115 protein-coding genes and 1 pseudogene (2 of these 116 cut by a window edge) are annotated in these 108133 nt (G+C 71.7%); 58 read left to right on the top strand and 58 right to left on the bottom strand.

Annotated elements, in window-relative coordinates; all coding sequences use genetic code 11:
* The 8 genes from ACFUJ1_RS05415 to ACFUJ1_RS05380 form a co-directional block, all read right to left on the bottom strand.
* Nucleotides 1-39 carry the 5' end (the start) of an NAD-dependent epimerase/dehydratase family protein gene (locus tag ACFUJ1_RS05415; protein WP_378642763.1) on the bottom strand. It extends 1035 nt beyond the left edge of the window, so 39 of the gene's 1074 nt are visible here — the first part of the coding sequence; its start codon is at nucleotides 37-39; the stop codon falls past the left edge of the window.
* A 283-nt stretch (nucleotides 40-322) separates the two neighbouring features.
* Nucleotides 323-424 carry a 30S ribosomal protein bS22 gene (locus tag ACFUJ1_RS05410; protein ID WP_003402602.1) on the bottom strand — a complete coding sequence of 34 codons (102 nt, stop codon included), beginning with the start codon at nucleotides 422-424 and terminating at the stop codon, nucleotides 323-325.
* Between the two features lie 159 nt (nucleotides 425-583).
* Nucleotides 584-880 (bottom strand): helix-turn-helix domain-containing protein, encoded by a 297-nt coding sequence (locus tag ACFUJ1_RS05405; protein WP_378613804.1) that lies wholly within the window; start codon nucleotides 878-880, stop codon nucleotides 584-586.
* 145 nt (nucleotides 881-1025) lie between these two features.
* Nucleotides 1026-1844 carry a pyrroline-5-carboxylate reductase gene (gene proC, locus ACFUJ1_RS05400; protein WP_378642760.1) on the bottom strand — a complete coding sequence of 273 codons (819 nt, stop codon included), beginning with the start codon at nucleotides 1842-1844 and terminating at the stop codon, nucleotides 1026-1028.
* A gap of 30 nt (nucleotides 1845-1874) precedes the next feature.
* Nucleotides 1875-2762: a thioesterase family protein gene (locus tag ACFUJ1_RS05395; RefSeq protein ID WP_378642757.1), complete on the bottom strand. Its 888-nt coding sequence runs from the start codon at nucleotides 2760-2762 to the stop codon at nucleotides 1875-1877.
* A gap of 93 nt (nucleotides 2763-2855) precedes the next feature.
* Nucleotides 2856-3722: a sugar phosphate isomerase/epimerase family protein gene (locus ACFUJ1_RS05390; RefSeq protein ID WP_378642755.1), complete on the bottom strand. Its 867-nt coding sequence runs from the start codon at nucleotides 3720-3722 to the stop codon at nucleotides 2856-2858.
* 13 nt (nucleotides 3723-3735) lie between these two features.
* The gene (locus tag ACFUJ1_RS05385; RefSeq protein WP_378642752.1) at nucleotides 3736-6051 is read right to left on the bottom strand and encodes a hypothetical protein; all 2316 of its coding nucleotides are present in this window, start codon (nucleotides 6049-6051) and stop codon (nucleotides 3736-3738) included.
* Nucleotides 6048-7076, bottom strand: coding sequence for a hypothetical protein (locus tag ACFUJ1_RS05380; RefSeq protein ID WP_378642749.1), 1029 nt, complete (start codon nucleotides 7074-7076; stop codon nucleotides 6048-6050). The genes ACFUJ1_RS05385 and ACFUJ1_RS05380 overlap by 4 nt, the downstream gene beginning before the upstream one ends.
* 66 nt (nucleotides 7077-7142) lie before the next feature.
* Here ACFUJ1_RS05380 and ACFUJ1_RS05375 point away from each other — a divergent pair, with 66 nt between their 5' ends.
* Entirely contained in the window at nucleotides 7143-8006 is an 864-nt protein-coding gene (locus tag ACFUJ1_RS05375) for a hypothetical protein (RefSeq protein ID WP_378642748.1), read from the top strand.
* A 53-nt stretch (nucleotides 8007-8059) separates the two neighbouring features.
* Nucleotides 8060-8425 (top strand): hypothetical protein, encoded by a 366-nt coding sequence (locus ACFUJ1_RS05370; protein ID WP_378642745.1) that lies wholly within the window; start codon nucleotides 8060-8062, stop codon nucleotides 8423-8425.
* Between the two features lie 61 nt (nucleotides 8426-8486).
* Here the strand turns inward: ACFUJ1_RS05370 and ACFUJ1_RS05365 are convergent, their stop codons facing one another.
* The 8 genes from ACFUJ1_RS05365 to ACFUJ1_RS05330 all read right to left on the bottom strand — a co-directional run bounded on the left by ACFUJ1_RS05365 (nucleotide 8487) and on the right by ACFUJ1_RS05330 (nucleotide 17217).
* Complete coding sequence (locus ACFUJ1_RS05365) at nucleotides 8487-9176, bottom strand: response regulator transcription factor (RefSeq protein ID WP_233020729.1); 690 nt, start codon at nucleotides 9174-9176, stop codon at nucleotides 8487-8489.
* Nucleotides 9173-10402 (bottom strand): sensor histidine kinase, encoded by a 1230-nt coding sequence (locus tag ACFUJ1_RS05360; protein WP_378642743.1) that lies wholly within the window; start codon nucleotides 10400-10402, stop codon nucleotides 9173-9175. Before ACFUJ1_RS05360 ends, ACFUJ1_RS05365 begins: the two co-directional genes overlap by 4 nt.
* A 109-nt stretch (nucleotides 10403-10511) precedes the next feature.
* Complete coding sequence (locus ACFUJ1_RS05355; RefSeq protein ID WP_378642740.1) at nucleotides 10512-12566, bottom strand: CocE/NonD family hydrolase; 2055 nt, start codon at nucleotides 12564-12566, stop codon at nucleotides 10512-10514.
* A 132-nt stretch (nucleotides 12567-12698) separates the two neighbouring features.
* Entirely contained in the window at nucleotides 12699-13436 is a 738-nt protein-coding gene (locus tag ACFUJ1_RS05350) for a phosphoglyceromutase (RefSeq protein ID WP_233020731.1), read from the bottom strand.
* Nucleotides 13433-14383, bottom strand: coding sequence for an ROK family protein (locus tag ACFUJ1_RS05345; protein WP_378642967.1), 951 nt, complete (start codon nucleotides 14381-14383; stop codon nucleotides 13433-13435). Before ACFUJ1_RS05345 ends, ACFUJ1_RS05350 begins: the two co-directional genes overlap by 4 nt.
* A 51-nt stretch (nucleotides 14384-14434) precedes the next feature.
* Entirely contained in the window at nucleotides 14435-14929 is a 495-nt protein-coding gene (locus ACFUJ1_RS05340) for a YbjN domain-containing protein (protein ID WP_378642737.1), read from the bottom strand.
* Entirely contained in the window at nucleotides 14926-16341 is a 1416-nt protein-coding gene (gene mshA / locus ACFUJ1_RS05335; protein WP_378642735.1) for a D-inositol-3-phosphate glycosyltransferase, read from the bottom strand. The genes ACFUJ1_RS05340 and mshA overlap by 4 nt, the downstream gene beginning before the upstream one ends.
* Nucleotides 16342-16395: 54 nt before the next feature.
* Nucleotides 16396-17217 (bottom strand): alpha/beta fold hydrolase, encoded by an 822-nt coding sequence (locus tag ACFUJ1_RS05330; protein WP_378642732.1) that lies wholly within the window; start codon nucleotides 17215-17217, stop codon nucleotides 16396-16398.
* Nucleotides 17218-17307: 90 nt separating this feature from the next.
* Here ACFUJ1_RS05330 and ACFUJ1_RS05325 point away from each other — a divergent pair, with 90 nt between their 5' ends.
* Together ACFUJ1_RS05325 and mscL are read left to right on the top strand one after the other, a co-directional pair.
* A complete protein-coding gene (locus ACFUJ1_RS05325) occupies nucleotides 17308-18042 on the top strand; it encodes an SDR family NAD(P)-dependent oxidoreductase (RefSeq protein ID WP_378642729.1) in 735 nt (244 codons plus the stop codon).
* A gap of 73 nt (nucleotides 18043-18115) precedes the next feature.
* Complete coding sequence (gene mscL / locus ACFUJ1_RS05320; RefSeq protein ID WP_378642727.1) at nucleotides 18116-18598, top strand: large conductance mechanosensitive channel protein MscL; 483 nt, start codon at nucleotides 18116-18118, stop codon at nucleotides 18596-18598.
* Here the strand turns inward: mscL and ACFUJ1_RS05315 are convergent.
* Both ACFUJ1_RS05315 and ACFUJ1_RS05310 read right to left on the bottom strand, forming a co-directional pair.
* Nucleotides 18595-19740, bottom strand: a complete 1146-nt coding sequence (locus tag ACFUJ1_RS05315) for an Ig-like domain-containing protein (protein WP_378642724.1) — start codon at nucleotides 19738-19740, stop codon at nucleotides 18595-18597. The two genes, mscL and ACFUJ1_RS05315, sit on opposite strands and share 4 nt — an antisense overlap.
* 83 nt (nucleotides 19741-19823) lie before the next feature.
* A complete protein-coding gene (locus tag ACFUJ1_RS05310) occupies nucleotides 19824-20915 on the bottom strand; it encodes a UDP-N-acetylmuramate dehydrogenase (protein ID WP_378642965.1) in 1092 nt (363 codons plus the stop codon).
* A gap of 40 nt (nucleotides 20916-20955) precedes the next feature.
* Between ACFUJ1_RS05310 and ACFUJ1_RS05305 the strand changes: the two genes are divergently transcribed.
* The 3 genes from ACFUJ1_RS05305 (at nucleotide 20956) to ACFUJ1_RS05295 (ending at nucleotide 22851) form a co-directional block, all read left to right on the top strand.
* The gene (locus tag ACFUJ1_RS05305; RefSeq protein ID WP_378642721.1) at nucleotides 20956-21441 is read left to right on the top strand and encodes a DUF2505 domain-containing protein; all 486 of its coding nucleotides are present in this window, start codon (nucleotides 20956-20958) and stop codon (nucleotides 21439-21441) included.
* Between the two features lie 103 nt (nucleotides 21442-21544).
* Entirely contained in the window at nucleotides 21545-22063 is a 519-nt protein-coding gene (locus tag ACFUJ1_RS05300) for a DUF2505 domain-containing protein (protein ID WP_233020740.1), read from the top strand.
* A complete protein-coding gene (locus tag ACFUJ1_RS05295; RefSeq protein ID WP_378642719.1) occupies nucleotides 22033-22851 on the top strand; it encodes a class I SAM-dependent methyltransferase in 819 nt (272 codons plus the stop codon). The genes ACFUJ1_RS05300 and ACFUJ1_RS05295 overlap by 31 nt, the downstream gene beginning before the upstream one ends.
* A gap of 144 nt (nucleotides 22852-22995) precedes the next feature.
* Here ACFUJ1_RS05295 and ACFUJ1_RS05290 read toward each other — a convergent pair whose 3' ends face one another.
* Nucleotides 22996-23592: a hypothetical protein gene (locus tag ACFUJ1_RS05290; protein WP_378642716.1), complete on the bottom strand. Its 597-nt coding sequence runs from the start codon at nucleotides 23590-23592 to the stop codon at nucleotides 22996-22998.
* Between the two features lie 132 nt (nucleotides 23593-23724).
* On the opposite strand from ACFUJ1_RS05290, the gene ACFUJ1_RS05285 reads away from it, so the two are divergent.
* A complete protein-coding gene (locus tag ACFUJ1_RS05285) occupies nucleotides 23725-24456 on the top strand; it encodes a DUF2993 domain-containing protein (RefSeq protein WP_378642713.1) in 732 nt (243 codons plus the stop codon).
* A gap of 2 nt (nucleotides 24457-24458) precedes the next feature.
* Here ACFUJ1_RS05285 and deoC read toward each other — a convergent pair whose 3' ends face one another.
* Nucleotides 24459-25127: a deoxyribose-phosphate aldolase gene (deoC, locus tag ACFUJ1_RS05280; protein WP_378642711.1), complete on the bottom strand. Its 669-nt coding sequence runs from the start codon at nucleotides 25125-25127 to the stop codon at nucleotides 24459-24461.
* Between the two features lie 71 nt (nucleotides 25128-25198).
* Between deoC and ACFUJ1_RS05275 the strand changes: the two genes are divergently transcribed.
* Together ACFUJ1_RS05275 and purU are read left to right on the top strand one after the other, a co-directional pair.
* Complete coding sequence (locus ACFUJ1_RS05275; protein WP_378642963.1) at nucleotides 25199-25723, top strand: GNAT family N-acetyltransferase; 525 nt, start codon at nucleotides 25199-25201, stop codon at nucleotides 25721-25723.
* A gap of 23 nt (nucleotides 25724-25746) precedes the next feature.
* Nucleotides 25747-26628: a formyltetrahydrofolate deformylase gene (gene purU, locus ACFUJ1_RS05270; protein WP_378642708.1), complete on the top strand. Its 882-nt coding sequence runs from the start codon at nucleotides 25747-25749 to the stop codon at nucleotides 26626-26628.
* On the opposite strand, the gene ACFUJ1_RS05265 is transcribed toward purU, so the two are convergent.
* From ACFUJ1_RS05265 to ACFUJ1_RS05245, 5 genes are all read right to left on the bottom strand, one after another.
* Entirely contained in the window at nucleotides 26625-27632 is a 1008-nt protein-coding gene (locus tag ACFUJ1_RS05265; protein ID WP_378642706.1) for an alpha/beta fold hydrolase, read from the bottom strand. The two genes, purU and ACFUJ1_RS05265, sit on opposite strands and share 4 nt — an antisense overlap.
* 69 nt (nucleotides 27633-27701) lie before the next feature.
* Nucleotides 27702-28007: a DUF2516 family protein gene (locus ACFUJ1_RS05260; RefSeq protein WP_378642703.1), complete on the bottom strand. Its 306-nt coding sequence runs from the start codon at nucleotides 28005-28007 to the stop codon at nucleotides 27702-27704.
* Between the two features lie 58 nt (nucleotides 28008-28065).
* Nucleotides 28066-28707, bottom strand: a complete 642-nt coding sequence (locus ACFUJ1_RS05255) for a heparin-binding hemagglutinin (protein ID WP_378642701.1) — start codon at nucleotides 28705-28707, stop codon at nucleotides 28066-28068.
* A complete protein-coding gene (locus ACFUJ1_RS05250; protein ID WP_378642698.1) occupies nucleotides 28704-29183 on the bottom strand; it encodes a helix-turn-helix domain-containing protein in 480 nt (159 codons plus the stop codon). Before ACFUJ1_RS05250 ends, ACFUJ1_RS05255 begins: the two co-directional genes overlap by 4 nt.
* Before the next feature lie 84 nt (nucleotides 29184-29267).
* The gene (locus tag ACFUJ1_RS05245) at nucleotides 29268-30599 is read right to left on the bottom strand and encodes a DUF445 domain-containing protein (RefSeq protein WP_378642696.1); all 1332 of its coding nucleotides are present in this window, start codon (nucleotides 30597-30599) and stop codon (nucleotides 29268-29270) included.
* Between the two features lie 204 nt (nucleotides 30600-30803).
* Between ACFUJ1_RS05245 and ACFUJ1_RS05240 the strand changes: the two genes are divergently transcribed.
* The 4 genes from ACFUJ1_RS05240 to ACFUJ1_RS05225 all read left to right on the top strand — a co-directional run bounded on the left by ACFUJ1_RS05240 (nucleotide 30804) and on the right by ACFUJ1_RS05225 (nucleotide 34949).
* On the top strand, nucleotides 30804-31478 hold the full coding sequence (locus ACFUJ1_RS05240) for a TetR/AcrR family transcriptional regulator (protein ID WP_378642961.1): 675 nt from the start codon (nucleotides 30804-30806) through the stop codon (nucleotides 31476-31478).
* Nucleotides 31479-31603: 125 nt separating this feature from the next.
* Entirely contained in the window at nucleotides 31604-33034 is a 1431-nt protein-coding gene (locus tag ACFUJ1_RS05235) for an ABC1 kinase family protein (RefSeq protein ID WP_378642693.1), read from the top strand.
* Between the two features lie 32 nt (nucleotides 33035-33066).
* Complete coding sequence (locus tag ACFUJ1_RS05230) at nucleotides 33067-34320, top strand: saccharopine dehydrogenase family protein (protein WP_378642690.1); 1254 nt, start codon at nucleotides 33067-33069, stop codon at nucleotides 34318-34320.
* Nucleotides 34317-34949, top strand: a complete 633-nt coding sequence (locus ACFUJ1_RS05225) for a class I SAM-dependent methyltransferase (protein ID WP_378642688.1) — start codon at nucleotides 34317-34319, stop codon at nucleotides 34947-34949. The genes ACFUJ1_RS05230 and ACFUJ1_RS05225 overlap by 4 nt, the downstream gene beginning before the upstream one ends.
* Here ACFUJ1_RS05225 and ACFUJ1_RS05220 read toward each other — a convergent pair.
* Nucleotides 34946-35125 carry a hypothetical protein gene (locus tag ACFUJ1_RS05220; protein ID WP_378642685.1) on the bottom strand — a complete coding sequence of 60 codons (180 nt, stop codon included), beginning with the start codon at nucleotides 35123-35125 and terminating at the stop codon, nucleotides 34946-34948. The genes ACFUJ1_RS05225 and ACFUJ1_RS05220 overlap by 4 nt on opposite strands.
* 106 nt (nucleotides 35126-35231) lie before the next feature.
* Nucleotides 35232-36023: a GntR family transcriptional regulator gene (locus ACFUJ1_RS05215; protein ID WP_378642683.1), complete on the bottom strand. Its 792-nt coding sequence runs from the start codon at nucleotides 36021-36023 to the stop codon at nucleotides 35232-35234.
* Nucleotides 36024-36173: 150 nt separating this feature from the next.
* On the opposite strand from ACFUJ1_RS05215, the gene ACFUJ1_RS05210 reads away from it, so the two are divergent.
* The 7 genes from ACFUJ1_RS05210 (at nucleotide 36174) to ACFUJ1_RS05180 (ending at nucleotide 40919) form a co-directional block, all read left to right on the top strand.
* Nucleotides 36174-36554: a hypothetical protein gene (locus tag ACFUJ1_RS05210; RefSeq protein ID WP_378642680.1), complete on the top strand. Its 381-nt coding sequence runs from the start codon at nucleotides 36174-36176 to the stop codon at nucleotides 36552-36554.
* A 74-nt stretch (nucleotides 36555-36628) separates the two neighbouring features.
* Complete coding sequence (locus tag ACFUJ1_RS05205; protein ID WP_378642677.1) at nucleotides 36629-37252, top strand: PPE domain-containing protein; 624 nt, start codon at nucleotides 36629-36631, stop codon at nucleotides 37250-37252.
* Nucleotides 37249-38007: an ESX secretion-associated protein EspG gene (locus ACFUJ1_RS05200; protein WP_378642675.1), complete on the top strand. Its 759-nt coding sequence runs from the start codon at nucleotides 37249-37251 to the stop codon at nucleotides 38005-38007. The genes ACFUJ1_RS05205 and ACFUJ1_RS05200 overlap by 4 nt, the downstream gene beginning before the upstream one ends.
* Nucleotides 38008-38037: 30 nt before the next feature.
* The gene (locus tag ACFUJ1_RS05195) at nucleotides 38038-38883 is read left to right on the top strand and encodes a polyphosphate kinase 2 family protein (RefSeq protein WP_378642672.1); all 846 of its coding nucleotides are present in this window, start codon (nucleotides 38038-38040) and stop codon (nucleotides 38881-38883) included.
* Between the two features lie 86 nt (nucleotides 38884-38969).
* On the top strand, nucleotides 38970-39461 hold the full coding sequence (locus tag ACFUJ1_RS05190; RefSeq protein WP_378642670.1) for an excalibur calcium-binding domain-containing protein: 492 nt from the start codon (nucleotides 38970-38972) through the stop codon (nucleotides 39459-39461).
* Between the two features lie 151 nt (nucleotides 39462-39612).
* Nucleotides 39613-40356 carry a DsbA family protein gene (locus ACFUJ1_RS05185; protein WP_378642667.1) on the top strand — a complete coding sequence of 248 codons (744 nt, stop codon included), beginning with the start codon at nucleotides 39613-39615 and terminating at the stop codon, nucleotides 40354-40356.
* Nucleotides 40353-40919, top strand: a complete 567-nt coding sequence (locus tag ACFUJ1_RS05180; protein ID WP_378642665.1) for a vitamin K epoxide reductase family protein — start codon at nucleotides 40353-40355, stop codon at nucleotides 40917-40919. Before ACFUJ1_RS05185 ends, ACFUJ1_RS05180 begins: the two co-directional genes overlap by 4 nt.
* Before the next feature lie 5 nt (nucleotides 40920-40924).
* On the opposite strand, the gene ACFUJ1_RS05175 is transcribed toward ACFUJ1_RS05180, so the two are convergent.
* Nucleotides 40925-42031, bottom strand: coding sequence for a S1C family serine protease (locus ACFUJ1_RS05175; protein ID WP_378642662.1), 1107 nt, complete (start codon nucleotides 42029-42031; stop codon nucleotides 40925-40927).
* A 117-nt stretch (nucleotides 42032-42148) separates the two neighbouring features.
* Here ACFUJ1_RS05175 and ACFUJ1_RS05170 point away from each other — a divergent pair, with 117 nt between their 5' ends.
* The 3 genes from ACFUJ1_RS05170 to ACFUJ1_RS05160 all read left to right on the top strand — a co-directional run bounded on the left by ACFUJ1_RS05170 (nucleotide 42149) and on the right by ACFUJ1_RS05160 (nucleotide 45093).
* Nucleotides 42149-43201 (top strand): NAD(P)-dependent alcohol dehydrogenase, encoded by a 1053-nt coding sequence (locus tag ACFUJ1_RS05170; RefSeq protein ID WP_378642660.1) that lies wholly within the window; start codon nucleotides 42149-42151, stop codon nucleotides 43199-43201.
* Nucleotides 43202-43269: 68 nt separating this feature from the next.
* Nucleotides 43270-43899: an alpha/beta fold hydrolase gene (locus ACFUJ1_RS05165; protein WP_378642657.1), complete on the top strand. Its 630-nt coding sequence runs from the start codon at nucleotides 43270-43272 to the stop codon at nucleotides 43897-43899.
* An 18-nt stretch (nucleotides 43900-43917) separates the two neighbouring features.
* Nucleotides 43918-45093 carry an AI-2E family transporter gene (locus ACFUJ1_RS05160; RefSeq protein ID WP_378642655.1) on the top strand — a complete coding sequence of 392 codons (1176 nt, stop codon included), beginning with the start codon at nucleotides 43918-43920 and terminating at the stop codon, nucleotides 45091-45093.
* 4 nt (nucleotides 45094-45097) lie between these two features.
* On the opposite strand, the gene metE is transcribed toward ACFUJ1_RS05160, so the two are convergent.
* From metE to aceA, 3 genes are all read right to left on the bottom strand, one after another.
* Nucleotides 45098-47422, bottom strand: coding sequence for a 5-methyltetrahydropteroyltriglutamate--homocysteine S-methyltransferase (metE, locus tag ACFUJ1_RS05155; RefSeq protein WP_378642652.1), 2325 nt, complete (start codon nucleotides 47420-47422; stop codon nucleotides 45098-45100).
* A 197-nt stretch (nucleotides 47423-47619) separates the two neighbouring features.
* The gene (locus tag ACFUJ1_RS05150; protein WP_378613009.1) at nucleotides 47620-48483 is read right to left on the bottom strand and encodes a 3-hydroxybutyryl-CoA dehydrogenase; all 864 of its coding nucleotides are present in this window, start codon (nucleotides 48481-48483) and stop codon (nucleotides 47620-47622) included.
* Between the two features lie 174 nt (nucleotides 48484-48657).
* A complete protein-coding gene (gene aceA, locus ACFUJ1_RS05145; protein ID WP_233020769.1) occupies nucleotides 48658-49947 on the bottom strand; it encodes an isocitrate lyase in 1290 nt (429 codons plus the stop codon).
* A 428-nt stretch (nucleotides 49948-50375) separates the two neighbouring features.
* Between aceA and ACFUJ1_RS05140 the strand changes: the two genes are divergently transcribed.
* From ACFUJ1_RS05140 to ACFUJ1_RS05125, 4 genes are all read left to right on the top strand, one after another.
* Entirely contained in the window at nucleotides 50376-51527 is a 1152-nt protein-coding gene (locus ACFUJ1_RS05140) for a lipase family protein (RefSeq protein WP_378642649.1), read from the top strand.
* 319 nt (nucleotides 51528-51846) lie between these two features.
* Nucleotides 51847-52863 carry an XdhC family protein gene (locus ACFUJ1_RS05135; RefSeq protein ID WP_378642647.1) on the top strand — a complete coding sequence of 339 codons (1017 nt, stop codon included), beginning with the start codon at nucleotides 51847-51849 and terminating at the stop codon, nucleotides 52861-52863.
* Between the two features lie 45 nt (nucleotides 52864-52908).
* Nucleotides 52909-53583 carry a nicotinamide riboside transporter PnuC gene (locus ACFUJ1_RS05130; RefSeq protein ID WP_378642645.1) on the top strand — a complete coding sequence of 225 codons (675 nt, stop codon included), beginning with the start codon at nucleotides 52909-52911 and terminating at the stop codon, nucleotides 53581-53583.
* Nucleotides 53584-53661: 78 nt separating this feature from the next.
* Entirely contained in the window at nucleotides 53662-54573 is a 912-nt protein-coding gene (locus ACFUJ1_RS05125) for a PfkB family carbohydrate kinase (protein WP_378642958.1), read from the top strand.
* 21 nt (nucleotides 54574-54594) lie between these two features.
* Here the strand turns inward: ACFUJ1_RS05125 and ACFUJ1_RS05120 are convergent, their stop codons facing one another.
* Together ACFUJ1_RS05120 and ACFUJ1_RS05115 are read right to left on the bottom strand one after the other, a co-directional pair.
* Complete coding sequence (locus ACFUJ1_RS05120) at nucleotides 54595-55149, bottom strand: DUF4254 domain-containing protein (RefSeq protein WP_378642642.1); 555 nt, start codon at nucleotides 55147-55149, stop codon at nucleotides 54595-54597.
* On the bottom strand, nucleotides 55146-55436 hold the full coding sequence (locus ACFUJ1_RS05115; protein WP_378642640.1) for a hypothetical protein: 291 nt from the start codon (nucleotides 55434-55436) through the stop codon (nucleotides 55146-55148). The genes ACFUJ1_RS05120 and ACFUJ1_RS05115 overlap by 4 nt, the downstream gene beginning before the upstream one ends.
* A gap of 163 nt (nucleotides 55437-55599) precedes the next feature.
* On the opposite strand from ACFUJ1_RS05115, the gene ACFUJ1_RS05110 reads away from it, so the two are divergent.
* Together ACFUJ1_RS05110 and ACFUJ1_RS05105 are read left to right on the top strand one after the other, a co-directional pair.
* Nucleotides 55600-56484, top strand: a complete 885-nt coding sequence (locus ACFUJ1_RS05110) for a DUF5753 domain-containing protein (RefSeq protein WP_378642637.1) — start codon at nucleotides 55600-55602, stop codon at nucleotides 56482-56484.
* The gene (locus tag ACFUJ1_RS05105; RefSeq protein WP_378642636.1) at nucleotides 56481-56663 is read left to right on the top strand and encodes a DUF397 domain-containing protein; all 183 of its coding nucleotides are present in this window, start codon (nucleotides 56481-56483) and stop codon (nucleotides 56661-56663) included. Before ACFUJ1_RS05110 ends, ACFUJ1_RS05105 begins: the two co-directional genes overlap by 4 nt.
* Here ACFUJ1_RS05105 and ACFUJ1_RS05100 read toward each other — a convergent pair.
* Nucleotides 56629-57075, bottom strand: a complete 447-nt coding sequence (locus ACFUJ1_RS05100; protein ID WP_378642633.1) for a DUF4254 domain-containing protein — start codon at nucleotides 57073-57075, stop codon at nucleotides 56629-56631. The genes ACFUJ1_RS05105 and ACFUJ1_RS05100 overlap by 35 nt on opposite strands.
* 63 nt (nucleotides 57076-57138) lie before the next feature.
* On the opposite strand from ACFUJ1_RS05100, the gene ACFUJ1_RS05095 reads away from it, so the two are divergent.
* Together ACFUJ1_RS05095 and ACFUJ1_RS05090 are read left to right on the top strand one after the other, a co-directional pair.
* On the top strand, nucleotides 57139-57927 hold the full coding sequence (locus ACFUJ1_RS05095; protein ID WP_378642630.1) for a GntR family transcriptional regulator: 789 nt from the start codon (nucleotides 57139-57141) through the stop codon (nucleotides 57925-57927).
* Nucleotides 57924-58433, top strand: a complete 510-nt coding sequence (locus ACFUJ1_RS05090) for a GNAT family N-acetyltransferase (protein ID WP_378642628.1) — start codon at nucleotides 57924-57926, stop codon at nucleotides 58431-58433. Before ACFUJ1_RS05095 ends, ACFUJ1_RS05090 begins: the two co-directional genes overlap by 4 nt.
* A gap of 88 nt (nucleotides 58434-58521) precedes the next feature.
* On the opposite strand, the gene ACFUJ1_RS05085 is transcribed toward ACFUJ1_RS05090, so the two are convergent.
* From ACFUJ1_RS05085 to ACFUJ1_RS05070, 4 genes are all read right to left on the bottom strand, one after another.
* Nucleotides 58522-58905, bottom strand: coding sequence for a DUF3349 domain-containing protein (locus tag ACFUJ1_RS05085; RefSeq protein WP_378642625.1), 384 nt, complete (start codon nucleotides 58903-58905; stop codon nucleotides 58522-58524).
* A 9-nt stretch (nucleotides 58906-58914) separates the two neighbouring features.
* On the bottom strand, nucleotides 58915-59160 hold the full coding sequence (locus ACFUJ1_RS05080; RefSeq protein WP_378642622.1) for a hypothetical protein: 246 nt from the start codon (nucleotides 59158-59160) through the stop codon (nucleotides 58915-58917).
* Entirely contained in the window at nucleotides 59157-60323 is a 1167-nt protein-coding gene (locus ACFUJ1_RS05075; protein WP_378642620.1) for an anion permease, read from the bottom strand. Before ACFUJ1_RS05075 ends, ACFUJ1_RS05080 begins: the two co-directional genes overlap by 4 nt.
* A 68-nt stretch (nucleotides 60324-60391) precedes the next feature.
* Nucleotides 60392-61972, bottom strand: a complete 1581-nt coding sequence (locus tag ACFUJ1_RS05070) for an ATP-dependent DNA ligase (RefSeq protein ID WP_378642617.1) — start codon at nucleotides 61970-61972, stop codon at nucleotides 60392-60394.
* A 105-nt stretch (nucleotides 61973-62077) separates the two neighbouring features.
* Between ACFUJ1_RS05070 and ramB the strand changes: the two genes are divergently transcribed.
* Complete coding sequence (gene ramB, locus ACFUJ1_RS05065; protein ID WP_378642615.1) at nucleotides 62078-63484, top strand: acetate metabolism transcriptional regulator RamB; 1407 nt, start codon at nucleotides 62078-62080, stop codon at nucleotides 63482-63484.
* Nucleotides 63485-63487: 3 nt separating this feature from the next.
* On the opposite strand, the gene ACFUJ1_RS05060 is transcribed toward ramB, so the two are convergent.
* A complete protein-coding gene (locus ACFUJ1_RS05060; protein ID WP_378642612.1) occupies nucleotides 63488-65317 on the bottom strand; it encodes an acyl-CoA dehydrogenase in 1830 nt (609 codons plus the stop codon).
* Between the two features lie 271 nt (nucleotides 65318-65588).
* Between ACFUJ1_RS05060 and urtA the strand changes: the two genes are divergently transcribed.
* The 6 genes from urtA (at nucleotide 65589) to ACFUJ1_RS05030 (ending at nucleotide 71224) form a co-directional block, all read left to right on the top strand.
* Complete coding sequence (urtA, locus tag ACFUJ1_RS05055; RefSeq protein WP_378642610.1) at nucleotides 65589-66851, top strand: urea ABC transporter substrate-binding protein; 1263 nt, start codon at nucleotides 65589-65591, stop codon at nucleotides 66849-66851.
* Between the two features lie 69 nt (nucleotides 66852-66920).
* Complete coding sequence (urtB, locus tag ACFUJ1_RS05050) at nucleotides 66921-67805, top strand: urea ABC transporter permease subunit UrtB (RefSeq protein WP_378642608.1); 885 nt, start codon at nucleotides 66921-66923, stop codon at nucleotides 67803-67805.
* Nucleotides 67802-68929: an urea ABC transporter permease subunit UrtC gene (gene urtC, locus ACFUJ1_RS05045; RefSeq protein ID WP_378642606.1), complete on the top strand. Its 1128-nt coding sequence runs from the start codon at nucleotides 67802-67804 to the stop codon at nucleotides 68927-68929. Before urtB ends, urtC begins: the two co-directional genes overlap by 4 nt.
* Nucleotides 68926-69765 (top strand): urea ABC transporter ATP-binding protein UrtD, encoded by an 840-nt coding sequence (gene urtD, locus ACFUJ1_RS05040; RefSeq protein ID WP_378642603.1) that lies wholly within the window; start codon nucleotides 68926-68928, stop codon nucleotides 69763-69765. Before urtC ends, urtD begins: the two co-directional genes overlap by 4 nt.
* Complete coding sequence (gene urtE / locus ACFUJ1_RS05035; protein WP_378642601.1) at nucleotides 69749-70441, top strand: urea ABC transporter ATP-binding subunit UrtE; 693 nt, start codon at nucleotides 69749-69751, stop codon at nucleotides 70439-70441. Before urtD ends, urtE begins: the two co-directional genes overlap by 17 nt.
* Nucleotides 70442-70450: 9 nt before the next feature.
* The gene (locus ACFUJ1_RS05030) at nucleotides 70451-71224 is read left to right on the top strand and encodes a GntR family transcriptional regulator (protein WP_378642598.1); all 774 of its coding nucleotides are present in this window, start codon (nucleotides 70451-70453) and stop codon (nucleotides 71222-71224) included.
* A 4-nt stretch (nucleotides 71225-71228) separates the two neighbouring features.
* Here the strand turns inward: ACFUJ1_RS05030 and ACFUJ1_RS05025 are convergent, their stop codons facing one another.
* Genes ACFUJ1_RS05025 through ACFUJ1_RS05015 form a run of 3 tightly spaced genes read right to left on the bottom strand, consistent with a single transcriptional unit; the run spans nucleotide 71229 to nucleotide 73501 of the window.
* Nucleotides 71229-72122 (bottom strand): NERD domain-containing protein, encoded by an 894-nt coding sequence (locus ACFUJ1_RS05025; RefSeq protein ID WP_378642596.1) that lies wholly within the window; start codon nucleotides 72120-72122, stop codon nucleotides 71229-71231.
* Between the two features lie 20 nt (nucleotides 72123-72142).
* Nucleotides 72143-72694: a carboxymuconolactone decarboxylase family protein gene (locus tag ACFUJ1_RS05020; protein ID WP_378642594.1), complete on the bottom strand. Its 552-nt coding sequence runs from the start codon at nucleotides 72692-72694 to the stop codon at nucleotides 72143-72145.
* A gap of 54 nt (nucleotides 72695-72748) precedes the next feature.
* Nucleotides 72749-73501, bottom strand: coding sequence for a TetR/AcrR family transcriptional regulator (locus ACFUJ1_RS05015; RefSeq protein ID WP_378642591.1), 753 nt, complete (start codon nucleotides 73499-73501; stop codon nucleotides 72749-72751).
* Nucleotides 73502-73560: 59 nt separating this feature from the next.
* Between ACFUJ1_RS05015 and ACFUJ1_RS05010 the strand changes: the two genes are divergently transcribed.
* Nucleotides 73561-73968: a VOC family protein gene (locus ACFUJ1_RS05010; protein ID WP_378642588.1), complete on the top strand. Its 408-nt coding sequence runs from the start codon at nucleotides 73561-73563 to the stop codon at nucleotides 73966-73968.
* Between the two features lies 1 nt (nucleotide 73969).
* Here the strand turns inward: ACFUJ1_RS05010 and ACFUJ1_RS05005 are convergent, their stop codons facing one another.
* Nucleotides 73970-74815, bottom strand: coding sequence for an NmrA family NAD(P)-binding protein (locus tag ACFUJ1_RS05005; RefSeq protein WP_378642585.1), 846 nt, complete (start codon nucleotides 74813-74815; stop codon nucleotides 73970-73972).
* A gap of 79 nt (nucleotides 74816-74894) precedes the next feature.
* Here ACFUJ1_RS05005 and ACFUJ1_RS05000 point away from each other — a divergent pair, with 79 nt between their 5' ends.
* Together ACFUJ1_RS05000 and ACFUJ1_RS04995 are read left to right on the top strand one after the other, a co-directional pair.
* Entirely contained in the window at nucleotides 74895-75272 is a 378-nt protein-coding gene (locus tag ACFUJ1_RS05000; RefSeq protein ID WP_378642583.1) for a winged helix-turn-helix transcriptional regulator, read from the top strand.
* Between the two features lie 28 nt (nucleotides 75273-75300).
* Entirely contained in the window at nucleotides 75301-75720 is a 420-nt protein-coding gene (locus ACFUJ1_RS04995; protein ID WP_378642580.1) for a PPOX class F420-dependent oxidoreductase, read from the top strand.
* A gap of 4 nt (nucleotides 75721-75724) precedes the next feature.
* Here ACFUJ1_RS04995 and ACFUJ1_RS04990 read toward each other — a convergent pair whose 3' ends face one another.
* From ACFUJ1_RS04990 to lpdA, 4 genes are all read right to left on the bottom strand, one after another.
* A complete protein-coding gene (locus tag ACFUJ1_RS04990) occupies nucleotides 75725-76270 on the bottom strand; it encodes a hypothetical protein (RefSeq protein WP_378642578.1) in 546 nt (181 codons plus the stop codon).
* A gap of 20 nt (nucleotides 76271-76290) precedes the next feature.
* Nucleotides 76291-76506 carry a hypothetical protein gene (locus tag ACFUJ1_RS04985; protein WP_378642575.1) on the bottom strand — a complete coding sequence of 72 codons (216 nt, stop codon included), beginning with the start codon at nucleotides 76504-76506 and terminating at the stop codon, nucleotides 76291-76293.
* Between the two features lies 1 nt (nucleotide 76507).
* Entirely contained in the window at nucleotides 76508-76885 is a 378-nt protein-coding gene (locus ACFUJ1_RS04980) for a hypothetical protein (RefSeq protein WP_378642573.1), read from the bottom strand.
* Nucleotides 76886-77018: 133 nt separating this feature from the next.
* Nucleotides 77019-78422 carry a dihydrolipoyl dehydrogenase gene (gene lpdA / locus ACFUJ1_RS04975; RefSeq protein ID WP_378642570.1) on the bottom strand — a complete coding sequence of 468 codons (1404 nt, stop codon included), beginning with the start codon at nucleotides 78420-78422 and terminating at the stop codon, nucleotides 77019-77021.
* Between the two features lie 88 nt (nucleotides 78423-78510).
* Between lpdA and ACFUJ1_RS04970 the strand changes: the two are divergent.
* Nucleotides 78511-80595: pseudogene (locus ACFUJ1_RS04970) on the top strand (prolyl oligopeptidase family protein); the annotation flags it as partial.
* Between the two features lies 1 nt (nucleotide 80596).
* Here the strand turns inward: ACFUJ1_RS04970 and ACFUJ1_RS04965 are convergent.
* Both ACFUJ1_RS04965 and ACFUJ1_RS04960 read right to left on the bottom strand, forming a co-directional pair.
* On the bottom strand, nucleotides 80597-81460 hold the full coding sequence (locus ACFUJ1_RS04965) for an alpha/beta fold hydrolase (protein WP_378642568.1): 864 nt from the start codon (nucleotides 81458-81460) through the stop codon (nucleotides 80597-80599).
* Between the two features lie 19 nt (nucleotides 81461-81479).
* A complete protein-coding gene (locus ACFUJ1_RS04960) occupies nucleotides 81480-82112 on the bottom strand; it encodes a TetR/AcrR family transcriptional regulator (protein WP_378642565.1) in 633 nt (210 codons plus the stop codon).
* Between the two features lie 303 nt (nucleotides 82113-82415).
* On the opposite strand from ACFUJ1_RS04960, the gene ACFUJ1_RS04955 reads away from it, so the two are divergent.
* Nucleotides 82416-83105, top strand: a complete 690-nt coding sequence (locus tag ACFUJ1_RS04955) for a ZIP family metal transporter (protein ID WP_378642563.1) — start codon at nucleotides 82416-82418, stop codon at nucleotides 83103-83105.
* A 55-nt stretch (nucleotides 83106-83160) separates the two neighbouring features.
* On the opposite strand, the gene groL is transcribed toward ACFUJ1_RS04955, so the two are convergent.
* Both groL and ACFUJ1_RS04945 read right to left on the bottom strand, forming a co-directional pair.
* Nucleotides 83161-84786: a chaperonin GroEL gene (groL, locus tag ACFUJ1_RS04950; protein ID WP_233020813.1), complete on the bottom strand. Its 1626-nt coding sequence runs from the start codon at nucleotides 84784-84786 to the stop codon at nucleotides 83161-83163.
* A 207-nt stretch (nucleotides 84787-84993) separates the two neighbouring features.
* Nucleotides 84994-85308, bottom strand: coding sequence for a hypothetical protein (locus tag ACFUJ1_RS04945; RefSeq protein WP_233020814.1), 315 nt, complete (start codon nucleotides 85306-85308; stop codon nucleotides 84994-84996).
* 84 nt (nucleotides 85309-85392) lie between these two features.
* On the opposite strand from ACFUJ1_RS04945, the gene ACFUJ1_RS04940 reads away from it, so the two are divergent.
* Complete coding sequence (locus ACFUJ1_RS04940; protein ID WP_378642560.1) at nucleotides 85393-86025, top strand: suppressor of fused domain protein; 633 nt, start codon at nucleotides 85393-85395, stop codon at nucleotides 86023-86025.
* A 23-nt stretch (nucleotides 86026-86048) separates the two neighbouring features.
* Nucleotides 86049-88100, top strand: coding sequence for an NAD(+) synthase (locus ACFUJ1_RS04935; protein WP_378642557.1), 2052 nt, complete (start codon nucleotides 86049-86051; stop codon nucleotides 88098-88100).
* On the opposite strand, the gene ACFUJ1_RS04930 is transcribed toward ACFUJ1_RS04935, so the two are convergent.
* The 6 genes from ACFUJ1_RS04930 to ACFUJ1_RS04905 all read right to left on the bottom strand — a co-directional run bounded on the left by ACFUJ1_RS04930 (nucleotide 88097) and on the right by ACFUJ1_RS04905 (nucleotide 93031).
* Nucleotides 88097-88804 carry a Clp protease N-terminal domain-containing protein gene (locus ACFUJ1_RS04930; RefSeq protein ID WP_378642555.1) on the bottom strand — a complete coding sequence of 236 codons (708 nt, stop codon included), beginning with the start codon at nucleotides 88802-88804 and terminating at the stop codon, nucleotides 88097-88099. The genes ACFUJ1_RS04935 and ACFUJ1_RS04930 overlap by 4 nt on opposite strands.
* 49 nt (nucleotides 88805-88853) lie before the next feature.
* Nucleotides 88854-89951 (bottom strand): NAD(P)/FAD-dependent oxidoreductase, encoded by a 1098-nt coding sequence (locus ACFUJ1_RS04925; protein ID WP_378642552.1) that lies wholly within the window; start codon nucleotides 89949-89951, stop codon nucleotides 88854-88856.
* 142 nt (nucleotides 89952-90093) lie between these two features.
* Nucleotides 90094-90975 (bottom strand): RNA polymerase sigma-70 factor, encoded by an 882-nt coding sequence (locus ACFUJ1_RS04920; RefSeq protein WP_378642550.1) that lies wholly within the window; start codon nucleotides 90973-90975, stop codon nucleotides 90094-90096.
* A gap of 15 nt (nucleotides 90976-90990) precedes the next feature.
* The gene (locus ACFUJ1_RS04915; protein WP_378642548.1) at nucleotides 90991-91893 is read right to left on the bottom strand and encodes a CDP-alcohol phosphatidyltransferase family protein; all 903 of its coding nucleotides are present in this window, start codon (nucleotides 91891-91893) and stop codon (nucleotides 90991-90993) included.
* On the bottom strand, nucleotides 91890-92603 hold the full coding sequence (locus tag ACFUJ1_RS04910) for a phosphatidylserine decarboxylase (protein WP_378642545.1): 714 nt from the start codon (nucleotides 92601-92603) through the stop codon (nucleotides 91890-91892). The genes ACFUJ1_RS04915 and ACFUJ1_RS04910 overlap by 4 nt, the downstream gene beginning before the upstream one ends.
* A 155-nt stretch (nucleotides 92604-92758) precedes the next feature.
* Nucleotides 92759-93031, bottom strand: a complete 273-nt coding sequence (locus tag ACFUJ1_RS04905; RefSeq protein ID WP_378642542.1) for a GlsB/YeaQ/YmgE family stress response membrane protein — start codon at nucleotides 93029-93031, stop codon at nucleotides 92759-92761.
* A gap of 215 nt (nucleotides 93032-93246) precedes the next feature.
* Between ACFUJ1_RS04905 and ACFUJ1_RS04900 the strand changes: the two genes are divergently transcribed.
* Nucleotides 93247-94275 (top strand): beta-ketoacyl-ACP synthase III, encoded by a 1029-nt coding sequence (locus tag ACFUJ1_RS04900; RefSeq protein ID WP_378642539.1) that lies wholly within the window; start codon nucleotides 93247-93249, stop codon nucleotides 94273-94275.
* 3 nt (nucleotides 94276-94278) lie between these two features.
* Here ACFUJ1_RS04900 and ACFUJ1_RS04895 read toward each other — a convergent pair whose 3' ends face one another.
* Nucleotides 94279-94734, bottom strand: a complete 456-nt coding sequence (locus ACFUJ1_RS04895) for an SRPBCC family protein (protein ID WP_378642536.1) — start codon at nucleotides 94732-94734, stop codon at nucleotides 94279-94281.
* Nucleotides 94735-94850: 116 nt separating this feature from the next.
* On the opposite strand from ACFUJ1_RS04895, the gene ACFUJ1_RS04890 reads away from it, so the two are divergent.
* The 11 genes from ACFUJ1_RS04890 to mnhG form a co-directional block, all read left to right on the top strand.
* Nucleotides 94851-96518, top strand: a complete 1668-nt coding sequence (locus ACFUJ1_RS04890) for an FAD-dependent oxidoreductase (protein WP_378642533.1) — start codon at nucleotides 94851-94853, stop codon at nucleotides 96516-96518.
* Between the two features lie 11 nt (nucleotides 96519-96529).
* A complete protein-coding gene (locus ACFUJ1_RS04885; RefSeq protein WP_378642530.1) occupies nucleotides 96530-97966 on the top strand; it encodes a sensor histidine kinase in 1437 nt (478 codons plus the stop codon).
* A gap of 36 nt (nucleotides 97967-98002) precedes the next feature.
* On the top strand, nucleotides 98003-99409 hold the full coding sequence (locus ACFUJ1_RS04880) for a wax ester/triacylglycerol synthase family O-acyltransferase (protein ID WP_378642527.1): 1407 nt from the start codon (nucleotides 98003-98005) through the stop codon (nucleotides 99407-99409).
* Nucleotides 99410-99480: 71 nt separating this feature from the next.
* Entirely contained in the window at nucleotides 99481-99915 is a 435-nt protein-coding gene (locus ACFUJ1_RS04875) for a hypothetical protein (protein ID WP_378642525.1), read from the top strand.
* A 123-nt stretch (nucleotides 99916-100038) separates the two neighbouring features.
* A complete protein-coding gene (locus ACFUJ1_RS04870; RefSeq protein WP_378642523.1) occupies nucleotides 100039-102348 on the top strand; it encodes an AAA family ATPase in 2310 nt (769 codons plus the stop codon).
* Between the two features lie 138 nt (nucleotides 102349-102486).
* Entirely contained in the window at nucleotides 102487-105309 is a 2823-nt protein-coding gene (locus ACFUJ1_RS04865) for a Na+/H+ antiporter subunit A (RefSeq protein ID WP_378642521.1), read from the top strand.
* Nucleotides 105306-105686, top strand: a complete 381-nt coding sequence (locus ACFUJ1_RS04860) for a Na(+)/H(+) antiporter subunit C (protein WP_233020831.1) — start codon at nucleotides 105306-105308, stop codon at nucleotides 105684-105686. Before ACFUJ1_RS04865 ends, ACFUJ1_RS04860 begins: the two co-directional genes overlap by 4 nt.
* Entirely contained in the window at nucleotides 105683-107287 is a 1605-nt protein-coding gene (locus tag ACFUJ1_RS04855) for a Na+/H+ antiporter subunit D (protein ID WP_378642519.1), read from the top strand. The genes ACFUJ1_RS04860 and ACFUJ1_RS04855 overlap by 4 nt, the downstream gene beginning before the upstream one ends.
* Nucleotides 107284-107820 (top strand): Na+/H+ antiporter subunit E, encoded by a 537-nt coding sequence (locus ACFUJ1_RS04850; protein WP_378642517.1) that lies wholly within the window; start codon nucleotides 107284-107286, stop codon nucleotides 107818-107820. The genes ACFUJ1_RS04855 and ACFUJ1_RS04850 overlap by 4 nt, the downstream gene beginning before the upstream one ends.
* Entirely contained in the window at nucleotides 107817-108077 is a 261-nt protein-coding gene (locus ACFUJ1_RS04845) for a monovalent cation/H+ antiporter complex subunit F (RefSeq protein ID WP_378642516.1), read from the top strand. Before ACFUJ1_RS04850 ends, ACFUJ1_RS04845 begins: the two co-directional genes overlap by 4 nt.
* On the top strand, nucleotides 108074-108133 hold the 5' portion of the coding sequence (gene mnhG, locus ACFUJ1_RS04840) for a monovalent cation/H(+) antiporter subunit G (RefSeq protein WP_378642513.1). 276 nt of this gene lie beyond the right edge of the window; the window shows 60 of its 336 coding nt (coding positions 1-60); its start codon is at nucleotides 108074-108076; the stop codon falls past the right edge of the window. The genes ACFUJ1_RS04845 and mnhG overlap by 4 nt, the downstream gene beginning before the upstream one ends.

The following is a 108133-nucleotide window of genomic DNA, read 5'->3' as shown; positions in this document are numbered from 1 at the left end:
CACCGTGGGCTGGTGGCCGTCCTTCGTGTCTGAACCCATTCGCACCGGATCCCGCCTGATCGGCCCCCCAGGCATATGTTCCGCGTCCCAGCGTAGCGGCTGTGAAGTACGGCGCCGACAGTATTAACCAGCTTCTAACGATGACTTCAGTCACCGGATACATGGCGCGCCGATACCAGGGATAAACCCGACCGTTCGCTCGCAATAACCCGGTTACGGCGGAGATCTATGCGGGTGTTGAGCGCGCAACAATATCGCGTGGAAAGAATACGAAAAACCCGCCACCGCGATCGGTGACGGGCTCCACGCACGACGCGAGGGACTACTTGCCGAGTTTGCGCCGCTGCACCCGCGTGCGGCGAAGCAGCTTCCGGTGCTTCTTCTTCGACATGCGCTTGCGACGCTTCTTGATCACTGAACCCATAGGGTCGTCCTCGCGTTTCCTCTACTCGGCGCTCTTGGCGCGGCTGACACTGTTTCGCTCGCCCCGCCGGGCTCCGGACACACCGAAGCGGTGCCACCGGCGGGCGAACACGAACCGACTGTTCATCCTACCGGGACACCGGAGCCACTCCGAATCCGCCTATCCGGCGTCGAAGTAGGAGGTCTCCAGGTATTCGTGCACCGCCTTGGCGTGCACCCGGAACGACCGACCCACCCGCACCGCGGGCAGCTCTCCCGAGTGGACCAGGCGGTACACCGTCATCTTGGAGACCCGCATCAACTCCGCGACCTCGGCGACCGTGAGGAATTGCGTTCCACCGGCGAATACCGATTGCCCCGGTACGGGGCCGCCAGGTGGTCGTGTTCCACCGCGGTTCGACGGCGAGCCCGGCCCGCCGGTTCCGTTGTTCGCAGACATCTTGTTCGCAGACATCATCGCACCATCGACCTCCGGCACGTCCGCGCCGCCGGCTTCCCCACCGGCGGAACAGACACGCACGTGCTCCTTGAAGCTTAGCGGGACCAGTGGTGTTGCTGCGACGGGAGTGAGAAATCGGGTTTCCCCAGCGTGAACCGCACGGTCACTCCGCCGACGACCCCTGTTCCGCCGAGCGTCGCGCTGCGGCGTGCAGCGCTTCCAGAAATGCCGAGCGTACGCCGGATCGCTCGAGTTCGCGAAGGGCGGCGGCGGTGGTCCCGGCCGGTGAGGTGACCGCGGCGCGCAGGTCGACGGCGCTCTGCTCGGCGCCCTCGAGCAGCGCGGCGGCGCCCAGCATGGTCTGCACCACGAGGGTGGTCGCGACATCGCGGGTCAGCCCGAGGCTCACGCCCGCGTCCACCATGGCCTCGACGACCAGGAAGAAGTAGGCGGGGCCGGAGCCGGAAACCGCCGTGACGGCGTCCATCTGCGCCTCGGCAACGGTCACCACCTTGCCGACCGCGCCGAGCAGCCCGGTGACCAGCGCCAGATCCTCGGCCTTGGCGTGCCTGCCGGGGGCAAGCGCGCTCATGCCCTGCCCGACCAGCATGGGGGTGTTCGGCATGACCCGGACCACCGGCGAACCGGCGGGCAGCTTCGCCTCCAGCCGCGGGGTCGGGACCCCCGCGGCCAGGGATACCACCACCTGGTCACCGTCGCCGCCGAGCATCGCCTTGCCGAGCGCGGTGAGCACCCCGTCGACGTCGCCCGGCTTGACCGCGATCACCAGCACGTCGGCGCCGACCGAGGCGTCCTCGATCGAGCCGGTGACCCGGACCCCGAAGCGCTCGGCGATCAGCTCGGCCCGATCCTGGTGCGTCTCGACGACCACCAGGTCCTTCGCCACCCGGCCGGATTCGAGCAGCCCGGCGACCAGCGCCTCCCCGATCCGGCCCCCGCCGATCACCGCGATTCTCGTCATGGGCCCCAAGGCTAGCCTTACCGGCGCGGGCTACCGCTGCGGGATCAGCGCGAGCTGCCTGCTCTGCGCCACCACCGCCCCGGTGCTGTCCAGGACCAGCTGGTCCTCGTCGAACATGCGGCCGCCGATCTCGTGCGTCGTCGCGATGATCCGCAGCCAGCCGGGCACCGGACGCCTGCGCAGGTAGGTGGTCATCTGCACGGTCGGGGCCCAGCCGAAGTGGCCGCGGTTCATCGCCACCGGCGGGCTCATGTCGGCGGCCATCATGGCGAAGTACGCCGCCACCGCGGGGTCGCCCGCGTCGCCCGCGCGCGGCCGCATCCAGAGCCGCAGCCGCGGCTCGGCGGCGTGGTCGCCGTCCAGGAAGCGGGCCCAGGTGCGGTCCATGAAGACGTCGGCGCCCTTGGCCACGTTCACGATCTTGCCCATCGGCGAGCCCGGCTCGTAGCCGATGGCGTCGGCCGTCGGCTCGGCGGGCATGTCGCCGTGCTGCGGTGCGTAGATCGGCTCGGCGTCGTCCAGCGCGCCGAAGGTGAAGGCGGTGCGCACCATGGTCCGGTCGCCCTGCGTCAGCTCCGCGTCGACGAGGCAGATCTGCCTGCCCACCTTGCGGATGCGCACGGCGTACTCGACCTGGCCCGCGTCCGGCGCGCCGAGGAAGTCGGAGCTGGCGGCGATCGGGGCCATCGCGGTGAGCTCCGGCTCGACGGTGTGCAGCCAGCGGGTGGCCGCGGCGGCGCTGCCCGCGACCATGGTGCCGCCGTGCACCTTCGCGCCGATGGTCCAGATCGGCTCGATCTCGCCGAGGTAGCGCCCGGCGCCCGCCGCCTCGGCGGGGATCTCGGTGACCGCGCAGACCCGGCTGAACGGGGCGTCGGTGGCGGTGGACCGATCGAGATCGGCGGTCGACTGCGACATCGTCACTCCTGTCCCGCCGCGGCCGGAGCGGCGCGACGTTCGTACAGCGTAAACCAGCCCCCGGGGTGGCGTCCGGATGGTGGGCGGTTGCCCTCAGTTCTGGTTGGCGCCCGCCACCGGGCGGCCGCCGCAGTGCGCCCGCGCGAAGGCGAGCGTGCGGCGCAGCATGGCCGCCCGCTCCTGCGCGGTCTTCGCGGTCTGGGTGTTGATCTCGGCCACGACGTGCCCGCGGAAACCACTGCGCTGCAGGTGATCGCAGAGTTCAGCGCAGGGCTGGGTGCCGTCGCCTGGCACCAGGTGCTCGTCGTTCGCCGCGCCGCGGCCGTCGGCCAGGTGCAGGTGCGCCAGGCCGGAGCCCATCCGCTCGGCCAGCTCCAGCGCGTCGGTGCCCGCGGTGGCGGTGTGCGAGAGGTCGAGGGTGTAGTTGCGGAAACCGACGTCGGTGGGGTCGTAGGAGGGGCTGAAGGCGGTCAGCCCGCGCCCGGGGCCGCCGCGCCGCTCCAGCCGCCGCACCGCGCGCTCGCCGCGGCCGAACAGGGTGTCGGCGCGCATCGGGAACATGTTCTCCACCGCGACGATCACCCGGCTCCGCTCCTCCAGCTCGGCCACCTGCTCCGCGAAGCCGTCGGCGTAGCGGCGCTGCCAGCGGAACGGCGGGTGCACGACGACGGTATCCGCGCCGAGCTCCTCGGCCGTGCGCACGCTGCGGTCCAGCTTGGCCACCGGGTCGGCGCCCCAGACCCGCTGCGAGATCAGCAGGCACGGGGCGTGCACCGCGAGCACCGGCAGGTCGTAGCGCCGGACGTAGCTGCGCACGGTGGCCAGGCTCTGGCTGGCCGGCTCGGCCCAGACCATGAGCTCGACCCCGTCATAGCCGATCTCGGCCGCGTACCGGAAGGCCGACTCGGTGTTCTCCGGATACACCGACGCGGTGGAGAGCCCGATCTTGATGTTCGTCATGCCGGCGAACCCCTCAGCCGGTACTGAGCAGGAACGCCAGCGGGCCGAGCGTCACGAAGGTGCCGACCACGACGGCGATCACGGTGCTCAGGATGTCGTCGGTGCGGCGCAGCACGCGGACCAGCGCGACCAGGCCGAGGATGACGATCATGGCGAGCGCGAGCGCCACCCACGGCAGCATCTCCCACATCCGCTCGAAGCCCTTGAACAGCAGCATGCCCGCGACCGCGGCGGCGGCGCTCTGGCCGCCGAGGATCATCCACTGGCGGCGGTTGAGCTCCTGCTCGGAGAGGTGTGAGCGGCTGCTCGCCGGCTGCTCCGCGCCCTCGCCGCAGTTGGGGAGTTTGTCCTTGAGTGAGCGGCTCAGGCCGCCGATCCCGGCGGCGACGCCCCCGAGCAGCGCGGCCTTCGGCTTCTTGCCCCGCTTGCCCTTGCCCTTGCCGCGCTTGCCCCGGCCCGGTGCGTCGAACTCGGCGGATTCGTAGTCGTCGTCGAAGTCGGGGCGGTACTCGCCGGACTCGTAGTCGTCGTACTCCCCCGTCTCGAACCGGTCGTTCTCGAACTCGGGGTCGTAGTCGTCGTACTCGTCATCGAAGTCGCGCCGCTCCTGCTCGCCGTTGCGGAGCAGGTCGCCCGCGACGGTCTGGCCGGAGATCAGCGGCTGCTCCTGCGGCGGGGGCCAGGCCGGTTGCGGCGGGCCCTTGACCTCGGGGGCGGGTGCGGGCGGTGCGGGCTGACGTCGGCGCGCGGACCAGGCGGGGAGGCCGCCCGCCGGCGGCGGGGTGCGCGGGACCGGGCCGGATTCGGGGTCGTCGCGCAGGGACCAGGCGGCGGTGGAGGGGGATTCCTCGTCCGGGCCGGGGGGTTTGGGGCCGTACGGGCCCGCGCCGTTGCGGGGGTCTAGATCCGGGCCGCCGTTCGGCCCGGGGCCGCCGTTCGGACCGGGGCCGCCGTTCGGGCCGGAAGGGCCGTTGAAGCCCGGGGCGCCGTTGCGGGACTCCGGAGCGCCGTTCGGGCCGCCGAAGCCGCCGCGGCCGGGGTCAGGGGGGCCGTTCGGGCCGGGAGCGCCGCCGAAGCCGTTGCGCCCCGGCGCCGCGCCGAGGTCGGGGCCGCTCGGACCGGGGAAGGGCGGGGCGCCGTTCCTGGACTCCGGTGCACCGATCGGGCCGCCGAAGGCGTTGCCGCCGTTGCGACCGGGGGCCGGAGCAGGGCCGAAACCGTTGCGGCCGTGCTCGGGGCCGCCGAACCCGTTGCGGTCGGCATCGGGGGCACCGCCGAAACCGTTGGCGCCGTTGCGCCCCGGGTCGGGGCCACCGAGCCGGCCCGGCGCGCCGAACGGGCGCTCACCGTTGCGATTGTCGCCACCGTTGCGGCCGAAATCCGTGCGCGGCCCGAAGGCGCCACCGGCCTCGGGGCCGGGATCGGCCTGCCCGTTGCCGAATCCACCGCGGCCCGCGTCGGCATCGCGGCCGCGCCGCCCGCCGGAGAACGGGGTGATCCTGGTGACCTCGGTCGGCCGCCCGGCATGCGGCGCCGGGTCGATCCCGCGGGCACCGCCGCGCGCGTTCTCCCGTGCCGCGCGGACCGCCTCCTCGGCCGCCCGCTCCGTCTCGGCTCGCGCGGCCTCCGCCGCCATCGCCTTCTCGACGAGCGCCGACTCCGATTCCTGTTCGGCCTCGGCCGCTTCCGCCGCTTCCGCCGCTTCCGCGGCGCGCCTGCGCTCGGCCCGGCTCAGCCGCGGGCTCTCCGAGGTGTCGATGCCGATGCCGTTCGGCTGCGGAGCAGCCTCGTCCGGCTCGTCGTCGTCGGCGCGCCTGCGCCTGCGCCGCCCGGAACCGGTCTCCGGCATCGGGAACGACGGCTGCTCGGCATCGTCCCTGACCCGGCGCCGCCGCCCCTGCTCCGGCGCGGCGGGCCCGCCCGCGAGCGGGTCGTAGTAGGCGATGGGGCCGGAGACCGGCGAGTAGCTCGGCAGGTCGGAGGCCGGGCCCGGCGGCGGGTAGGCGGGCGGCGCGGCGGTGTCCGGCGGACCGTAGGCGGAAGGGGCGGGCGCGGAGGGGGTTCCGGCGTCCTGGCCGTACGGGGTCAGCCCGTAGGCTGCGAGATCGAAGCCGCCCGTCGGCGGTGGCTCCGGTGGCGGTGGCTCCGCGTCCGGCGCCGCGTGCGACGAACCGCCGGGCGTCACCGCGGGCTGATCACCGGTCAGATCGGCGACCGAGATCCCGCGGCCCGCGCGCCTGCGCCTGCCACTCGACGCGGTCGACGAACCACCCTGGCCGTTGCGGGCCAGCAGTTCGGCGACCGAAAGCTGTTTGGGGTCCTCACTCATGACGGCACCGTTTCGATCGGACCCGCCGACTCCGCGGCGCCGGAGTTCGCGGTCTCGACGACCTCGCCTCCGGACAGCAGCGCGTCGACCGGTCCGCCATTCATGTCAGTATCCAGTTTGCGCAGGATCAGACCTTCGCGCAGCGCCCAGGGACAGATCTCGAGCGTATCCAGCGACAGTGCTCGCATACTCGCCTCCGCGACCAGCGCGCCGGCCACCAGTTGCTGCGACCGGTCCGAACTCACGCCTTCCAATTCCGCCCGGTCCGCCGCCGTCATCCGGGAGATGAACGCGATCAGCTGACGCAGGCCCGAACTCGTGAGTGTACGGCGCACCCGGGGCCCCGCGCCGGACGGTGCCGCTCCGGTCAATCGGGCGAGCGAGCGGAAGGTCTTCGAGGTACCCACCGCGAGATCCGATTTGCCGGGTTCGAGCAGTTGCTTTGCGGGCGCGACGAGTTCGGCGTCGAGCCAGTCGCGCAGCACCGCGATCCGGCGCTTGCCCGGTGGATCCTCGTGCAGCCAGTCCCTGGTGAGGCGGCCAGCGCCGAGTTGCAGCGAGATCGCGGCGTCCGGCGCCTCGTCGGAGCCGGTGGACATCTCCAGCGAGCCGCCGCCGATGTCCAGGTTGATGATCCGGCCCGCGCTCCAGCCGTACCAGCGGCGCACCGCGAGGAAGGTCAGCCTGGCCTCGTCGACGCCGGTGAGCACCTGCAGGTTCACCCCGGTTTCGGCGCGCACCCGGTCGAGCACCTCTTCGGAGTTCCCCGCCTCGCGCAGCGCCGAGGTGGCGAACGGCATCAGCATCACGCAGCGCGAGGTCTCCGCGATGCTGGCGAACTCGCCGACGGTGTCGATCAGCCTGCGGGCACCCGCCTCGGTGATGCAGCCGTCGTCGTCCATGTTCTCGGAGAGCCGCAGCGCCGCCTTGGTCGAGCTCATGGGCATGGGGTGCCCACCACGATGCGCGTCCACCACGAGCAGGTGGACGGTGTTGCTTCCGACGTCGAGCACTCCGAGCCGCACTCCGAAAAGGGTACCGGTACCGTCCGGCCTGCGAGTGCCCCGGCGGGGCTGTTAGCGTCTGGCATCGTGACGGCAGGCGCATCCGCGAGCGAACCGGCCCCGCCCCCATCAGGGCGGAAACTGGATCCCGCGCCCGAGGTCGAGCTGGACTTCCCGCGTGAATGGATCGAGTTCCAAGACCCGGCTAACGACGAGCATCTGATAGTGGCCGATCTCACCTGGCTACTTTCCCGGTGGACCTGCGTCTTCGGCACCCCCGCCTGTCAGGGCATCCTCGGCGACCGCCCCGACGACGGCTGCTGCTCGCACGGCGCCTTCCTCGCCGATGACGACGACCGCAAGCGGCTGCAACGCGCCGTGAAGCTGCTCACACCGCAGGACTGGCAGCTCATGCCGGAGGCGACGGACGAGAACGGCAAGGTCACCAGGAAGAAGTACCTGGAGCAGGACGAGCTGGAGGACGAGCCCGCACTGCGCACCAGGCGGCACGAGGGCGCCTGCATCTTCCTGAATCGCCCCGGGTTCGCCGGCGGCGTCGGCTGCGCGCTGCACACCATGGCGCTGCGCCGCGGCATCGAGCCGCTCGAGGTCAAACCGGACGTGTGCTGGCAGCTGCCCATCCGGCGCACCCAGGAGTGGGTCGACCGGCCGGACGGGGTGCAGATCCTGCGCACCGTCGTCACCGAATACGACCGCCGCGGCTGGGGCCCGGGCGGGCTCGACCTGGACTGGTACTGCACCGGCTCCCCCGACGCACACGTCGGCGCCCGCCCGGTCTGGCAGTCCTACGGCCCCGAGCTGACCGAGCTGCTCGGCGCCGCGGCCTACGCCGAGCTGGCCAGGCACTGCCGCAGGCGCGAAGGACTCGGCCTGATCGCAATTCACCCGGCAACGGTGCACGCCGGGCGTTTGCCGAATCCCGAGGAGTAGGCGTCACCGCCAGGACATGCGAACTTCACCTGGATAGGGTTCACTAGTTTTCCATGTTCGGAAACACCCTGTTCACAAAGGCTCGCTTCAGCAAGGCCGTCGCGGCCGCGGCCATCGGAGCGGGTGCCTGCCTTGCGCTCGCCGCTCCCGCGTCCGCCGACGACGTCGACCCCGCCAAGTTCGGCGACTACACCCACACCTTCGTCAGCGGCACCGACCCGGCCGCGGCGGCAAGCGCGGCGGCGGAGGGCAAGAACGTCATCGTCAGCCCGTACGGGACCTCGCACACCATCGCGTGCAAGGGCAACGGGACCACGGTTCCGCTCTACGAATGCCTGCAGGAAGACGACCTCGGCTGGATCACCCTGCAGAAGATCGACCTCCCCGCCATCGGCCCGGCGTGGGTCTACTTCCCCTGATCCTCGATACTTGACGGGCGTCCACACTCCGGTGCGGACGCCCGTTTCGGTCTCACCAGTTCTACGCCTCGAGTTTGTAGCCCAAGCCGCGGACGGTCACCAAGTGCTCCGGCTTGGCCGGGTCGGACTCGATCTTCGAGCGCAACCGCTTGACGTGCACATCCAGCGTCTTCGTATCCCCGACGTAGTCGGCACCCCACACCCGGTCGATGAGCTGGCCCCGGGTGAGGACGCGGCCGGAGTTGCGGAGGAGGTACTCGAGGAGGTCGAACTCCTTGAGGGGAAGAGTCACGGGCTTGCCGTTGACCAGGACGGTGTGCCGGTCGACGTCCATGCGCACCGGCCCGGCCTCCAGGACGCCGCTCTCGGTGCCGCCGTCGAGATCGTCACCGGCGCCGCGGCGCAGGACGGCACGGATGCGGGCGATGAGCTCGCGGGCGGAGTACGGCTTGGTGACGTAGTCGTCGGCGCCGAGCTCGAGCCCGACCACCTTGTCGATCTCGCTGTCCCGCGCGGTCACCATGATGACCGGAACCCCGCTGCGGGTGCGCAGCTGCTTGCAGACGTCGGTGCCGCTCATGCCGGGCAGCATCAGGTCGAGGAGGACGATGTCGGCGCCCGCCCGGTCGAACTCGGCGAGCGCGGACGGCCCGTCGCCGACGACGGTGACCTCGAAGCCCTCCTTGCGCAACAGGAACGCGAGCGGGTCGGCCAGCGACTCCTCGTCCTCCACGATCAACACACTGGTCATCGACGTGCCTCCACACCATTGACTCGACCCGGCGCCGGGCGCGGGCTCGTTTCCTTCTTGACCGCTCCCGGCGGTGCCGGGCGCTGGTCGGCATCCGCCTCGAGGTGGGCGGGTATGCGCAGGGTGAACGTGGAACCGGTCCCCAGCTTGCTCCACAGCGTGATCTCGCCGTTGTGGTTGGCGGCGACGTGCTTGACGATCGCCAGCCCGAGCCCGGTGCCGCCGGTGGCGCGGGAGCGCGCCTTGTCCGAACGGAAGAAGCGCTCGAAGACGCGCTCCTGGTCTTCCTTGGCGATGCCGATACCGCGGTCGGTGACGGCCATCGCCACGTGGTCGCCGCGCAGCGATCGGCTGACCGAGACGTGCGAGCCGGTCGGCGAGTAGGCGATGGCGTTCTCCACCAGGTTCGACAGCGCGGTGACCAGCAGCGTCTCGTCGCCGAGGACCTCGAGCCCGCTGGGCCGGTCGGTGCTGACGGTGATCCCGGCCGCCTCGGCGGCGGTGCGCGAGCGGTCGACCGCGGAGTTCACCACGGTGTCCACGTCGACCACCTCCAGCTCCGGCAGCTTCTCGGCCCCCTGCAGCCGGGAGAGCGCGATCAGCTCGGTGACCATCTTGCCCAGCCTGCTCGACTCGGCCAGCACCCGCCTGCCGAAGTGCCGCACCGCCTCGGGGTCGTCGACCGACTCCAGCAGCGCCTCGGCCAGCAGGCTCATGGCGCCGACCGGGGTCTTGAGCTCGTGGCTGACGTTGGCGACGAAGTCGCGCCGCGTCGCCTCCATCCGGGCCTGCTCGGAGTCGTCGTCGGCGAAGAGGACGGTGAAGTTGTTCTCCCTGGAGAGCGGCCTGGCGACGCCGCGCACCGCGATCCGGCTGCGACCGGGCAGCGGGTTCTTGGCGGTGAGGTCGAACTCGGCGGGCTCGGTGTTCTCCAGGACCTTCTCGACGGCGGCCCACGCGCGCTCGTCCAGCAACCGGTTGCGCACCAGCCCGAGTTCCTCGGCGCGGGGATTCACCAGGACGACATCGCGGTACTCGTCCACCACCGCGATCCCGCTCTCCGAGGCGAGCACGATGAGGTCGAGCACCTGGGAGGTCGTGAGCCCCGCCTCGGCCTGCCGCTTCTCCGCCTGCCTGGCGTTCACGTAGGGGATGACCAGCCCGCCGACCGCCAGCCCGACAACGGCTGCGAGGACAGCCAGCAGGACGGCCTGGGGAACGCTCACACTCAGAATCGTACGGTCGCCGACCGTTCAACCGATGGCCGGTACACGAAGTTTCCCGCAGGTCACAGCCACTTCCAACCCTGTTGGCCGGGTGTTAACGCAATGTTGGCTATCCCCAGCCGGGTTCGCCCCGCAGCGGGACGTTCACGAAACTCGGGCGGGTCGGATCGAGCTGCACGTGCTGCGGCAGCAGCCCGGTGTCGACCAGCATCGGCAGGATCGGCAAACCCTTGGGGAAGTTGCCCGCATAGACGTCGACCCGCAGCCGGTGCCCCGGCTGCAGCACCGCCTCGGTGGCGGGCAGCGCGATGTCCAGCGTGGTCGGCTCGCCGGGAACGGTGGGCAGCCGGTTCTCCAGCGAGGCGATCGGGCGCGGGTCGGTGTAGTCGCCGTTGGCCGAGCGGCTGCTGCGGCTCTCGTCGATCGCGCGCAGCGAGGCCATGAGCTGGCCGGAGGAGAGCACGGTGGAGCGGCCGTCCGGGGCGACGTCGTTGAGGGTGACCACCCAGTTGCCGTCCACCGCGTCCTGCACGGTGTTCAGCCGGACCGCGACCGGGCCGGAGACGGTGGTCGGCGCGGTGACCGGCGGGCTGGTGAAGGTCAACCCGTTGGTCTCCTGGATGCGGGAGTCGGCGGCGCAGCCCTCGAGCACCGCGAGCACACCCGCGGTGGCCTGCGCGGCATCGTTCGAGCAGAGCCCGCTGAGCCCGGGCGCGACGGTGATCCGCTGCGTGCTGCCGTCGTCCGACGGGAACAGCGAGCCGTCGTAGCCGCTCCGCGCGGTGCCGCTCGGCGCGCCGGAGAGGTACATCCGGCGGTGCTCGGCGGCCTGCTCCGGCGGCGCGGACTCGCCGAAGCCGTCCTGGGTGATCCAGCCGCCGCCCTGCTGCCGCAGCGTCACCGGGCCGTACCGGTCGATGCCGTTGTCGATGTCCTTGAGCCAGCGATCGAACCAGGCGCGCTGCAGCACATCCAGCCGCGGCGGCAGCCCGGGCCTGCTGTACTCGTTGCCCGAGTTCAGGTGGTACGTATTGCCCATGAGCAGCTGCTTCTGCCCGGGCGGCGCCGACATCTGGTTGTAGATCTGCGACTCCGAGTAGGTGAACAGGTCGTGCCAGCCGCCGATGACGAAGGTCGGGATGGTGATCTTCGACGGGTCGCCGAGCCACGCCTTCCGGTCCGAGCTGTTGTCGGTGAGCAGGGCGCGCACCCGCGGGTCCAGATCCTCCACCCTGGTCTTGGCGTAGGCGTCGAGGAAGACGTCCAGGTAGGTGAAGGGCGAGGCGATCCGGTCGGTCAGCCACTGCTGGTCGAAGTTGCCGGTGACGATCGACTGCACGTCCGGAATCCACTTGGTCCCGTTGATCAGCACCAGCCACAGCGGGATGAAGGCGAAGCCGAAGCCGCCGCCGGGGGCGAGCACGTCGGCGAGCAGGTCGCTGCCCGGCACCACCGGGAAGAGCGCCTGCAGCGCGGGCGGCGCCTTCTCCGCCGCCTGCAGCTGGTTGATGCCGGAGTAGGAGAGCCCGGTCATCCCGATCCTGCCGTTCGACCACGGCTGCCGCGCTGCCCAGTCGATCACCTCGACGGTGTCCTGCTGCTCGCGGTCGCGCAGCATGTCCCACTCGCCCTGCGAGAAGCCGGTGCCGCGGACGTCGACGACGAGCTGGGAGTAGCCGCTGCGCACCAGGCTCCGGTCCACCGCGAAGTTGCGCAGCTCGCCGCCGCCGAACGCCTTGGTCAGGTCGGTGAGCCCGGAGAGCGGGGTGCCGGTCATGTCGAAATCGCGGAAGAGCTGGAGCACCGCGTCCGAGAGCCCGGGGATCGAGCCCGCGTGATCGGCCAGGTTCGACACCAGCTTGGTGTAGGGCGTCATGTTGATGACCGTCGGCGTCGCCACCGGCGCCGGGATGCCCGCGGCGTCGGCGGGGCGGTAGAGATTGGCCTTCAGCACGGTGCCGTCGCTCATGGTGATCGGCACGTCCCAGGTGATGTTCACGTTCGGGAACTGCTGCGGCCCGTCGTGAGTGGCGTGCCAGGCCGCGCCTGCCGCACCACCGTCCGGACCGGTGGGCAGCGGCGCCGCGGACGCCCCCGCACCGAGGAAGGGAAGGAAGAGAGCGGCGGCCAGCGCCGCCACCGAAACCCGGAATACGTTTCGCATCGACTGTGACACACCTCTCATCGAGGGCATCTTTACACACTTACTCAGCGGTAAGAAGGGCCCCGGCAACCTCGGCCGAAAGGGCGAAGCCCGGCTTCCCCTCGGGAAACCGGGCTTCGAGTTATGCCGGGGCTACTTGCCGCCCTGGTTCGCGACGGCGGCGGCGCCCGCGGCGGCGGCCTCCGGGTCGAGGTACTCGGCGGGGCGCACCGGCTTCAGGTTCTCGTCCAGCTCGTAGCGGAGCGGGATGCCGGTGGGGATGTTCAGCCCGGCGATATCGTCGTCGGAGATCCCGTCCAGGTGCTTGACCAGCGCGCGCAGCGAGTTGCCGTGCGCGGCGACCAGCACGGTCTTCCCGGCGACCAGCTCCGGCGCGATGGTCGACTCCCAGTACGGCAGGAAGCGGCGCACCACGTCGAGCAGGCACTCGGTCTTCGGCACGTCGATACCCGCGTAGCGCGGCTCGCCCTCCTGGCTGTACTCGTTGGCCGCGTCGATCGGCGGCGGCGGGGTGTCGTAGCTGCGCCGCCAGAGCATGAACTGGTCCTCGCCGTACTGGTCGCGGACCTGGGCCTTGTTCTTGCCCTGCAGGTCGCCGTAGTGCCGCTCGTTCAGCCGCCAGTCCCGGACAACCGGGATCCAGTGCCGGTCGGCGGCGTCCAGCGCGATGTTCGCGGTGCTGATCGCGCGGCGCAGCAGCGAGGTGTAGACGACGTCGGGCAGGATCCCGTGCTCGGCGAGCAGCCTGCCCGCCCGCTTGCCCTCGGCGACACCCTTGTCGGTGAGGTGCACGTCCACCCAGCCGGTGAACAGGTTCAGGGCGTTCCATTCGCTCTCGCCGTGGCGCAGCAGCACGAGGGTGTACGTCATGCGGGCCATTCTGGCACGTCACCGGCGTCCGCTCCCGGCCCGGCGGCGAGCACCGCCGCGCCCGCGAGGGTGGCGCCGACGGTGATCTCGGAGTGCAGCACCCGCAGCCTGCGCAGGAAGCCGAGCCTGGCGTGCCTGGTGACGGCGGCGCGCAGCGGTTTCCAGAGCGGCTCGCCGGACGCCGCGAAGCCGCCGCCGATCACCACCACGTCGATGTCGAGGGTGGCGGCGGCCGAGGAGACGGCCCGGCCGAGCGCGGTCCCCGCCCGTTCGAGGGCGGCCTGCGCGGTGGAGTTGCCCGCCGCGGCGTCGGCCGCCAGCTCGACGCCGCTGCTGCCGCGCCACCCCCGCGACCTGGCCCAGCGCACCGACGACAGCCCGCTCGCCACCGCCTCCACGCAGCCGAAGCCGCCGCAGCCGCACGGCACCTCCTCGCCGGGGACGACGATGTGCCCGACGTGCCCGGCGTTGCCGGTGCGCCCGGTCAGTACCCGGCCGCCGGCCAGGATGCCGCCGCCGATCCCGGAGGAGACGGTCATGGCGAGCGCGTCCGGCACCCCGCGCAGCGCGCCCGCGCGCTGTTCGGCCAGGGCCAGGCAGGCGCCGTCGACGGCGAAGCGGACGGTGGCGCCGGGGAAGAGCGCGCGCACCGAGTCGACGATCGGGAAGCCGGAGCGCCACTCCGGGATATTGAGCGGGCCGGTCACGCCGGCGGTGACGTCGACCGGGCCTGCCGCGCCGATGCCGATCGCCTCGACCGGCTCGCCGCCCGCGACCTCGAGCAGGAGTTCCCGGCAGACCTCCCAGACCCCGCTCGCCGGGACGTCGGCTCGATGCACGGCGCCGAGGCCGAACCCCACCTCGGCCTCCAGCGACCGCGGCGAATCCGGGCGCACCCGTGCCGCGGCGAACTTGGTGGCACCGATGTCGAGCGCGATCCGCGTCACCACGGACACCACAGAAAAGACTGCCTCACCGGGTGATCATCCCCGGACCGCTCAGCCCCTGTCGGCGGAATCCACGAGGTGCTCGAAGGCGCGCAGGTTCTGCAGCGACTCGCCGCGCGCGACCCGCCACTTCCACTCCTTGCGGATGGACTCCGCGAAACCCAGCTCGAGCAGGGTGTTGAAGTCCTGGTCCACCGCCTCCAGGATCTGGCCGAAGAGGCGATCCAGCTCGTCGGCGGTGACGGCGTGCGCGGAGATCCGGCCGACCAGGTAGATGTCGCCGACCTTGTCCAGCGTGTACGCCACCGCGTAGAGCCTGCGGTTGCGGCGCAGCAGGTACTTGTAGACGCCCTCGAAGTTCTCGTCCGGCTTGCGGCAGACGAAGCTCTCCACCCGCAGCCCGTGCGTGCCGACGGTGAGCATGACGTTGGTCTTGAGTTTGCGCTCGCCGGGGAGCACCACCACGAAGGTGCCGTCGCCGGGGCGGGTGTACTCGATCTCCCGCTCGCGCAGGGTCTCCTCGATCAGCTCGGCCGTTCCGGTCATCGCCGTACTCCCGTCCGGCGCCGCCACAGCGCCCGCGTCCTTGCCTGCCCCGGCTCGCCGAAGACGGGCTCGGGCCTTGCCTCCTCGGCGCTTACCCGCGGCAGCGCGGAATCATTCGCAGCCAGTTCGGCGCGCAGCCTCGGGCCGGCGCGGCGGCGCCCGCCGAACTCGTCCAGCGCGGCGTCGTAGCAGGTCAGCAGCCCGTCGGCGGTGTGCTCCCAGGAGAATCCGGCGGCGTGCGTCACCGCGGCGGCGCCCATGGCGCGCAGCCCGGGTCCGTCGTCGAGCAGGGCGCCGAGCGCGTCCGCCCAGTCCGGGGTGTGGTGGCCGGGGACGAGCAGCCCGGTCTCGCCGTGCCGCACCGCGGTGCTCAGCCCGCCGACGTCGGCGGCGAGCACGGGGGTGCCGCTGGCCTGCGCCTCGATGGCGACCAGGCCGAAGGACTCGTTGTGGCTCGGCACGGCGACCAGGTCGGCGGCGCGATACACCTGCACCAGCCGCTCCGGCGGCTGCGGGGGAAGGAAGATCACCCGGTCGCCGATGCCGAGCGCCGCGGCCAGCTCGATCAGCGCGTCCGGGCGCTGCAGCCCGGTGCCGGACGGCCCGCCGACGATGAGGACCCGGAGCCGGCGCGCGGGGTCGCGCCGGAGCAGCTCGGCGGCGGCGCGGACCAGCACGTCCGGCGCCTTGAGCGGCTGGATCCGGCCGATGAAGGCGACGATCCGCTCGTCCTGCGGCAGCCCGAGCTCGCGTCGGGCGGCCGCCCGGTCACCCGGGTGGTAGCGGGTGAGGTCGGCGCCGGGCGGCACCACGTCGACCCGGTCCGGCGAGGCGCCGTAGAGCTCGATGAGCTGCCGCGCCTCCTCGACGGTATTGGCGATCATCCGGTCGGCCTCGGCGATGACCTGCTTCTCGCCGATCTCCCGGCTGGCGGGCTCCGGGGTGTCGCCATCGGCGAGCGCGGCGTTCTTCACCGCGGCCAGGGTGTGCGCGGTGTGCACCAGCGGCACCCGCCAGCGGTCCCGCGCCAGCCAGCCGACCTGGCCGGAGAGCCAGTAGTGCGAGTGCACCAGGTCGTAGTAGCCGGGCGCCTGCCGCGCCTCCTGGCGCAGCACCTCGGCGGTGAACGGGCACAGCTGGGTGGGCAGATCGTGCTTGTCCAGCCCCTCGAACGGGCCCGCGACCACATTGCGCACCAGCACGCCGGGCGCGGCCTCCTGCACCGGGGGCAGGTTCGACGACGTCGCGCGGGTGAAGATCTCCACCTCGACCCCGCGCCTGGCCAGCTCCCGCGCGGTCTGCAGCACGTAGACGTTCATCCCGCCCGCATCGCCGGTACCGGGCTGGGCCAACGGCGACGTATGGACCGACAGCACGGCGATGCGACGCGGACAGTGACTCACACACTCCATAGTGCACCGGTGACCGATACCCGCCACCACCGCTGCGGGCGTTGGTGAGAGCGGTCACAGGGAGTCGGCGAACTCCGTCACCTCGGCCACCCAGCGGGCCCGATCCTCCAGGAAGAGCCCGTGCTTGGCGCCCTCCCAGTAGGAGCCGCGCGCCTTCGGCGCGGTCTCCGCGATGTACCTGCCGTTCACCACGGGGACCACCGGATCGGCGGTGCCGTGCAGCACGAGCACCGGGATGTCCAGCGCGCGCAACGTCGCGGTGTTGTCCACGGTCCGGTAGAACAGCGCCTTACGCACCGCGGGCGGAGTGGCCAGGCTCGCGCCGAAGAGCCGCTGGGCGTCGACGCCGCGCTCCCGGCTCGGCCCGGTGTTGGCGTCGCCGAACGCGCCGAAGGCGCGCAGCGCCCGGCCCGGGCTCTCCTCGAAGACGCCGGGCATCGCGGCGCCGAGCGCGGGGCCTGGCTCGGCCCCGGGCACGCCCTTGCCGATGCTCGCCATGGCGCCGGTGTAGATCGCACCCGCCACCGCGCCGGTGCCGTGCGCGGCGAGGTAGTCGGTGAGCACGATGCCGCCGTAGGACCAGCCGAGCAGGATCGCGTCCCGCTCGATCCCGGCGTCGGCGAGGACCGCGGCGACGTCGGCGGCCCAGTTGGCCGGGTCGTCGTAGCCGCTCGCCGGGGCGCCGGAGTAGCCGTGGCCGCGCGAGTCGACCGCGAGTACTCGGAAGCGCTCGGCCAGATCGTCGGCCGCCGCGCCCCAGCAGCGCAGATCGGCGGACCAGCCGTGCAGCAGCACCAGTGGCCGCGCGCCCGCCGGGCCGCTCGACCGGTACACGATGCCGGTGCCGTCCGCGCTCTGCACTTCGCGTATCGCCATGATCCGAAGGCTAGACCCGGCCGCTGGCGGGCGGTTTCGCCGTACCCGGCCGGTCGGGTGCCGAGCACGGCCCGCCTACGATCGACAACCATGAGCAGCCTGAATGCCGTCGTCACCGGAGCCAGCTCGGGAATCGGGGAGGCCACCGCCCGGCAACTCGCCGGCCAGGGCTACCACGTCTACGTGGGCGCGCGCCGGCTCGACCGGCTGCGCACGCTCGCCGAGGAGATCGGCGGCACCGCCCTCGAGCTGGACGTCACCTCGGACGAGTCGGTCGCCACCTTCGCCGACGCGATCCCGACGGCATCGATCCTGGTGAACAACGCGGGCGGCGCCAAGGGGCTGGCCACCGTCGCCGAGGCCGACCTGGACGACTGGCGCTGGATGTGGGAGACGAACGTGCTCGGCACGCTGCGCATCACGAAGGCGCTGCTGCCGAAGCTCATCGCATCCGGCGACGGCCTGATCGTCACCATCACCTCGGTCGCCGCCTTCCACGCCTACGACAACGGCTCCGGCTACACCTCGGCCAAGCACGCCCAGGCGGTGCTGCACCGCACCCTGCGCGGCGAGCTGCTCGGCAAGCCGGTGCGGCTCACCGAGATCGCGCCCGGCGCGGTGGAGACCGAGTTCTCGCTGGTCCGCTTCGACGGCGACGCGGAAAGGGCGGCCAAGGTGTACGAGGGGATCGACCCGCTGGTGGCGCAGGACATCGCGGAGATCGTCGGCTTCGTTGCTTCCCGCCCGCCGCACGTGAACCTGGACCAGATCACCGTCGCGCCGCGGGACCAGGTCGCGCCGGGGCGGTTCGCGCGCCGCTCCTGAGCCGCGCGGGCCGGGGCCGCAGCCGTTAGCATCGGACCGGTTCGGCAGTCGAGACGGTGGGAGTGGTCCGGTCGTGTTCAAGGGTTTCCGCGATTTCCTGTTGCGGGGCAACGTCATCGATCTCGCGGTCGCGGTGGTCATGGGTACCGCCTTCACCGCGGTCGTCACCTCGTTCTCCAGCGGGCTGATCAATCCGCTGCTCGCGGTCTTCGGCGGCACCGACGAGCTCGGGCTCGGCTTCCGGCTGGTGTCGAGCAAGCCGGCCACCTTCGTGGCGATCGGCCCGATCATCAGCGCGTTCCTGAACTTCGCGATCGTCGCCGCGGTGCTCTACTTCGTGCTGATCATGCCGATGCGGCACCTGACCAACCGGTTCGGCACGAAGAAGGCGGCCGAGCCGACCGAGACCGAGCTGCTCATCGAGATCCGCGACCTGCTCGCCCAGCGCGACGCCGAGGTGGCACGGCACGAGGCCGACCACAAGCGGGTCGAGGCCGAGGTCGAGGCGGATGCCGCCACCGACAGGGGCGCCGCCCCCGAGCCGCCGCGGCGCTAGCCGTCCAGCGCGGACATCGACGCCCAGGTGGGCCAGTCGACGGCCCAGTCGTAGATGTCGCCGTCCGCGGCGGAGAGCGCGATCGAGGTGTTGGTGACCTCGACCGGGTCGCCGTAGCGCGCGGTCGGGAAGTAGGCGGCGGCGTCCTCCGGGGAGAGGTTGATGCAGCCGTTGGTGACGTTGGCCGAGCCCTGCGCCGCCAGCGACTCCGGGTTGGCGTGGATGAACTCGCCGTTGTTCGAGATCCGCACCGCCCAGCGCTCGCGCACGTTCTCGTAGAACGGCGGGTTGGACATCAGGAAGTCCTCGTACTTCTCGGTGACCACGTGGACGCCGGAGCGGGTGACGTTGCGCGGTTCGTTGCCTTCGCCGTAGCTGGCGGCGAAGTCGAAGACGGTGCCGCCGTCGCGGACCACCCGGATTCGGTGCGTGGTCGCGTCGGCCCGCACGATCTGGCTGCGGCCGATGCTGAAATCGGTGGTCAGGTCGCCGTCGCCGTACGCGCCGCCGCCGAGCGCGACGCCGTAGAGCTTCGCGTCCACGTGCACCGTCGTGCCTGGCTGCCAGTAGCTCTTCGGCCGCCAGTGCGCGCGGGCGCCGCCGTCGTCCGGCAGCCAGGCCCACGACCCCTCGGTGGGCGGGTCGGTGGTGACCGTCAGCGCCCTCTCGGCCGCGGCCTTGTCCGGCACCGGGCCGGTGAACTTCAGGATGATCGGCGCCGCGATGCCGACCTCCTGGCCGTCGCCGATGTTCAGCGTGGCCGGGGTGGTCCCGGTCGGCGCCAGCGTGCTGAACCCGCCCTCGATCGGCACCGGCTTGCCGTCGGTGCCGATGGCGGTACCGGTCCAGCTGTAGGTGGCGTCGTAGCCGAGCGGCTCGGTGACGGTGTACTCGCGCCGGTCCGCGCTCAACTGCCCGCTGACCTGCTTGCCCGCGGCATTGCTCAACGCGACCTCGTCGATGGTGCCGTTCCGCACCGAGACCGAGATCTTCGCGGTCGGGCTGACGCCGGTGGCGTCGGCGCCGGGGTCGAGCGTGACCTGGGCGACCGGCTCGGCCGGTTCGGGCTCCGACCCGGAGCCGCCGGAGCCGCAGCTCGCGAGCAGCAGCGCGAGCACGGAGAACACGACGGCCGCGAGCACGGCCACTGACCTTCGGGAAGCCTGGCGTATGCGCACTTCCTCGAATCTACGCGCGGCGGCGCGCTACCGCCTGGCCGAACCGGTCACACGGTGACCCCGACCGTCACCGGCTCGGGGTGCAGCCGGATGCCGAACCGCTCGGCGACGCCGTCGCGCACGGTGTGCGCCAGCGCGACCAGGTCGGCGGCGGTGGCGGCGCCGCGGTTGGTCAGCGCCAGCGTGTGCTTGGTGGAGAGCCGGGCCGGGGCATCGGCGCCGGGGAAGCCCCTGCCGAACCCGGCCCGCTCGATCAGCCAGCCCGCGGAGAACTTCACCCCGTCCGGCGCCGGGTAGACCGGCACCGGCACATCGCCGACCCGGGCCGCGATGGCCGCCCGCACCCGCTCCACCTCCGGCTCCGGCACCACCGGGTTGGTGAAGAAGGAGCCCGCGCTCCAGGTGTCGTGGTCGTCCGGGTTCAGCACCATGCCCTTGCTCGCGCGCAGCCGCAGCACCGCGTCGCGCACCTCGGCGGCGGGCCTGGTCTCGCCCTCCTCGGCGCCGAAGGTCGCGGCCAGCTCCCGGTAGCGCAGCGGCGCGCTGGCGCCGGTGGGGTCGAGCGCGAACTCCACCGCGAGCACCACCGCGGCGTCGGAGTGCTTCAGCAGGCTGGTCCGGTAGCCGAAGCCGAGCTCCGACGGCTCGGCCCAGCGCACCGCACCGCTCGCCCGATCCAGCAGCCGGACCCGGCGCAGCAGCCCGGCCACCTCGACGCCGTACGCGCCGACGTTCTGCACCGGGGTCGCGCCCGCCGAGCCGGGGATGCCGGAGAGGCACTCCAGCCCGCCGAACCCGGCGGCGACGGTCCGCGCCACCACGTCGTCCCAGACCGCGCCCGCCTCGGCGAGCACCGAGTCGGCGGTCAGCTCGACCCCGGCGTTCGCGATCCGCACCACGACGCCGGGGAACCCACCGTCGGCGATCAGCAGATTGGAGCCGCCCGCCAGCAGCAGCACCGGGATCTCCGCCGCGTCCAGCGCGCCGACGGTGCGGACGAGGGCCGCCTCATCGGCACATTCGGCCACGGTCGCGGGGCCGCCGACGCGCAGCGTCGTCAGCCCGGCCAGCGGCACGTCGGGGCGCACTTCGGCACCGGAATCGGCCAGTAGTTCGCGCACCTCGTCCGAGGAGACCACCCGAGTAGATCGCACGCTGCAGACGGTAGCGTGTCCGACCATGGCGACCCCCCTGGCGTACACCGCCCGCTACTCCCATTCGGCCGCGGCCGTGCGCGCGGCGATCGCCGACGAGCAGTACTGGAAGGACCGGATCGCCGAGGTCGGCGGGCCGAACGCCAGGCTGGATCGGATCACCATCGATGGCGACCGGGTGCACGCGGAGCTGGTGCAGGCCATCGCCGCCGAGCTACTGCCCGCGGCGATCACCGCGGTGCGCCCCGGCGACCTGATCATCCCGCGGGTCGAGGAGTGGACCGGCGACACCGGGACCTTCACCGCCAAGGTCGAGGGCGCCCCCGCCGAGGTGCGCGGCAGCATCGCGCTGGCCGCCGACGGCGCGGGCTCGGTGGCCACGATCACCGGCACCATCGAAGTCAAGGTGCCGCTCTTCGGCGGGAAGATCGAGGCGGCCATCGCGGAGCGGCTGGTCGAGCTGCTCGGCAACGAAGCCGAGTTCACCGATACCTGGCTCGCGCAGCGCTGACGCCGGGGCGCGGCAGCACGCCGCAGGCGGGCGGATTGTGGGCGTTCGCCACATCGCCCGCCGTGTGCCGCGCGGCGAGCGGGCACCGGTAACGTGTCGGCTCATGGCTCGCCGACTCGACTACTCCGCCCGGTACCCGCTGCACACCACCAAGGAGCTGTACGCGGCGCTGTCGACCCGCGACTACTGGGAGGCCAGGGTCGAGGAGATGCGGAAATACTCGCCGAACCACGTGGTCAGCGTGGATTCCGCGGAGACGGGGATCGAGGTCGTGCTGGAGCACATCATCCCGCGCGAGATGCTCCCCGAGATGGCGCAGACCGTGCTCCGCAAGGACATGGTGATCACCCGCAAGGAGAGCTGGGGCCCGTTCCGCGACGACGAGGTGCACGGCAAGTACTCGGCCTCGATCCCGGCCGGGCCGGGCAGCCTGAACGGCACCATCCGGCTCTTCCCGACCGAGACCGGCAGCACCATCCGCTACTCCTCCGAGGCGAAGGTCTTCATCCCCATGGTCGGGCCGCGGCTGGAGCAGCTGATCCTGGTGAACCTGGTCGATCTGTTCCGCGCCGAGGCAGAAGAGACGCTGAAGTGGCTGGAAGCGGGAACGCCGGCGCGCTGAACCGGCGGCCGATCGGCACCGTCACCCGTGGCACCACCGGGGTCAACCGGCTGCGCCGCAGTGACCGGCGGCTGGTGGCCGACCCGCTGGTCCGCGCCCGGCTGCTGGAGGCCGCCGACCCGCTCGTCGTCGATCTCGGCTACGGCGCGCAGCCGTGGACCACGCTGGAGCTCGCCGCCCGCCTGCGCGCGGTGCGCCCCGACGTCAGGGTGACCGGGCTGGAGATCGATCCGGAGCGGGTGGTGCCCGGCCGCGACGGGGTGACCTTCGCGCGCGGCGGGTTCGAGCTGGCCGGGCTGCGGCCGACCCTGGTGCGCGCCTTCAACGTGCTGCGCCAGTACCCGGAGTCGGCGGTGCCGGAGGCGTGGGCGACCGTGCTCGGAAATCTGGCGCCGGGCGGGCTGCTGGTCGACGGCACCTGCGACGAGCTGGGCAGGCGCTGCGCCTGGATCCTGCTCGACCGCACCGGGCCGCTGACGCTCACCCTGGCCTGGGATCCGTTCACCGTCGAGCGGCCGTCCGACATCGCGGAGCGGCTGCCGAAGGCGCTCATCCACCGCAATGTGCCAGGCGAGCCGATCCACGCGCTGCTCACCGCCGCCGACCGCGCCTGGGCGCAGGCCGCGCCGGTGGCCACCTTCGGGCCGCGGTTCCGCTGGCGGATCGCCGCCGAAGCGCTTGCCGCGCAGGGCATCCCGCTGCGCGTATTCCGCCGCCGCATGCGCGACTGCGTCCTGAGCGTGCCCTGGGCACACGTCGCGCCGACCGATGCCCCGGCGATGTCCTGAGCCCTGCGGCAGGCTTTCGGCCGGTGCGCCAACGCCCGCGCCCGGTTCGAGGCCGCGCCACCCGGCCCACGCGCCGCCGCCACCGCGGTGACTCGGCCGCAGGCCCCTACACCGCCGCCACCGCGGTGACTCGGCTGCAGGCCCCTACACCGCCGCGAGCGCCCGGTGCACCCGGGCGGCGGCGCGCGGCGCGAGCCCGACGCCCGCGGCCCGGATCTCCCCCGCCGCGCACCGGCCGATGGCGACGGCGTCCGCCACCACCTCGTCCAGCGCGACCTGCGCGATATCGCCTTCGGCGAGGTCGAGCACGGTGCGCACCGGCGTCGTCACCAGGAACGGCCCGGCCGACTCCACCTCGTCGCCTGCCAGCGCCCGGCGCAGCACGACGACCCGCGGCGTCACCGGCGGCCGCCCGGCGGGGACCGAGAGGTGCAGGAACCGCGGCCGCAGCCGCCCGAGGCCGTGCAGGTCGGCGGCGCTCTGGTGGGAGACCGCCACCTCGTCGTCGAACCACGCCGCCCACATGGCGTACTCGTCCAGCGGCCCGATCGGTGACCCGGCGATCCGCAGCATGCCCATGGCGGCCCGCGCTATCGAGCCGTCCTCCAGCCCGGCGCGCACCCGCGCCTCACATCCCGCGCGCATCACCTGACGCGCCGTGAAGAACCCGGCGTGCCGCGCCGCCAGTTCGTGCAGTTCCGCCCAGCCGTGCAAGCGGCGGCTCGCATCGTTGCCCGCCATGATCCGAGATTACGCCGTAAGGCTGTGCCTCATGTCACATTCCGCCTGGATCCGTCCCAACCGGTACACCTTGGCAGAGCCTTCACCATGTCCACAGAACCGGCTCAGACTTGTGCGGAAGAATCGAGCGCCATGAGCACAGCACCGTCCCTCGCCCGGCGCACCAACCGGCGGCGTCCGCTGGTGATCGCCCTCGTCGTGGTCGTTCTACTGCTCGGCAGCGCCATCGTCGGCACCGAGGCCTACGCGCGGCACCAGGTCTCGCAATGCATCAGTTCCCAGTTCGAGCGGGAGATGGGCTCGACCATCGACGTCTCCTTCGGCCCGAAACCCCTGCTGCTCACCTACATCGACGGCAAGGTGCCCGAGGTGACGGTGGACAGCAACGACAACCGCTTCGGCCCGGCCGAGGGGATGGTCGTGCACGCGACCTTCTCCGACGTCGTCCTGAACGACGACGGCGGCGGCAGCGTCGGCGCCTCCTCGGCCGACGTCACCTGGAGCAACGAGGGCATCGCGCAGACCCTCGCCGGCATGGTGACCGGGGTGAAGTCCGCGGCGGGCAGCGGCACCGTCACCATGGACGTGCTCGGCGGGCTTGCCCAGCTGGAGGTGCGCCCGCAGGTGCGCTCGGACAAGGTCGTCGTCGACACCACCGCCGCCCAGTTCCTCGGCATCGGACTCCCCACCGACCTGGTGCAGGGCATCGTCGACCTGTTCACGCAGAGCCTGCAGGCCTTCCCGATCGGCATGCGCGCCGACCGGATCGCCGTCACCGACAGCGGGATCGACGTGCACCTCACCGGCGGCCACTTCGACCTGGACACGAACGCGCAGAACAGCAACAAGGAGGTCCGCTGCTGAGTTCAGCCCGGAAACCCGTCCAGCACCGCGCGCGAGCCGGAGAGGCCGAGCCGGGTGGCACCCGCGGCCAGCAGCTCCGCCGCGGCCGCCGCCGTGCGGATCCCGCCGCTCGCCTTCACCCCGAGCCGTCCCCCGACGGTCTCGGCCATCAGCCGCACCGCGGCCACGCTCGCCCCGCCCGCCGGGTGGAAGCCGGTGGAGGTCTTGACGAAGTTCGCGCCCGCCCGCTCGGCGGCCAGGCACACCTCGACGACGGCCTCGTCGGACAGCGCGGCGGATTCGATGATCACCTTGAGCACCGTCCGCTCGCCGACCGCCTCGCGCACCGTGACGATGTCGGCGAGCACCGCGGCGTAGTCGCCCGCGACGGCGGCGCCGACGTCGATCACCATGTCCACCTCGTCCGCGCCCTGCTCCACCGCGAGCCGCGCCTCGGCCCCCTTGACCAGCGAGTGGTGCTTGCCGGAGGGGAAGCCGGCGACGGTCGCGACCACCAGCCCCTGCGCCCGCACCGGCAGCATGGCGGGCGAGACGCAGATCGCCAGCACCCCGAGCTCGCGCGCCTCGGCGATCAGCGCGGCGACCCGGTCCGGCGTCGCCTCGGGGGCGAGCAGCGTGTGGTCGATGACGGCGGCGACTTCGGCCCGGCTCGGCCACGCGGGTTCTGCCATGAGGTGAAAGTCTGGCACACGGGCGGCGAATTGCATTGCGGGCCTCGGCCGCTCGAGGGGAGACTCGAATGGTGCTGATCCGCCGCGAACACGCTGACGACATCGCCGGTATCGCCGCCGTGCATCGGAGCGCGTTCGCCGAACGCGATACCGAGCGGGCCGCCGCCGACCCGGCCGAGGTCGGGTTGGTCGCCGCGCTGCGCGGCGGCGACGCCTGGATCCCGACGCTCTCGCTGGTCGCGGAGGAGCACGGCGCCGTCGTCGGGCACACCTGCCTGACCAGGGCCGCGGTCGGCCCCTTCCCGGTGCTCGCGCTCGGCCCGCTCGGAGTGCTGCGGGAACGGCAGCGGGACGGCATCGGCGGCGCGCTGGTGCACGCGGCGCTCGGCGCGGCGGACGCACTGGACGAGCCGCTGGTCGGGCTGCTCGGCAGCCTGGACTACTACCCGCGCTTCGGCTTCGCCCCGGCCGCTCGGTACGGCATCGCGCCGGACCGGCCGGAGTGGGCGTCGCACCTCCAGGTACGCCCGCTCACCACCTTCGACAGCCGGATCGCGGGGGAATTCCGCTACGCCGACGCGTTCTACGAGCTCTGAGCCCGGTTTGCAAGGATGGGCGGATGACCTCCGCCCCGAACGACCGGCGCTTCGTGCTGACCCTCGGCTGCCCGGACCGCCCCGGCATCATCGCCAGGATCACCTCGTTCATCGCCGAGTTCGGCGGCTCCATCGTGGAGGCGGGCTACTACTCCGACCCGGACAACGCCTGGTTCTTCACCAGGCAGGCCATCGCGGCCGGGACCGTCCCGTTCGAGCTCGCCGAGCTGCGCGACCGGTTCGCCGGGGTGGCGGCCGACTTCGGGCCGGGCACCGAGTGGCAGCTGCACGACACCGGCGAGCGCCGCCGCGCGGTGCTGCTGGTCAGCAGGGACGCGCACTGCCTGCACGACCTGCTCGGGCGGGCCACCAGCGGCGAACTACCCGCCACCATCGAGGCCGTGATCGGCAACCACCCCGACCTGGCCGGGATCACCGAGGCGCACGGGGTGCGCTTCCACCACGTCCCCTTCGCCAAGGACCCGGCCGAGCGCGGCCCCGCCTTCGCCAGGGTGCGCGAGCTGGTCGACGAGCACGACCCGCACGCCGTCGTCCTCGCCCGCTTCATGCAGGTGCTCCCCGCGCACCTGTGCCAGCACTGGGCCGGGCGGGCGATCAACATCCACCACAGCTTCCTGCCGTCCTTCGTCGGCGCGCGGCCGTACCACCAGGCGTTCGCCCGCGGGGTGAAGCTGATCGGCGCGACCTGCCACTACGTCACCGCCGAGCTGGACGCCGGGCCGATCATCGAGCAGGACGTCACCCGGATCGACCACGCCGACGAGGTCCGCGACATGGTGCGGCAGGGCCGCGACATCGAGCGCGTCGTGCTCGCCCGCGGGCTGCGCTGGCACCTGGAGGGCCGGGTGCTGGTACACGGCCGCCGGACGGTCGTCTTCTCCTAGCCCGCGGCAGGCATCCGCTCGTCGCCCGCGGCGACGAGCACCCGGGCCAGCTCCTCGTTGAACTGCGGGTACGCCTCGACATTGCCGAGGTGGCCGGTGGGAAGCACGGCCTGGCGCTGCAGGTTGCCCGACTCGCGGAGCAGCTCGGCGATGCGGTCGGCGTGCACCCGCGGGGTCAGGTGGTCGAACTCCCCCGCCAGCACCGTGGTCGGCACCGAAAGGTGCCGCGCCGCGTCGCCGAGATCCATCTCGGCCAGCAGCAGCCCGAACTTGGCGCGCACCAGCGACGGGCAGGAGCGCACCACGCCCATGCTGTAGTCGAGCAGCTCCCTGGTCGAGCTGGGGTGCATGATGCCGCGGGCGAAGAGCCAGCGGATCGGCGCGACCGGCGGGAAGAGGATCGGCAGCCCGAGCCCGAGCCTGCCGACTACCAGCGGCAGCGCCAGCTTGCGGCGCAGGAAGCGCGCGGTCCGGTTGAACCAGGGCAGCACGGTGGTCTCGGCGACCAGCCGACCGGCGGCGGTGTTGGTCAGCAGCACCGCCCGCGCCTGCTCGCGCACCCGCTCCGGGTAGCGCGCGGCCCAGGCCTGCACCGTCATCCCGCCGAGGCTGTGCCCGACCAGCACGGCGCGCTCACCCGGCGCGAGCGCGGCGTCGAGCACCGCGACCAGGTCGTCGGCGAGCACGTCCATGGTGAGCTTGCCGCGCCCGAGTTCGCTGCCGCCGTGGCCGCGCTGGTCGTAGGCGATCACCCGGTACTCACCGGCGAAGGTGTTGATCTGCGCGTTCCAGTATTCGATGGCACAGGTCCAGCCGTGGATCAGCACAACGGGCTTCGCGTCCTTCGGGCCGTAGGCGTACACCCGCAGCCTGGTGCCGTCCGCCGCCCGCACCTCGAGCGTGCGGCGCGGGGCGGTCGGGCGGTTCAGCAGGGCGGTGGCGTAGGTGCGGGAGCGCAGCCCCGCCCGGTACCCGGCCATCCTGCGCAGCTTCTTCGCACGCATCGGACACTCCTTCGTGTTACTGCTACTTACAGTAACTCCGAAGGGGCGGTGGAGCCAGCCCGGCGGGTGCTACCAGCGCGGCCCGCGCTGCACCTCGTCCACCTTCGGGCGGACGTCGGCCAGGTAGATGCCGGTGGCGATGATCGAGATGAAGGCGAGCAGCCCGAGGCTGCCGAACGAGAGCAGCAGGAGCAGCAGCGCGACCGCCAGAATCCCGGACCAGATCGGCTTGGTGAGCTTGTCGACCGCCGTGAAGGCATCGGAACGCTGGCGCAGGGCGTGGATCAACGCGAATGCCGCCGCCCCGAACGCGAGCGCCCAGAGCACGAGCATGATGATCCCGGTCATTCCGTTCACCGTGTTCACGCCACCCATGATAGGGGTGCGCCCCCGCGTCCAGGCAGGACGCGGGGGCGCGGTGGTGCTGTGCGGATCAGGCCTCTTCGGTGGTGGCCTTCTTGCGCGGGGCGGGCTTCTTCTTCGGCGCGGCGGCCTGGCCCTCGGTCGGCGCGACCTCGGTCGCGACGGCGACCACCTCGGCCTCGACCACCGGCGCGGCATCGACGACCTCGGCCGCCTTCTCCTCGGCGGCCTTGGCCTGCCTGCCGAGCAGGTCGCTGACCCGGCCGACCACGCCCTCGGCGCTCTTCACGGTGTCGTTGTAGATGGTCTCGACGCGCTGGATCCGCTCGTCGACGACCTGGTTGGTGCGCAGCCGGTCGACGGTCTCCTCGCCGCGCGAGGCGAGGTCGGCGTAGATGTCGAGCGCCTGGCGGTAGTACTGCTCGGCGATCCGGCGCAGCTCCTCCGGGGTGAACTTCTCGCGCAGCGCGGCCAGATCCTCCGGCAGCTCGGACGGCAGCCCGCTCAGCCGCTCGCGCAGCGAGTCGAACTGCGCCTGCACCTCGGTCCTGGTGAGCCGCTCGCGGGCCTCGCCGACCTTGGACTGCACGTCGGTGGCGACGGCGCGCTCGCGCACCTGGCCGACCGCGTCCAGTACGGCGGTGTAGACGGCGTCACCGGCGCCGACGGTGGCGAAAACGGTCTTGGTCACGGTGGCGTTCTTCTCGGTCATGGTGTTTCGCTCTCCTGGCTCCGGGTGGCCTGTTCGGTCAGGCCGTCGGTATGCGGGCGTGGAACGTCGTCGTCCCGGCCGGTCCCCGAGCCGCCGCCGTTCTCCCGGCGGAACGACTCGTAGATGTCGAGGAGCACCTGCTTCTGCCGCTCACTGATCGTGGTGTCGGCAAGCAGGGCGTCCCGGATCGGACCGTGTGGCCGTTGCTCGAGAAAGCCGGCCCGTACGTACAACACCTCCGAGGACACCCGCAGCGCCTTGGCGATCTGCGCGAGCACCTCGGCGGAGGGGTTGCGCAGCCCGCGCTCGATCTGGCTGAGATACGGATTGCTCACCCCGGCCAGAGCGGCGAGCTGTCGCAGCGACACCTGCGCGGATTCCCGCTGCGACCGGATGAAACCTCCGATGTCCTGCGCCGCGTGGACGACGCGCGCCGTTTTCTCGCCGGCTCCGGACAGGTCGGGGTCTTCTGCCATCACTCACCTTCCGGTGGGTTGTACACACACGAGTGTAGGGAAAAGTGCTAGCTCTTGCAAGCACCTTGCTAGCAGGGCGCGAACTCAGCCGCCGAACATCAGATGCGACACCGTGTAGATCGCCAGCCCGGCGAGCGAGCCGACGACCGTGCCGTTGATCCGGATGAACTGCAGGTCACGACCGACCTGCAGCTCGATCTTCTTGCTCGCCTCCTCCGCGTCCCAGCGGGCGACGGTATCGGTCACCAGGGTGGAGATCTCGGCCGCGTAGTTGCCGACCAGGTAGCGCGCGCCGCGGTCGATCCAGCCGTCCACCCGGCCGCGCATCTCCTCGTCGTCGCGCAGCCGCTCGCCCAGCCTGCGTACGTTCTCGTCCACCTTGCGGCGCAGCGTGCTGTTCGGGTCGTCGGCGGACTCCAGGATCAGCCGCTTGGCCGCGCGCCAGGTGGCCTCGGCCATGCCGGTGATCTCGGCCCGCCCCATGACCTGGCTCTTGATCCGCTCCGCCTTGGCGATCATGGCCTCGTCGTGCTGCAGGTCGTGCGCGAACTCCTCGAGGAACTTGTTGGCCGCGAGCCGCAGCTCGTGCTGCGGGTCCGAGCGCACCTTCCAGGTGAACTCGACCAGCTCGCGGTAGATGCGCTCGGCGAGCATGACGTTGACGAACTTCGGCGCCCACTGCGGCGCGTCCCGGTGCACGATCCGGTCGATCGTCTCCTGGCTGCCGAGCGCCCACTGGTGCGCGCGCTCGGCGAGCAGGTCGAGCAGCGCCAGCTGCCGGTTGTCCGCGAGCAGCTCGGCGAGCACCCGCCCGATCGGCGGCCCCCACTGCGGCTCGGCGATCCGCTTGACGATGGTGTTGTCGATGATCTGCTCGACGTCCTCATCGCGCAGCGCCCCGACCACCGCGCGCAGCAGCGTCGAGCTCTCCTGCGCGACCCGCGCGGCGTTCTCCGGCGTCGCCATCCAGCGCCCGACCCGCAGCGAGACCTGTGCCGATGCCAACCGGGCCGACACCACCTCCGGAGCGAGGAAGTTGGTGCCGACGAAGCTGCCCAGGCTCGCGCCGAGCTGGTCCTTCTTCTTCCGGATGATGGCGGTGTGCGGGATCGGCAGCCCGAGCGGGTGCCGGAAGAGCGCCGTCACCGCGAACCAGTCGGCCAGCGCGCCGACCATGCCCGCCTCCGAGGCGGCGCGCACATAGCCGACCCAGGGCGCGACCCCGCCGCGCGACTCCAGCCAGCGGCAGAACAGGTAGACCACGGTGGCCAGCCCGAGCAGGCCGGTCGCGAAGACCTTCATCCGGCGCAGGTCGCGCTTCTTGGCCTCCTCGTCCATGAGGCCGGCGAGTCCCGCGGGCGCGGGCTTACGGCCGGCCGGTTCGAGCACGGCGGCGGTGCCGGGATCTGTGTGCATGTGTCCATTCTGTCCATCCGGGGGCGGAAGTGCCCAGATATGTGTTACCGGCCGCATCGGCGGCTATTCCCCCCTATCCCGCGCGCCGGGAACTAGGCTGGAGCCCGCACCGGCATCGAGCACGTCCGACAACACGACCGAGGAGTCACGCTGTCCACCGAAGACCTCGTCGATATCGGCGAAGTGACCGATCGACCGTCGGCGGTGCGGACCGGCCGGATGGACGGCCGGAAACGCCGCTGGCGCCAGCACAAGATCGACCGCCGCGAAGAACTCGTGGACGGCACGCTCGCCGCCGTCCGGGTGCGCGGCAGCACCGCGGGGATGGACGAGATCGCCGCCGAGATCGGCGTCTCCAAGACGGTGCTCTACCGCTACTTCTCGGACAAGAACGACCTGGTCCGGGCCACCATGCAGCGCTTCATCGAGACCACCCTGATGCCGAAGGTCTACGGCGCGATCAGCCTGGACGCCGACGAGTACCAGCTGGTCCGCTCGGCGCTCGCGGAGTACGTCGGCACCGTCGACGAGGACCCCGAGGTCTACCGCTTCATCATGGGCAACGGCTCGGCCGACCAGTCCTCGCTCGCCGAGTTCGAGCGGCTCTTCGCCGAGGTGGTCGCCGCCGTGATCACCGACCGCGCCACCGAGAAGGGCATCGACACCGAGGGCGCCATGCTCTGGTCGTACGTGCTGGTCGGCGGCATCCAGCTGGCCACGCACTGGTGGACAACGCACAAGACCATGGACCGCGACCAGGTCATCGACCACCTGACCATGATGACCTGGAGCGCCATCGAGGGCATGGCGCGGGCGGGCGGCTCGCGGCAGACCTTCGCCGCGCAGGAGCACGTCCTCCCAGACCCGCCGCAGGCGTAGAACCGACCGGTAACTTCGTTGGAGTGGCCCGGGTCACAGACATTCTCGACACGTCGACGGCTCCGGTTAGTCTGATCCCGAGCGGGTGGCCCACGTCACCGCGCGGGCACCAACGGAGGTACTCGATGGCGAAGCACGTGCCGACGTCCCGGCTCGCTCGCGGCACCAAACTCGGCGCGGTCGCCGCCGGCTCCATGATCCGCTCCCGGCGCACCAGGCTCTCCATGCGCGGCCGCTCCGAGGCGGTGCGCGCCAAGATGGCCGAGGAGTCGATGATCCGCACCACCGAGCAGGTGGTCATGGTGCTCGGCACCATGAAGGGCGTCGCCATGAAGCTCGGCCAGATGATGTCGGTGCTCGACCTGGACCTGGTGCCCGAGGAGCACCGCGAGCGGTTCCAGCAGCGGCTCGCGGTGCTGCGCGATGCCGCGCCGACGGTCTCCTTCGCGGCCATGCGCGCGGTGATCGAGGAGGATCTGGGCAGGCCGCTCGGCGAGCTCTTCGCCGAGTTCGGCGCGGAGCCGGTGGCCGCCGCCTCGATCGGGCAGGTGTACCTGGCCGTGCTGCACGACGGCCGCCGGGTCGCGGTGAAGGTGCAGTACCCGGGGATCGATGCCGCCGTGCGCGCCGACCTGAAGAACCTCGCCATGTTCCGCAAGGTGCTGCAGTCCGCCATGCCCTGGGTGACGCCCGCGGTGCTGGACGAGCTGCGGCTCAACATGGAGGGCGAGCTCGACTACCTGGCCGAGGCGCGGACCCAGCAGCAGATCGCCGCGCTCTACGCCGACCACCCGTTCATCGTCGTCCCGCATGCCGTCCCGGAGTTCAGCAGCACCCGGGTGCTGGTCAGCGAGTACATCGACGGCCGCGGCTTCGAGGAGATGCGCGGGCTGCTTGACGCCGAGCGGAACCGGATCGGCGAGATCATCTACCGCTTCTACGTGGGGTCGCTCTTCACCTTCGGCGAGTTCTGCGGCGACCCGCACCCGGGCAACGTGCTGCTCGCGGCCGACGGCCGGGTCGGCTTCCTCGATTTCGGGCTCTACAACCGGATGGACACCGACCACGTCCGGTTCGAGATCACCTGCCTGCGCGCCGCCGCCGAGGACCGCGCCGATGACCTGCGCGAGCTCATGATCCAGCGCGGCGTGATCGACTCACCGGAGGAGATCGGCGCCGAGGAGTGTCTGGAGTACGTGCTCTCCGCCTCCGAGTGGTGCCTGATCGACGAGGAGATCGCGATCACCCCCGAGCTGGCGAGCGGCGCCTTCCTGCTCGCGGTGGATCCGCGGGCGAGCGAGTTCACCGGCATGAAGCAGCAGAACCTGCCGCCGGAGCACCTGTTCTCCCGGCGCGCCGACTTCCTCACCTTCGGCATGCTCGGCCAGCTCGGCTGCACCGTGAACTGGCATCGCGTCGCCCGGGAGTGGCTCTACGACGAGCCGCCGGTGACCGAGCTCGGCAAGGCGCACCACGCCTGGCTGGCGGAGCGCCCGGCCGCCCGCCCGACCAGCCCGCCCGCACCGGCCGCCCGCCGCCGAACCAAACGCTCCTGACCTGCCCATCCATCGAAAGGGAAGCCGCACCCATGCCCGAACCCCGTGAACTCGACCTCGTCCTCTTCGGCGCGACCGGCTTCGTCGGCAAGATCATCGCCGAGTACCTGACCGGGGCGGCGCCCGCGGGCGCGCGGATCGGTCTGGCCGGGCGCACCAGGGCCAAGCTGGAGCAGGTGCGGAGCGGGCTCGGGCCGGTCGCGGCGGAGTGGGAGCTGATCGAGGCGGACGTGAACGACCCGTCCACGCTGAACGCCATGGTCGCGAGGACCACCGCCGTGCTCACCACGGTCGGGCCGTACCTGCGCTACGGCATGCCGCTGGTGGCGGCCTGCGCGCACGCGGGCACGCACTACGCCGACCTGACCGGCGAGGTGCCCTTCGTCCGCGAGGCCATCGACCGGTACCAGGACGTCGCGGTCGGCAGCGGCGCGAAGATCGTGAACTCCTGCGGCTACGACTCGGTGCCCTCCGATCTCAGCGTGTACCAGCTGTACAAGCGGACGCTCGCGGACAACACCGGCGAGCTCACCGACGTCACCCTGATCGCCGCGGTGAAGGGCGGGGTCAGCGGCGGCACCGTCGACTCGCTGCGCGCCATGGTCGAGGAGGCCGCGACCGACCCGGCCAAGGCCAGGCTGCTCACCCACCCGTACGCGCTGAGCCCGGACACCGAGCGTGAGCCGAAGGTCGGCAGGCAGACCGACCAGACGCTGCAGCGCGCGAGCAGCATCCACCCCGGGCTGCCCGGCTGGGTCGGCACCTTCGTGATGGCGGCGCACAACACCAAGATCGTGCGGCGCAGCAACGGCCTGCTCGGCTGGGTGTACGGCAAGAACTTCAAGTACCGCGAGGTGATGACCGCGGGCCGCTCGCCGCTGGCCCCGGTGGCCGCGGCGGCGCTGGCGGGCGGCACCGCGGCCGGCGTGGCGACCACCGCCGTGCTGAGCCGCTTCGCGATCGGGCGCAAGGTGCTCGACACCGTGCTGCCCGCGCCCGGCACCGGCCCGAGCGAGAAGACCAGGGTGAACGGCTGGTTCCGGATGAAGACCTACGCGAACACCACCTCCGGCACCACCTACCTGGCCACCTTCGCGGGCAAGGGCGACCCCGGCTACCAGGCGACCGCGGTGATGTTCGCCGAGGCCGGGCTTGCGCTCGCCTTCGACCGGGAGAAGCAGAGCGAGCTGACCGGCATCCTCACCCCCGCCGCCGCCATCGGCGACGCGCTCACCGACCGGCTGCGCGATGCCGGGATGACCATCGAGGTCGAGCCGGTCCGGTGAATCTCGCCCGCCGCACCATGAACGCGCCCGCGCTCGCCGCCGTCTACGAGCGGGCGTGGCGCCCGGCGCTGTTCTACCTGGCCAGCGGCCGCAGCATGGACACCGACCGCCGCGACGCGGTGCGCACGCTGCGGCTCTCCGGCCCCAAGCGGGTGCTCGACCTGGCCTGCGGCCCCGGCAATTTCACCAGGCACCTGAGCCGCGAGCTCACCGGCGACGGCCGGGTGATCGGCCTCGACTACTCCGAGCCCATGCTCGGGCAGGCGATCCGGGACAACGCCGCACCCCGCGCCTGCTACGTCCGCGGCGACGCCCGCACCCTCCCCTTCGCGGACGGCACCTTCGACGCCGTGTGCTGCTTCGGCGCGCTCTACCTCATCCCCGACCCGGTCCGCGCCACCCGCGAGATGATCCGGGTCCTCGCCCCCGGCGGCCGCATCGCGATCAGCACCAGCCACCGCACCCCAGGCTGGTTCGGCGCGCTGAGCACCGCCGTGGGCGGGGCGGGCGGCCTCCGCGTCTTCGACACCGAGACCTTCCCCGCGCTCTTCGCCGAGCACGGCCTCACCGACATCGACCAGCAGGTCCACCGGCTGCTGCAGTACGTGAGCGCAACCCGTCCCGCCTAGTTGCCGCTCAACTCCAGCATGCGACGCAGGATGCCGGGCGCGAAACTGATCTCGAACTCGGTTGTGCCGCCGTCGAAGACGAAGGTCACGTGGTCCGGCCTGGCGGCGCGCCCGAGCCGGACCACGCACCGCTCATCGACGATCAACCACCCGCCGCCGGTCAATGGATCGAACATGGCACCCCTCCCCACTCCCCTTTAACGGGCTGCACCAGAGCCCGTTTGGATTGTTCCAGCGAGGCCCCCGGTGGTGTCAATGCGGTAGCGGCGTGTCGTCGGCGCGTCAGGCCGCGAACCAGCGGTCCGGTTGCTGGACAACGTCGTCCACCCGGACGAGCACTCCGTCGGCGGTGTGCCGGGCGGAGCGCCGCACCAGCACAGCGGCCGGGTCGGGCAGGCTCAGGTGCTCGCGTTCGAAGGCGCTCGCCAGCCGCGCGGTGACCCGGTCGTGGCCGAACGCCACCCGCACGCCCGCCACCTCGGCCAGGTACCGGCCGGAGCCGCCGGGCAGCGCCTCGGCCCGTGCCAGCAGTGGCGCCCGCGCGGCAACGCCGGGAGCGAACCACGAGGTCACCAGCGCGGCGACCCCGGAGTCGCCGCGCACGAGGCGAATTCGCGCCACCGGCGTTCCCTCGGGGAACTCCGCGCGCAGCGAGTCCGGCGCGGGTTCGGCGCCCGCCCGCAGCAGCCGCACGGCCGGGTCGGTGACGGCGCCGCCCGCGAGGCCGGGCTCGGCGTCGGCCACCACATCCGGGGTGGCGCCGAGCGCGGGCCAGCGATAGCCCTCCCCCGGATAACCCAGATGTAGCCCCGGCTCGTCCCTGGCGATAGCCGCGACCGCCCGCTCGACCACGAAACTGCCTGACTGCGGCCGAGTCTCGATCAGCCCGAGCCTGCGCAGCTCGCGCAGCGCCTTGTTGGCGGTCAGCCGGGCCACGCTCCACTGCGCCGCCAGCTCCCGCTCCGACGGCACCTCGGCGCCCGGCGGCAGCTCGCCCTCCTCGATCCGGGCGGCGAAGTGCCTGGCGATCTGCAGGTACTTGGGCAGCGCCGGATTGTCGGCAGCGTCGCTCACGGTTCCCCTCCCCCTCGGCGATCGGGCGCCAGTCTAGGCGACAGGCTCGGCGCGCCAGATCACCCGGCACCGGCGTTTTCCGTCGACCACCGGCACATACCCGCCGGTACAGTGCGAATGAGCAGGGGTAACGCCAGAAGGGTGGGGCACATGGGGATTCCGGATACCGGGCAGTCGGCGGCGCGTGCGCTCTACGCCGCGGCGCGGGAGGGCGACCCCGGCGTCGTCGCGCTGGACGAGGATGTCGCGAGTGGGCTCGCCGCCGCCTGCGACGACCTGATCGCCGAGCTGGGCCGGATCGCCGAGCGCGGGCAGGGGCTGGACGCCGTGCGCGGCTTCCCCGCCCTGCCCACCGGCAGCGGGCTGGCGCGCGGGTTCGGCGCCAAGGGGCAGGAGTTCCTCGCCACCGTGACCGCGTTCCAGCAGACGGCGCTGTTCTACAAGGCCGCGTATCTGGCGGCGGGTCGCCGCTTCGCCGATGCCGAGGCGGCGGCGGGCGCGGCCTTCGCCCTGGCCGGAGGCAGATCGTGAGCCACCGAGATGACGCTGCCCGAGCCGGATTACGCCTCGCCGCCGCTACCGCGGCGGGGAACTGAGGCGGGGCAGTGGCCGACCACGCGGCAAGGGCCGCCGCCGACGCCATCGGGGTGCGCAGCCGCGCACTGAGCGGCGCGGGCGCCACCGACCCGCCCTACGCCCCGGTCCGCGAGCGCTTCGCCGGCTACCCGCACCGGGAGATCTGGGAGCGGGTGCACGAGCAGCTCGACCCCGCCGCACTCGGCCGCGCCGCGACCGGCTGGCAGGGCGCCGCGGACGCGCTCGGCGATACCTTCCAGTCCTTCGCCGACGCCACCGCGCCGCTTTTCGCCCGCTGGTCGGGGCAGTCGGCGGCCACCGCGGCCGCCGCGACGCGGGAGTTCACCGCCGCAGGCATCGCGGCGAGCGAGGTCTGCCGCACCATCCAGCGGCTGCTGGAGCTGAATGCCGAAGCGGCGCAGACGGTCCGCGCCGCCATCGTGCCGCCGCCGGAGTACCCGGCGCTCCCGGACCCGGTGGCCGAAGCGGTGCACGGCGGCCGCAGGCGCATGGAGTACGAGGTGCTCGCGGCGACCGCCCTGGCCGACGCGCAGGACACCATGACCCACGTCTACACCCCGACCATGCCCGCCACCGGCGACGCGGTCCCCCGCTTCGCCGCGCCGCCGGCGGGCCCGGACGGCGCGCGGTGAAGTGGGTGCTCGGCCCGGACGAGTTCAGCTACGTCTGGGAGAACGAGACCGGGCTGGACCGGCGGCCCTACCCCATCAACATGGCGCCGGCGGGCACCGTGCGCAGCGAGCGCGAGCACGCGGCGCTGCGGCTGCCGCAGCGGTTCCCACGGCAAGCCGACCCGGATCTGGCCGCCGCGCTCATGGTCTGCGCCCGCCCGGACGCCACCACGGTCACCGTCTCCGGCGAGCGCACCGTGCGCAGCCGCAACAACGGGAGCGCCCCGCACACCGAGCGCATCCTGCTCTACGCCGCCGTCGTGCACCACCACGCGAGCATCGTCGCCGCCGACCAGAAGCAGGTCACGGTGGTCATGTGCCACGCCCGCACGCTCGGCGAGCGGCTGGTCGAGCTGATCGGCTCGGCCCGGGCGGGCCGGAACCCGGCGCTGCGCGAACCGCAGGACGCCGTGCTGCACGGCCACTCCGAGACCTTCGGCTCCGGCGCCCGCCCCGGCGCGGAGACCACCGGCGAACCGGACGGGGGCGCGGCCCGCTTCCGGAAGATGCTGCGCCGCCCGGTCGACGGCCGCGGCTTCGTCACCGTGACCGTCTCGCCGGACGACCCCATGTCGCCGCCGACCAGGCACCGCAGCTGGCTCGATCTCAGCGGCGACGGCCGATACCTGCTCACCACCGCGCACGACCTCACCCTGACCCCGGTCGACGACGCGGAGTTCGCCGCGCAGCTGACCCGGCTGGCCCAGATCCGCTGAGCGGGGCCGCCCGCGTGGTAGGTGTGGGGGATGTCGCCGAACTGGACAACACCCGCCGCCGCAGCGCTCAGGGCCGACGGCCTGCGCGTCGCCGACCTCGACACCTCGGCGACGCCGGGCTTCACCGGCGACAAGGCCGCCGGGCAGCAGCTGCTCGCCGAGCGCACCGGGGTGCTCTCCGCGCTGCAGGAGAAGCTCTACGCCAACGGCCGCTCCGGTGACCACCGCAATGTGCTGCTCGTCCTGCAGGGCATGGACACCGCGGGCAAGGGCGGCATCGTCAGGCACGTGATCGGCTCGGTCGACCCGCAGGGCGTCGACCACGCCTCCTTCGGCGTCCCGACCGAGGAGGAGAAGCAGCACCACTACCTCTGGCGGATCCGCAAGGCGCTGCCGCGCGGCGGCCAGCTCGGCGTCTTCGACCGCTCGCACTACGAGGACGTGCTCGTGGTCCGGGTGCACGACCTCGTCCCGCCCGCCGAGTGGGAGCCGCGCTACGACGAGATCAACGAGTTCGAGCGCGAGCTGGTGGCGGCGGGAACCACCATCGTCAAGGTCGCCATGTTCGTCTCCCTCGACGAGCAGAAGAAGCGGCTCCGCGAGCGGCTGCAGCGCCCGGAGAAGTACTGGAAGTTCAATCCCAGCGATATCGACGAGCGCGCCTTCTGGCCGCAGTACCAGGCCGCCTACCAGGCCATGCTCGACCGCACCAGCACCGAGCAGGCCCCCTGGCACGTCATCCCCTCCGACCGCAAGTGGTACTCCCGCCTCGCCGTCACCGAACTCCTCATCGACGCCCTCACCGCCCTCGACCTGCACTGGCCCGCGGCCCAGTTCGACGTCGCCGAGCAGTTGAAGCGGCTGGAAACGGCGTAGGGGTCGTACCGACCGGTTCCCGGGCGGAGCCCGCATCCTCGGTCGAACGTCGCAGGCATCCCTGACCGAAATGCCACGATCGGGTCATGGGGACTCTCCGGGGGATCGGAATCGGGCTGGCCGGGCTCGCGGTGCTGACCGCGGTGGGGTGCGGGGGTGAGGCGGCGCAGCAGCGGGCGGCGAGCACAACGCGGCCGCCGAGCAGCACTTCTGCGCCGAGCACGACCACTGCGCCGAGCACAACGACATCGGCGAGCACCACGCCGACGACCACGGCCGGACCCGTGCCGACGACCGTGCGGCCGCTGCCGACGACCACGCAGCCGCCTGCCCCGCCACCGGTGGTGATCGTCCCGACAACCACCGTCGCAGTGCCCGCTCCACCGAAAATCGAGGCGCCCGCACCCCCGCAGGCCCCGCAGGCCCCGCAGGCCCCGCAGGCCCCGCAGGCCCCGAGCGCGTACTACCGGAACTGCGCGGCGGCACGCGCGGCGGGTGCGGCGCCGCTGCATCGCGGCGACCCCGGCTACCGCAGCGAACTCGACAGGGACGGCGACGGAACGGCCTGCGACACCTGATCGGTGATCAAGGGCACCCCGCCTGCCTTCGGAAACTCTCAGCTCCCTGCGCCAGGATGGGTCGCGATGCCCCCGGCCCGCGTTCCCGACGCGGCACTACGATCGGTGCGGCAGCGATCGGAAGCCGGACGAAAGGCGTGGTGAACGCACGGTGAGCAAGGGAAGCAACAATCCGCTGGCGGCCGCGGAGCGCGCCGACCGCAAGCGCAAGCTCCTCATCCAGGTCGCGGTCGCCGTCGTGCTGGTCGGACTGGTCGCCGCCATCGGCATCAGCATCGCGATCAAGAACGCCGCCAACAACGACGACGGGCCGACCCCCACCATCGCGGCCACCGCCCCGCAGAACCCCGCCGGCATCACCGGCTCCATCACCGACAGCGGCTACATCCGCATCGGCAAACCCGACGCGAAGACCACCGTGCGCCTCGTCGCCGACCTGCAGTGCCCCGCCTGCAAGGCCTTCGAGGCCCAGTACGGCCCGGTCCTCGAAGACGCGGTGAGCAATGGCACCGCCGCGGTCGAGTACAACATCATCGCCTTCCTGGACCGCGCCTCGAGCACCGAGTACTCCTCGCGCGCCGCCAACGCCGCCTACTGCGTCGCGGGCACCGATCCGGCCAAGTTCCAGAGCTGGCTGAAGACCATGTACGCCCAGCAGCCCGCCGAGGGCACCGCGGGCCTGCCCGACGCCTCGCTGCTGCAGATCGCCCGGACCGTCGGCTACACCGACCCCGCGATCGAGCAGTGCGTCACCGACCGCACCTACGACAAATACGTCGCCGCCCGCACCGACGAGACCCTGACCAGCGGCGTGCAGTCCACCCCGTCGGTGTTCGTGAACGGCACCCAGGTCACCCCGGACCAGCTGGCCGGCGCGATCACCGCCGCGCAGTGACCGCGGCTCCGCCCCGGGCGGCCTGGATCCTGCTGCTCGGCGGCCTGCTCGGCTGGCTGGCGGCGGTCGCGCTGACCGTCGAGCGCTTCAAGTTGTTCACCGACCCCGGCTACACGCCGTCGTGCAGCTTCAACCCGGTGCTCTCCTGCGGCTCGGTGATGACCACCGACCAGGCGGCGGTCTTCGGCTTCCCCAACCCGCTGATCGGCGTGGTCGGCTTCTCCGTTGTGGTCACGCTCGGCCTGCTCTCGGTGGCGGGCGTGAGTCTCCCGCGTTGGATCTGGGGCGGGCTCTGGCTCGGCATCCTGCTCGGGTTGATCTTCGTCGGCTGGCTGATCTTCCAGAGCCTGTACCGGATCAACGCGCTCTGCCCGTACTGCATGGTGGTCTGGGCGATCATCACGCCGCTCTTCGCGGTCGTCACCGAGCAGCTGTGGGGCAGCTCGGCGGGGCCGCTGCGGATCCTGGCCGAGTGGCGCTGGACCTTCGTCGCGGTCTTCTACGCGACCGTGCTTGTCCTGGTCTTCCTGCGCTTCCAGGACTACTGGCTCTCGCTGGCCTGACCCGCTCAGCGCGGCGGGCTCTCCGCGAGCACCGCCTCGACGACCCGGCGCCCGCCGTTCTCCAGCACCTCCAGCCGGACCACGTCGGCCGGGCGCCTGGCGTCGATCTCCGCGCGCAGCGCCTTCGCGTCCGCGATCGGGCGGCCGTCCACCGCCACCACCACGCTGCCGTCGGCGAGCCCGGCGTTCCAGGCCGGGGTGCCGTAGAGCACCACGTCCAGCCGGGCGCCGTCCGCCGCGTCGGAGATCAGCACCCCGAGCGTCGCGGTGGGACCGACGTGCACCGTCCCCGCCGATACTCCGGCGCGGATCTGCTTCACAACGGTCATGGCCCTGTCGATCGGCACCGCGTACCCGTTCGGCACCCGCCCTGCGGGCACCGGCTCGCCACCCTGCCCCGAGGCCGCGGTGATCACCCCGACCACGTCGCCGTTGCGGTCGGCCAGCGCCCCGCCGGACTGCCCCGCCGTCACCGCCGCCGCGACCTCGACCATGCCGCGCAGCGCGAGCCGGGAGAGGTCGGCGGAGTTCTGCGCGACGATCGTGCTGTTCAGATCGGTGATCCGCCCGGCGACCGCGGTCGGCGTCCCACCGACGCCGCCCGCGTTGCCGAGCGCGAGCACCTCGTCGCGCAGCCGCAGCCGGGCCGACGAGCCGAGCCGCGCGGTCGGCAGCCCGCCCGCGCCGGTGAGCGCGAGCAGCGCGATGTCGGCGGTGGCGTCGTAGCCGAGTACCTCCGCCGAGTACTCCACACCCGTCCCCACATCGGTGACCAGCACCGTCTCCGCGCCCTTGACGACGTGGTGGCTGGTGAGCACCTCGCCGTCCGCGCCGAGCACGATGCCGGAGCCCGCCGCCGCGGCGCCGAACGGCCGCAGCGTGACCGCGATATTGACCAGTGCGGGGCCGACCGTGGCCGCCACCACCGCCGGGTCGAGCGGCGGCGCGGGCGGCGCGACCTCGGCGGGCACCCGCTCCGGCCCGGTGAAGGCGTCGAGCAGGTCGGCGCGGAAACCGAGGAATCCGGCGACGGCCAGCGCCACCACCAGGAGCAGCGCGGCGCCGCGCCCGCCGCCGCGTTCGGGGTCGCGCGGGTGCCATCCGTCGTCCATGGTCGTCCCATCTCCGGCCGGCTCGAAACCTCCATTGTGGCCGCAGGCGGCGGTTCGCACCCGGCGAGCTGGGCGGCCGGTTGGCAAACCCCGGCATGCGACGGTAGGCATGTACGCATGAGCACCGCTGCCGCCTACGCCGTATCCGGCCCCGAAGGCCCGTTCGAGAAGGTCACCATCGAGCGCCGCGACCTCGGTCCGCACGACGTCCTGATCGACGTGAAGTACGCGGGCATCTGCCACTCCGACATCCACACCGCGCGCAACGAGTGGGGCGGCGCCAAGTACCCCTGCGTGCCAGGCCACGAGATCGCGGGCATCGTGGCCGCGGTCGGCTCGGCGGTCAGCAGGCACGGCGTCGGCGACCGGGTCGGCGTCGGCTGCATGGTCGACTCCTGCGGCCGCTGCGCCCCCTGCCTCGACGGCAACGAGCAGTACTGCGAGCGCGGCGCGGTGATGACCTACAACACCGCCGTCGACGAGACGGTGCAGGCCGGCGGGGTGACGCTCGGCGGGTACTCGACGCAGATCGTCGTCACCGAGAACTTCGTGCTCGCCATCCCGGAGGGCATCGGCCTCGACGTCGCCGCCCCGCTGCTCTGCGCGGGCATCACCACCTACTCGCCGCTGCGGCACTGGAACGCCGGGCCGGGCAAACAGGTGGCCATCATCGGCATGGGCGGGCTCGGGCACGTCGGCGTGCGGATCGCCGCCGCGCTCGGCGCCGAGGTGACGGTGCTCAGCCAGTCGCTGCGCAAGCGCGACGACGGGCTCCGCTTCGGCGCCACCGGCTACTACGCCACCGCCGACAAGCAGACCTTCAAGGACCTGCGCAACCGCTTCGACCTGATCATCAACACCGTCTCCGCCGACCTCCCGCTGGACAACTACCTCAAGCTGCTGAAGGTGGACGGCACGCTCGTCGCGCTCGGCCTCCCGGAGAACCCGGCGAGCATCCGCCCCTTCCTGCTCTCCAGCTACCGCCGCTCGCTCTCCGGCTCGATGATCGGCGGCATCACCGAGACCCAGGCGATGCTGAACTTCTGCGCCAAGCACGGGATCGGCGCGGAGATCGAACTCATCTCCGCCGACGAGATCGACGCCGCCTACGACCGGGTCGTCGCCAGCGACGTGCAGTACCGCTTCGTCATCGACGCGGGCACCATCTGAGCGAGGTCACCGCCGACGACGGCGTCCCGCTGCACGTCGACGTCTTCGGCACCGGCCCCGATGTCGTGATGCTCTCCGGCGGCCCCGGCTGCGTGCACTACCTCGCGGACCGGCGGCTGGCGCCGAGCGGGATGCGCACCTGGTGCCCCGAGCCGCGCGGCGTCGGGCGTTCCGGCGGCGGCCCGCACGACCTGCGGCAGGCCGTCGCCGACCTGGAGGCGGTGCGCCGGGCGGCGAACATCGAGAAGTGGGTGGTGCTCGGCCACTCCTGGGGCTCGGACCTGGCGGTGCGGTACGCGCTCGACCATCCGGACCGGGTGCGAGCGGTTGTCGGCGTCGCCGGACACGGGCTGCACAAGGACCGCACTTGGAAACAGGCGTACGAAGCCGGCCGGCACCGGGAAGCCGATATCGAGATCGCCTGGGTGCCCGCCGTACACGCCGCGCTCTCCGCGTCGTTCGTCGAGTGGATCCACGAACCCGAGCTGTTCCGCCGGTTGGCCGACTCCCCTGTCCCGATGACCTTCGTCGCGGCCGAGCACGACATCCGCCCGGCCTGGCCGCTGCGGCAGTTGGCCGCGCTGGTTCCGCGCGGCTCGTTCGAGGAGCTGCCCGGGGTCGCGCACAACTTCTGGGCCACCGATCCGGCGATCTGGGCGGCGCTCGCCACCCGCCTGTGCGCGGAAGCGAGCCGCTGAACCGGTACCTTCGGCGCTGTGGCCGCTGAGCAGACGCCGGAGAGCGGCGACACCGTGAAGCCCGACCCCGCCGAGCCGCCACCCTGGCTGTTGCGCGCGTTCCTGCTCGGGGCCGCGACCATCGCCGGGCTGATCGCCGGGTTCTGGGCGCTGCAGAAACTGCAGGGGCTGCTGACGCTGCTGCTGGTCTCGCTGTTCCTGGCGTTCGCCATCGAGCCTGCGGTGAACTGGCTTGCCGCGCGCGGGTTCCGGCGCGGCCCGGCGACCGGGCTGGTGTTCCTGGCGCTGCTCGCCATCGTGATCGGCTTCGGCTGGACGCTCGGCGCGCTGCTGGTCGCGCAGGCGACGACGCTGGTGCAGAACGCGCCGGACTACGCCGACCAGGTGGTGGACTGGGTGAACCACACCTTCCACCAGAACCTCTCCGGCACCGACATCCAGAAGTACGCCACCGAGTGGAGCTCCACCGCCGAGGGGTACCTGGTCGGGCTGGCGGGCAATGTCTGGGGCATCGGCGCCACCGCCGTCGGCGTGCTCTTCCAGGGCCTCGGAATCCTGCTCTTCACCTTCTATTTCGCGGCCGACGGGCCGCGCTTCCGGCACGCGGTCTGCTCGCTGCTTCCGCCAGCCAAGCAGTCACACGTGTTGCGCGCGTGGGACATCGCCGTGGAGAAGACCGGCGGCTACATCTACTCGCGCGGCCTGCTCGCCCTGGCCTCGACGCTCGCGCACTACGTCGCCATGCGCATCCTGGACGTGCCGTCGGCCTTCGCGCTCGCGCTCTGGGTCGGCGTGGTCTCGCAGTTCGTGCCGACGGTCGGCACCTACCTCGCCGGTGCGCTGCCCGTGATCGTCGCGCTGGTCTACGGCCCGGGCACCGCGCTCTGGCTGCTCGGCTTCATCGTGCTCTACCAGCAGTTCGAGAACTACGTCCTGCAGCCGCGGATCACCGCGACCACCCTGGACATGCACCCCGCCGTCGCCTTCGGCGCCGTCCTCGCCGGCGCGGCGCTGCTCGGCCCCACCGGCGCCCTGCTCGCCATCCCGGTCACCGCGACGGTGCAGGGCTTCGCCGGCGCCTACATCCGCCGCTACGAGGTGCGCCCGGAAGCCGCCGTCGCCCAAGCTCCCGCTCGCAGGCTCCGCACCCGCCTCACCGACCTCCTGCGGGAGCGGCGCAACCCGAAACCGTGAGCGCTCAGCCCGCGGTCACCGGCTCAGCCCGCTCGGCGAGCACCCGCCGCCGCACCCGCCGCGCGGCGGCGACCAGGTTGCGCAGCGAGGGGTCGAGCTGCCAGTAGTGCCTGGTCTTCAGCCCGCCGTCCGGATTGGCCCACAGCCGCTCCGCGCCGACGGCAGCGGCGGCGGCGGTGAGCTGCTCGTCGAGCTCGTCGATGTCGGGGATGCGGGCGGAGCGGCTCTCGTAGACGCCGGGGCCGACGCCGTGGCTGAGGCCGTTGCCGGTGGCGTAGTCCTCGGCGAGGGCGTCGATCACCCAGTCGATGGAGCGGGTGGAGATGATGGCGGTGACGTCGGCGTCGAGCTCCTCGATCGCCTGCACCACCTCGGCGCGGCCGGAGTAGCCGATGTGCGTGTGGATCTGGGTCTCCGGGCGGATGCCCGAGGTGGCGAGGCGGAAGGCGGCGACGGCCCAGCGCAGGTACTCGGGGCGGCCAGCGGGGCGGGCCGGGAGCAGCTCGCGGATGGCGGGCTCGTCGACCTGGATTATCTTGATGCCCGCGCGCTCCAGGTCGGCGACTTCGTCGCGGATGGCGAGCGCGACCTGGTCGGCGGTCTCGTAGAGCGGCTGGTCCTGGCGCACGAAGGAGCGGGCGAGCATGGTCACCGGGCCGGTCACCATGCCCTTGACCGGGCGGTCGGTGAGCGACTGCGCGTAGCTGGTCCACTCCACCGACATCGGCCCCGGCCGGGAGACGTCGCCGTAGACGATCGGCGGGCGCACGCAGCGCGAGCCGTAGACCTGGACCCAGCCGAAGCGGGTGGTCGCGAAGCCGTCGAGCAGCTCGGCGAAGTACTGGATCATGTCGTTGCGCTCGTGCTCACCGTGCACGAGCACGTCCAGGCCGATGTCCTCCTGCAGCCGGATGGTGGCCTCGATCTCGGCCTCGACCTGCTTGCGGTACTCCTCGTGGGAGATCTTGCCCGCGCCGAGGTCGTGCCGCGCCTGCCGGAGCCGCGCGGTCTGCGGGAAGGAGCCGAGCGTGGTGGCCGGCACCGGCGGGAGGTTCAGCGCCTCCTGCTGGGCCTCGCGGCGCACCGCGTACGGCTCGCGGACGCGCATGTCCGGGGTGACGGCGTAGACCCGCTGACGCACCGCGTGCTTCTGCTTGAAGTGCACCTCGGTCGGGCGCTTGCGCCACTTGTCCGACGGCCCCTCGGTGAGCGCCTTTGCCAGCGAGACGACCTCGCCGACCTTCTGCTTCGCGAAGGCGAGCCGGTCGGCCACATTGCCCTCGATGTCGTACTCGGCGAGCACGTCGTAGGGCACGTGCAGCAGCGTCGTCCCGGTGGCGACCACCAGGTCCGGGCAGACCTTCGCCAGCTCCTGCAGATACGTCAGGGTGACGTAGCGGTCCGCGCGCCAGACGTTGAGCCCGCTGATCACGCCCGCGTAGAGCCGCTTGCGCCGGATGCCAGGCACCGCGGCCAGCTCCTCGGGGGTGATCCGGTAGGTGGCCAGGTCGAGCCCGATGGCCTCGACGCCGGAGCGCGCCAGGATCCGCAGCGCCTCGCCGAAGTTGCCGTACTGCCCGGTCACCAGAATGCGCGGCCGCAGCGGCGCCTTGGATAGCCGCTGGTAGGCGTGCTCGAAGGCGGCCAGCTCCGCGGGGCTGCGCTCGCCGGTGAAGCACGGCTCGTCCAGCTGCACGCAGGTGGCGCCGCGCTTGGCCAGCAGCTCGAAGAGCTCCTCGTAGAACGGGAGCAGCCGGTCGAGCAGGCTCAGGGTGTCGAATGCGGGCTCGCCGGGCACGTGCCCGGCCTTGGAGAGCAGCAGCAGCGAGACCGGGCCGAGCACCACCGGGCGCAGTTCGATGCCGCGCGCGATCGCCCGGTCCCACTCGTCGAGCAGGTACTCGGGGTGCAGCGAGAACTCGGTGTCGGCGTCCAGCTCGGGCTGGCGGTAGTGGTAGTTGGTGCCGAACCAGCGGACCAGCTCCAGCGGGGGCAGGTCCGGCCTGCCGCGCGCCATCAGGAAGTAGAAGTCGAGCGGGTGCAGGTCTTTGCGCTCCTGCTCGAAGCGCCGCGGGACCGCGCCGAAGAGCAGCGCGTTGTCCAGCACGTGGTCGTAGAAGGAGAAGGTGTTGCCGGGCACCTGGGTGAGCCCGGTCGCGGCCAGCTCGGCGAACTGCCGCTCCTGGATGTCGCGGCCGGTCGTGATCAGCTCGTCGCGGGTGAGCGACCCCCGCCAGTACGAATCCAGGGCCCGCTTGAGTTCCCGGTGGGCGCCGATCCGGGGGTAGCCGAGAACGCTCGACCCGAAGCCGTCCGTGACGTTGACCATGCGAAACTCCTGGAGTTGCTCTGCCGCGTCGCGGCGGTATTCACAAGGTGGTGAGTCCTCCGCCGAAGCTACCCGCACGGTTCACGGCCCGGCTCGTCGTTCCGCGCTCGCAGCGCATGCGCCGCAGGCGCGAGTCGCGGGCGCGGAACGGCGAGCCCCCGAAGGGCCGTGAACCCGCCGCGCGGAGGCGCGGCACATCAGTACTGATAGAAGCCTGCGCCGGATTTCTTCCCGAGCAAGCCAGCCTCGACCATACGCATCAGGAGCGGCGGGGCGCTGTACAGCGGCTCCTTGAACTCGGCGTACATCGAATCGGCGATCGACTTCACGGTGTCGAGCCCGACCAGGTCGGTCAGGGCGAGCGGCCCCATCGGGTGGGCACAGCCGAGCACCATGGCCTTATCCACATCCTCCTTGGTGGCGAAACCGGACTCCACCATGCGGATCGAGGAGAGCAGGTACGGGACGAGCAGCGCGTTGACGACGAAGCCGGAGCGGTCGGAGGAGCGCACCACCTGCTTGCCGAGCACGTCGGCGGCGAACGCCTCGGCGCGGGCGGTCACCGGCGGGCTGGTCTTGAGCGTGGTCACCAGCTCCACCAGCGGCAGCACCGGGACCGGGTTGAAGAAGTGCATGCCGACGACGCGCTCGGGGTTGGCGGTGGCGACGGCGATCTTCATGATCGGGATGGACGAGGTGTTGGAGGCCAGCACCGCGTCCGGGTCGGTGACGACCTTGTCCAGGTCGGCGAAGATGGCGGTCTTGACCTGCTCGTCCTCCAAGACCGCCTCGACCACCAGCTGGCGGTCGGCGAAGTCGCCGAGGTCGGAGGTGAAGCGCAGGCGCCACGCGGTCTGCTCGCGCTCCCGCTCGGTGATCTTGCCGCTGCTCACGCCGCGATCCAGCGAGCGCAGGATGCGCGCGCGACCGGCGGCGGCCAGCTCTCTGGTCTGCTCGTACACCAGGACATCGACGTGCGCCCGCGCGCACACCTCGGCGATACCAGCACCCATCTGGCCGGCGCCGATGATTCCAACGCGTTGGATCTTCTCGCTGCTCACGTCCCGCTCCTGCTGGTTGTGTGGCGACATTTTCTTCAAGGTATAGGGATGCCCTCCCCGCCGGGGCTGTTCGGCGGGGAGGGCGGTACACCCCCTACCCGAGGTAGGAGATCATCTCGGGGTTCTACGAACCCCGAACCCCTGCAAGGGAACTGAGCGTTCCCGTGGCGCAGCTCAGTGGAACTGGCCTTCCTCGGTGCTGCCCTTCAGAGCGGCGGTCGAGGTGTTCGGATCGACGGTGGTGGCGATGCTGTCGAAGTAGCCGGCGCCGACCTCACGCTGGTGCTTGATGGCGGTGAAGCCACGCTCCTCGGCGGCCTTGAACTCGCGCTCCTGCAGGTCGACGAAGGCGGTCATGCCCTCGCGGGCGTAGCCGTGCGCCAGGTCGAACATGCCGTAGTTGAGCGAGTGGAAGCCGGCCAGCGTGATGAACTGGAACTTGAAGCCCATCGCGCCGAGCTCCTTCTGGAACTTCGCGATGGTCGCGTCGTCCAGGTGCGCCTTCCAGTTGAAGGAGGGCGAGCAGTTGTAGGCGAGCAGCTGGTCCGGGAACTCGCTGCGCACCGACTCGGCGAACCGCTTGGCGACCTCGAGATCCGGCACGCCGGTCTCCATCCAGATCAGGTCGGAGTAGGGCGCGTACGCCTTGGCGCGGGCGATGCAGGGCTCGATGCCGTTCTTCACGCCGTAGAAGCCCTCGGCGGTGCGGGTGCCGTCCAGGAACTCGCGATCGCGCTCGTCCACGTCGGAGGTCAGCAGGGTCGCGGCCTCGGCGTCGGTGCGGGCGATGACCACGGTCGGCACGCCCGCCACGTCGGCCGCGAGGCGGGCCGAGGTCAGGGTGCGGATGTGCTGCTGGGTCGGGATGAGCACCTTGCCACCGAGGTGGCCGCACTTCTTCTCCGAGGCCAGCTGGTCCTCCCAGTGCGAGCCGGCGACGCCGGCCGCGATCATGGCCTTCTGCAGCTCGTAGACGTTCAGCGCACCGCCGAAGCCGGCCTCGCCGTCGGCCACGATCGGGGCCAGCCAGTTGCCGACGGTGTTGTCGCCCTCGACCTTGGCGATCTCGTCGGCGCGCAGCAGCGCGTTGTTGATCCGGCGCACCACCTGCGGCACCGAGTTGGCCGGGTAGAGGCTCTGGTCCGGGTAGGTGTGGCCGGAGAGGTTCGCGTCGCCTGCGACCTGCCAGCCGGAGAGGTAGATCGCCTTGAGGCCGGCGCGCACCTGCTGCACGGCCTGGTTGCCGGTGAGGGCGCCGAGCGAGTTGATGTAGTCCTCGTTGGTGACGAGATCCCAGAGGATCTCGGAGCCGCGGCGGGCGAGGGTGTGCTCCTCGACGACGGTGCCCTGCAGCTTCACCACCTGGTCCGCGGTGTAGTTACGGGTGACGCCGTTCCAGCGCGGGTTGGTGTCCCAGTCCTGCTGGATTTCCGCAGCGGTCTTCGGGGTGCCGGTGGTCGACATCTCTACTCCACTTTCTCGTCTGTTGGTACTCGCCGGTACGGGCTAGCCGTTCGATCTGCTGGCGAGTCGCTTTACAGGCTTGCTAGGCCCTGGGGGTGTACTTCCACACGATTGCACATCACAAAACTGGCGTCTACCTGTAGTTATTGTGAATTCGAGCTAGCTTTGCGAGGTCATCTGTTAAGCCTGCGAAATTAGCCGCTCGATTGCAAAGAGCGAAGCTACCCAACGGTAGGTCTGACGTGCGGTTTCAGCGTAACGCTCGTACTGTTTGGCGCCGCGGGCGGTTCGGCCGAGCCGTGGGGTCCCCCTCCCGCACTGTGAGCACCTTCACAGCGCGGTGCGCACCCGCGCCCGCCGTGCGGCAGACTCGGACGGGTATCCGCGGCGGATCGTCGCCGCGGCGAGATCCACCGGACAGGAGCACGATGCGCAACCCCTGGACCGCGCCGGTGCGCGCACTCGCCGCGAGCGCCTGCGCGCTCGCCTGCGCCGCCACCCTCGCCGCGGGCCCCGCCGCCGCGCAGCCCGCGGCGGGCACGCCGCTCTCGGTCGAGCCGCTGCCCGCGGCGGCGGCGATGCCGGGAGCCGCGGGCACGGCCCGGCTCCTCTACCGGAGCACGACCGTCGGCGAAACGCCTGCGACGGCGAGCGCGGCCGTCTACTTCCCGGCCGGGCCCGCTCCGGCGGGCGGCTGGCCGGTGATCGCCTGGGCGCACGGCACCGTCGGCCTCGGCGACGACTGCGCGTACAGCGTCGGCGGCCCGTCGGCGGTCGAGCGCGACCGCTCCTACCTCGGCACCTGGCTGGAGCAGGGCTACGCGGTGGTGGCCGCCGACTACGCCGGGCTCGGCGTGCCCGGCGACCATCCGTACCTGAACGGCCGGGTCGCCGCACACAACGTGGTCGACGCGGTGCGCGCCGCGCACACCCGCTACCCCGAGCTGTCCAACCGCTGGGCCGTTGTCGGCCAGTCGCAGGGCGGCGGGGCCGCGGTCTTCACCGCGCGCTACGCCACCGAGTTCGGCGGGCCCGAGCTCGACTACCGCGGCGCCGTCGCGACCGGGCTGCCCGCGTATCTCGAGGAGGTGTTCCTCGCGCTCGGCCCGAACGTGCCGCCGGTCCCGATCGGCACCCACCTCACCGCCTACGTGCTCTACGTGCTCGACGGGCTGCGCCAGACCCACCCCGAGCTCGATATCGCGGGGCTGCTCACCGACGAGGGCAGGAACTTGCTCGCCCGCGCGGGCACCAGCTGCATCGAGCCCTTCTCCGACGAGCTGCGCGGCGTCGCCATCGGCGACCTGTTCGCGAGGCCGCTCGCGAGCCTGCCGGATGCCTTCGGTGTGCTGGCCCGCCAGTTCGGGCTGCCGGATTCCGGCTACGACCGCCCGCTCTTCATCGGCCAGGGGCTCTACGACACCGACGTGGTGACCCCGCAGGCGCTGCGCTGGGCCGCGGTCACCGCCGCGAAGGGCGAGCCGATCCGGCTGCACACCTACTTCGAGGACCACAGCGGAACTGTGAACGCCTCCCTCCCCGACTCCACGCCGTTCGTCCGCGAGCTCTTCGGCGGCTGACTCGACCCATAGCCGCCCGCTACCACCGAGCAACCCCGTGGCGCGGCCCGCGACGGCCCGGGGACAGCCCCCGGCTCACTGCCCGTAACCCGGGCGCAATCCCGCTCGAATACCGTCGCGAAGATGGCTTACTCCGAGCGCCGGACTGTGCTCGAACACAATGCCGGTGGAACGGTGCGCGTGCGGATCCGAGGAGTTTCCGGAGCACACCCCTATTTGTCCCGTGGGGACGATATGGTGTGCGTCACGTGCGACGACTTGGGGACGGGTGTCGATCACGATTGCCCGCCCGCGGCCGCACGCTGATCGGAGCAAGCTGATGCGCGACATCGTCGACGACCTGCTGCGGGTCTGGCATTCGGGCCGGACCGGCGGACTGGCCACCATCGTGCGCGCTGTCGGCTCCACCTCGTTGCCGGTGGGGGCCGCCACGCTGATCGATCCGGAGGGGGGTGTATTCGGATCGATCGCCTCCGGCCGGTTGGAGGAGGCGGTTTTCGAGGGGGCGCTGCGCGCGACCAGAACCGGGCATCGGGCACTGCACCGGTTCGATGTGCTCTCCGGGGTGGAGACCGCCTCGGACGGCGACGACACCGTCGACATCTTCATCGAGCCGTTCTCCCGCTGGACCTTCCCCGAGTTCCCGACCGTGGCCGCGGAGATCGCCGCGCACCGGCGGGTCACCGTCTTCACGGTGGTCTGGAATCCGGACCCGGACGTCATCGGGCAGCATCTGATCACCGACAAGAAGCACGCCACCGAGCTGGTCGCGCTCCCGGAGTCGGACGTCTTCGTCTCGTCGTTCTCGCCGCCGCCGCGGCTGATCGTCTTCGGCGCGAACGCCTACGCCGCCGCGCTCACCGCGCAGGCCAGGCTGATCGGCTGCCGGGTGACGATCTGCGATTCCCGGCCGGAGTTCGCGGTGCCGGAGTCGTTCCCCGGCGCCGAGGTGGTCTGCGACTGGCCGCACCGCTTCCTGAACACGCTGGCCGCGCAGGGCGAGATCGAGAGCGATACCGGCATCGTCGTGCTCGCGCACGAGCCCAAGTTCGAGATTCCGCTGCTCACCGTCGCGCTCCGGCTGCCATCGCTCGGCTACCTGGCGGCGCTCGGCTCCGCCACCGCGCACGCCCGCAGGCTGGACGATCTGCGCGCGGGCGGGTTCGACGAGCGCACGCTGGCCAAGCTGCACATCCCGGCCGGGCTGACCATGGGCGCGCGGAACCCGGCCGAGACCGCGGTCTTCATCACCGCCGAGCTGCTCGCCGCGCGCGGCGGGCAGGCGGAGCGGCGCGCCTCCTGGTCGGAGCGGGCCGCCGTCGGGCTGAGCGGGTAGCGCCGGGCGCGGATGGTTCGGCGCCCCCGGGTGGTTGCACCCGGGGTGAATCCACTCAGCACGCTGCTGGAGGCCGAGCTGCACATCGGCGGCTCCGCGATCCTGTGGCGCGAGATCATCGGCAACGGTTTCGGGCTGGCCTCGGCCGTCGGCGGCATGCGGCGCCGGGTGTGGGCGTGGCCGGTCGGGATCGTCGGGAACGGGCTGCTGTTCACGGTGTTCGTCGGCGGCGTCTTCAATACGCCGCAGCAGGTGAACATGGCCGGGCAGGCCGGGCGGCAGCTGGTTTTCCTCGCGGTCGGGGTGTACGGGTGGTGGCGCTGGTACCGGAGCCGCGGCGGCGGGGCGCCCGCGGTGCTGCCGCGCTGGGCGACCGGGCGGGAGCGGGTGCTGCTCGGGCTCGCGATGGTCGTCGGCACCGGGGTGTTCGCGGTGCTCTTCGCGCGAATCGGCTCGTACGGGCCGCTCGCCGAGGCGTGGATCTTCACCGGCTCGGTGCTCGCCACCTACGGGATGGCGCGCGGGCTGGCCGAGTTCTGGCTGATCTGGATCGGGGTCGATCTGGTGGGGGTGCCGCTGCTGCTGAAGGCCGGGTACTACCCGTCTGCCGTGCTCTATCTGGTGTACGCCGGGTTCGTGGTGTGGGGCTTCGTCGTGTGGGTGCGCAGCATGCGCCCCGCGGTGACCCCGCTCGCCAATGCCCCGGCCGGAGCGGGCTGATTCGCCGGTCGGCGGCGCTTCCCGCTTGCGCCCGCTGCTCAGGCGTGGAGAGTGGGTGACGTGATCCTCACCGTGACAATGAGTCCCGCGTACGACACGACCTATCGGGTGGAGCGGCTGGAGCGCGGCGGGGCGCACCGGGTGAGCTCGGTGGAGCAGCGCATCGGGGGCAAGGGGGTCAATGTCACGCGGGTGCTGAACCAGCTCGGCCGCTACGCCAGGGCCACCGGCTTCGCCGATCACGCCTTCGCCGCCGCCGCCGAGCTGGAGCTGCCGAACGACTTCGTGCTCGCACTCCCCTGGGTCCGGCGCACCCTGATGATCGGCGAATCCGCCGACGGCACCGCCACCGAATTCGCCGAGCCCGGCGCGCGGGTCTCCCATCCGCACGCCGCCGACCAGCTCTCGGTCCGCATCCGGGGCCTGCTCCCCGGCAGCACCGGGCTGGTGATCGCCGGAACCCTGCCGATCGGCATCGAGGACTCGCTACCCGCCGAACTCGCCACCGCCGCGATCGAGGCGGGCGTCCCCACCGTCTGCGACCTCAGCGGCGAAGCGCTGCGGCTGGCCGCCCGAGTGCCAGGCGTCGTGCTCTGCGGCAGCTTCGCCGACCTGACCGGAGGCAGCGGCGACCTCGACGCGCTGCTCCCCGCCACCGAGCGGTTGATCGCAGGCGGGGCCGCGGGCGTCGTCGCCGTCCGCGGCCCCGCCGACCTGGTTGCCCGCACCCCCGACGGATGCTGGTGGGCCCGGCTCCCCGACCCACCCGCGGGCAACCCGACCGGTGCGGGCGATGCCGCCACCGCCGCGGTGATCGCCGCCCTCTCGCACACCCCGTCCCCCGGTTGGCCTGCCCTGCTCACCGACGCTGTCGCCACCTCCGCTGCCGCGGTGGTCGTTCCGGCGGCCGGGGAGATCGATCGGGCGTTGCGGGAGCGGGTCTTGTCCGAGGTCGTCGTCACCGAAGCGGAGCCGTCACCGCTGCCGTAGTACCGGCGCCGACATCGGAAGTCACGCGCTGAGTGCGAGTTTCGATGCAGAACGACCGGCCTCCGCTAGGGAGACCGGCCGTCGCTGGCGGGAAAACAAGCATTCGATGTTCGTACTCGAGGCATCGGCGCGGTTCGATCTCGTGCGGGCACCGGGGATGGCGGGGAGGCGGCGGGAGCCGGCGGTGAGGTCGATGGCGAGGTCCTGGTAGCCGAGGGCGAGTTCGGCGAGGAGTTCCCAGGCCTCGTGCACCTGCCCCTTCGGGGCGGAGGAGAGGGCGGCGTGCGCGAGGGCGCAGTGCTCGGCCAGGCGGTCGAGGACGGAGCCGAGGGTTTCGGTGTGCATGCGAGCGCCGCCGCGCGGGACGGGAAGTTCGGCGGCGACCCAGTGGTCGATCGCGAGGGCAAGGGTCTGGCGGCCGGCGTGGAAGTGGGTCGCGTCCACTTCCTCGCGCAGTCGGCGCTCGTGCAGCCCGGCCAGTAGGTGGATGCCGCGGAGGAGGGGGTGGTCGTCGCGGGGCTCTACTCGACAGGCAAGCAGCAGAGCATCTTTGGCGGGCAGGACCGCGTGCTTCATCTCGCCGCCCCCTGAAGTGGCCGCGCGGCCGATGACCAGCCGAAGCGCCGCCCGGACTCGCCGAGACGGCCTTTCTCCCATGGCGATTCATTGACGGCGAGGGTGACCGCTTCCAGCGCGGTGAGGCCGAGCAGCAGGGTCAGCGCCTGCAGCGACGCCAGTTCCTCGACGGTGCGCATGGCGGCCGTCGCCTGCTCGGTGGTGAGCGTGCGCCCGCGCAGATACGAGACGACCCAGCTGTCCTCGGCCACGCGTCTGGCCTGATGTCTGCTTCGTTCGGTCACCATCCAGCGACCATCGATGACATGTACGGACATAGCCCCTAACCCCTTGCTCTCCCCCGGCCCCGACGGTGACGAGACCGTGTGACAGCAGCCACGCTACTGTCGTAAACTATACAAGTCAACTTACGATAAGAAGTCCAACGGCAGGCGGCAGTAGGATCCCGCCATGCCCTTGTCACCCGCGGTCGCGCGTTGGGAGCTGGCACGGCGCTTGCGGCAGCGGCGCCTCGAGCTCGGTATCGGCGCCGCTGCACTCACCACGCAGCTCGACGTCTCGGCCGCTTACTGGTCGCACATCGAGAACGAGCGGAATCTGGTGCCCGAGGACAAACTCGAACAGCTTCTCGACATCCTGGAGATCGACGAGAGCGAACAGCACGAATTCCTCGCCCTGCGCGAGGCCGCGCGGCAACGCGGCTGGTGGGCCGCGCATCCCGGGCTCTTCGACGAGGAGCTCACCCGCTACTACGGCATGGAGTGGGGCGCGCACACCATCCGCAGCTATGAGAGCGTGATGATGCCCGGGCTGCTCCAGGGCGAGGAATTCATTCGCGCGCTGATGAATTCGCGCAGCGCCACCGTCGCGCCGGTCGAGGCGGAGGAGCGGGTGCGGGCGCGGCTCACCCGGCAGCGCCGGCTCACCGACGCGGAGGATCCGCTGCACCTCACCGTCGTGCTCGGCGAGGCGGTGCTGCACCAGCAGCTCGGCGGGCCCGAGGTGCTCGCCAGGCAGCTACGGCACCTGGTCGTGGTGGCGGAGGAGCACCCGGCGACGGTCGACCTCCGCGTGATCCCCTTCGCCGACGCGGGTTTCGTGCCCGCGGGATCGACATTCCACCTGCTCGACTTCGACCGGCCCAAGCTGCCGACGCTCGCCTGGTACGAGTCGGCCGTCTTCGGCGAGACCGTCGTGGACGATCCGGCGCGCAACCAGAACCGGGTCCGCGACCTCACCTACCTCTTCGAGCGCATGCACCGCGAAGCGCTCGGGCAGGTCGAATCGCTTGCCCTGATCCTGGATCGGGCCGCGGCGTTGGACGGTGCGCGATGAGCGAATGGTTCGTCTCGTCGTACTCGAGTGATCGGCAGACCTGCGTTGAGGTGCGGTTCCGCACGGGGCGCGTCGAGGTGCGCGACAGCAAATCGCCGAGCGGGAGCCCGGTTCTGAGCTGGCCCGCACATGAGTGGACGGCATTCACCGCAGCCATTCGGGCGGGCGCACTTCGCTGACCGGATCGCGGTCGTCGGGCAACCGCAGCCCGCGACGGCCGAAGGCCGTGACCAGGTCGGCGTAGCTGTCTGCCAGCTCGGCCAGCCGGAACCAGGCCGCGTGCACGCGGAGTGCCGCGAGGTCGTCGGCGGTCATGAGCAGGTGATAGGCCCGGACCTGCGTATAGGCGATGCGGTCGACGACTACGCCGAGAGTCTCGCCGGATGGGCGGGCGTCGGCGCGAGGCGCGGGTAGGTGACGCGCCGCCCAGGTGTCGACGGAAGAGATGAGTTCCTCTCGCCTACCGGGAAATTCGAGCTCCTGGTACAGCGCTCCGAGTTCGGTCGCGAGACGGGCTACCGGATGCGGGCCCACGTGATGCCCCCTGATCGCCGCGCACAGCTCCTCCGCCGATGGCGGGAGCTGGAACATCGCCGTACGACCCCGATCGGACAGCTCGTCAAGAGGTGGCTCGAGCCAGTAGCGTTGGGCAACATGAGCGACGTTGACCCGACGGCGCGAGCTGTACCCGCGAGCAAGCGACTGGCAGGGGAACTGCGCCACGCCATCGCTACGGGCGAACTCGGCCCCGGCGCACGCCTCCCGTCCGAGCGGGCACTCGCCGAGACTCATCGTGTAGCGCGCAATACCGCCAGGGAGGCCGTGCGGCTTCTCGCGGACGAAGGGCTGGTCACAGCGGTGCACGGCAAAGGCGTATTCGTTCGGGAACCGCAGCGGCTCCTGCGATTCGGGAGCAGCCGGTATTCGAATCAGCTGCGGGAGCGGACCGGGCTGTCGCCCTTCCGGGCCGAGGTCGCGGAGCAGGGCAGGGTGGCGCGGGTCGACTGCACGTCGATCACCCGGGTTGCGCCACCGGAGCGAGTGGCAGCTCGGCTCGGCCTCGATCCGGAGAGCGGCACCGTGGCCCGCCGGGAGAACTGGTACTACGCCGACGACGAGCCCGTGCAGGTCGGCGTGACCTACATTCCGTGGGCGGTCGCGGAGGACTCGGTCCTGGCGAGCTCGGCGCAGTTGGGCAAGGGCAGCCTGTATGCGCGTTTCGAGGAACGCGGACATCGGATCACCCGGATCCGGGAGGAGGTGTCCGCTCGGATGCCGTCACCGGACGAGGTCCGCGGGTTGGCGATCCCCGACGGAGTCCCGGTCCTCGAAGTGCTGCACACCGGAATCGACCAGGATGATCAGCCATTTGAGGTCACGCATTTCATCATGCGCGCCGATCTCAACGCTGTGGACTACAACATGCCCGTGGAGGACCGTTGACCGTCACCGTGCGCCCGCGAGCGGCGACCGACCTCGAGGCTTGCGCCCGGCTTCTGGTCGAGGTGCACCGAACCGACGGATATCCGGTCGAAGGTGTTGCCGAGCCGATTTCCTGGCTGACCCCGGGTAACGCCGTCGAAGCGTGGGTCGGCGAGGTCGAAGGGGCGGTGGTCGGGCACGCGCTGGTCTGCGCGGCGACAACTGCCGACGACGCTGCGCGGCTCTGGCTCGAACGAACGGCGGAGCCGCTTACGCGGGTGCTGGTATTCGGCCGCCTCTTCGTCGGCACCGCGGGCCGGAATCACGGTGTCGGCGAACGACTCGTGCGCACGGCGATGGCCTACGCGACCGACCGGGACAAGCGGCTCGTGCTCGATGTCATGGACAAGGACCGAGCCGCCATCCGGCTGTACGAGCGGCTCGGCTGGCAGCACATCGGCACCGTGACCCACCACTTCGGGGAGGGCGGAGAAACGGGCGCGCAGTGCTATGCGGCTCCCAGCTGATTCACAGGGGTATGCCGAGCAATTCGGAGCAACGGCGAGCAGGATGGACTGCGTCGTCATCGGACGACGGAATCACCGCCGGAGCGGATCAACTGCCCTGATCGTCCGGCGCGACGGCCGGTGCCGCTGCCCCCTCGCAGGCGGCACCGGCCGATTTCCGCTCCGGGGCGGCGAGCGGGGGCGCGAGCGAGCGGCCGGTGGCGGCGAGGTGCGCGGCGACCCGCGCGATGTCGTCGGGGCCCGCCTTCTCCTTGGCCAGGTCGCCGATGGCGGCGGCGATGTCCGTCGCCGTGATGTCGGTGCGGCCGCGGCCGCGCGCGAGTTCCTCGGCGACCAGTACGATCTCGGTGTCGGTGAGGTCGCGGTGCAGGACGGCGAGCAGCGCGACGTAGTCCGACTGCGGGACGCCCTGCGGGTACCCGGTGCGCAGCCAGTCGACGATGCGGCGCAGTAGGCCGGTTCGGTCGCTCATCGAATCCCCTCAGGCGCCGAAGATGTGCACGCCGAGCTTTGCCGCGAGGAACGCCTTCGCGACCCACAGCACCCCGCAGACGACGGCGGCGACGACGATCCCGAAGCAGGCGTACGCGCCCGCCCGCGCGAGGGCGCCGCCGACGGCGTAGAAGCGCACGCCGAAGGCGAAGACGGCGGGCAGCCCGGCGCCGAAGACGATGCCGGCGAGCACCACCTCGAGCAGCGCGTTCAGGTTGGTGACGACGGTGTTCACGCGGACTCCCGGTCGGCGGCGGGCAGCCGGTCGCCCGGCCACTCGTTGACATTGGCATCGGTGACCGGCGCGCGCCGGGAGCGCAGGTACATGAGCGTGGCGAGCGCGATCAGCACGGTGAAGACCACGAGCACCCCGGGCAGCCCGCCGACGAAGTGCGCCACCGCCCAGCACACCGCGCCGACCAGCCCGGCCATCGGCAGGGTGAGCAACCAGGCCACCGCCATGTGCCCCATGACCCGCCAGCGCACCTCGGCGCCCTTGCCGAGCCCGCTGCCGAGGATCGAGCCGGTGGCGGTCTGCGTGGTGGAGAGCGGCAGCCCGAAGTGCGCGGAGGTGAGGATGATGGCGGCGGCGGAGCTCTCGGCCGCCAGCCCCTGCGGGGAGTCGATCTCGACCAGCCCCCTGCCCAGTGTGCGGATGATTCGCCAGCCCCCCAGGTAGGTGCCTGCCGCGATGGCGACGGCGCAGGCCGCCATCACCCAGAGCGGCATTTCATCGTTAGCTGTGAGTGTGCCGTTGGCGACAAGCGCGAGGAAGATCACGCCCATGGTCTTCTGCGCGTCGTTGGTGCCGTGCGCCAGCGAGACCAGCGAGGCGGAGCCGATCTGCCCCCAGCGGAAGCCGGTCCGGACCGTATCGGCGTCGGCCCCCCTGGTGATCCGGTAGACGGCGCGGGTGCCGAGCGCGGCGACCAGCGCTGCCACCACCGGCGCGAGCAGCGCGGGTACGACGATCTTGGCGAGCACGCCGTCCGACCCGGCCTGCCAGATCACCCCGCTCCAGCCGAGCGCCGCGAGCGTGGCGCCGATGAGCCCACCGAACAGCGCGTGCGATGAACTCGATGGGAGCCCGAAAAGCCAGGTCAGCAGGTTCCAGAGGATGCCGCCGACGAGTCCGGCGAAGACGATGACGAGCAGTTCCTGCCCGCTGACGGCATCGAGCCGGACGATGCCCTTGGCCACCGTCGCGGCCACCGCCACCGAGAGGAAGGCGCCGATCAGGTTCAACACGGCGGAGAGCGCCACCGCCACCCGGGGCCGCAGCGCCCCGGTCGCGATGGAGGTGGCCATCGCATTGGCGGTGTCGTGGAACCCGTTCGTGAAGTCGAAGGCGAGCGCGGTGATCACGACGATCACGAGAACCAGGAGCTCTACGGACACCTCCACAGTGTGGCGGGTTCACCCTGCATTTACCACCAGTTTGCCCATCGTTGTGAATGGGTAATGGGTCACAGCAGCAGGGCCCTGATCGCATCGATGGTGTCCGCCTCGGCGGGCGTTTTGTCCGGCCGGTACCGCACCACCCTGGCGAAACGCAGCGCGACGCCGCCGGGGTAGCGGGTGCTGGTCTGCACCCCGTCCAGCGCGATCTCCACCACCAGCGCCGGGTGCAGCAGCACGGTGTGCTCGTCCCTGGCGCGCTCGTGCCGGGGGAACTCCGCGGTCTGCCAGTGCAGCAGGGCGTCGGTGAGGCCCTTGAAGGTCTTGCCGACCATGATCGGCTCGCCGCCGTCCGGGTCGCGGGCGCCGAGGTGCAGGTTGGAGAGGTAGCCGGTGCGCCTGCCGTACCCCCACTCGGCGCCGAGGACCACCAGGTCGACGGTGTGCGTCGGCTTGATCTTCTGCCAGGCCCTTCCGCGCCTGCCCGCGGCGTACGGCGCGGTCAGCGACTTGACCATGACGCCCTCGTGCCCGGCGGCGAGCGCGCCGTCGAAGTACTCGGCGGCGGTCTCGGCGTCGGGGCGCAGCAGCGCGGGGATGCAGTGCTCGGCGGCGACCTGCTCCAGCGCCTGCCTGCGCTCGGCGAGCGGGGCGTCGAGCAGGTCGCGGCCGTCCAGGTGCAGGCAGTCGAAGAAGTAGGGGTGCAGGAGGAGCTCGCGGGTGGAGGCGACCGGGCGGACGGCGGGGTCGTCGCTGCCCGCCGGGACCGGGCGGGCAGCACCGTCCGCCGGCTCCAGGATGGCGAAGCGGCTCATGGTCTCCTGGAACGGGCGCGGGCGGCCCGCGTCGGTGAGCGCGAGGGTCTCGCCGTCCAGCACCACCGAGGTGCACGGCAGCGCGCGGACCAGGCGGACCAGTTCGGGCACGCTCGCGGTGATGTCGCGCAGGGTGCGGGTGTAGACGCTGACCTCGTCGCCGTCGCGGTGCACCTGGATCCGGGCGCCGTCCAGCTTGTGCTCCAGGCCGACCTCGCCGTCGAACTCGCCGAGCGCCTCCTCCAGGCTGGCGCCGGGCGCGGCGAGCATGGGCTGCACCGGGCGCCCGACCTCCAGTCGGAACTCGGCCAGCGCGGCCGCGCCGCCGCGGCGGGCGGTGACGGCGGTGAGCGGCAGCTCGCCGCAGAGCATGTGCGCGCGGCGCACCGCGGCCACCGGGATGCCCTCGGCCTTGGCGACTGCCTCGGCGACCAGTGCGGTGAGCGCGCCCTGGCGCAGTTCGCCGGTGAGCAGGCGGATCAGGAACTCGCGCTCGGCGGAGGTCGCGCTGCCGAACAGCTCGGTGAGCAGCTCCTTCCGGTGGGCCGCCGAGCCGGCGCCGGAGATCCCGGCCAGCTCGGTGAAGGCGGCGTCGACCTCGGCCACGGAGAGTCGCGGTTCCTCGGCCGGGGCCACATCCAGCCCGGACAGCGTGCGCCACCCGGTCCCGATCCGGCCCTGGCGCAGCTCACCGGAGAGCCACGCGGTCACAGCCGCGAGTTCGGCGTCTTCCCCGGCGGCGCGCAACACCTCGGCGAGCGCTTCGGTCTTCGTTTTCCGTGATCGGGTGGCCCGCACGCTCTCCGAGACCCGCACGACATCGGCGAACAGCACGTACTCGAATCTAGCCGCAGGCACCGACAGCAAACCCCGGTGCTGTGACCAGCATTGCTAACTCCGTTATGGCCGGACTGCTAATCAGTTCGTAGACTCGGCCGCATGGCTAAAACCTACGTCGGCGCGCGGCTCCGCCAGCTGCGCACCGAGCGAGGGCTGAGCCAGGTCTCGCTCGCGCAGAAGCTGGAGATCTCGGCGAGCTACCTCAATCAGATCGAGCACGATGTACGCCCGCTGACCGTACCGGTGCTGCTCAAGATCAGCGAGCTGTTCGGCGTCGACGCCACCTTCTTCTCCTCGCAGGACGACACGCGCCTCATCGCCGAGCTGCAGGAGGTGGTGCTGGATCAGGAGCTGGGCATCGAGGCCGACACCAAGGAGATCGCGGACATCGTCTCGGCGCACCCGAGCATGGCCCGCGCCCTCGTCGCCATGCACAACCGGTACCGCAACACCTCCGCCCAGCTGGCCGCGGCCACCGAGGACCGGTTCTCCGACGGCTCGGGCAGCGGCGCCATCAGCAAGCCGCACGAGGAGGTGCGCGACTACTTCTACCAGCGGCAGAACTACATCCACGAGCTGGACACCGCCGCCGAGGACCTGACCACCCGGATCCGCTTCCACGGCGCCGACGTGAACATCGAGGTGGCCAGGATGCTGCGCGGCCACGGGGTGCGGATCGCGGAGCGGATCGATCTCGGCGAGGGCGTGCTGCACCGGTACGACCCGGCGGAGAAGCTGCTGGAGATCGCGCCGCACCTCTCCGGCGGGCAGCGCAGCTTCAAGCTCGCGGCGGAGCTGGCCTACTTCGAGTGCGGCGAGCTGATGGAGAAGCTGGTCGACGAGGGCAACTTCGCCTCCGACGACGCCCGCAAGCTGGCCCTGCTCGGGCTGGCCAGCTACTACGCCGCCGCGATCGTGCTGCCGTACACGCACTTCCACGAGGTCGCCGAGGACTTCCGGTACGACATCGAGCGGCTCTCGGCCTTCTTCACGCAGAGCTACGAGACCGTCTGCCACCGGCTCTCCACGCTGCAGCGGCCGGAGCTGCGCGGGGTCCCGTTCTCCTTCGTCCGGGTGGACCGGGCGGGCAATATGTCGAAGCGGCAGTCCGCGACCGGTTTCCACTTCTCCTCCAGCGGCGGCACCTGCCCGCTCTGGAACGTCTACGAGACCTTCGCCTACCCGGGCAAGATCATGACCCAGATCGCGCAGATGCCGGACGGCCGCAAATACCTGTGGGTGGCGCGCACGGTGGAACGCAGGGCGACCCGCTACGGCCAGCCGAGCAAGACCTTCGCCATCGGCCTCGGCTGCGAGCTGCGGCACGCGGGCCGGGTGGTCTACGCCGACGGCATCGACCTGCCCGAGGTGCAGCCGACCCCGATCGGGGCGGGCTGCCGGGTGTGCGAGCGGGCCAACTGCCCGCAGCGCGCCTTTCCGCCGCTCGGCAAGAAGCTGGACATCAGCGAGCACCGCAGCTCGGTCTCGCCGTACGTCCTGCAGTAGCGGTCAGAAGGCGGCTTCGTCCAGCTCCATGATGTCGTTGTCCAGCTCGGCGAGCACCCCGCGGACGGCGGTCAGCCCGGGCAGCACATTCCGCGCGAAGAACTGCGCCGCGGCGATCTTGCCGGTGTAGAAGTCCCGGTCGGCCGCGGGCGGCTCGGTGGCCAGCGCGGCCGCGGCGGCCTCCGCCTGGACCAGCAGCCGCCAGGCGATGAGCAGGTCGCCGACGGCGAGCAGGAAGCGCACCGAGCCGAGCCCGATCTTGTACAGCTCGGCCGAGTCCTGCTGCGACGCGCCGAGATACCCGGTCAGGATGCCCGCCATCGCCTGTACGTCGGCGAGCGCGGTGGCGAGCAGGGCGCGCTCCCGGACCAGCCGCCCGGTCCCCACCTCGAGGAAGCCCTGGATCTGCCCCGCGACGTGGCCGAGCGCGACCCCGCGATCCCGGATGATCTTGCGGAAGAAGAAGTCCTGGGCCTGGATGGCGGTGGTTCCCTCGTAGAGGGAGTCGATCTTGGCGTCCCGGATGTACTGCTCGATCGGGTAGTCCTGCAGGTACCCCGAGCCGCCCAGGGTCTGCAGCGATTCGGTCAGGTACTGGTAGGCGCGCTCGGAGCCGACGCCCTTGACGATCGGCAGCAGCAGGTCGTTCACCCGGGCGGCGGTGTCCGCGTCGGCGCCGGAGACCAGCTGCGCAACGTCCTCGTTCTGGTGCGCCGCCGTGTAGAGGTAGACCGCGCGCAGCCCCTCGGCGTACGCCTTTTGCATGGCCAGGCTGCGCCGCACGTCCGGGTGGTGGGTGATGGTGACCCGCGGCGCGGCCTTGTCCGCCATCTTGGTGAGGTCGGCGCCCTGCACGCGCTGCTTGGCGTAGTCGAGCGCGGTCAGGTAGCCGGCGGAGAGCGTGCCGGTGGACTTGACGCCGACCATCATGCGCGCGTTCTCGATCACCTGGAACATCTGCGCGATGCCGTCGTGCACCTCGCCGACCAGCCAGCCGACCGCGGGCACGCCGTTGCCGCCGAAGGTGAGTTCGCAGGTGGGCGAGGACTTGAGCCCCATCTTGTGCTCGAGGCCGGTGACGACGACGCCGTTGCGCGCGCCGAGCTCGAGGGTCTCCGGGTCGAAGTGGAACTTGGGCACGTAGAAGAGCGAGAGCCCCTTGGTGCCCGGCCGCGCGCCCTCGGGGCGGGCGAGCACCAGGTGGAAGATGTTCTCGGTGAGATCGCCCAGGTCGGCGCCGGAGATGAAGCGCTTGACGCCGTCGATGTGCCAGGTGCCGTCCGGCTGCTGGACCGCCTTGGTGCGGCCGGAGCCGACGTCGGAACCCGCGTCCGGCTCGGTGAGCACCATGGTGCCCTGCCAGCCGCGCGCGAAGCCCTCGCGCGCCCAGTGCTGCTGCTGCTCGGTGCCGACGGTGTAGAGCACCTTCGCCATCACCGCGCCCATGGTGTAGAAGGCCGCCGACGAGTTGGCGCAGGTGATCATCTCGTTCACCGCCCAGGCCAGCACCGCGGGGGCGGGGGTGCCGCCCATGCCCTCTGGCAGCGCGAGCGCGCCCCACCCGGCGTCGTAGACCGCGCGCACCGAGCGGGCGAGCGGCTCCGGCACCGAGACGTCGCCGGTGGCGGGGTCGAAGGTGGGCGGCTCGCGGTCGGCGGCGGCGAAGGACTCCGCCACCGGCCCCTCGGCCAGCCTGCGCACCTCGTCCAGGATGGCCCGCGCGGTCTCGGAGTCGAGGTCGCCGTAGGCGCCGGTGTCGAGCAGTTTGTCGAGTTCGAACACCTCGAACAGGTTGAACTCGATGTCCCGCAGATTCGCCCTGTAGTGGCCCACCGCTCCTCCTGACCCAACCGCGATTGACATTTTCCGCAGCCTGCCGCAGGGACTTCGGGCTACGCAACCGTAGGCGGCGGACGCCGCTCACCGCCGGTCACAGCGCGGTCTCGGCAAGGTTTCACACGGGCGAAACATCGGCAACGAATTCGTCACCGACAGATATTCCTCGGCAACAGAAGCGGCCTACCGTTCATCGCGGATACGGCCTCTGTATACATCCTGACGTGGGCGTATTCGGCTTGTTCGATGAGGAGAAGGGTTCGCCCCCATGTCAGATTCCCGTTCGAAACGACTGCGTCGTGCAGTCGCGGTGCCGGCCGCGATCGCACTCGCCGGACTCCTGGTGACCGCCTGCGGCGCCAAGGACGACGCCTCGACAAGCGGCTCGGATGCCGCGTCCTGCGTCGACACGTCGCAGCCGACCATCAAGGTCGGCTCGCTGCACTCGCTCTCCGGCACCATGGCGATCTCCGAGGTCACCGTGGCGAACTCGACCAAGCTGGCGGTGGACCAGATCAACGCGGCCGGCGGCGTGCTCGGCAAGCAGATCCAGATCGTCCTGGAGGACGGCGCCTCGGACCCGAAGACCTTCGCGGAGAAGGCCGAGAAGCTGATCAGCTCGGACTGCGTGGCCGCGGTCTTCGGCGGCTGGACCTCGTCCAGCCGCAAGGCCATGAAGCCCAAGTTCGAGAGCCTGAACTCGCTGCTCTACTACCCCGTGCAGTACGAGGGGCTGGAGGACAGCAAGAACATCTTCTACACCGGCGCCACCACGAACCAGCAGATCATCCCGGCGCTCGACTACCTGAAGCAGAAGGGCGTGAAGTCGCTCTACCTGGTCGGCTCGGACTACGTCTTCCCGCAGACCGCGAACCGCGAGATCAAGGCGTACGCGGCGGCGAACGGGATCGAGATCAAGGGTGAGGACTACACCCCGCTCGGCTCCACCGACTTCTCCACCATCGTCAACAAGGTGCGCACCGCAGACGCGGACGCCGTCTTCAACACCCTGAACGGCGACTCCAACGTCGCCTTCTTCCGCGAGTACACCAACGCCGGGCTCAAGGCCGCCGACATGCCGGTGGTCTCGGTGTCGATCGCCGAGGAGGAGGTCGCGGGCATCGGCGCGCAGAACATCGCGGGCCAGCTGACCGCCTGGAACTACTACCAGACCGTCGACTCGCCGGAGAACAAGGCGTTCGTGGCCGCGTACAAGGCCGCCTTCGGTGCGGACAAGCCCACCTCGGACCCGATGGAGGCGGCGTACGCCTCGGTCTTCCTGTGGAAGAACACGGTGGAGAAGGCGAACTCGTTCGCGGTCGCCGATGTGCAGGGCGCGGCCGACGGCGTCAGCTTCGCGGCGCCCGAGGGGCCGGTCACCATCGACGGCAAGAACCACCACATCACCAAGACCGCCCGGATCGGCGAGATCCGCCCCGACGGCCTGATCTACACGGTCTGGGATTCGGGCACGCCGATCAAGCCGGACCCGTACCTCGAGTCCTACCCCTGGGCCGACGGCCTGAAGTAACTCCCCGACACCGGTGCGGGGCGGCGCTGCCGCCCCGCACCGGCTCGATCCCGAAGGGGGTACTCCTCGATGGACGTCATGATCGGCCAGCTCTTCACCGGGCTGAGCCTCGGATCGATTCTCCTGCTCGCCGCGCTCGGCCTCTCGCTGACCTTCGGACAGATGGGCGTCATCAACATGGCGCACGGCGAGTTCATCATGGCCGGCTGCTACACCACCTACGTCGTGCAGACGGTGGTCTCCTCGGCAGGCGTCTCGCTGCTCATCTCGCTGGTGATCGGCTTCCTGGTCGGCGGCCTGCTCGGCGCCGCGCTGGAGATGGGGCTCATCCGCTGGATGTACGACCGGCCGCTGGACACCCTGCTGGTGACCTTCGGCGTCGGGCTCGTGCTGCAGCAGCTGGCCCGCGACATCTTCGGCGCCCCGGCCAAGAACGTGCTGGTGCCGGAGTTCCTCAGCGGCGGCGTCACCATTCTCGGCGCGGTGGTGCCGAAGACCCGCATCTTCATCCTGGTGCTGGCGATCCTCGCGGTGACGGCGCTGGCCGTCGCGCTGAAGACCACCCCGCTCGGCAGGCGGATCCGGGCCGTCGTGCAGAACCGCAGCCTGGCCGAGACCAGCGGCGTCTCCAGCCGGTTCACCGATATCAGCACCTTCTTCATCGGCTCCGGGCTGGCCGGCGTGGCCGGCGTCGCGCTCACCCTGATCGGCTCGACCAGCCCGACCATCGGGCAGAGCTACCTGATCGACGCCTTCCTGGTGGTCGTGATCGGCGGGCTCGGGCAGATCAAGGGGACGGTGATCGCCGCGTTCGCGCTCGGGCTGCTCAATTCGTTCATCGAGTACTCCACAACGGCCTCGATCGCCAAGGTGATCGTCTTCGTGATCATCGTGATCTTCCTGCAGGTCCGGCCGCAGGGGCTCTTCACCGTCCGGACAAGGAGTCTGGCATGACCACGCTCATCCAACGGTGGCGCGCGAACTCCAGGGTCACCACGCTGGCCGGCTTCGCGGTGGCCGCCGTGCTGCTCTTCGCGGTGGCCCCGGCCGTGCTCAGCGACTTCCGGCTGAACCTGCTCGCCAAGTTCCTCTGCTTCGCCATCGTGGCGGCCGGGATCGGGCTGGCCTGGGGCCGGGGCGGCATGCTCACCCTCGGCCAGGGCGTGTTCTTCGGGATCGGCGCCTACATCATGGCCATGCACCTGCAGCTGGCCGATGCCGAGCGGCTCGGCAACGACGTGCCCGAGTTCATGGACATCTCCGGGATCAGGGAGCTGCCCGCGCTCTGGGTGCCGTTCGCCTCGGCTCCGGTCGCGCTGCTCGGCATTCTCGTGATCCCCGCGCTGGTCGCGGCGGTGCTCGGGTACGGGGTGTTCAAGCGCCGGGTGAAGGGCGCGTACTTCGCGATCCTGAGCCAGGCGCTGGCGGCCGCGCTGGCGATCCTGCTCACCGGGCAGCAGGCGCTCGGCGGCTTCACCGGGCTGTCGGACTTCCGCGCCTTCTTCGGCTTCAAGCTCTCCGACCCGGCGAACCGGCAGATGCTGTTCTTCATTGCCGCGGGCACGCTGCTCGTGGTGGTGGCGATCGTGCGCCAGCTCATGCGCAGCCGCTACGGCGAGCTGCTCGTCGCGGTGCGCGACCAGGAGGAGCGGGTTCGCTTCCTCGGCTACGACCCGGCCAATATCAAGATCGTGGCGTACGTGGTGGCGGCGTTCTTCGCCGGGATCGCGGGGGCGCTGTTCACGCCGATCGTCGGGATCATCTCGCCCGCCGACATCGGCGTCGTCCCCTCCATCGCCTTCCTGATCGGGGTCGCGATCGGCGGCCGCACCACGCTGCTCGGGCCGGTGCTCGGCGCGATCGGCGTCGCCTGGGCGCAGACCTCGCTCTCCGAGCAGTTCCCGTCCGGCTGGACCTACCTGCAGGGCGTGCTGTTCATCGTGGTGGTCGGCTTCATCCCGGCCGGGCTGGCCGGAATCTGGCCGATGCTCAAGGGCCGCGTCGACTTCGGACGGTTCCGGCGCAAGCCGGAGCCGGAGCCCGCGGCCCCCGAACGAGAGAAGGTGGCGGCGCCATGAGTGCACCGGCCAAGGCGGGGATGTCCGCCGAGTACCTGGAGGTGCGCGGCCTCTCGGTGAGCTTCGACGGCTTCAAGGCCGTCACCGAGGTGGATCTGACCGTGCTGCAGGGCGACCTGCGCTTCCTGATCGGCCCGAACGGCGCGGGCAAGACCACCCTGATCGACGCCATCACCGGCCTCGTGCCCGGCACCGGGTCGGTGCAGAAGACCGGGGTCGAGCTGCTCGGCAAGAAGGTGCACCAGATCGCGCGCGCCGGGATCGGGCGGACCTTCCAGACGGCGAGCGTGTTCGAGCAGCTCACCGTCCTGCAGAACCTGGACATCGCGGCGGGCGCGGGCCGCTCGGCGCTGACCCTGCTGCGCACCCGCAAGGGGGTGCTGCCCGCCATCGAGGAGGCGCTGGAGACCACCGGCCTCACCGCGCTGCGGGACAAGCCCGCCGGGGTGCTCGCGCACGGCCAGAAGCAGTGGCTGGAGATCGGCATGCTGCTGGTGCAGAACGCCACCGTGCTGCTGCTGGACGAGCCGGTCGCGGGCATGAGCGCCGAGGAGCGCGAGGAGACCGGGAACCTGCTGCGCCGGATCGGCGGCGAGCGGGTCGTCGTCGTGGTCGAGCACGACATGGACTTCATGCGTGCCTTCGCCAACTCGGTGACGGTGCTGGCCGGCGGCAAGCTGCTCAGCGAGGGCAGCGTCGAGCAGGTGCAGGCCGACCCGAAGGTGCAGGAGGTGTACCTCGGCACGGCCGCCGAGATCGACAGCACCGGAGCCGATCTGAGCGATGTCACCACTATCGCCGCCGAAGAGGAGACCGACGATGCTCGAGCTCGATGACGTGCGCTCCGGCTACGGCCGCACCGAGGTGATCCACGGCGCCACGCTGACCGTCCCCGACGACAGCGTCGTCGCGGTGATGGGCCACAACGGCGCGGGCAAGACCACCCTGCTGCGCACCGCGGTCGGGCTGATCGGGGTGAAATCCGGGCGGATCGCCTTCGACGGCGAGACCATCACCAAGCTCGCCCCCTCCAAGCGGGTGCGCCGCGGCATCGCCTACGTGCCGCAGGGGCAGCAGAGCTTCGGCCAGCTCAGCACCATGGAGAACCTGCAGGTGGTGGCGGACGGCCGCAAGCGCGGCAAGGCGCTGATCGACGAGGCGCTCGACCTCTTCCCCGCGCTGCGCGAACTACTACCGCGCAAGGCCGGGTTGCTCTCCGGCGGCCAGCGCCAGCAGCTCGCCATCGCGCGGGCGCTGATCACCGAGCCGAAGCTGCTCATCCTGGACGAGCCGACCGAGGGCATCCAGCCCTCGGTGGTGGCCGAGATCGAACGCACCATCATCGAGCTGACCGGGCGCGGCGGGCTGAGCGTGCTGCTGGTCGAGCAGCACATCGGCTTCGCGTTGCAGGCGGCGCAGCACTACTACGTGTTGCAGTCCGGCCGGATCAGCTCCAGCGGGGAGGGTGGGGCAGGCGCGGAGACCGCGGTCCGCTCCGCCATGGCGATCTGAGCGCCTGCCATGGCGCGGATTCCGCTGCGCGAGCAGGTCTACGACGCACTGCGGCGTGACCTCGCGGGCGGCGCGCTGCCCGCCACCGAGCGGCTCCGCGAGGAGCGGCTGGCCGCCGGGTACGGCGTCTCCCGCACCCCCGTGCGGGAGGCGCTGGCCCGGCTGCTCGCCGACGGGCTGGTGCAGCGGCATGCCGACGGGCTGTACCCGTTCCGGCCCCGGTTGGACGAGCTGGACAACCTGTACGAGCTGCGCATCGTGCTCGAGGCGCGGGGATTGCAGCGGGCGCTGCCCGGCCCCGCCGGGGTAATTGCCGCTGCCGAGGGCAGGGCCGCCGGCGCGTCCAGGACCGACGCACCGCTGGATGCGGGCGAAACCTCGGCGACTCTTCCCCGGCACGACCTCACGGAGGTACGGGCCGAACTCGCGGTGTGGCAGTTGCTGCGCGACGATCCGCCGGAGCCGGGCCCTGCGCTCGTCGCCGCGGACGAGCGATTCCACCTGACGCTGCTGCGCGCCGCGGGGAACCCGGCGCTGGCCGATGCGCTGCACACCGTGTACGAGCGGGTGCGCCCGGTGCGCACCATGGACCTGCCGAACCCCGAGCGGATCGCGGTGATGACCGCCGAGCACATCACGGTCGCCGAGCACCTGCTCGCCGGCGACCTGGATGCGGCACTGCGCGCGCTCACCACCCACATCGACACCTCGCGCGCGCACGTCCGGCTCCGCGCCGAACAGGCCATGGAATACACGAAACTGGCGCGCGCAGTGCGAGATTGACCGCTCAGCAGTCGGGTTGCAGTGGGAAGCAGGCCGGCGGCCGCGTGCTGGAAGCGGGCGGCGGGGTGCTGGTGGCGCTGGGCGCGACCGGCTCCCCGGTGTCGCCGTCGTCGTGGATCAGCGCGGTCGCGACCACCCCGAAGACCACGAAGAGCCCGAGCAGCGCCGCCAGGATGATGGCCCAGGTGGTGCTGCGGTGGTGCCGGTGCGGTTCGCGCGGGGTCGGCGCGACCCGGGGCACCACCGGCGGCGGGATCACCGACGGCCGCTGCTGCTCCGGCGACTGGTCGAAGCCGGCGGCGAGCAGCTCGGCGCGCGGCGGCACCGCCTCCCCCGCGCCGAGTTCCCGGCAGGCGCCGAGCACCCCGTCGGCGGTCCAGGTGCGCGGCCCCTTCGCGAAGTTCTCCAGGTAGATGCGGAGTTCGGTGGTGTCGGCGGCATTGCCGACCACCACGTCCAGCCCCGGCCGCAGCGTGGTGCGGGCCGGGCGCACCACCACCCCGCGGAACGGGACGAGCACCGCCGCCCCGCAGACGTGGCCGGGGTCGCGCAGCCCGCGCTCCAGCGCCGCGCGCACCGCGTAGGCGCTCTGCTCCACCCGGTCCGCGAGGTCGCCCGAGCCCTGCTGCTCCAGGTCGAGCGGGGAATCGCTGATCAGCCACGGCTTTCCGGGAACGGCCGTGAGGATGCCGCTCTGCCTGCGCCGGAAGCCGAAGACCTCGAGCACGGTCAGCCCGGTCGGGGTGAAGAGCACCGCCCCGACCCGCCTGGCGCCACCGCTCTCCCCGATCGGCACGTCGAGCAGCGCGAGCCCGGTGGACGGCAGGGCCCCGAGACATTCCGCGAATTCCCGCTCGGCGCCGGAGAGTTCCGCCCCGGGCCGTACCCGCACCAGCATGAGGTTGTCCCCCCGACGATCTAGTTTTTCAGTGCAGGCAAAGTATCGCGCCGAATGCGGAGGGTCGTGATGGTTGCGGCCAAACCGTCGTATTGATTGACCAGCAGGACGATTTCGATGAGCTCGCGCTCGCCGTAGTGCGCGGCAAGCGCCTGCCAGGTGGCGTCGTCCAGGTCGCGCTCGGCGACCAGTTGGTCCACCGCGGCGAGCAGGGCGCGGTGCTTCTCCGACCAGCCGTCGGCGCCCGGCCCGGTGCGCAGCCGCTCCGCGATCTCAGGGGTCACCCCGGCCCGGCGGCCGAGCCGCAGGTGGTGGTCGTATTCGTAGTCGCAGTCCCGCAATTGGGCCACCCGCAGGATCACCAGCTCGGCCTCGTGCCGCGGCAGCCGCCCGCCCGGCATGAGCTTGCCGGAGTAGTGCAGCCAGCCGCGGAACAGCCCGCGGGTGCGGCCGAGCGTGCTGAACAGCTGCGCGTCCCTGGTCCCGGCGGCGCGGGAGAGCGCCTGCCAGACGAGCCAGTTGATCGGACCGAGTTCGCTCAGCCGTCCGGGGGCGATCCGCGGGGTGCTCATAGGGGGTGAGTTTAGTTGCCGGGTGTCGCCGGGCGGGGTTCGCGGCGCGAACCGTCAGGGCTCGATGAGGTCGGCGAATCCGGCCAGTACGCGGTTCAGGCCGAACTCGTAGGCGTGTTCGGCGCTGTAGGCGGCGTCGTGCGCCTGGCCTGCTGCGGCGCCGACGCGGGTGGCGAGGGGGTAGCGGGCCGGGTCGATGACCCGTTCCAGCACCGGGCCGACCCGAGCCCACCACCGCGCGTCGTCCATGCCGGTCGCGGCGGCATTGCGGGCCAGGTCGATGCCGATCCGCGCGGCGGCGGTGACGAAGCCGAGCAGGTGGGTGAGCGCGGCGTCCATGGTGACGTCGTCCAGGCCGAGGCCGTCGAAGGCGGCGAGCTCGTGCTCGTACTTGGCCAGCTGGCCGGGGCCGAGCGGCGGGCGGGTGGCGGGGAGATCGGCCACCCAGGGGTGCCGGGCGAGCAGCGCGCGATTGCCTGCGGCGACCGCGCGCACCCGGGCGCGCCAGGGCAGTCCGGCCGGGTCGGTGCGGTCCATCGCGGCGTAGACGCTGTCCAGCATGAGGTCGAGCAGCTCCGCCTTGCCCGGCACGTAGGTGTAGGTGGCCATCGGGGTGAGGCCGAGCCGGTCGGCCACCGCGCGCATGGTGAGCGCGCCGAGCCCGTCCGCGTCGGCCAGCGCGACGGCCGCCGCCACCACCTCGTCCACGCTGCGGCGCTGCCTGGGGCCGCGGCCGCGCGGGCGCGCACCCGGCTCGCGCCAGAGCAGCTCCAGCGTGCGCGCCGGATCGTTCTTCTCGCTTGCCATCCGCCGATCTTACATGTACAACGTATAGAGTACTTAGTACAGAGTTTATGGGAGGTCTCGTGCACATCACCGCTTCGTGCGTTTCGCTCAATGTCCCCGACCCGCGCGCCTCGGCCGACTTCGCCATCAGGCACCTCGGCTTCACCGAGCACAACTCGGCCGACGGCTACATCGCGCTGAGCAGGGCGGACGCGGGTTTCGACCTGGTCTTCCTGAAGACCGGGCTGGGCAGTTTCAAACCGGCCAGGATCGCGGGCAGCGCGGGCGAGGGGTTGCTGGTGGCGTTCGTGGTGGACGACATCGACGCCGAGTACGCCCGGCTGCGCGCGGCGGGCGCGCCGATCGAGACCCCCATCGAGACCGAGGAGTGGGGCGAGCGCTACTTCCAGTTCACGGACCCGAACGGCATCGTGCTGCAGCTGGTGCAGTGGGTCTCCGGCCCGGAAGGCACCGGGCCGGAGCACTGAGTCAGAGCGCGGCGCGGAATACCGACTCGGCGGTGACAGCCGGACGGCCGATGAGCTTCACCAGGTCACCGGAGGTGACGTCGAGCGCGCCCGCCTCGATACCGGCGTCGGAGTCGGCGAACACCTCGGCCATCGGGGCGGGGAGCCCGGAGTCGATGAGCGCGGCGGTGTAGCCAGCGCGGCCCAGGTTCTCGTACCGCACCGGGGTGCCGAGCGCGGCGGCCATGGCGTCGGCGAGCTCGGCGTGCGAGAGCGGCTGATCGCCGCCGAGCTCGTAGACCCGGCCGCCCTGGTCGTCGGCGGTCAGGACGGCGGCGGCAGCCTCGGCGTAGTCGGCCCTGGCCGCGCCGGCGATCCGGCCGCCCGCCGCGGCGCCAGAGAACGCGCCGGTCGCCCTGGCCTGCTGCAGGCTGCCGAGGTAGTTCTCCCAGTACCAGCCGTTGCGGAGCAGGACGAGCGGGACCGCACCCGCGCGCAGGATCTCCTCGGTGGCGCGGTGCTCGTTCGCCAGGATCAGCGGGGTGGTGTCGGCGTCCGGGATGCTCGTGTAGGCGAGCAGCTCGACGCCGGCTCGCTCGGCGGCGCGCAGCACGGTGGTGTGCTGCGCGACCCGCTGCCCGAACTCGTTGCCGGAGACCAGCAGCAGCCGGGTTACGCCTGCGAGCGCGGCATCGAGCTGGTCCGGGTCGTCGTACGCCGCCCGGCGCACCTCGATGCCGCGCTCGGCGAGGTCGGCGATCTTCTCCGGGGTGCGGGCGATCGCGATCGGCGCGGCGCCCTTGCGCGCCAGTGCCTCGACGACGAGCCGGCCGAGCTGGCCGCTTGCTCCGGTGACGGCGACGGTCATGGGTTTCCTCCTGCGGTTCGGACTGTTCCACAGCACTAACTTTTCGTAAGCACTATTCATTCCCCGGTATCGTCGAGGGATGGAATCGGAGCACGACCCGCAGCTGGAGTCGGATGTCTTCGCCCGCAACTGCACCTCTCGCCCGGTGCTGCAGAACCTGGCGGGCCGCTGGGGCATCCTCGCGCTCGTCGCGCTGCGCGCGGGGCCGTACCGGTTCAGCGCGCTGCGCCGCCGGGTGGACGGGGTCAGCGAGCGGATGCTCGCCCAGACCCTCCGGGCGCTGGAGCGCGACGGCATGGTGCACCGCGAGGTGCTGGAGGCCATCCCGCCGCGGGTCGAGTACACCCTCACCGAGCTCGGCGCCGAGATCGCCGACCAGCTGGAGGCGCTGGTGAAACTGGTCGAGCTGAACATGCCGCGGGTGCGCGCGGCACAGGATGCCTACGACCGGGATTGACCTGCGCCCCGCCGCGGTTGTTCCTGCCATGGAACTCGACCGCGCCCTCGAATTCGCCCGCAGCACCACCCGCTCGGTGCTCACCACGCTGCGCCGGGACGGCCGCCCGCAGCTCTCCAACGTCCTGCACGTGACCGGTGCCGACGGGAAGATCCGCATCTCCATCACCGCCGACCGGGCCAAGTACCCCAACCTGCGCAGGCAGCCCTGGGCCGCGCTGCACGTCACCGACGACTCCTTCGGCTCCTATGCCGTGCTCGAAGCGGACGCCGAGCTGACCGACGTCGCCACCGACCCCGGCGACCCGGCCGTCGACGCCCTCGTCGCCTATTACCGGGCCGGCTCCGGCGAGCACCCGGACTGGGACGAGTACCGCCGGGTCATGGTCGCCGACCGCCGCGTCCTCCTCACCCTCACCCCGACCCGGGCGTACGGGTTGCTGCGCTGAGGGGTCAGCCGCGCTTGCGGCGGGTGCTCGCCAGGCGTCGGTTGGGAGCATTGCCGAGTGCGGTGCGCGGGTGCCTGACCACCCGCGCCCCCGGCGGCCGGTTCGCGGCCGCGCCCCCGCCTCGATTCGACTCGACCTCCCGCAGCACGGCGGCGATCGGCTCGAGCAGCGCCATGACCGGTTCCAGTACGGCCGCCACGTCGACGCGCACCTGCTCCCGCTGGTCCGGCGCCTCGTCGGACCCGGCGCCGCCGCGTGGGTACGCCGGGGACAGGTACACGTCGATCAGATTCTGCAGCGCGACCGTCTCCGCCGCCCCCGGTCGCCGATGCGCCGCGACAGCCTGCTCGATCACCGCGCGCAACCACGCACCGGTGGACACCCCGCGCTCCTGCGCGAGCGAACGCGCGGCACGCAGCGTGGACTTCGGCAGCCGCAGGCTGTAGCCGGCCATCGGCGACGATTCGCTCGGCTCGTGCGCGGTCAGGGTCGCCGCCGCGATATCCGCCGCGACATCGTGCGAGTCGTAGTAGTCGGCTGCTTCTTCCATGCGAGTGCGCTGCTCAGAACTCATGACCTTCGAACTTTCTTCCGGTACTCCCGCTTCTCGGCCTGTGTCATCTCCCGAGCGGTGCAGACGAAGTGACGGCCGTCCGCGGCCTCCGCGAGGACCACCGTCAGGAAGCGCCCCGCATAGCTGCGCCCGAGCAGGATGGTGGTTCCGTCCCGACCCGGGAACGTGTGGAACGGCACCTCCGTAGCCTCGTCCACCTCCTCGGGCGCCACGTCATGTCGAGCTATGTGCGCCTCCGAGCTCTCTGTCCACATCAACTCGAACACGGAACAGCGTATCACGTTCGTAATACGCCCCGAGATCCAATATCAGCGCAGCTCCGACACCCGGACGAACCGATACCCCTGTCCGCGCAACTCCCCGACGATCCGCGGCAGCGCGGCCAGCGCCTCGCCGGTCCCGTACGGCGGCGATATCGGCGGCCGCGGACGATTCCGGCTCCACGTCCCACATCACCGTGGTCCGCCCGTGCTCGGCCAGGTACCGCGGCAGCGCGAGGAACTTCTTCCCGTAGGGCGGCCGGAAGGTGATCTCGCCGGTGTACCCGGCGGCGCGGATGGCGACGTCGGTGCGCTCGACCTCGTCGCGCACGGCGCCCGGGGGCGCGCTCGCTCGGCCCATCGTCCAGGGTCAGCGCGACCACCTTCGAGGCGATCCACCGCACCCGCCCATCCAAACAGCGACGCCCCGGCCGCGAAAGCCGGGGCGTCGGGAAAGGCGGGGGTCAGAAGTTGATCATGTGCCCGGCGAGCCCGTGGAACGCCTCCTGCAGCGCCTCACTGAGCGTCGGATGGGTGTGCACGTTGCGGGTGAGCTCGTTGACCGTGAGGTCCCACTTCTGCGCGAGGGTGAGCTCGGGCAGCAGCTCGGAGACATCGTGCCCGATGAGGTGGCCGCCGATGAGCTCGCCGTACTTCTTGTCCGAGATCAGCTTGACGAAGCCGGTCGGGTCGCCGAGGCCGTGCGCCTTGCCGTTCGCGGTGAGCGGGAAGGTGGCGACCTGCACGTCGTACCCCTCGTCGCGGGCCTGCGCCTCGGTCAGCCCGAAGCTGGCGACCTGCGGCTGGCAGAAGGTGGCGCGCGGCATCATGCGGTAGTCGCCGAGCGGCACGGTGGGCGCGCCTGCGATGGTCTCGGCGGCGACCACGCCCTGCGCCTCCGCGACGTGCGCGAGCTGCAGCTTGGCGGTGACGTCGCCGATGGCGTAGATGTGCGGCACGTTGGTGCGCATGTGGTCGTCGATGGCGATGGCGCCGCGCTCGGTCAGCTCGACGCCGGTGTTCTCCAGGCCGTAGCCATCGACCCGGGGCGCGAAGCCGACGGCCTGCAGCACCTTGTCCACGGTGACGGTCTCCACCGAGCCGCTCTTGTTGTCCTTGATCGCGACGGTGACCTTGGCGCCGTCGTCGTCGATGGACTGCACGGCGGCACCGGTGCTGATGGTGATGCCGAGCTTCTTGTACGCCTTGGTGATCTCCTTGGAGACGTCGGCGTCCTCGTTCGGCAGCGCGCGGTCGAGGAACTCGACGATGCGCACGTCGACGCCGTAGTTCTTGAGGACGTAGCCGAACTCCATGCCGATGGCGCCCGCGCCGACGATGAGGATCGAGCCGGGCAGGTCACGGGTGAGGATCTGCTCCTCGTAGGTGACCACGTTCTCGCTCAGCGAGGTGCCGGGCAGCAGCTTGGTGTTGGTGCCGGTGGAGATGATGGCATTGTCGAACGTGACCGTCTCGGTGCCGCCCTTGGACAGCTCCACCGAGATCGTGTTCGCGTCGGTGAAGGTGCCCTTCCCGTCGAACTCGTCGATCTTGTTCTTCTTCATCAGGAAGTGGACGCCCTTGACCCGGCCGTCCGCGACCTTCCGGCTGCGGTCGTACGCCGCGCCGAAGTCGAACGAGACGTCCCCCGAGATGCCGAAGGTCTTGGCTTCCTTGGTGAAGATGTGGGCGAGTTCGGCGTTGCGCAGCAGCGCCTTCGACGGGATGCAGCCCACGTTCAGGCACACACCGCCCCAGTATTTCTGCTCGACGATCGCTGTTCGCAAGCCGAGTTGAGCGGCGCGGATCGCGGCGACGTAACCGCCGGGACCAGCGCCGAGAACGACGACATCGTAGTGGGAAGTCACGGCATCGAGCGTAGTCCTGTATGCGCGGTCCGGCCCAGCCACCCGGGAGCGAACGCCGCGCCGCCGGGCCGCGCTCCGGCGCGTCCGCCACAATATGGGGATGACCGGCAGCGTTGACCCCAGTGCAAGCGACCCCCACCTGTGGCTGGAGGAGGTCACCGACGAGGCGGTGCTGGACTGGGCGCGCGCCCGCAACGAGGTCACGGTCGAGCGTTTCGCGTCGTCGGACCGGTTCCACGGGCTGCAGCGCCGGATCCTCGACATGCTGGACACCGACACCAAGATCGCCTTCCCGAACCGGCGCGGCCAGTGGCTGTACAACTACTGGCGCGATGCCGGGCACCCGCGCGGGCTCTGGCGGCGCACCACCTTCGACGAGTACGCGGGCGGTTCGCCGGACTGGGACGTGCTGATCGACCTGGACGCGGTCGCCGCCGCCGAGGACGAGAACTGGGTGTGGGCGGGCGCGGTCGTGCTCCGCCCGGAGCAGAGCCGCGCGCTGATCAGCGTCTCCCGCGGCGGCGCGGACGCCAAGGTGGTGCGCGAGTTCGACCTGGAGACCAGGCGCTTCGTCGAGCCCGCTGAAGGCGGCTTCTTCCTGCCGGAGGCGAAGTCGCGGCTGAGCTGGATCGACCGGGACACCGTCTACGTCGGCACCGACTTCGGCCCCGGCTCGCTCACCGACTCCGGCTACCCGCGGATCGCGAAGCGCTGGCACCGCGGCACGCCGCTGGCCGAGGCGGTCACCGTGTTCGAGGGCGAGCCCGCGGACGTCTCGGTCTCGGCCGGGTACGACCGCACCCCCGGCTTCGAGCGGCACTACATCGCCAGGGCCACCGACTTCTACAACGAGGAGGTGTCGCTGCTCGCCCCGGACGGCACCCGCACCCGGATCGATGTCCCCACCGACGCCGACGTCTCCTGGTACCGGGACCGGCTGCTGGTCCGGCTCAAGTCGGCGTGGCGGCCCGCGCGGACCGAGTTCCCGGCCGGTGCGCTGCTGGTCGCCGAGCTCGCCGCGTTCCTCGACGGCGGCCGCGAGTTCGAGGTGCTCTTCGCCCCCGACCCGCACACCGCCCTGTACGGCGTCGGCTGGACCGAGAACCATCTGCTGCTGGTGACGCTGCGCGACGTGCGCACCGAACTGCACGTGCTCACGCCGGGCCCGGACGGCTGGCAGCGCAGGTCGCTCGCGGACACCCCGCCCATGTCGACCACCGGCATCTCGAACCTGGACCCGCTGGAGTCCGGTGACGAGTTCATGCTCACCACCAGCGGCTTCACCACCCCGCCGACGCTGCTGGCGAGCTCGGTCGGCGGCGAGACGGTGGAGCTGGCCAGGGAGCCCGCGTTCTACGACGCCACCGGCATCGAGACCGAGCAGTTCTTCGCCACCTCGGACGACGGGACCGCGGTGCCCTACTTCGTGGTCAGGCACCGCGACCGGCGCGGCACCCCCGGCCCGGCCGTGATGTACGGGTACGGCGGCTTCGAGTCCTCCTACACCCCCGCCTACGCCGCCACCGCGGGCATGGGCTGGCTGGAGCAGGGCGGCACCTGGGTGGTCACCAATATCCGCGGCGGCGGCGAGTACGGGCCGGAGTGGCACACCTCGGTCCTGAAGGCGAACCGGCACAGGGTGTACGAGGATTTCGCCGCTATCGCCAGGGACCTGGTCGCCCGCGGCATCACCACCGCCGACCAGCTCGGCGCGGTGGGCGGCAGCAACGGCGGGCTGCTGATGGGCGTCATGCTCACCCGCTACCCGGAGCTGTTCGGCGCCATCGTCTGCCGGGTGCCGCTGCTCGACATGCGGCGCTACCACCTGCTGCTGGCCGGCGCCTCCTGGGTGGCCGAGTACGGCGACCCGGACAAGCCGGAGGAGTGGGAGTACCTGAGCCGCTACTCGCCCTACCAGAACACCGACCCCGACCGCGCCTACCCGCCGATCCTGCTCACCTCCTCCACCAGGGACGACCGGGTGCACCCGGGGCACGCGCGCAAGATGGCGGCGCTGCTGGCGGAGCAGGGCCACCCGGTCTGGTACCACGAGAACATCGAGGGCGGGCACGGCGGCGCGGCCGACAACAAGCAGTCGGCGTTCCAGACCGCGCTCATGTACGAGTTCTTCGGCTCCATGCTGCGCGACGGCGGGAGTCCGGGGCGCGGCTGAATCAGCGGTCGCGCAGCCACTTCTCGACCCGGTCGACGGTGCTGCCGCACTCCCGGATCCAGCCGTTGTGACCGAGCCGCTCCGGCTGGGTCCAGGTGGTCACCTCGGCCGCGGGCAGCTTGCGCACCAGGTGCGCGGCCGAGGAGGCGGGGGCGATCTCGTCGCCGGTCATGGTGATCGAGAGGACCGGCAGCTTCAGCCTGCCGATCCGCTCCTCGTAGTCGATGTCCGCGCCCATCGGCACGAAGCGGCCGGTGCGGGCGAGCCGGGCCCAGTCCGAGATCAGCACCTTCGACTGCCTGCCGAACCCGGCCAGGCCGCCGATCCGGTCGCCCGGCCAGTACCCGGCGATGCCTGCGGTGAGCGCGACCGCCGCTGTGCCGAGCAGCATTCCGGGGCCGGAGAGGCCGCGGAAGCCGCGGTGGTACGGGGTGCCGGAGGCGACCAGGATCAGCCCGCCGAGCCTGCCCCTGATCCGGGCCGCGTAGAGCACCGAGAGCTGGCCGCCGATGCTGTGCCCGAGCAGGTACGGGGTGCTCTGCGGGAAGCGGTTGCGGACCACCTGGAAGATCGCGGGGAAATCGACCGAGACCAGTTCGTGGTAGCCGTAGGCGCTGTCCGCGTCCGGTTCGGGGCTGCTGTCGCCATTGCCGCGCAATTCGCCGATGGCGGTGTCGAATCCGCGCGCGGCGAGGTCGCGGGCGACGGATTCGTAGTAGCCGCCGGGCACGCCGAGGCCGGGCACGATCACCACGGCCGGGCGCGGGGCATCCGGCGTCACCGGGTGCCGGTGCGCGCCCGCGGCGCCGAGCAGCCGCACCGGGACGGTCGAGCCGTCCGGCATCTGGATCGGAACGGTCTCCATACGCGCACGCTACCGCGCGTCAGGCCCGCACCGCCCCCAGGATCACCCGGCTCAGCACCGCGATGACGTCGTCCAGCGGGGGGCGCGGGTCGGCGCCGCTCCAGGCGTCGACCACGTAGTTCACCGCGCCGATCACCGCGAGCACCCGCATGTCGTAGTCCCCGGACGGGACCTCGCCGTGGCCCGCGGCCGCCTCCACCGCCTCGGCGAGCATCGCGCCCCAGACCCGGCGCAGCTCCAGCCGGAACTTCTCCACCTTCGGCCCGGCGCCGACCACCTCGACCAGCGCCACCCGCGCCCGGCGCGGATCGGTGCCGACCGACTCGATGTAGGCGCGGGTGGCGGCGTCGATGCGGACCAGCGCGCTCGCATCCCCGGTCACCGCAAGCGCTTTCGTGACCGCGTCCCTGCACTCGCGATCGATGTGTTCATAGAGTTCGAGCAGCAGCGACTCGCGGCCGCTGAACTCCTCGTAGAACTGCCGCGAGGAGAGCCCGGCGTCCTTACAGATCGCCCCGACCGAACTGTTGGCGTACCCGTCCCTGGCGAATACCGTCAGGCCCGATTCCAGAAAACGCGCACGCCGTTGACGTTGCCGGTCCTCGACGGGCTGCCCGGCATACATACGCCCCGTATTCGCATCCTGTGACATCGCCGCAGACAATACAGAAGGGCCCGATCCCCTCGTCATGGATCAGGCCCTTCGCCCGAACCTCCGGCGAACCGCGCGTTAGCCGGAAGTTGGCAGTGCGACGGCTAATCCATGTGCCTCCCGAACAGCGTGGGTACCAGGCGTTTGCCGATCAGAGGTTACGCACCGCGCCGGAATTCCGGGGCGGATTTTGACGGAGTTTCTTAGATTTTTTTCGGAAGCAAGCGCGGGAATGTCCGAAGAGCGTTCGCCGGGCTCGAATGGGAGCCCGGCGAAATAGGTCCGGCTGCCTAGGCTGAGCGCATGGGAACCGCACTGCTCTTCGGCCTCGGCACCGCCGTGCCGTTGGTGCTCGGCGCATTCGTCGGGCTGCGCTGGTCGCTGCCGAAACAGGTACTCGCGACGCTCATGGCGTTCGGCGCGGGGACCATGATCGCCGCGGTCTCCGAGGAACTCTTCGGCCCCGCTTTCGCCCAGGCCGGGGTCACCGTCGCCGGGCTCGCGCTCTTCGCCGGGGCCGGGCTCTACGTCGGCGCCAACCACCTGCTGGAGACGCGGCTCGGGGCGAGCGCCGTCGGCTGGGCGCTCATGCTCGGCACCGTGCTGGACGGGATCCCGGAGAACACCGCGCTCGGCGTCACGCTGACCGAGTCGGGCGGGCTGGTGCTGCTCGTCGCCATCGCGGTCGGCAACGTGCCGGAGGCGATCAGCGGCTCCGCCCTGCTGCGCCGGGACAAGAACTTCCCGCCGCGCCGCGCCCTCCTGCTCTGGACCGCGACCGGCATCGTCCTGGTCGCGGTCACCGTCGTCGGCGACCTGCTCTCCGACAACCTCTCCGCCACCAGCATCAGCACCGTCCAGGCCTTCGCGGGCGGCGCCACCCTCGCCGTGCTCGCCGACTCCCTCATGCCGGAGGCGTACCGCGAGGGCGGCTGGTGGGTCGGGCTCGCCACCGCCGCGGGCTTCCTGGTCGCCTTCGTGCTCGGCGGGTAGAAACGCCGGAAGCCGGCCCCCGAGGGGACCGGCTTCCGGAGCGCGAGAGGCGGACTCAGAAGTCCATGCCGCCCATGCCACCGGTCGGGTCGCCGGCGGGAGCGGCGGACTTCTCCGGCTTGTCGGCGACGACGGCCTCGGTGGTGAGGAACAGGGCCGCGATGGAGGCCGCGTTCTGCAGCGCCGAGCGGGTGACCTTGACCGGGTCGGCAACGCCGGCGGCCAGCAGGTCCTCGTACTCGCCGGTGTCGGCGTTCAGGCCGTGGCCGTCGGGAAGGTTCGAGACCTTCTCGGCGACGACGCCGGGCTCGAGGCCGGCGTTGAAGGCGATCTGCTTCAGCGGAGCCGAGAGCGCGACGCGGACGATGTTCGCGCCGGTGGCCTCGTCACCGGTGAGGGACAGCGCGTCCAGCGCGGGGCCGGACTGCAGCAGGGCCACGCCGCCACCGGCGACGATGCCCTCCTCGACGGCGGCCTTCGCGTTGCGAACGGCATCCTCGATGCGGTGCTTGCGCTCCTTGAGCTCGACCTCGGTGGCCGCGCCCGCGCGGATCACCGCGACGCCGCCGGCCAGCTTGGCCAGCCGCTCCTGCAGCTTCTCGCGGTCGTAGTCGGAGTCCGAGTTCTCGATCTCGGAGCGGATCTGCGCGACCCGGCCCTTGATCGCCTCGGCGTCGCCCGCGCCCTCGACGATGGTGGTCTCGTCCTTGGTCACGACGACCTTGCGGGCCTGGCCGAGGAGCTCGATGCCCGCGGTCTCCAGGGAGAGCCCGACCTCTTCGCTGACGACCTCGCCACCGGTCAGGATGGCGATGTCGGCGAGCTGCGCCTTGCGGCGGTCACCGAAGCCGGGCGCCTTGACGGCGACGGACTTGAAGGTGCCGCGGATCTTGTTCACGACCAGGGTCGACAGGGCCTCGCCCTCGACGTCCTCGGCGATGATCAGCAGCGGCTTGCCCGCCTGGATGACCTTCTCCAGCAGCGGGAGCAGGTCCTTCACGGTGGAGACCTTGGAGCCGACCAGCAGCAGGTACGGATCCTCGAGGACCGCTTCCTGACGCTCGGGGTCGGTCACGAAGTAACCGGAGATGTAGCCCTTGTCGAAGCGCATGCCCTCGGTCAGCTCCAGCTGGAGCCCGAAGGTGTTGCTCTCCTCGACGGTGATGACGCCTTCCTTGCCGACCTTGTCGAGCGCCTCGGCGATGAGCTCACCGATGGACGCGTCGCCGGCCGAGATACCGGCGGTAGCGGCGATCTGCTCCTTGGTCTCGACCTCCTTGGCGGTCTCTAGCAGCTTGGCGGTGACGGCCTCGACGGCCTTCTCGATGCCGCGCTTCAGACCCAGCGGGTTCGCGCCGGCCGCGACGTTGCGCAGCCCCTCGCGCACCAGCGCCTGGGCCAGGACGGTAGCGGTGGTGGTGCCGTCGCCCGCGACGTCATCCGTCTTCTTGGCGACTTCCTTGACCAGCTCGGCGCCGATCTTCTCGTACGGGTCCTCGAGCTCGATCTCCTTGGCGATGGAGACACCATCGTTGGTGATCGTGGGGGCGCCCCACTTCTTCTCCAGGACGACGTTGCGACCCTTGGGGCCCAGCGTCACCTTGACCGCGTCGGCGAGGCTGTTGAGGCCGCGCTCGAGGCCGCGACGGGCCTCTTCGTCGTACGCAATTGTCTTGGCCATTGCGTTGAGATCCTCCATGTGGATGGCTGACACACAGGACGATCCCATGTCGGGTCGCCCCATTTACGCTGGCCAGGTTCGGTGCCCGCGACGGACGACCGGGGGTGTCGAGGTACCCGGTCTCACCGTCCCGACCTGGCACTCGCCTGTGGTGAGTGCCAACGCCATTTCTAGCACTCGAGCATGCCGAGTGCAAGGTTACCGGGTTCAGCCGGGGTAGCCGGGGATCCACTGCCGGTCGTCGATGCGCAGCAGCAGGGCCACGAAGGCGTCCACCCGGCGCTGCTCCGGATCGCGCGGCTCCTCGTTCTCCACGGTGACCAGCTCCGCGTCGTGCAGCAGCAGCTCGGCCTCCACCCGCATGATCGCCCGGATGAAAGGCGGGGCGACCTCGGGCGGCAGATCACCGTTGACGATGTACTCGCCGTCCGGGCCGGATTCGGTGGACACGTAGGTCAGCGCGCGGACCAGATCCGCTCGCCGCTCCCCCGCCACCAGGTCGGAATCCGGGTCATCCGCCATTGCTATATCTTATCCGGCTCGGGCCGGAATGCCGGGTGGGCGACGCGGCGGGCCGGTACCGGAGGTCCCGCCTACAGTGGCGAGGTGAGTGAAAAACCCGGCCGTCCCGACGTCACGGGGGCATTGGCGCGGCTCTACGCCGACGCGGTGCCGGTGTACTGGGCGGGCGATAACCCCTGGTCGACGGGGGGTACCGAGCCGCTGGACGGCATCTCGGCCTACCGCCGCACCGCCCCGATGCCGCACTGGCACTACGCGACCAACGGCCTCTCCGCGATCTTCGAACACGGCCAGCGTTTCGAGTTCACCATGCGGGTGCTGAGCACCGCCGAGGCGACCGAGCCGCCGCAGTGGCCGGTGGATTTCCTGCAGAACCTGAGCCGGTTCGTCTTCCAGTCCGGGGAGTGGTTCGAGCCGGGCGACGCGGTGAAATCGGCGGTGCCGCTCGGCGCGCCGGACTCCGCGCTGCGCGCCGCGGGCTTCGTGCCCGACCCGGAGCTCGGCACCGTCGGCGGGCTGATGTTCCTGCAGATCGTGGGGTTGACCACGGCCGAGTACCGGACCGCGCGCGGCCGCGATCTGCTCGACCTGCTGGCCAGGCTGGAGCCGTCGCTGCCGCTGTACGTCACCGACGTCACCCGCGATTCGCTGGTGCCTGAGCCGCCGCCCGCGGCGCGCTGGCCGCGCTGGGGCGGGGGTCTGGCGGGCAGGTCGTGACGGCGCCGGGAAAGATGAGCACCATGACGCTGCCGTTCGACTCGCTGTACCGGCACGGCTTCGCGCGGGTGGCCGTCGCGGTGCCGACGCTGCGGGTGGCCGACCCCGCCTTCAACGCCGAGCGCACGATCGAGCTGGCCCGCGCGGCCGCGGCCGACGGCACGGTGCTCACCGTCTTCCCGGAACTCGGCCTCTCCAGCTACACCGCCGACGACCTGTTCCACCAGGACGCGCTCGACCTCGCGGTGCGGCAGGCGCTGGCCGACATCGTCGAGGCCAGCCGGGAGATCGCGACCGTGCTGGTGGTCGGCGCCCCGGTGCGGGCCCAGGGCAGGCTGTTCAACTGCGGGATCGTGATCGCCGACGGCGCGGTGCTCGGCGCGGTGCCGAAGAGCTACCTGCCGAACTACCGCGAGTTCTACGAGAAGCGGCAGTTCGCGGCGGCCCGCGAGGTGCTCGCCGACACGGTCGAGATCGCCGGGCAGGAGGTTCCCTTCGGCGCCGACCTGCTCTTCCCGACGGATGTCGACGGCTTCACCTTCCACCTGGAGATCTGCGAGGACGGCTGGGTGCCGCTGCCGCCGAGCGGCTTCGCCGCGCTGGCCGGGGCGACCGTGCTGGTGAACCTCTCGGCCAGCAATATCGTCGTCGGCAAGGCCGACTACCGGCGCGCGCTCTGCACCGGGCACTCGGCCCGCTACCTGGCCGCCTACCTGTACTCGGCGGCGGGCACCGGCGAGTCGACCACCGACATGGCCTGGGACGGGCAGGCGCTGGTCTGCGAGAACGGCGACCTGCTCGCCGAGGGCGAGCGCTTCGCCGACCACCCCCGGCTGGTCAGCGCCGACCTGGACCTGCAGCGGCTGGCCGCGGACCGGGTGCGCACCACGAGCTTCGCGGACAACGTGCACGACCACCGCGAGCGGCTCGGCCGGTTCCGGAAGGTGCCGGTCACCCTGCCGGTGCCGGCGGGAACGGTGGCGCTGCGCCGGGAGATCCCGCGCTTCCCGTACGTCCCCGCCGACCCGGCGGCGCGCAACGAGCGCTGCGCCGAGGTGCACCACATCCAGGTGGAGGGGCTGAGCACCCGGCTGCGCGCGGCGGGCGCCCAGCGGCTGGTGATCGGGGTCTCCGGCGGGCTGGACTCCACCCAGGCGCTGATCGTCGCGGCCAAGACCATGGACCGGCTCGGGCTGCCGCGCACGAACGTGCTGGCCTACACCATGCCCGGCTTCGCGACCAGCACCAGGACCAAGACCGACGCGCACCGGCTGATGGCCGCGCTCGGCGTGACGGCGCACGAGATCGATATCCGGCCGTCGGCCGAGCAGATGCTGCGCGACCTGGGGCACCCCGCCGCGGACGGGGCGCCGCAGTACGACGTCACCTACGAGAACGTGCAGGCGGGCGAGCGCACCTCACACCTGTTCCGGCTGGCGAACATGCACGACGCGCTGGTGGTCGGCACCGGCGACCTGAGCGAGCTGGCCCAGGGCTGGTGCACCTTCGGCGTCGGCGACCACATGGCGCACTACAGCGTGAACGCCTCGGTGCCGAAGACGCTGATCCGCTACCTCATCGCCTGGGCCGCCGAGACCGGGCAGTTCGGGGCGGCAGCGAACGCGGCGCTGACCTCCGTCCTTGCCACCGAGATCTCGCCGGAGCTGGTGCCGTCGGCCGACGGCGACGAGGCGCCCGGCCAGAGCTCGGAGGCAACCGTCGGGCCGTACGAACTCCAGGATCTGCACCTCTACCAGCTGCTCCGCTTCGGCTACCGGCCGAGCCGGATCGCCTACCTGGCGCAGGCGGCGTGGTCGGACCGGACCAGGGGGCGCTGGCCCGACCTGATCCCGGAGGACCAGCGCAACGAGTACGACCTCGCCACCATCAAGCACTGGCTCCGGCTCTTCCTGCGCCGCTTCGTGCAGACCAGCCAGTTCAAGCGCTCCACGCTGCCGAACGCGCCGAAGGTCGGCTCGGGCGGCTCGCTCTCGCCGCGCGGCGACTGGCGGGCGCCGAGCGACGCGGTGGCGACGGCCTGGCTGGACGAGCTGGAGCGCAACGTCCCGGACTAGCCGCCGAGCCCGGCCAGGATCTCCAGCAGGTGCGCCTCCACCCGCGCCTTGTCCAGCCCGGCCCCGTTGAGCACGCCGGTGCCGTTCTCCTGCTCCAGCAGCGCGAGCAGCACGTGCTCGGTGCCGACGTAGTTGTGGCCGAGCCGGACCGCCTCGCGGAAGGTGAGCTCCAGCGCCTTCTTGGACTCGGCGTCGAAGGGGATGAGCGCCGGGATCGGCTCGCCGCTCGGCTCCGGCAGCGCGGCCGCGGCGGCCGCGGCGACGGCGTCGAGGGTGACCCCCTGGGTCTCGATCTCCTTCGCGGCGAGCCCCTCCGGCTGGGTGAGCAGCCCGAGCACCAGGTGCGGCAGCCCGATCACGGTGTGGCCGGAGTTGCGCGCCGCCTCCTGCGAGGCGGCGACGGCGCTGCGGGCGCGCGGGGTGAAGCGGGCGAAACCGGCGGCCGGGTCGAGCCCGGCGTCCTCCGGCCCCTTCGGCACGAAGCGCTTCTGCGCGGCCTGCTTGCTGACGCCCATGCTGGCGCCGATATCGGTCCACGAGGCGCCGGAGCGGCGGGCCTGGTCGACGAAGTGGCCGATCAGGTGATCGGCCACCTCGCCGAGCGTTCCCGCGGTCACCACCGCGTCGGAGAGTTGTTCCAGGACATCGTCGGGGCGGGCCTTCTTGATGCCGTCGATCAGGTCGTCGAGTCGTACGTTCGTCATGCGTCAACCATAGGTTGACGCAGCCCTGCCGTCAACCCTTGGTTGACGATCAGAGCCCGGCGGGCAGCCCCGCCTGCCTGGCGGCGAAGCGCACGATCCGCTCCTTGAGCCAGGCGCCCGGCCTGCCGGTGATCACGAGGCGGGCGGGCGAGTCGTCGGCGTGCACCACGTGCAGCAGGCCGTCGCCGCGGCCGAGGCTGTAGCACTGCACCTGGTAGCGGAAGCGGAACTCGCGTGGCTCGGCGCCGCGTGCCCGCGCGCCGATGGCGGTCGCGGCGTAGCCGCCCTGCGGCAGCGCGGTGGCGCAGGCCATCCGGAGCTGCCTGCCGTCCCGGCCCGCGGTGGCGGCGGCGTCGCCGACGGCGTAGACGTCCGGGTGCGAGAGCGAGCGCAGGGTGGCGTCGGTGCGCACCCGGCCGGAGCCGTCCACCGCGAGCCCGGCCGCCGCGGCCAGCGGCGGCACGCGGAAGCCGGTGGTCCAGAGGACGGCGTCGGCTGCCACCTCGGTGCCGTCGGCCAGCCGGACCCCGGCGGCGGTCACCGCGGTGACCTTGGCATCGGTGCGCACCTCGACGCCGAGCCGGTCGAGCACCCGGCGCACGTGCGCGCGGGCGCGGGGCGCGAGCGCGGCCATCGGCTCGTCCGCGCCGAGCAGCAGCACCCGCAGGTCGGGGTGGGTCTCGGCGAGTTCGGTGGCGAGTTCGACGCCGGTCGCGCCCGCGCCGACCACGAGGGCGAGGCCGGACGGCGGGGCGGCGTCGGCGAGATCCTCCGGGGTGGCGACGGCGAGCGCGTGCTCGGCGGCGCCGGGCACGTCGGCGGTGCCAGCGGCCGAGCCGAGCGCGTAGACCAGGGTGTCGTAGGGCAGCGCGGCGCCGTCGGCCGTCCGGACCTCGCGCGCGTCGAGATCCAGCTCGACGGTTCTGCCGTGCACGAAGCGGATCCCCCTGCGGCCGAGGACCTCGGCGAGGTCCCACTCCGGGATGGCCTGCCCGGCGGCGCGCTGGTGCAGCCGGACCCGCTCGACGAAGCGCTCGCGCGCGTCGAGCACGGTGATCGCGGCGCCGGGGGCGGTGCGGACCAGTCTCCGCGCGGTGGCGAGCCCCGCGTACCCCGCGCCGAGGACGACGATGCGCTGATCGGTCATGATGTGGCTCCTTTGCGAGCTGCGGGAGATCCCGCACCCCGGGCGGCGCGCGCGGCGGGTTACCGCGCGGTCCGCTCCGGGCCTGACATCATCCAGACCGCGGCCGCGGCCGATCCCTGACAGCTCGGCGCTGTGAAGCCGATCACCGGAAGCGGGCGAGCTTCGCCGGGTTCAGCACGAAGGAGAGCCCGGTGAGCCGCGGCCCCTCCGGCGATTCGCCGAACTCCGGCGCGGCGACCACGTAGACCGCACCGTCCACCCGCGCCACCAGCCCGGCCCCGCCGTTGATCTCCTCGATCGCCAGGGGGAACCCGGCGGGCGCCTTGCGCACCAGCCCGAGCAGGAAGGCCGCCACCTTGTCGATGCCGACGACCGGGCGCCGGGCCGCGCTCACCACGCCGCCGCCGTCCGAGGTGGCGACGACGTCGGCGGCGAGCAGTGCGCGCAGCCCGTCCACATCACCCTCGGCGGCCGCGGCCAGGAACCGCTCGAGCAGTTCCTTCGCCCGGTCCACCGAGACCTCGAAGCGGGTGCGCCCCGCGCGCACCCGGACGCTCGCGCGCGAGTAGATCTGCTGCGAATTCGCCTCGGAGAGCTCCAGCATGGCGGCGATCTCGCGGTGCGGGTAGCCGAAGGCCTCGCGCAGCACGAAGACCGCGCGCTCCACCGGGTTCAGCCGCTCCAGCGCGGCGAGCAGGGCCAGCGAGACCAGCTCGCGCTGCTGCGCCGTCTCCAGCGGGCCGAGGTCGGTGTCCGGGGTCGGCACCGGCTCGGGCAGCCACGGGCCGACGTAGCTCTCCCGGCGGGCCCTGGCCGAGACCAGCCAGGAGCGGCAGAGGTTCACCGTCACCGTGGTCAGCCAGGCCTCGGCGGAGCGGATCCCTTCGGTCTCCGCGGCGGCCCAGCGCAGGTAGGTCTCCTGCACCGCGTCCTCGGCCTCGCTCGCGCTGCCCAGCATCCGGTAGGCGAGCGCGAACAGCCGCGGCCGCTGGCGCAGGAACTCGTCGAGCTCGGAGCCGCTCATCGGTCGCGGCTCCGGTCAGCCGCGGCGCTGGTCGTGCGGGCGGTTGTTCCCACCGGGCCTGCGCAGCCGCAGCCGGGCGGTGGAGATGGCCGGACGCGGCAGGCTCGGCCTGCGCCGGTTCGCGCGGCGCTGCGCCCTGCGCTCGGCGGGCTTGTCCTGCCAGGTCTCCGGCCGAGCCGCGACCCAGCGCTGCGAGCGCCAGGCGAACGGGATGTGCACCAGGTACAGCCCGATCAGGACCAGCAGCAGCACGATCGGGAAGGTCACCAGCGCGGCGGCCGCGATCGCCACCAGCACCAGCAGCAGCGCCGCCGCCTGCGGCGCCACCCGCACCGACTTCATCGCCAGCGTCGGGATGGTGCTCACGCAGAGCAGCGCGGAGAACGCGGTCCAGGCGGCGACCTCGTAGAAGCCGGCCCACCAGCCGTCGCCGAACTGCTCGAGCAGCGCGATCGGCGTCAGCGCGATGAGCGCGCCCGCGGGGGCCGGAACCCCGACGAAGTACTCGCGCGACCACTCCGGCCTGGTGTCGTCGTCCATCAGGGTGTTGAACCGGGCCAGCCGCAGCACGATGCTGACCGCGAAGAGCAGCGCGACGATCCAGCCCGCGCTGTACTCGTCGAGCAGCGCCACGTAGAGCACCAGCGCGGGGGCGACGCCGAAGGAGATGGCGTCGGAGAGCGAGTCCAGCTCGGCGCCGATCTTGGTGGTGGCGTCGAGCATCCGCGCCAGCCTGCCGTCGAGCGTGTCGAAGACGGCAGCGGCGCCGACCATGGCCAGCGCGGTCGACAGGTCGCCGTCGAGGCCGAACTTCACCGCGGAGAGCCCCGAGCAGAGCGCCAGGATGGTGACCATGCTCGGCAGCAGCCGGACGCTGCGCCTGCGGCGCCCCTCGGTCTGCTCCGCCCGCGCGATCACGACAGGACGGCGAGGACGGTCTCGCCGCCGATGGTGCGCTGCCCAGGCAGCACCAGCAGGTCGGTGCCCGCCGGGAAGTAGGTGTCGACCCGGGAGCCGAAGCGGATCAGGCCGTAGGTGTCGCCGATGGTCAGCACGTCACCCGCGCGCGCCTCGTTCACGATCCGGCGGGCGATCAGCCCGGCGATCTGGACGACGACGACCTGCTTGCCGCCGGGGGTCTCCAGGACCATGCCGGTGCGCTCGTTCACCGAGCTGGCCTCCGGCAGGTCGGCGGAGCGGAACTGGCCGGGCTGGTGCACGACGGTGCGCACGGTGCCGGAGACCGGGGTGCGCTGCACGTGCACGTCGAGCACCGAGAGGAAGATGCTGACCCGGGGCAGCGGGGCGTCGCCGAGGCCGAGCTCCGGCGGCGGGACCGCGGAGTCGACCAGCGCGACCTCGCCGTCCGCGGCGGCGACAACGGCGCCCCTGATGTTCGGCGGCACCCGGTGCGGGTGCCGGAAGAACCCGGCGCAGGCCGCGGCCGTCAGCAGTCCGGCCCGGCGCACCCAGCGCCGCTTGCGGCCGAGCGCGGCCACCGCGAGCGGGGCGGCCACGAAGGGCAGCCCGGCGGGGTGCAGCGGGGGGATCGAGGACCGGATCAGGTCGGCGATGTGGCCGACTCCGGTGGTCTCGGGGGTGCCGGACGGGGTCGGGCGGCGTGCCACAGGCTCCTCTTTCGGTTTCGGGTACGGGCACCACACCTTACGCCGCGGCGACCCCCCGATCGTGGTCGGCGCCGAGCGTATCCCCGGCAACCGTGCGGGCAGGCGAAATCGGCGCCGCCGAGGTCCGGGCGGCGCCGATTACCGCGCGCGCTGGGTCAGTGCACCGGTCGCCGACCGGTGACGAGCTTGACCAGGAACAGCAGGATGGCCGCGCCGGCGAGGCAGGTCAGGAAGCTGAAGATGAGGCCGCCACCCTCGACGTCGACGCCGAAGAGCTTGAGCAGGAAGCCACCGAGCAGACCGCCGATGACACCGACGACGATATTGAGCAGGATGCCCTGCTGCGCGTCCGTCTTCATGAACTTGCTGGCGATCCAGCCGGCCAGGCCGCCGATGATGATCCAGCCGATAATCCCGAGACCGAGCATTGTGTCCTCGCATCGTTAGTTGGGTGCGCGCCGCTTCGAGCCATCGCCGCGCTATACGTCGCATACCCCCGGTCGGGGGGAATACGCGCGCGTGTCAGTGGGGTGGAGATAATATGAGGAAGCCTCATGTCCAGCGTTCCGGACAACACCCGGCAACGCTGGACGGCAACCACCGACGCCACCCGCCGGCTCGGCCGTGGGGACAGGAGACGCACATGGTCGCTCGAATCGCCCAGACGACCGGAGTTGAGCACACCGCCATCCTCGGGCTGGGGGTGTACCGGCCCGCGCGCATCGTCACGAACGACGAGGTCGCCGGGGCGATCGACTCCAGCGACGAATGGATCCGCACCCGCTCCGGCATCCGGACCCGCCGCTTCGCCGACGACACCGAGACGGTGCGGAGCATGAGCGTCGCCGCCGCCACGGGCGCGCTGGAGTCGGCGGGGGTCGCGGTCGACCAGGTGGACACCGTCATCGTCGCGACCTCGACGCACCTCCTGCTCACCCCGGCCGCAGCGCCGCAGATCGCCACCGAGCTCGGGATGAACGGCGCCGCCGCCTTCGACATCTCGGCGGGCTGCGCCGGCTTCTGTCACGCGCTCGCGCTCGCCTCCGACCTGGTGCGGTCGGGCACCGCGGGGCACGTGCTGGTGATCGGCGTGGAGAAGCTGACCGACACCATCAACAAGAACGACCGCTCCACCGCGTTCCTCTTCGCCGACGGCGCAGGCGCCGTGATCGTCGGCCCGGCCGAGGACCAGGGCATCGGCCCGACGGTGTGGGGCTCGGACGGCACCCAGAGCCACGCCATCCGGCAGGACAAGGACTGGCTGGAGTTCTTCGCCGAGATCGAGGAGAAGGGGCTGGACGCGGTCCGCCCCTACCTGACGATGGAGGGCACCGCGGTCTTCCGCTGGGCCGCGCACTCGCTGGAGAAGGTCTGCCGGGACGCCATCGACCGCGCCGGGCTCGCCACCGACGACCTGGACGCGATGATCCCGCACCAGGCCAACGGCCGGATCATCGAGATCATGGCCAGGGTGCTCAAGCTGCCGGAGAACTGCGCGCTCGCCAATGACATCGAGGAGACCGGCAACACCTCGGCCGCCTCGATCCCGCTGGCCATGGAGCAGCTGCTGCGCACCGGGCAGTCGAAGCCGGGCGACACCGCGCTGCTCATCGCCTTCGGCGCCGGGCTGTCGTACGCCGCACAGGTGGTCCGGCTGCCGAACTGGGTCTGAGCGTCAGGCCGGGGTCTCGACCGCCGCCTTGATCCCGGCCAGGGTCTGACGCATCCCGTCGACCAGCTTGATGTCGAACGACTCCGCGCCGCCGAGCACCGCGTTGATGGCGGTCCGGGAGAACGCCGTCGTGCCGTCGGAGGTGTCCCTGACCTGGGTGAGCCGGGTGCCGGTCGCGGTCGGCTCCAGGGTGAAGCGCCAGGTGCTGCGGTTCTCGGTGACCTTGAAGGCGAACTCCCGGTTCGGCTCGAAGGTCACGATGCGGGAGGTGGTCGGCCAGTACTTCCAGCCATCCCGGTTCAGGTTGACGGTCCAGGTGCCCGCCTTCACCGCGCCGAGCGGCTGCATCCGCACGCACTGCGGGCTGAACTCGGGAATCCGCTTGGGATCGGCCACCACGGCCCACACCCGCTCCGGCGGGGCGATGATGTCGACGGTCGCTTCCAGATTCTTCGGCAACGCTGCCTCCTGTTCGCGGTACTGCGGGACACACCAATTCTAGTCGGGCGATCTCCCGCTGTTCGCCCTGGGCAGAGCAATGCGACAGGTCGGTTCGCTGCGCGCATACTCGATGGGTGACTTCCCCCGCCGCCGATAAACCGCTCATTCTCAGCGTCGACGACGATCCGGGCGTCTCCCGCGCGGTCGTGCGCGACCTGCGCCGCCGCTACGGCGCCGATTACCGGATCCTGCGGGCCGAGTCCGGGCCGTCCGCGCTGGAGGCGCTGCGCGAGGTGAAGCTGCGCGGCCAGCAGGTCGCGGTGCTCATCGCCGACTTCCGGATGCCGGGCATGGACGGCATCGAGTTCCTGGAGCAGGCCATGGACCTGCACCCCTTCGCGCGCCGCGTGCTGCTCACCGCCTACGCCGACACCACCGCCGCGATCAACGCCATCAACGTGGTCGACCTGGACCACTACCTGCTCAAGCCGTGGGACCCGCCGGAGGAGAAGCTGTACCCGGTGCTGGACGGCCTGTTGGAGGCGTGGCGCGGCGACGCTCAGCGCCCGGTGCACGGCACCAAGGTGATCGGCACCCGCTGGTCGCCCGCCTGCTCGCAGGTGCGCGAGTTCCTTGCCCGCAACCAGCTGCCGTACCGCTGGTACCCGGCGGACGAGCCGGAGGGCGCGAAGCTGCTCGCCGCCGCGGGCAAGGACATCAGCTGCTGTCCGGTGGTGATCACCACCGAGGGCGAGCCGCTGGTGCAGCCGACCGATGGCGAGCTGGCCGAGCGGGTCGGGCTGAACACCACGCCCACCGGCGAGTTCTACGACCTGATCGTGGTCGGCGGCGGCCCGGCCGGGCTCGGCGCCGCGGTGTACGGCGCCTCCGAGGGGCTGCGCACGGTGCTGGTCGAGCGCACCGCCACCGGCGGCCAGGCCGGGCAGAGCTCGCGGATCGAGAACTACCTCGGCTTCCCGGACGGCGTCTCCGGCGGCCAGCTGGCCGACCGGGCCAGGCGCCAGGCCGGGAAGTTCGGCGCGGAGCTGGTGACCACCCGCGAAGTGGTCGGGCTGGAGGTGAACGGCTCGGCGCGCACCGTGCGCTTCGCCGACGGCGGGCGGCTCTGCGCGCACACCGTGATCATCGCGACCGGCGTCGACTACCGCAGGCACCCGGCGCGCGGGGTGGACGAGTTCACCGGCCGCGGCGTCTACTACGGCTCGGCCATGACCGAGGCGGCGGAGTGCGCGGGCCACGAGGTCTACATCGTCGGCGGCGCCAACTCGGCCGGGCAGGCCGCGGTCTTCCTCTCCCGCAATGCCGGGCGGGTGCACCTGGTGGTGCGGGCCGACTCGCTGGACAAGTCCATGTCGCACTACCTGGTCCAGCAGATCGCAGGCATCGAGAACATCGAGGTGCACACCTGCACCGAGGTGATCGCGGCCGACGGCGACGACCATCTGCGCGGCATCGTGCTGCGGAACAACGAGACCGGGCGCGAGGAGAAGGCCGAGACCGAGCGGCTCTTCCTCTTCATCGGCGCCGCGCCGCAGACCGACTGGCTGGACGGCACGATCGCCCGCGACCCGGCCGGGTTCGTGCTGGCCGGGCCGGACCTCACCCCCGACGGCGGCCGCCCCGCGGGCTGGGAGATCTCCCGCGCCCCGCACCACCTGGAGACCAGCGTGCCCGGCGTCTTCGTCGCCGGTGACGTGCACGCGGAGTCGGCGAAGCGGGTGGCCTCGGCCGTCGGCGAGGGTGCCATGGCCGTCATGTTCGTGCACCGCTACCTGGCATAGGAGGGAAAAACATGAGCGAGCTTGTCTGCGATCCGGCGGAGCTGCGTGAGCTCTTCCTGTTCGAGCGGCTGGACGACGAGCAGCTGGCCTGGCTGTGCCGGGACGGGCGGATCGAGCAGCTCGAGCCCGGCCTCGCCTTCCGCGAGGGCGACCCGGCCACCTGCTTCTACGTGCTCATGGACGGCGAGCTGCGGCTCACCAAGCTCTCCGCGGGCACCGAGATCGAGCTGACCCGCACCGACCACCGCGGCTCCTACGTCGGCGCCTGGACCGCGTACCTGGGCGACCGGGCGGAGCAGAGCTACGTCTCGACCATGTACCTCACCCGGCCCTCGCGCTTCTTCGTGCTGGACGCCGCGACGTTCTCCGCCATGATGCGCGAGTGGTTCCCGATGGCGGTGCACCTGCTGGAGGGCGCCTTCTTCGGGAACCGGGACAAGCACGAGCGGGTGGCCGAGCGGGAGCGGCTGCTCGCGCTCGGCTCGCTCTCCGCCGGGCTCACGCACGAGCTGAACAACCCCGCCGCGGCCGCGGTGCGCGCCACCTCCGGGCTGCGCGAGCGGGTCGCCGGGATGCGGCACAAGCTCGGCATGATGGCGCAGGGCAAGTTCACCCCCGAGGTGCTGCTCACCCTGGTCCGGCTGCAGGAGGACGCGGCCGAGCTGGTGGCGAAGGCGCCCGAGCTCACCCCGCTGGAGGCCGCGGACCGCGAGGACGCCGTCGGCGACTGGTTCGAGGAGCACGAGATCGCCGACGGCTGGAACCTGGCGCCCAACTTCGTCCAGGCGGGCATCGACATCGACTGGCTGGAGCGGGTGGCCGGCACCCTGGAGGGCTGCACCGAGCAGGTCTTCGAGGGCGCGATCCGGTGGCTGAACTACACCATCGAGACCGAGCTGCTGATGAACGAGATCGCCGACTCGACCGCGCGGATCTCCACCCTGGTCGGCGCGGCCAAGCAGTACTCGCAGATGGACCGGGCCCCGTTCCAGGTGGTCGATGTGCACGAGCTGCTGGACAGCACCCTGGTGATGCTGAACCGCAAGCTCGGCGATGGCATCGCGCTGGTCAAGGAGTACGACCGCACGCTGCCGCCGATCCCCTGCTTCGCGGCCGAGCTGAACCAGGTGTGGACCAACCTGATCGACAACGCGGTCTACGCCATGGACGGCTCCGGCACGCTCACCATCCGCACCTACCGCGACGACGTGTGCCTCGCGGTCTCCATCGGCGACACCGGGCCCGGCATCCCGGCCGACGTCCGGCGCCGCATCTTCGAGCCGTTCTTCACCACCAAGCCGGTCGGCGACGGCACCGGGCTCGGCCTCGACATCAGCTTCCGGATCGTGGTGAACAAGCACCACGGCGACATCGAGGTGCAGTCCGAGCCGGGCTCGACGGTGTTCACCGTCCGCATCCCGCTGGAGCGTCCCACCCCGCCCGAATAGCCCCTCACCTGCAACACGTTCCACTACACTCCCGACATGGAACGCCTCACCGGACTCGATGCCAGCTTCCTGTATCTGGAGACCGGGACGCAGCACCTGCACGTGTGCGCACTCCTCGTGCTCGACCCCACCGCGGACGGCGGCGACTACTCGTTCGACACCTTCAAGGCCGAGCTCGGGCGCAGGCTGGCCTTCGTCCCGCAGATGCGCCGGAAGCTGCGGGCGGTGCCGCTGGAGCTGGACTATCCGTACTGGGTCGAGGCGGGCGACTACGACCTGGACTACCACGTCCGGCGCTACGGCCTGCCCGCGCCGGGCGGGCGCGCGGAGCTGGCCGAGCTGGTCGGCGACATCGCGGGCACGCCGATGGACCGCAACCACCCGCTCTGGCAGGTGCGGGTGGTCGAGGGCGTCGAGGGCGACAAGGTCGCGGTGATCCTCAAGTACCACCACGCCGCGGTGGACGGCGTCACCGGCGCCGAGCTGCTCATGGCGCTGTGCGACGCCGAGCCGGGCAAGCGCGGGAGCGAGGGGCCGCCCGCGCCGCTCGGTCGCGAGCCGGAGCCGAGCGACCTGCGGCTGCTCGCCGAGGCGGCGCTGCGCTTCCCGGCCCGCGCCGGGGTGCTGCGGATGGTGCCGAAGACCGTCGGCAGGCTGGCCGGGATGGTGCGCAGGCGGGTCGGGAACCGCTCCGGCATGGCGCTGCCGCTGACCGCGCCGCGCACCCCGTTCAACGGGGCCATCACCCCGCACCGAGCGGTGGCCTTCACCGAGGTCGAGCTGGCCGCGGTGAAGCGGATCAAGAACGCCTTCGGGGTGAAGATCAACGACGTGGTGCTGGCCGTGGTCGGCGGTGCGCTGCGCGACTACCTGGCCGAGCGCGGCGAGCTGCCGGAGGAGAAGTCGCTCATCGCGACCATCCCGGTGTCGGTGCACGAGTCGTCGCGGCACACACGGGGGATCAACAAGGTCTCCTCGCTCTTCTGCCAGCTCGGCACCGATATCGCCGACCCCGTGCAGCGGCTGAAGCGGGTGGCGGAGGCGAACCGGGCCGCCAAGGAGGAGCACGAGGAGCTCATCGGCCCCGACTTCCTGCAGGACTGGACGCAGTACGCGCCGCCGAACACCTTCCGGATCGCGATGCGGCTGTACTCCTCGCTGGAGCTCGCGGAGCACCACCCGGTGGTGCACAACCTGGTGGTCTCCAATGTCGCCGGGCCGCCGCTGCCGCTGTACTTCCTCGGGGTGCGGCTGCTCAGTTCGTACCCGTTCGGCCCGATCTTCCACGGCTCCGGGCTGAACATCACCGCGCTCTCCTACGACGGCAAACTCGACTTCGGGCTGATCGCCTGCCGGGAGCTGGTGCCGGACCTGGCCGAGCTGACCGACCGGATCCCCGGCGTGGTCGATGCCCTGCGCGCGGCCGCCGAGCAGACGGCCTGAGCGGCACCCGGTACAGTGCTGCCGACGCGCCGGAGCCGCCGGCGCCGCGAACGACCCACGGGGGATCCATCATGCAGCGACTCTCCGCCGCCGTGCTCGCCGCCGGTGTGCTCGCCCTGGTCGTCAGCGGTTGCGGATCGGACGAATCGACCGACGCCAACGGGCTGCGCAAGGGGAGCACCGGCGCCGTCGCCAGCAGCACCACCGCCGCCGGTACGCCGAGTAGCGCCGCGCCGAGCAGCGCGACGGCCGCGCCGGGCGGGGCCCCGAGCACGACGCCGGCCGCGGCGCCGAGCGGGTCGGGCGCCGACATCACCTGCGCCGAGTTCAGGAAGCTCGACACCGAGCAGGAGAAGGCGGTGATCGAGCTGATCCTCGCCGCGAACCCGGACAGCCCGTTCACCGGCAGCCCGAATGTCGCGCTCGGCACCGCGAAGCTGGTCTGCCTCGCGCCGAGCGTCGCCGACGAGCCCGTGGCGACCGCCGCCGGGCTCGTCGCCGAGTAGGGACCCCCGGGTGCCGTCGGCGCGCAGCGTCTCGACTACGAGCGCGTGCCTGCGCGGCTGCTCGCTGCCCGGGGGGCGGCTCGCCACGGCGCCCATACCCGCGCAGCGGGTAAGAATGGGGCGGTGGCCGAACTTTCGCTGACCGCCCGTCTCAACCCCTCCGCGGCCGATGCCCGCAGGGGGGTGGTGCGGCTGCATCCGGAGGCACTCGCCGCGCTCGGGCTGCGGGAGTGGGACGGGATCGCGCTGACCGGCTCCCGGCGCACCGCGGCGGTGGCCGGGCTGGCCCCGGCAGGCACCCCGGCCGGGGTCGCGCTGCTGGACGACGTCACGCTCTCCAACGCCGGGCTGCGCGAGGACGCCACCGTGGTGATCGCGCCGGCGACGGTGTTCGGGGCCAAGCAGATCCGGGTCAGCGGCTCGCTGCACGCCACTCGCTCGATTCCGGCGAACACCCTGCGCCAGGCGTTGCTCGGCAAGGTGGTGACGGTGGGCGACGCCGTCTCGCTGCTCCCCCGCGACCTCGGCCCCGACATCAGCTCGGCCGCCACCACCCAGGCGCTCTCCAGGACCTTCGGCATCGCCTGGACCACCGAGCTGCTCACCGTCACCGGCACCGAACCGGCAGGCCCGGTCAGCGTGCAGCCCAACTCGGCCGTCGACTGGGGGCAAGGCGTCGTGACGTCGGCCCTGCCGGGCGAGCCCGCCGCGGAGCTCCGACCGGGCGTCCCTGGCACGGCGGCGGGCGGCTTCGGGGCGGAGTCACAGCCCGGCGGCTTCGGGTCGGGGCCGCAGCCGGGCGGGCCAGGGTCTCTCCCGACCGCGGCCGGGGGGGACCGGATTCCGCTGCCCGCCACTGTGACCAGGGGTAGACCTGCCCCCGCTGCCGCCGACCTGATCGGCGTGCAGGGCCAGTCCGCCAAACTCGGCGAGTGGCTGGCGCTCGCCCTGGACGAGCCGGAGCTACTGCGCACCCTCGGTGCGCCCCCGCACCTCGGGGTGCTGATCACCGGCCCGCACGGGGTCGGCAAGGCCACCCTGGCCAGGGCGGTCGCCGCCCCGCGCCGGGTCGTCGAGCTGGACGGCCCGTCGATCGGCGCCACCGAGAGCGGCGCCCGGCTGCGCACGGTGGCCGCCGCCGTCGCCGAGGTGAGCTCGGGGCAGGGCGGCATCCTGCTGGTCACCGATATCGACGCGCTCCTGCCGAGCACCGCCGAGCCGGTCGCGACGCTGATCCTGGACCAGCTCCGCGCCGCCGTCGCCACCCCGTGCGTCGCCTTCCTCACCACCACCGCGCACCCGGGCGAGATCGACGCCAGGCTGCGCGCCCCCGACCTCTGCGACCGCGAGATCGCGCTCCCGCTGCCCACCGCAGCGGTCCGCGAGGCGCTGCTCGACTTCCTGCTCCGCGCGGTGCCGACCGGCGAACTCCAGCTGGCCGAGATCGCCGCCCGCACCCCCGGTTTCGTCGTCTCCGACCTGGCCGCGCTCTGCCGCGAGGCCGCGCTGCGCGCCGCCTCCCGCACCGGCCGCGAACACACCGACCCGCGGCTGCTGCAGGCCGACCTGGCGGGCGCGCTGGAGGTGATCCGCCCGCTCTCCCGCTCCGGCAGCGAGGAACTGGCGATCGGCAGCCTCGGCCTCGACGACGTCGGCGACATGGTGCAGACCAAGCAGGCACTCACCGAGGCGGTGCTCTGGCCGCTGCGCCACCCCGACTCCTTCGCCCGGCTCGGCATCGAGCCACCGCGCGGCGTGCTGCTCTACGGTCCGCCCGGCTGCGGCAAGACCTTCCTGGTCCGCGCGCTCGCCAGCACCGGGCAGCTCAGCGTGCACGCGGTGAAGGGCGCCGAGCTGATGGACAAGTGGGTCGGCGCGTCGGAGCGCGCGGTGCGCGAGCTCTTCCAGCGGGCCCGCGACTCCGCGCCGTCGCTGATCTTCCTGGACGAGGTGGACGCGCTCGCCCCGCGCCGCGGCCAGAGCGGCGACTCCGGGGTCGGCGACCGGGTGGTCGCCGCGCTGCTCACCGAGCTCGACGGGGTCGAGCCGCTGCGCGACGTCGTCGTGCTCGGCGCCACCAACCGCCCCGAGCTGATCGACCCCGCCCTGCTCCGCCCCGGGCGGCTGGAGCGGCTGGTCTTCGTGCCGCCGCCGGACGCCGAGGCGCGGGTGGCGATCCTGCGCACCGCTGGCCGCGCGGTGCCGCTCGCTGCCGACGTCGACCTGGCCGCGCTGGCAAAGGACCTGGACGGCTACTCCGCCGCCGACTGCGCCGCGCTGCTGCGCGAGGCCGCGCTCACCGCCATGCGCAGGGACATCGACGCCGCCGACGTGTCCGCCGCCGACATCGCCGCCGCGCGCGCCGCGGTGCGCCCCTCGCTCGACCCGGAGCAGGTGGAGTCGCTGCGCCGGTACGCGGAGAACCGCAGCTGACCCGGAGTATGCCCGAAGATTGCCGGAGTACCGGCGGAGTGACGAACGCCGCTCCGGCCAGCACCGGCAACGGTCCTGGCCACACGCCCAAGTAGGATCGACCCGGACGACCGCCCGCCCGAGACGACGGAGCGTAGTTTGCTCGTAATCCTGCTCGCACATGCCCTTGCCGCCGTGGTGGCCCCCCTGTGCGTTCGGATCGCGGGTCGAAAAGCCTTCTATCCGCTCGCGGCGGTCCCGCTCGCCTGCCTCGGCTGGGTGGTGGCCCACTGGGGCACCACCCAGGTGGTCAGCGTGGCGTGGGCCCCCGCGATCGGGATGAACATCGACCTGCGATTCGATTCGCTCGCCGCCGTTATGGCGGTGCTGGTGCTCGGCATCGGCACCCTCATCCTCTGCTACTGCGCCAGCTACTTCGACGACGACGAACCGCGGCTCGGTGCCTTCGCGGCCCAGCTGGTCGGCTTCTCCGGCGCCATGTTCGGCGTCGTGACCAGCGACAACATGCTGCTGCTCTACGTCTTCTGGGAGATCACGACGGTCCTGTCGTTCCTCCTGGTGGGGCACAACGCGGACAGGGCGGCGAGCAGGCGCGCGGCCATCCAGGCGCTGCTCGTCACCGGCGCGGGCGGGCTCACCATGCTCACCGGCATCGTGCTGCTCGGCCACCTCTCCGGCAGCTTCCTGCTCTCCGACCTGCTGGACGGCGGGGCGCCGAGCGGGGTGGCGGCGAGCGTCGCGGTCGGGCTGATCCTGGTCGGCGCGCTGAGCAAGTCCGCGATCGTGCCGCTGCACTTCTGGCTCCCCGGCGCCATGGCCGCCCCGACCCCGGTGAGCGCCTACCTGCACGCGGCCGCCATGGTGAAGGCGGGCGTCTACCTGATCGCGCGGCTCGCGCCCGCCTTCGCCGAGTCGCCGGTCTGGCATCCGCTGGTGCTGACACTCGGCGCGGTCTCGATGGTGCTGGCCGGCTGGCGCGCGCTGCAGGTGACCGACCTCAAGCTGGTGCTCGCCTTCGGCACCGTCAGCCAGCTCGGCTTCCTGGTCATGCTGGTCGGCATCGGCACCCCGGACGCCGCGCTGGCCGGCATCGCCATGGTGGTGGCGCACGCGCTGTTCAAGGCCTGTCTGTTCATGGTGGTCGGCATCGTCGACCACGGCGCGGGCACCCGGGAGCTGGGCAGCCTCTCCGGGCTCGGCCGCCGCGAGCCGGTGCTGTTCGGCGCCGCCGCGCTGGCCGCGCTGAGTATGGCGGGCATCCCGCCGCTGCTCGGCTTCGTCGGCAAGGAGAGCGCGCTGGCCGCCGCGCAGCACGCGGAGGTGCTGGCCGGACCGGTCCGGGTCGCGCTGCTCGCGGTCTTCGTGGTCGGCTCGATGCTCACCGTGGCCTACAGCGCCCGGTTCGTCTGGGGCGCCTTCGCCGACAAGGACGGCGTCGAGCCCCTGCGGCACTGGCACGGCCCGGATCTCGCCTTCCTCGCGCCACCGGTGCTGCTCGCGCTGGCCGGGCTCGCCGCCGGGCTCGCCGCGCCCTGGGTCGACACGCTGCTCGCGCCCTACGCCCGCACGCTGCCCGGCCCCGCCCCCGAGCAGCTGGCGCTCTGGCACGGCTTCACGCTGCCGCTGCTGCTCACCGTGGTCGTCGTGGCGGGCGGGCTCGCGGTCTTCGCGGTGCACGGCCGGATCCACGAGTCGGCGCACCCGATCCTCGGCAATGCCGACCGGGTCTACGACGCCACGCTCAAGCAGATGGACCGGCTCTCGCTGCGGATGACCGCGGCGACCCAGCGCGGCTCGCTGCCGCTGAACCAGGCAACCATCCTCGGCACCATGACCCTGCTGCCCGCGGTCGCGCTTGCCATCGCCGGGCCGAGCGAATTCCGGATGCGGCTCTGGGACACCCCGATGCAGCTGGTGATCGCGCTGGTCATGATCGCCTCCGCGCTGGCGGCGACGGTGGCGCGGAACCGGCTGGCCGCGGTGCTCGTCGTCGGTGTCACCGGCTACGGCTGCGGCGTCATCTTCGCGCTGCACGGCGCCCCCGACCTCGCGCTCACCCAGTTCCTGGTGGAGACGCTGCTGCTGGTGGTGTTCGTGCTGGTGCTGCGCGCCTTCCCGGCGGAGATCGAGGAGAGCAGGCTGGCCGCATCGAAGGGCAGCAGGGCGGTGCTCGGCATCGCGGTCGGCTCGGTGGTCGCTGTCCTCGGCGCGGTGGCCGTCGCGGCGCGCAGCGCGACGCCGATCTGGCAGCTGATCCCGGAGGCCGCCTACACCGTCGGCGGCGGCAAGAACGCGGTGAACGTGCTGCTCGTCGATATCCGCGCCTGGGACACCATGGGCGAGATCTCGGTGCTGGTCGTCGCCGCGACCGGGGTGGCATCGCTGGTCTTCCGGGTGCGCCGGTTCGGCAGCGCGCCGCGCGCGGCGGATGCCCCCGACTACGACCCGGACCGGGTGGGCTGGCTCTCCGCGGGCCGCCTCATCTCCAGGGAGAACCGGTCGATGATCCTGCAGATCGCGACCAGGCTGGTGTTCCCGACGATCATGGTGCTCTCGGTGTACTTCTTCTTCTCCGGGCACAACGCGCCGGGCGGCGGCTTCGCGGGCGGGCTCACCGCCGGGCTCGCGCTCACCCTGCGCTACCTGGCGGGCGGCCGCTACGAGCTGGGCGAGGCGCTCCCGGTGGACGCCGGGCACATGCTCGGCGCCGGGCTCATCCTCGCGGCGGGCACCGCGGCGGCCTCGCTGCTGGTCGGGGCGCCGCCGCTCTCCTCGGCGATCGTCGAGGTGACGCTGCCGCTCTTCGGCGAGATCAAGCTGGTGACGGCGCTCTTCTTCGACCTCGGCGTCTACCTCATCGTGGTCGGGCTGGTCCTGGACGTGCTGCGCTCGCTCGGCGCGCGCCTGGACAGCGAGCTCGACTCGGACACGCCGGTCGGCGCGAAGGGAGGCTACGCGTGACCGCCAACCTCACCCTGCTCGTCGTCATCGGCGTGCTGGTGGCCTGCGGCGTCTACCTGATCCTGGAGCGCGCGGTCTCCAAGATGCTGCTCGGCATGATCCTCTTCGGCAACGCGGTGAATCTGCTGATCCTCACCGTCGGCGGCCCGGACGGGAACCCGCCGCTGCGCAACGCCGAGGCGGCCGACCAGGACATGGCCGACCCGCTGGCCCAGGCCATGGTGCTCACCGCCATCGTCATCACCATGGGGCTCACCGCCTTCGTGCTCGCCCTCGCCTACCGCGCGCGGATGCTCACCACCACCGACGACGTGCCCGACGACCCCGAGGACGCCGACGTCGCGGGGCGGCGCGAGCGAGAGGACCCGGAGGATTGAGTCCAGATTCCAGCCTGCTGTCCATATTGGCTCCCCTTCCGGTCCTCATCCCGCTGATCGCCGCCGCCATCACGCTGATCTTCGGCCGCAGGCCGCGGCTGCAGAGCCTGGTCACGCTGATCGCGCTGAGCGCGGTGGTCGCCGTCTGCGCGGCGCTGCTCTACCTGGCCGATCGCGACGGCACCACCGCCGTCCAGGTCGGCGGCTGGGACGTCCCGATCGGCATCACGCTGGTGGTGGACCGGCTCTCCGCGGTGATGATGCTGGTCTCCTCGATCGTGCTGCTCGTCGTCTCCGTCTACGGCGCCGGCCAGAACATCAGGGACGGCGACGAGCGCCAGCCCACCTCGATCTACCGCCCCACCTACCTGGTGCTGACCGCGGGCGTCGGCACCACCTTCCTCGCCGGTGATCTGTTCAACCTGTTCGTCGGCTTCGAGATCCTGCTCGGCGCCTCCTTCGTGCTGCTCACCGTCGGCGCGACCGCCGAGCGGGTGCGCGCGGGCGTCGCCTATGTCATGGTCTCCATGCTCAGTTCGCTGATCTTCCTGGTCGGCATCGCGCTGGCCTACGCCGCGACCGGGACGCTGAACCTGGCCCAGCTGGCGCTGCGGATCGGGGCGGCGCCGGAGGGTGTGCGCAACGCGGTGTACGCGGTGCTGCTGGTGGCGTTCGGCATCAAGGCGGCGATCTTCCCGCTCTCCAACTGGCTGCCGGACTCCTACCCGACCGCGCCCGCGCCGGTCACCGCGGTCTTCGCCGGGCTGCTCACCAAGGTCGGTGTCTACGCCATCATCCGGACGCACGCGCTCTTCTTCCCGGAGAGCGGCTTCGACACCCTGCTGCTCGTCGCCGGGTTGCTGACCATGCTGGTCGGCATCTTCGGCGCCATCGCGCAGAGCGACATCCGGCGGCTGCTCTCGTTCACCCTGGTCAGCCATATCGGCTACATGCTCTTCGGGATCGGGCTGGCCAGCGAGGCCGGGCTCGGCGGCGCGGTGTACTACGTGGCGCACCACATCCTCGTGCAGACCGCGCTCTTCCTCGTGGTCGGGCTGATCGAGCGGCAGGCCGGGTCGGTCTCGCTGCGCAGGCTCGGCGGGCTGGCGGGAGCGAGCCCGCTGCTCGGGTTGCTGTTCCTGATCCCGGCGCTGAACCTCGGCGGGATTCCGCCGTTCTCGGGGTTCATCGGGAAGGTCGCGCTGCTGCAGGCAGGCGCCGCGGACGGCGGCTGGCTGGCCTGGGTGCTGGTGGCGGGCGCGGTGACCACCAGCCTGCTGACGCTGTACGTGGTGGCGCTGGTCTGGAGCAAGGCGTTCTGGCGGCCGCGCTCCGAGGCGCCGGAGGGGCACCTGGCGATGGCCCGCCCCGCGAACCTGGTGGAGGAGACCACCGACGTGCTCTACGACGAACGCACCGACCCCGGCCGGATGCCGGCGCTCATGGTCGGCGCGACCGCGGCGCTGGTCCTCGTCGGCTTCGCGCTGACCGTGCTGGCCGGGCCGATCCTCGGCATCACCGACCGGGCCGCCGCCGAGCTGGACAATCCCGGCGTCTACGTCAGCGCGGTGCTCGGCGACGACCCGGAGGCGTACCGGTGAGCCGGGAGAGCCTCGGCCGGGTCGGCGTCGTGCTCTGGCTCGCGCTCGTCTACACGCTGCTCTGGGGCACGCTGACGCTGGGCAACCTGGTCGCCGGGCTGCTGATCGGGATCGTCATCGTGGTGGTGCTCCCGCTGCCCGCCATGCCGGTGACCGGCCGGTTCAACCCGATCGCCTTCGCCGAGCTGGTCGCGGTGAGCACCTACTACGCGCTGCACTCCAGCCTGCAGGTGGCCTGGCTCGGGATCCGGCCCGGACCGCAGCCGGTCTCCGGGGTGCTGCGGGTGCGGCTGGACATCCAGTCCGAGCTGGTGCTCGCGCTCTGTGTCGACCTGCTCAACCTGATCCCGGGGACCATGGTGCTCGAGATCGACCGGGACCGCCGGGTGGTCTACGTGCACGTGCTCGACGTGGGCAGCGAGGCCGCGGTCGCGCAGTTCTACCGCACCACCCGCAGGCTGGAGCGGCTGCTCGTCTCGTCCTTCGAGCGGCGGCTCGAGCCGGAAACTTCCGCCGAGGAGGCGAAATCATGACCGTCGTCGCCGGTATCGCCGCGGTGCTGCTCTCGGTGGCCGCGCTGCTCACGCTGTTCCGGGTGCTGACCGGGCCGAGCACGCTGGACCGGGTGGTCGGGGTCGACTCGCTCACCGCCATGATGGCGGCCGGGCTCGCGGTGTACGCGGCCTGGAGCAAGGACACCTCGGTGGTGCCCGCCATCGTCGCGCTGGCGCTGGTCGGGTTCCTCGGGTCGGCCGCGGTCTCCCGCTTCCGGGTCAGGGACGACCGGTGAGCGCGCTGGAGTGGGTCTCCGCGGTCCTCATCCTCTTCGGCTCGACGCTGGCGCTC

This window comes from Nocardia sp. NPDC057227 (assembly GCF_042669725.1).
Taxonomy (GTDB): Bacteria; Actinomycetota; Actinomycetes; order Mycobacteriales; family Mycobacteriaceae; genus Nocardia; species Nocardia asteroides_A.
The sequence above is the reverse complement of the archived record's forward strand: the minus strand, read 5'-3'. Positions and strand labels throughout refer to the sequence as shown.

Excerpts from the sequence above, each read along its gene's own strand:
- ACFUJ1_RS05340 (WP_378642737.1), bottom strand. The coding sequence starts at position 14,929 with ATGACCGGAACGGCCGAGCTGATCGAGGAGACCCTGCGCGAGCGGGAG.
- ACFUJ1_RS05170 (WP_378642660.1), top strand. The coding sequence starts at position 42,149 with ATGAGCACCGCTGCCGCCTACGCCGTATCCGGCCCCGAAGGCCCGTTC.
- metE (WP_378642652.1), bottom strand. The coding sequence starts at position 47,422 with ATGGTCAACGTCACGGACGGCTTCGGGTCGAGCGTTCTCGGCTACCCC.
- ACFUJ1_RS05140 (WP_378642649.1), top strand. The coding sequence starts at position 50,376 with ATGCGCAACCCCTGGACCGCGCCGGTGCGCGCACTCGCCGCGAGCGCC.
- ACFUJ1_RS05410 (WP_003402602.1), bottom strand. The coding sequence starts at position 424 with ATGGGTTCAGTGATCAAGAAGCGTCGCAAGCGCATGTCGAAGAAGAAG.
- ACFUJ1_RS04990 (WP_378642578.1), bottom strand. The coding sequence starts at position 76,270 with ATGGAAGAAGCAGCCGACTACTACGACTCGCACGATGTCGCGGCGGAT.
- ACFUJ1_RS05115 (WP_378642640.1), bottom strand. The coding sequence starts at position 55,436 with ATGGTGACCGAACGAAGCAGACATCAGGCCAGACGCGTGGCCGAGGAC.
- ACFUJ1_RS05175 (WP_378642662.1), bottom strand. The coding sequence starts at position 42,031 with ATGGACGACGGATGGCACCCGCGCGACCCCGAACGCGGCGGCGGGCGC.
- ACFUJ1_RS05385 (WP_378642752.1), bottom strand. The coding sequence starts at position 6,051 with ATGAGTGAGGACCCCAAACAGCTTTCGGTCGCCGAACTGCTGGCCCGC.
- ACFUJ1_RS04875 (WP_378642525.1), top strand. The coding sequence starts at position 99,481 with ATGCAGCGACTCTCCGCCGCCGTGCTCGCCGCCGGTGTGCTCGCCCTG.
- ACFUJ1_RS05245 (WP_378642696.1), bottom strand. The coding sequence starts at position 30,599 with ATGCACACAGATCCCGGCACCGCCGCCGTGCTCGAACCGGCCGGCCGT.
- ACFUJ1_RS05095 (WP_378642630.1), top strand. The coding sequence starts at position 57,139 with ATGAGCGACGTTGACCCGACGGCGCGAGCTGTACCCGCGAGCAAGCGA.
- ACFUJ1_RS05025 (WP_378642596.1), bottom strand. The coding sequence starts at position 72,122 with ATGCTGGTGCGGGTACGGCCCGGGGCGGAACTCTCCGGCGCCGAGCGG.
- ACFUJ1_RS05235 (WP_378642693.1), top strand. The coding sequence starts at position 31,604 with ATGGCGAAGCACGTGCCGACGTCCCGGCTCGCTCGCGGCACCAAACTC.
- ACFUJ1_RS04880 (WP_378642527.1), top strand. The coding sequence starts at position 98,003 with ATGGAACGCCTCACCGGACTCGATGCCAGCTTCCTGTATCTGGAGACC.
- ACFUJ1_RS04935 (WP_378642557.1), top strand. The coding sequence starts at position 86,049 with ATGACGCTGCCGTTCGACTCGCTGTACCGGCACGGCTTCGCGCGGGTG.
- ACFUJ1_RS04960 (WP_378642565.1), bottom strand. The coding sequence starts at position 82,112 with ATGTCACAGGATGCGAATACGGGGCGTATGTATGCCGGGCAGCCCGTC.
- ACFUJ1_RS05110 (WP_378642637.1), top strand. The coding sequence starts at position 55,600 with ATGCCCTTGTCACCCGCGGTCGCGCGTTGGGAGCTGGCACGGCGCTTG.
- ACFUJ1_RS05220 (WP_378642685.1), bottom strand. The coding sequence starts at position 35,125 with ATGTTCGATCCATTGACCGGCGGCGGGTGGTTGATCGTCGATGAGCGG.
- ACFUJ1_RS05325 (WP_378642729.1), top strand. The coding sequence starts at position 17,308 with ATGAGCAGCCTGAATGCCGTCGTCACCGGAGCCAGCTCGGGAATCGGG.
- ACFUJ1_RS05390 (WP_378642755.1), bottom strand. The coding sequence starts at position 3,722 with ATGACGAACATCAAGATCGGGCTCTCCACCGCGTCGGTGTATCCGGAG.
- ACFUJ1_RS04920 (WP_378642550.1), bottom strand. The coding sequence starts at position 90,975 with ATGAGCGGCTCCGAGCTCGACGAGTTCCTGCGCCAGCGGCCGCGGCTG.
- ACFUJ1_RS05355 (WP_378642740.1), bottom strand. The coding sequence starts at position 12,566 with ATGCGAAACGTATTCCGGGTTTCGGTGGCGGCGCTGGCCGCCGCTCTC.
- ACFUJ1_RS05015 (WP_378642591.1), bottom strand. The coding sequence starts at position 73,501 with ATGGCAAGCGAGAAGAACGATCCGGCGCGCACGCTGGAGCTGCTCTGG.
- ACFUJ1_RS05135 (WP_378642647.1), top strand. The coding sequence starts at position 51,847 with ATGCGCGACATCGTCGACGACCTGCTGCGGGTCTGGCATTCGGGCCGG.
- urtC (WP_378642606.1), top strand. The coding sequence starts at position 67,802 with ATGACCACGCTCATCCAACGGTGGCGCGCGAACTCCAGGGTCACCACG.
- ACFUJ1_RS05285 (WP_378642713.1), top strand. The coding sequence starts at position 23,725 with ATGAGCACAGCACCGTCCCTCGCCCGGCGCACCAACCGGCGGCGTCCG.
- groL (WP_233020813.1), bottom strand. The coding sequence starts at position 84,786 with ATGGCCAAGACAATTGCGTACGACGAAGAGGCCCGTCGCGGCCTCGAG.
- ACFUJ1_RS05005 (WP_378642585.1), bottom strand. The coding sequence starts at position 74,815 with ATGACCGTCGCCGTCACCGGAGCAAGCGGCCAGCTCGGCCGGCTCGTC.
- purU (WP_378642708.1), top strand. The coding sequence starts at position 25,747 with ATGACCTCCGCCCCGAACGACCGGCGCTTCGTGCTGACCCTCGGCTGC.
- ACFUJ1_RS04900 (WP_378642539.1), top strand. The coding sequence starts at position 93,247 with ATGGTCGCTCGAATCGCCCAGACGACCGGAGTTGAGCACACCGCCATC.
- ramB (WP_378642615.1), top strand. The coding sequence starts at position 62,078 with ATGGCTAAAACCTACGTCGGCGCGCGGCTCCGCCAGCTGCGCACCGAG.
- urtD (WP_378642603.1), top strand. The coding sequence starts at position 68,926 with ATGAGTGCACCGGCCAAGGCGGGGATGTCCGCCGAGTACCTGGAGGTG.
- ACFUJ1_RS05020 (WP_378642594.1), bottom strand. The coding sequence starts at position 72,694 with ATGAGCACCCCGCGGATCGCCCCCGGACGGCTGAGCGAACTCGGTCCG.
- ACFUJ1_RS05250 (WP_378642698.1), bottom strand. The coding sequence starts at position 29,183 with ATGGCAGAAGACCCCGACCTGTCCGGAGCCGGCGAGAAAACGGCGCGC.
- ACFUJ1_RS05165 (WP_378642657.1), top strand. The coding sequence starts at position 43,270 with ATGCTCTCCGGCGGCCCCGGCTGCGTGCACTACCTCGCGGACCGGCGG.
- ACFUJ1_RS05290 (WP_378642716.1), bottom strand. The coding sequence starts at position 23,592 with ATGGCGGGCAACGATGCGAGCCGCCGCTTGCACGGCTGGGCGGAACTG.
- urtA (WP_378642610.1), top strand. The coding sequence starts at position 65,589 with ATGTCAGATTCCCGTTCGAAACGACTGCGTCGTGCAGTCGCGGTGCCG.
- ACFUJ1_RS05100 (WP_378642633.1), bottom strand. The coding sequence starts at position 57,075 with ATGTTCCAGCTCCCGCCATCGGCGGAGGAGCTGTGCGCGGCGATCAGG.
- aceA (WP_233020769.1), bottom strand. The coding sequence starts at position 49,947 with ATGTCGACCACCGGCACCCCGAAGACCGCTGCGGAAATCCAGCAGGAC.
- ACFUJ1_RS05105 (WP_378642636.1), top strand. The coding sequence starts at position 56,481 with ATGAGCGAATGGTTCGTCTCGTCGTACTCGAGTGATCGGCAGACCTGC.
- ACFUJ1_RS04955 (WP_378642563.1), top strand. The coding sequence starts at position 82,416 with ATGGGAACCGCACTGCTCTTCGGCCTCGGCACCGCCGTGCCGTTGGTG.
- ACFUJ1_RS05030 (WP_378642598.1), top strand. The coding sequence starts at position 70,451 with ATGGCGCGGATTCCGCTGCGCGAGCAGGTCTACGACGCACTGCGGCGT.
- ACFUJ1_RS04965 (WP_378642568.1), bottom strand. The coding sequence starts at position 81,460 with ATGGAGACCGTTCCGATCCAGATGCCGGACGGCTCGACCGTCCCGGTG.
- ACFUJ1_RS04905 (WP_378642542.1), bottom strand. The coding sequence starts at position 93,031 with ATGCTCGGTCTCGGGATTATCGGCTGGATCATCATCGGCGGCCTGGCC.
- mshA (WP_378642735.1), bottom strand. The coding sequence starts at position 16,341 with ATGGAGTGTGTGAGTCACTGTCCGCGTCGCATCGCCGTGCTGTCGGTC.
- ACFUJ1_RS04930 (WP_378642555.1), bottom strand. The coding sequence starts at position 88,804 with ATGACGAACGTACGACTCGACGACCTGATCGACGGCATCAAGAAGGCC.
- ACFUJ1_RS04995 (WP_378642580.1), top strand. The coding sequence starts at position 75,301 with ATGGAACTCGACCGCGCCCTCGAATTCGCCCGCAGCACCACCCGCTCG.
- ACFUJ1_RS05370 (WP_378642745.1), top strand. The coding sequence starts at position 8,060 with ATGTTCGGAAACACCCTGTTCACAAAGGCTCGCTTCAGCAAGGCCGTC.
- ACFUJ1_RS05365 (WP_233020729.1), bottom strand. The coding sequence starts at position 9,176 with ATGACCAGTGTGTTGATCGTGGAGGACGAGGAGTCGCTGGCCGACCCG.
- ACFUJ1_RS05395 (WP_378642757.1), bottom strand. The coding sequence starts at position 2,762 with ATGTCGCAGTCGACCGCCGATCTCGATCGGTCCACCGCCACCGACGCC.
- ACFUJ1_RS04945 (WP_233020814.1), bottom strand. The coding sequence starts at position 85,308 with ATGGCGGATGACCCGGATTCCGACCTGGTGGCGGGGGAGCGGCGAGCG.
- ACFUJ1_RS05350 (WP_233020731.1), bottom strand. The coding sequence starts at position 13,436 with ATGACGTACACCCTCGTGCTGCTGCGCCACGGCGAGAGCGAATGGAAC.
- ACFUJ1_RS04925 (WP_378642552.1), bottom strand. The coding sequence starts at position 89,951 with ATGACCGATCAGCGCATCGTCGTCCTCGGCGCGGGGTACGCGGGGCTC.
- proC (WP_378642760.1), bottom strand. The coding sequence starts at position 1,844 with ATGACGAGAATCGCGGTGATCGGCGGGGGCCGGATCGGGGAGGCGCTG.
- ACFUJ1_RS05190 (WP_378642670.1), top strand. The coding sequence starts at position 38,970 with ATGGGGACTCTCCGGGGGATCGGAATCGGGCTGGCCGGGCTCGCGGTG.
- ACFUJ1_RS05255 (WP_378642701.1), bottom strand. The coding sequence starts at position 28,707 with ATGACCGAGAAGAACGCCACCGTGACCAAGACCGTTTTCGCCACCGTC.
- ACFUJ1_RS05305 (WP_378642721.1), top strand. The coding sequence starts at position 20,956 with ATGGCGACCCCCCTGGCGTACACCGCCCGCTACTCCCATTCGGCCGCG.
- ACFUJ1_RS05265 (WP_378642706.1), bottom strand. The coding sequence starts at position 27,632 with ATGCGTGCGAAGAAGCTGCGCAGGATGGCCGGGTACCGGGCGGGGCTG.
- ACFUJ1_RS04845 (WP_378642516.1), top strand. The coding sequence starts at position 107,817 with ATGACCGTCGTCGCCGGTATCGCCGCGGTGCTGCTCTCGGTGGCCGCG.
- urtE (WP_378642601.1), top strand. The coding sequence starts at position 69,749 with ATGCTCGAGCTCGATGACGTGCGCTCCGGCTACGGCCGCACCGAGGTG.
- urtB (WP_378642608.1), top strand. The coding sequence starts at position 66,921 with ATGGACGTCATGATCGGCCAGCTCTTCACCGGGCTGAGCCTCGGATCG.
- ACFUJ1_RS05210 (WP_378642680.1), top strand. The coding sequence starts at position 36,174 with ATGGGGATTCCGGATACCGGGCAGTCGGCGGCGCGTGCGCTCTACGCC.
- ACFUJ1_RS04885 (WP_378642530.1), top strand. The coding sequence starts at position 96,530 with ATGAGCGAGCTTGTCTGCGATCCGGCGGAGCTGCGTGAGCTCTTCCTG.
- ACFUJ1_RS05330 (WP_378642732.1), bottom strand. The coding sequence starts at position 17,217 with ATGGCGATACGCGAAGTGCAGAGCGCGGACGGCACCGGCATCGTGTAC.
- ACFUJ1_RS05195 (WP_378642672.1), top strand. The coding sequence starts at position 38,038 with ATGTCGCCGAACTGGACAACACCCGCCGCCGCAGCGCTCAGGGCCGAC.
- ACFUJ1_RS05000 (WP_378642583.1), top strand. The coding sequence starts at position 74,895 with ATGGAATCGGAGCACGACCCGCAGCTGGAGTCGGATGTCTTCGCCCGC.
- ACFUJ1_RS05085 (WP_378642625.1), bottom strand. The coding sequence starts at position 58,905 with ATGAGCGACCGAACCGGCCTACTGCGCCGCATCGTCGACTGGCTGCGC.
- ACFUJ1_RS05260 (WP_378642703.1), bottom strand. The coding sequence starts at position 28,007 with ATGGGTGGCGTGAACACGGTGAACGGAATGACCGGGATCATCATGCTC.
- ACFUJ1_RS05120 (WP_378642642.1), bottom strand. The coding sequence starts at position 55,149 with ATGAAGCACGCGGTCCTGCCCGCCAAAGATGCTCTGCTGCTTGCCTGT.
- ACFUJ1_RS05300 (WP_233020740.1), top strand. The coding sequence starts at position 21,545 with ATGGCTCGCCGACTCGACTACTCCGCCCGGTACCCGCTGCACACCACC.
- ACFUJ1_RS05405 (WP_378613804.1), bottom strand. The coding sequence starts at position 880 with ATGATGTCTGCGAACAAGATGTCTGCGAACAACGGAACCGGCGGGCCG.
- deoC (WP_378642711.1), bottom strand. The coding sequence starts at position 25,127 with ATGGCAGAACCCGCGTGGCCGAGCCGGGCCGAAGTCGCCGCCGTCATC.
- ACFUJ1_RS05125 (WP_378642958.1), top strand. The coding sequence starts at position 53,662 with ATGAGTCCCGCGTACGACACGACCTATCGGGTGGAGCGGCTGGAGCGC.
- ACFUJ1_RS05230 (WP_378642690.1), top strand. The coding sequence starts at position 33,067 with ATGCCCGAACCCCGTGAACTCGACCTCGTCCTCTTCGGCGCGACCGGC.